This is a genomic window from Mesorhizobium sp. WSM4850 (assembly GCF_055811735.1).
The window spans coordinates 261,638-372,250 of record NZ_JBVVPV010000001.1; the positions used below are offsets into that span (position 1 = coordinate 261,638).

The window sequence follows — 110,613 nt, forward strand, 5'->3', positions numbered from 1 at the left end:
TCGACCAGCATGCGCGCATTCATGTTGCGCTCGGCCGCCTCCTTCTCGTAGTCGGCCGGCATGGCGTCGATCTTCAGCGGATTGTTCTTGCCCTTGCCGGCGGCGATGATGTTGAAGCCGAGGCTCCTGGCAAAGCCGATGATCTCCAGCGTGCAGGCCGGCTCGTCCCCGGCCGCACCGGTATAGACGACGCCGGCCTTGCGCGCCTCCTCCTTGAGGAAGCGGCCGATGGTGATGTCGGCCTCGACGTTGAGCATGACGATATGCTTGCCGTTCTTCATCACTTCAAGCGCGAACAGCGTGCCGATGTTGGGATTGCCTGTCGCGTCGATGATGACGTCGATGCGGCCGGCGGACGCCAGCGCATGCAAATCTTCGGTCACCGCGATCTTGCCGGCCTCGATGGCGCGGTCGATCGCCGCCGCATTGCCGGCCTGCACGATATCCGAGCGGTCGTGGCCGGCGAGCAGCGCCGCATCGATCGCCGCCTGCGGCCTGACCTCGGAAATGGCGCCGATCCGCATGCCCGGCATCAGCGCGACCTGGACGACGATGTCGGTGCCCATCTGCCCGGCGCCGGCAAGCCCGATGGTGATCGGTCCCTGCTGTTCAGCGCGCTGCAAAAGTTCCGCTGCAAATTGCGGATGGGCCATGTCGCTTCCTCCAGTTCCTGACGCGCCGCAGCGTCGAAGTTTCATTTTGAACATTCCTATTTCCAAATAAAAAATATTTCAACCGGCAATTCGGCAGCCGTCCCCGCAAACATTCTGTGATTTAATTTGTGCAAGCCTTGGCTTGCGGCTTGGCAGCGCGGTCAGCGAGGGGCGCAGAAAGCGGTGATCTCTTGGGATGCAGGCGGCGACGACCGTGACATCCCTTCTCGCAAGCAAGCGAGTGCGACGAAAAAACTGATTTCATGGCTGCTCAGCTGCCGCTGCGCCTATCGCCAGCGACGAAGCCGCGCAACAGAGGGCGCTGGCCGGCATGCTCAGTCGGCGCATGCCAGCGTATCAGTCAGCTGCCGACCTCGAAGAAGGGCGCGCCAAGCAGGTCGGGAACAACGTCGATGCCGAGGCCCGGCCCGTCCGGAATGCCCATGCGGCTGCCCGAAACCGGCGGCTTGTTCGATGCAGTGCGCACCGTCACCCATTCGTGGAAGGCGATGGCGTGCAGCCGGCGCTCCTCCGGCGTCGACAGCGACAGATGCGCCATGGCAGATGTGTCGATCTCGGCGCCGCCGGTGTCCTCGACGGTGATCATGAAGCCCAGGTCGACGGCAAGGTCGCGGATCTGGCGCGTCTTGGTCACGCCGCCGAGCCGCGAGATTTTCAGCGTCAGCCCGTCAGCCGCCCCCTTGCGGTGGATGTCGAGCATGTCGTCCAGCGAGGTGACGGATTCGTCGAGCACCATCGGCTTGTCGAGCGAGCGGCGCACCGACATGCATTCGTCGATCGTGGTGCAGGGCTGCTCGAACGTGTAGTCGATTGCGCGCGTCGCGTCAGCGAACTGGCGCGCCTGATAGGGCGTCCAGCCCGCATTGGCGTCGCAGAAGATGACGGTGCCCTTCGGCACCGAAGCGGCGACCGCGGTGACGCGCTCGATGTCGTCATGGACGTTGCCGCCGACCTTGACCTGCAGCCGGTGAAACCCGTCCCTGACGATGCGCTTGGCCAGTGCGGCCATCGCGTCGACGGTGCCATGGGTGACGACCTTGTAGAGTTCCGCCGTCTCGCTCTCGCGCCCGCCGAGCAGCGTCACCAGCGGTATGTCGGCGGCGCGTGCAGCGAGATCCGAGCAGGCCATGTCGAGCGCCGATTTGATGTAGGGATGGCCCTTGAACACCGTGTCCATCAGCCTGCCGATACTGGCCAAGGCGCGAGGATCGTGGCCGAGCAGATGCGGCGCAATTTCGATGACGCCGGCGCGAGTGCCGGCCGAGAATGCCGGCGAGTAGAAATTGCCGAGCGGCGCCATCTCGCCCCAGCCGGTCAGCCCGCTGTCGGAGGTGATTGCGACGATCACCGCGTCGAACGCGGCGGCGACACGCCCCTTGGACATGCGGTAGGGCCCGTCCACAAAGGGCTGCACGACATGGTAGGCCTTGATGGTTTTGATCCGCAATTTTTCTGTCCGTCGCTGTGACGCCCTGACGAAGCCGCCAACCTGCATCGTCCGCTGGGCTCAACTGCCGTCAGGCCGGTTGCGCGTCAGGCCGGCGCGATCGGCCTTGACGCCTCTGGAAACACACTGTTCGAGGCAGCGCGCATAGGCAAGCAATTCTTCGAAGCTGTGCCGATGTCGCCGGCCTTGTCGAACTGCTCAGCAAAACGGCGCCCTCGGCCTAGCCGGGGGCGCCGCTGGACCGGGCCTGATGGGGGGTATCAGGTGGCAGGTTTCTGTGGCAGCGGCGAGACAGGCATTCCCGGGCCGATCTTCTGCAGATTGCCTGTTATCACCTGGTCGCCTTCCGCTACGCCGCTCGAGATCGCCACCAGGTCGCCGTTGGTCGGCCCCAGCGAAACAATGCGCTGGTCGACAGTATTGTCCTTGCCGACGACGTAGAGATACTTGCCGAGCTGGCTCGATCCCAATGCCGTCTGCGGCACCATCAGTGCATCTGGCTGCTGCTTGATATGCAGCCTGACGCGAACATATTGGCCCGGCAGCAGCGTGAACTTGGCATTGCCGATCGTCGCGCGTGCGGTGATGGTGCCGGTCGAGCGATCGACCGTGTTGTCGATGAAGGTGAGCTGACCTCTCTGGCGCGGTTCCGTATCGCCGGGAAGCAGGACGTCGACATCGATGGGTCCCGTCGCGCGGGCTTCCTCGATCTGCGCCAGATCCGTTTCGCTCGGATTGAAGGTGACATAGATCGGGTCGAGCTGCACCAGCGTGTTGAGCACTGTGCCGGCGACGCTGACCAGCGTTCCGACCGAGGCCTGGTTGCGGCCGACGCGCCCGGCGAACGGCGCCTTGATTTCCGAATAGCTCAGATTGAGCTCGGCGGTCCGCACAGCCGCCTGGTTGACGGCGAGCGATGCTTGGGCCTCGCGCAAGCTGCTGGTGCGCTGGTCGAACGCATCCTTGGCGATGTATCCGCTCTTGGCCAGTTCGGTGCCGCGACCAAGGTTGGATCGTGCATAGTCGAGCGTTGCCTCGTCGCGCTGGACCTGAGCCTTCGCCTGTTCAAGGGCAGCCTGGAAATCTTCTGGAGCGATCTTGTAGAGAAGGTCGCCCTTCTTGACATCGCTGCCGTCGGGCGCGACCTGCTCCTGCAGATACCCCGGCACGCGCGCCTGCAGCGTGATGCTGCGGATCGGCTCGGTGCGAGCGGCATAGTCGAGATAGATCGGGATCGTCTTCTTGACGACGCTCACCACTGGCACCGGCATGACAAAAGCCGCGGGCTCGGGCGCCGCGGGCTCAGGCGTTGCCGCCCCTGCCGTGCCGGCGTTGAGGCCGAAATTACCCATGTCGAGCAAGTGGACGCTGGCCATCGAGACCGCCCCCACGGCAACAGCCGCTCCCAACGCAATTTTCCATTTACGCATGATCATTCTCCAATTCTATTCGGCCGCTTCGGCCAATCGCGCGAAAGCGGGTTCGGCAGTTGGTTCAGTCGGTTCGGCGACAGGCTCGCTCTTGCTGCCGCGCTCGCGCAGCTGCTCGATCACCGCGTAGAAGACCGGCACGAACACCAGCGACAGGATCGTCGCTGCGACCATGCCGCCAAAGACGGTGGTGCCGATCGACTGGCGGCTGGCTGCACCGGCACCTGTCGAGAACATCAGCGGCAGCACACCGAGGATGAACGCGAAGGCGGTCATCAGGATGGGCCGCAGCCGCAGGCGCGCCGCTTCCATTGCGGCGTCGACGATGCTGAGACCTTCCTCGCGCCGGCGCCGCGCAAACTCCACGATCAGAATGGCGTTCTTCGCCGCCAGCCCGATCAGCATGACGAAACCGATCTGCGAATAGACGTCGATCTGCATGCCGCGCATAAGCAAGGCGACAAAGGCGCCGAACAGGGCAAGCGGCACCGCGAGCAGGACCATGAAGGGCATGGCCCAGCTCTCATATTGGGCGGCAAGGATCAGGAAGACGAAGACCATGGCGAGACCGAAGACGATCGAGGCGATCGATCCGGCCTTGAGCTCCTGATAGGTGATGCCCGTCCATTCGTAGCCGAAATCCTTCGGCAGCGCCGTGGCGGCGGCACGTTCCATCGCAGCGACCGCCTGGCCCGAGGAGAAGCCGGGTGCGGCACCGCCATTGATCAGGGCCGACGCATTGTTGTTGTAATGCGGGACGGTTTCCGGGCCGACGATAGGCACCAGCTTGCCGAGCGTGCTCAACGGCACCATGCCGCCGGAGGCATTGCGGACATAGAGCCGCGAAATGTCGGCGGCACCCGCACGCGCATCCTTGTCGGCCTGGATCGTCACCCGGAAGGTGCGGCCGAACAGGTTGAAGTCGTTCACATAGAGCGAGCCGAGATAGATCTGCAGTGTGTTGAACACGTCGGGCAGGCTGAGGCCGAGCAGCTTCGCCTTGTTGCGATCGAGGTCGTAGTTGAACTGCGGCGTCGAGGTCGAGAACGACGAGAACAATTGCTGCGGGTTGAGCTCGGGCTGTTTGCGCGCTTCGGCCAGCACGGCTTGCGTCGCATCGTTGAGCGCAGCGCTGCCGCGACCGGTCAGGTCCTCCACCTGGAATTCAAAGCCGCCGGTCGTGCCGATGCCCGGGATCGAAGGCGGATCGAAGCTTAGCGCGAAGGCTTCCGGAAGTTCCATGAGCTTCGAGCGCACGTCGGCGACGAGCTTCGAGGCGCTCTGGTCAGGGCCGCGTTCGTCCCATGGCTTCAGGATGGCGAATTCCACCGCCGAGTTCGACTGGGCGGCACTGGTGAGGAAGTTCAAGCCGCTGATCGAGCCGACGATATCGACACCAGGCGTGTTCTGCAGGATCTCGCGTGCCTTCCGCGCCACCGCGTCGGTGCGTTCCAGCGACGCCCCATCCGGCAATTGGATGACCACGAAGAAATAGCCCTGGTCCTCGACCGGAAGGAAGGTCGAGGGCAGGCGCTGCCAGACGAAATAGGTCGCGACAAGCCCAGCCGCGAATATGCCGAGCATGATCCAGCGCAGGCGGATGAGGAAGCGCACACCATTGGCATAGGCATGCGACAGCCGATCGAAGCCCGTGTTGAACCAGCGGAACAGCACGAATTGCGTTGCCGGGCGGTGGCGCAGGAAAGCGGCGCTTAGCGCCGGGGTGAGCGTCAGCGAGACGAAGGCGGAGATGCCGAAGGAGATCGCCACCGTCAGGGCAAACTGGTTGTAGAGCCGGCCGGAAACGCCAGGTATGAAGGCGACCGGCACGAACACGGCCATCAGCACGGCGGTCGTGGCGATGATCGGGCCGGTGACCTCGGCCATCGCCGCGCGCGTCGCAGCCAGCGGTTTGAGGCCGGCCTCCAACTGCCGTTCGACATTCTCGACGACGACGATCGCGTCGTCGACGACGAGGCCGATCGCCAGCACCATGCCGAGCAGGCTGAGCATGTTCAGCGAGAAGCCGAACATGTACATGACGACGAGCGTGGCCACCAGCGACACGGGAATCGCGATCGTCGGGATGATCGTGGTGCGCCAGCTCTGCAGGAAGATGAACACCACCGCGACAACCAGGACCAGCGCCTCGCCGAGCGTGACCAGCACGTCGTGCATCGACGCCGAAACGAAACGTGTCGTATCGTAATGCATGGCGTAGCTGACGCCCTTGGGGAAACGGGCCGACAGTTCCTGCATCTTGTCCTTGACGCGCTGCTGCAGATCGAGGGCGTTCGAGCCCGGCATCTGGTAGACCGCGAGCACCACGGTCGGGTCCTCGCCGAAGAAGGCCGAAGACGAATATTGCAGGGCGCCGAGTTCGATGCGCGCGACGTCGCGCAACCGCACCAGCGAACCGTTTGCGGCATCGGCGCGCACGATGATATCGCCGAATTCCTTGGGATCGCTCAGTCGGCCGACGGCATTGACCTGCATTTCGAAAGCGGTGCCGGCCGGCGCCGGCGACTGCCCGATCTTGCCGGCCGCAACCTGGACATTCTGCTCGGCAATGGCGTTTTGGACATCGACGGCGGTGATGCCGAGATTGGCGAGCTTGTCGGGATCGAGCCATACGCGCATCGAATAGCGCCGCTCGCCGAAGATCTGCACGTCGCCGACGCCGGGCAGGCGCTTCAGCGGGTCGACCACTTGCAGGTAGGCGAGGTTGCTGAGCGCGACCGGATCGACGGAGCCGTCGGGCGAGGTGAGATTGACGATCAGGACGAAGTTCGGGTTCTGCTTCTTGATCGTCACGCCGCCCTGGTTGACAATGGCCGGCAGCGAGGACGCCGCCTGTGAGACGCGGTTCTGGACATCGACGGCGGCGGTGCTCAGGGGATAGCCGACCTCGAAGGTAACGGTGATCGTCGACGAGCCGTCATTGGAGCTCGACGACGACATGTAGGTCATGCCTTGAACGCCGTTGATCTGCTGTTCGAGCGGCGTCGTGACGGTGTCGGCCACGACTTGCGCACTGGCGCCAGGATAGTTGGCGCTGACCACCACCTGAGGCGGCGTGATATCGGGAAACTGCGAGACAGGCAGCAGGAAATAGCAGATCGTCCCGGCGAGCACCATGATGATGGCGATCGACGATGCGAAGATCGGACGGTGGATGAAGAAATTTACCATGACACGCACGCCTCGCCCGATGCTCTTGCCTGGCCAAAGGCCTTGGCCACCCTTGACAGCCGCCGGCTGCGGCTTTGCCCGGAATCTTCCAGGAAACGAGGCGGCGCCTTGCGGCTGCGGCCTTGCGCATCCGCAAGGCTACGCAGCATCGTCTCGAAAGAGCGCGGGTCGACACGGTCGGCCTGCATCAGCATCCGGATCATCGGATCCTTCACAACTTCGTCGATCGTCAAATCTTTGCGCTGCGACATCGTAGCGGCTCCTGGCTTTGGCGATCTGTGGCGTACGCCGCCGCAGATCGGGTGGTCTTCCTTTTCGCGGCCAAAGTCGCCTGGGGCGCAGTTTCATGCCTGGGCCGATTTGGCGGAGGCTGTTCACAGGCGCCTGCGAGATTGACACGAGGCAATGGGGGTGTTACCAGTAAGTAACATCTAGAAGTTACAGACCGGTAACACCCTAGTCAAGAGGTGTACCGAGGGATTTTTCGGAAATCCCGGAAACCAAGGAGGTTTTGATGGAAGACGGCACGGCGGAACGCATCCGCCCCCGGGATCGCATCTTGGAGACGGCACGGGATATGTTCCACAAGCATGGCATCAAGGGCGTCGGCGTCGACGCGATCACTGAGGCCGCCGGTACCAACAAGATGACGCTCTACCGTCATTTCGAGTCCAAGGACGATCTGGTCATCGAGTGCCTGCGGGCGACCGCATGCAGCGCCAACGCGATGTGGCAAAAGTTCGAGGCGGAGCATCCGGGCGACAAGCTTGCGCAACTGCATGCCTGGGTTCGGATGGCAGCCGATTGCCTGATGATGGACGGCCGCGGTTGCGACATGGCCAACGCCGCCATCGAGTTGAGCGAGACCGACCATCCGGCCCGTCGGGTCATCAAGGAACTCAAGCAGGCTCAGCGCGACCGTCTCGTCGGCCTGTGTCGGGATGCCGGCATCGGCCAGGCAGAGCTTCTCGCCGATACATTGTCGCTGCTGCTTGAAGGCGCCCGTGTCAGCCTGCAAAGCGTCGGAGCCGAAGGCCCCAGCGCGCAGTTTGTCCGCATGGCGGAAGGCCTGATCACCTCGTTCAGGGCCAGATAGTCTCGCAAGCGGCGAAACGATCGCTGGCGTGTTCATTGCAAGCCGCGCCGCGAGTACTCTTTTGCCTTGGCATGTGCTGTCATCTCACGTCTCCGTTGCCGGTCTGTCGCCGCGCTCTTGCGCGCGGCGGTCGCTGCTGGTTGTGAGCAGGCTAGGTCCGATGGCGAATTGGTGAGAGTGACAAGTGTGGCGGGATTCCGATGGGGCTGCGGCGCTGCCCGAACCAGCCGTTGGCGATTGCCGCCGCCTTGCCCGACACCCAAGAACAAAAAAAGCCCGCTGCCGGGAGGAGGTGGCAGCGGGCTCGATTTCGAATACGACGCGGGAGGAGGTGCGCCGCACTCAGCGTCGGCATCGCATCTGGGAGGAGTAGATGGCCGACACCTGCGAAATTAGCGGTTGCCCAATGATTCGGCAATAGCAAAAGATGCATAGCAGATGTGCAGATTCGCGCTATCAACCGAATATTAGCCATCGCCGCGACCAACCGTGGCGCTTGCGTGGCATCACTGGACCGGAACATTCTCCTTGAAGATAAGGCGCGGTTCGATGAATTTCCGCGTCAGATAAGGCGCCGAGGAAGCGATCGAGCCGAGCAGGCGAATGACCGATTGCTCGGCGATCAGTCGTGCATTCTGGTCGATGACGACATCGAGCAGATCGTCGACGAGATAGCCGCGTGTCGCCCTCGTCAGGTCGTGACAGATGAACACCGGCTTCCTTTGCGGCTTGGCTTCCAGCAGCGCTTTCGCCACGCCAGAGCGTCCGGCGCCGACGCAATAGATGCCGAGCAGTTTCGGCTCGTTGTGCAGCGCCTTCATCGTCGCCGTGTAGCTGATATCAGGCTCGTCGTTGATCTCGACGGCGCTGGTTACGGTCAAATTGCGGAACTCCTCGCTGAGCACCGAGCGAAAGCCCATTTCGCGTTCTTCATGCCCGCGATAGGAGCGTGAGCCGACGATCATTGCCAGATGGCCCGTGCGGCCGCCCAGGAAACGTCCCATCAAAAGGGCTGCGGTGCGCCCGGCGACACGGTTGTCGATGCCGACATAGGCCGATCGCGGCGCGCCCGGAACGTCCGACACCAGCGTGACCAGGCGGATGCCGGCTTCGACGATCTCGCGCAGGATGTTGCGCGTTCTCGGGTGATCGATCGCAATGACGCCGACGCCGTTCGCCCTAAGCGAGAGGTTTTCGACCGCCGCCTGCAACGCGTTCGGCGAGATGCCGGCGAGCTTGTGGATCCGACAGGAGGCGACAAGTGGCAAGCGTGCGGCATAGTCCTCGATATGATTTGCCAGATCCATCATGAAGGCGTTCGAGCCGATCGGCAGGAAAAACTCGAGATGTGCCGGCCGCGAGGGCAGCGTGACCTGATCCACGACCGGCAAATAGCCAAGCTGCTTGGCCGCCTCCATCACCCGCTGCCGGTTGGCGGCGCTGGCGCCCGGCCGGTTGTTCAGCACCCGGTCGACCGTCGCGGTCGACAGCCCGCAGCTTCTGGCGATGTCCGCAACGGTGGCTTTCATAGTCGCAGTCATAGGAGCCGATGTGATCCTGTACCAGAGATACGGCCAACCCGGCTTCCAACTGGCCACTCAGCCTTGTGGTTGCTTCCCCTGCACGATGGCGTCACGGATCTCCTTGTCGGACATGCCGGTGATGATCCGTTCGACTTCCGCGACGTTGGTGTTCTTCGGATCGATATCGTCGGCAACCACCTTGCCGCGGCGCATGACGACGATGCGGTCGACCACCTGGAAGACGTGGTGGATGTTGTGGGCGATGAAGATGCAGGAATGGCCCGAATCGCGGGCGCTGCGCACGAAGCTCAGCACACCTTGCGTCTCGGCGACGCCGAGATTGTTGGTCGGCTCGTCGAGGATGATGAGGTCGCTGTCGAAATGCATGGCGCGCGCGATCGCCACGGCCTGCCGCTCGCCGCCTGAAAGTGAGCCGATTGGTGTGGTCGGCGGGATGTCCTTCGAGATGCCGACCTGCTTGAGCAGATCGCGGGCAACCACATTCATCGCCTCCTGGTCCATACGGTTGAGGAAACGCGGCGGCTTGATCGGCTCGCGCCCGAGGAACAGGTTGCGCGCGATCGACAATTGCGTGACAAGCGCGGAGTCTTGGTAGATCGTCTCGATGCCATGGGCGATGGCGTCGCTGGTGCTGCGGAAGTCCACCTTCTTGCCGCGGATGAAGATGTCGCCGCTGGTCAGCGGGACCGCACCCGACAAGACCTTGATCAGCGTCGACTTGCCGGCGCCATTGTCGCCGAGCAGACCGACGATCTCCTTTTCGTTGACATGGAAATTGGCGTCCACCAGCGCTTGCACGCGCCCGTAGGACTTGCGGATGTTTTCCATGCGGACAAGCGGTTCAGCCATGGTTCAAGTCCCCGCCTGATGCCGGCGTTCCAGCCATGAGTGGAGCGCCATCATGCCGAGGATGATCGCGCCGATGAAGATGTTGTAGGCAAGCCCAGGCACGCCGATCAGCACGATGCCGTTGCGCATCACGCGCAGGATCAGGATGCCGAGCACAGTACCAATGATGGTGCCACGTCCGCCGGTCAGCGCCGTGCCGCCGATCACCACCATGGCGATGACTTCCAGCTCGTAGCCGGTGCCGCTGTTCGGGTTGGCCGCCGAAGTGCGCAGCGAGCTGATGACGCCGGCAAGCGAAGCCATGATCGACGACAGGATGAACAGGCCGATCTTGACGCCGCTGACATTGACGCCGCGCGCCCTTGCCGCATTGGGGTTGCCGCCGGCCGCCTGGATCCAGTTGCCGGTGCGGCTCTGCGTCAGCACGTAGCCAAGTGCGATCGCGGCTGCGATGAACCAGAACAGCGACATGTAGATACGAAACGGCCCGATGAAGAAATCACCGACCAGCGCCTCGGCGAGCCAGCTGCCTTTGGCGCTCCAGGTCCGTTGCGGAAATCCGCTGGTGACGAACAGAGCGGTGCCGCGCACCACCAGCAGCATGCCGAGCGTCACCAGGAAGGATGGAATCTTGAGTTGCGTCACGAACCAGCCATTGACCAGCCCGATGAAGGCGGCAACCAGCAAGGCCAACACAAAGCCGGCCTCCAGCGAGGTGAGGCCGCTGTTGAAGAGCGTCCACATCAAGACGGGCGAGAAACCGAACAGCGATCCGACGGAGAGGTCGAATTCGCCTGAAGTCATCAACAGCGTCATCGCCAGCGCGATCAGGCCGAGCTCGACCGTGAAGGCCAGTATGTTGCTGATGTTCTGCGGTGACAGGAAGTCGTGGTTGAACCCCCAGAACACGACAAGCTCGACGACGAGCAGCACGAAGGGCCCGAATTCCGGCCTGGCAATCGAGCGTTGGATGATGGAACTGTTTTCCACGTTGGACCCGCGACATGGTTGGAACTGGCCAAGTCCGGCGCCGCATGAGGCGGTTCGAGGCTCAGCGGGATGATGGGGATGATCGCTGCGGCAAGCGCCGCCGCGACCATCCCGATCGCGGTTTTATTTGCCGGACAGGATGTCGTCGTAGACCTGCGCGGTGTCCTTTTCGTAGAGCGCGCCGGTGATCACGTCGAAGCCGGGCGGAATGCCGCTGGCGGCCATGTTGGCGATCGAAAGCGCCACATAGCTGGTCGCCTGCGGATCCTGCCACTGCGCGGCATTGACGTAGCCGGTCAGCACCTCCTGGGTGGTGTCGAGCGAGTTGCCCCAGCCGACGACCGGGATTTCGCCCGGCTTGATGCCGGCCTGGTCGAACACCCGCTTGATCGAGCCGGTCACCAGGTCGCCAAGACCGATGATCGCCTTGACCTTGGCCCTGTTGGCGGTGAGATAATCGACCATGCGGTTGATTGCTTCGGCCTGGTCGAGCGTGGCTTCGGTGATTTCATAGGTGATGCCGAGCGGCTCGAAGACGCTCTTGATGCCCTCTTCTTCCTGGACGCCATAGGTGGCGCCGGGGATTTCAACCGGCATCCAGACAAAATCGCCCTTCTTCACCAGGCCCTTGTCGACCAGATACTGAGCCCAGTTCTTGCCGAAGGTGACGTTGTCGCCGCCGACATAGGCGTTGAAGTCCGCCTTCGGATCGGGCGTGTTGAAGTTGATGATCGGGATTTTTGCCGCTCGTGCCTCCTTGACGAGCTCGATAAGGCTGCCCGGGTCGGGGCTGGTGGTGGTGATACCGTCGGCCTTCGCCGCGATGGCGGCGCGAACAGCCTCCTGCTGGGACGACACGTCGCCATTGTGGAACGAGGTGTTGACGGTGTTGCCGGTGTCCGTCGCCCATTGCTTGGCGCCGGCGAGGAAGTAGGTCCAGACCGGATCGGCCGGGCCGCCATGCGAAATCCAGTAGAAGGTCTTGGCCTGTGCCGCCGCCGGAATCGCCAGCGCCACGATCAAGCCGAATACAAATAGTCGTAGCCTCGTCAGCATTTGATTTCCTCCCATTTTGAAAACGTCCTCCAGCTCCGGCGACGATCACGGCAAGCCTGACCGTATTCTTGCCAGCGGCGATCTGGATGCATCAGAGCATCCGCTTTTTCGATCAATGGCAAGCCTCCATTTGCAGTGGTAGTTGGCGCACGACAATGCGCCATCAGCCATCCCATCAGATCGCATCAGTTTGGCTGATATCTTTTGCGGCAAGCGGTCTCGGCGCCGAAGACGAGGCGCAGGCGGGACGGAAGCTAAATGAGGTCGGCCCTGGCAAGGTCGCGCATCAGATGGCTGGCGCCGTAGGTCCAGTGGGGACAGTCGGGAGATAGCCGTACCCGGTTGATCAGGGCGCCGAATTTCTCCGATGAGATGGTGACGATGTCGCCGACCTTGTGCGTGAAGCCCTTGCCCTTTTCGCCGCGATCCTTCGACGGCACGAACATGGTGCCGAGATAGAGCGCCAGCCCGTCGGGGTACTGGTGATGCGGGCCCATGGCGGCGGCGACCAGTTCTTCGGGCGAGCGGCTGATCTCGGCCATCGAACTGGCGCCCTCCAGCGAGAAACCATCCTCGCCCTCGACCTTCAGCCGCACGGTGGCCTGCTTCACGTCACCAATGGAAAAGGTATCGTCGAACAGCCGGATGAACGGGCCGAGCGCGGCCGAAGCGTTGTTGTCCTTGGCCTTGCCGAGCAATAGCGCCGAGCGCCCTTCGACGTCGCGCAGATTGACGTCGTTGCCGAGCGTGGCGCCGACGATCTTGCCGCTGCCGGCGGCGATCATGGCGATCTCCGGCTCGGGATTGTTCCAGGTGGAGACCGGATGCAGGCCGACATCGGCGCCGAAGCCGACCGACGCCATCGGCTGGCATTTGGTGAAGATTTCGGCGTCGGGGCCGATGCCCACTTCCAGATATTGCGACCAAGCGCCGCGCTGGATCAGTTTGGCCTTGATCTCCATCGCCTCCGGCGAGCCTGGCTTGAGCTTCGACAGATCGTGGCCGATCAGCCCGGCAATGTCGGCGCGAATGGCGTCCGCCTTCTCGGCCGAGCCGCGCGCCTGCTCCTCGATGACCCGTTCGAGCAGACTGACGACGAAGGTGACGCCCGATGCCTTGATCGCCTGCAGGTCGACCGGAGAGAGCAGGTACGGTTTTTGCGGATCGCGCGCGGCCTGGAAACTGTTGGCGGCGATTGCATCGAGCGACCCGATCGGTTCGCCCGCGGCGGCGTGGACGTAGCCTGCCGGGTCCGGCATCTCGCAGACGTCGCGCACGGTTGGTGCCATGCTGGAGGTGATGTCGAAGACCGTGCCGCCGCGTACCGTGACCACCAGCGGATGCGATGCTTCGCTCGTCCGGGCGCGGCCGATGAAGAGGCCCTCGTCGGGCAGGAGGGTGGCGTTCGTCATGGCTTGCGGTCCTCTGCTGTCTTGTTCTGCGTCGTCGCTGCGGACCAATGGTTCAACAAAAGCCTGGCCGCGGCGGCGGCACTTTCAACAAATTCCCGCCAAAGGTCTATCCCGTTCCTCGCGATCGAGCCCTGCGCTGCATTTCGCATCGGCGGACGCCATCCTCTTCAATCCCCTGATGCCGAGATCAAAGGCTCTTTCAAAATCATGAAATCGTCACTAGGATTTTCATTTGACGAAGTACATTCAGGTGACTCTTGCCCCTACCGTTTTCCGATCCGATCTGGCAGAAGCCGCCGGCGGCCTCTGCGTTCCGGTCGCTTTTTCCCGGCGGCCAGCGTGCCGATGTCGTCATTGTGGGTGGGGGGATTCTCGGTCTGTCGACAGCCTTGCATGCAGCCCGGTTCGGCCTTGCCGTGCAGGTGCTGGAAGCCGGCGAAATCGGCCAAGGCGCATCGGGCCTGAATGGCGGTCAGGTCATCCCCGGCCTGAAATATGATCCGGAATGGCTGCTGGAGCATTTTGGCTCCGAACGCGGCGAGATCCTCGTCAATTTTGCCGCCTCGACGGCGGACGCCGTCTTCGAATTGATCCGCGACGAGAAACTGGCGGTGCCGTTCGTCCGCAATGGCTGGATTCAGGCAGCGCACACCGAGACGGCGCTGAAGGCGGCGGCGAACAGGGACCGGCAGTGGCGGAACCTTGGCGCCGATGTCCGGCTTCTGAGCCAGACCGAGATCGCCGCGTTGACTGGCGCGCAGGGCTATCTCGGTGGCTGGCTCGACCGCCGCGCCTGCGTGATTGATCCGCTTGCCTACACGTCGGAACTGGCACGGATCGCCTCGGCCGCGGGCGTGAAGATCGCCGAACACCAGAAGGTGATACGCCTCGACAACAACGCCGGCAATTGGCGCATCTCGACGGAGGGCGGCGCCGAATTGCAGGCCAAAGTGGTCATTCTGGCGACGAACGCCTATACCGGCGACCTGCTCCCTGGTCTCGCCGAAACGATCGTTCCGCTGCACTCCTTCCAGATCGCGACAGCACCGCTGCCGTCCCATCTGGCGGCCGGGATTTTACCGGAAGGGCAAGCAGTATCGGACTCACGTCGCATCCTCGTTTATTACCGCAAGAGTGCCGACGGGCGGCTGGTGCTCGGCGGGCGCGGCCGAATGGCGCTGCCGACCAGCGAAAGTGATTGGGCGCATCTCGAGCGCGCGCTGCTCCGGCTCTATCCGGCGCTATCCGGAGTCGCCATCGAAAAGCGCTGGTTTGGCCGGGTGGCGATGACGTCGGATCACCTCCCGCATATCCACGAGCCCGAGCAGGGCCTGATGGCAGTGGTCGGCTGCCAGGGCCGTGGCGTCGGCCTGATGACCGCGCTTGGCGAGCGCATTGCTGGCTATCTGGCGAGCGGCGACGCCAGGCAATTGCCGTTCCCGGTTTCGCAGATCCGGCCGATCCCATTCCACGTCTTTCGGCAGGTCGGCGTGGCCGCGACGATCGCCTGGTATCGTATGCTGGATGCATTCGAGCGCTGATTTTATGCCGATGCAGGAATCAGCTTGACAGTTTCATGATTATGAAAAATTCTTGAGTGATTTCAAATTTCGATGGGCAACCCCGATGTCGACCATCGTTGCAAGGCAGCCGCTGCCGGAGTCCCGATCCTCGACGGGTTTCCGGTTGGCCATGCTGCTGCCGGGCGGGCTGGTCACCTTCTTCCTGATCCTGTTTGCCCTCGGCCTCGTGGTTTTCCTCGCCCTTCGCGGCAATGACGGTTCGCTGCTGGGCGCCGGTTTCACTTTTGCGAATTTCATCACCGTGGCATCCGACCCGCTCTACTGGACGGTAACGCTGCGCTCGCTGGCCATTGCCGGCCTGGTGACGCTGGCGACGGTCGTCACCGCCTATCCCGTCGCCTACTACCTTGCCTTCCATGCCGGACGGCGGCGCGGGCTGCTGCTGTTTCTGGTGACGCTGCCGTTCTGGACCAGCTATCTCTTGCGCGTTTTCGCCTGGAAGATCGTGCTTGCCTACAATGGCGTGCTGAACTCGGCGCTCATCGAAAGCGGCATCTGGTCCGAACCGACACTGGCGTTTCTCAACACGCCGGCCGCCGTCGTCGTCACGCTGGCTCACGCCTATGCGCCGTTCGCCATCCTGCCTATCTATGTGGCGCTGGACACGATCCCGAAATCGCTGCTCGAAGCTGCTTCCGATCTCGGCGCCAGACCGTTCACCAGCTTTCGCCGCGTCGTGCTGCCGAATTCGATGCCGGGGGTGCTGGCGGCGGCTCTCGTCGTCTTCGTGCCGACGGTCGGCGATTATGTCACCCCGGCGCTGGTCGGCGGCCCTGCCAGCACCATGATCGGCTCGCTGATCCAGGCCCAGTTCGGCAAGGCAAATGACTGGCCGTTCGGCGCAGCACTCGCCGTTGCCGTCATGCTGGTCATCCTTGCCGTGGTGCTGGTCGTGCGTTCCGCCGACCGCAGGTTTGGCAGCCGCACATGAGCGCCGCGCGCATAGACGCAACGCAAGGTGGCCGCTGGCTCGGCGCCTACGTGCTTGTCTATCTGGTATTCCTCTATTTGCCGATCTCGCTGATCCCGCTGTTTTCCTTCAACGATTCGATCCAGGCGGCGTTTCCGCTGCAAGGCTTCACGTTTGAATGGTACACGACGCTGTCCGGCAATTCGGCGCTGTCCGGCGCGCTTGCCAACAGCCTCGTCATCGGTGCAATTGCCGCCACCGGTGCCACGCTCTGCGGCATCACCGTGTCCTACATGGATCTTTTTGGCCGTTCGCCGCTTGCCTTCACGATCAGCGCTATCGCGCGGCTGCCGATACTGATCCCCGGCGTCATCGTCGGCATCTCGCTGCTGATCCTGGTCAACCTCATTGGCTTCGGTCCGTCACGCACCGCCATCGTGCTCGGCCACATATTGGTGGCGCTGCCGACGACGGTGGTGATCATGAAAAGCCGCTTCGCCGCTATACCCAAGACCATCCACGAGGCGGCACTCGATCTCGGCGCCTCCGACTGGACGACATTCAGGCGGGTCATGCTGCCGCTCAGCCTGCCCGCCATTGTATCAGCGTTCATGCTGGCCTTCCTGATCTCCTTCGACGAGTTCATCGTCGCCTTCTTCCTCGCCGGCACCGAACCGACCTTGCCGCTTTATATCTGGAGCCAGCTGCGTTTCCCGAAATCGCTGCCGACCGTCATGGCACTGGGCACGGCCATCCTGGCCGTGTCCTTCGTCATCGCGGCAATTGCCGAAATCCTGCGCCATCGCGGGCTCGCCGCCGCTCAGCGGCCAGTGCCCGCCAACCTGCCCAAACCAGAAGAAACCGAAAGAGGAGAACTGCAATGGCATTCGACCTGAAATCGATAAATCGCAAGACAGTCCAAGCCGGATTGGCAGCCTTCGCGCTGGCGCTTTCGTCGACCGTCGCGCTTGCGGCCGACAAGCTGCAATATTTCACCTGGTCGGGCTACGAACTTCCCGACTTCAACAAGAGCTTCCTCGCCGCACACCCCGATGGCGTCGAGGCCTCGATGTTCGGCGACGACGATGACGCCTTCACCAAGGTCAAGGCCGGTTTCCGTCCTGACGTCGCGCATCCCTGCTACGACAAGGTGGCGCGCTGGAACAGGGAAGGCCTGCTGCAGCCAATCGACACCAAGCGCATCAAGAACTGGGATTCGATCTTTCCGGTTTTCAAGAACCTGCCCGACCTGCAGGCCGGCGACGGCAAAGTCTGGATGGTGCCGTGGGACTGGGGCAACACCTCGATCCTTTACCGCACCGATCTGGTGAAGAACCCGGAGCCGAGCTGGAACCTTTTGTGGGACAAGCAATATGCCGGGCGCATGGCGACGATCGATGCCGTCCACGACACGCCGGTGGTGGCGGCGCTTCTCGCCGGTGTCAATCCGTTCGACATGACGCCGGAACAGATGGAAAAGGTGGCTGAAAAACTGCGCGAGCAGCGCCCGCTGCTCTCCAACTACACCACCGACATGACCTCGGTCGAACAGGCGCTGGCGAGTGGCCAGTTGGTCGCCGCCATGACCTGGAACGCGTCGGCCACCTCGCTGAAGAAGCAGGGCGTGCCGGTCGAGTTCATGAAGCCTAGGGAAGGCATGCTGACCTGGTCGTGCGGCTTCGTCATGCTCAAGGACGCAAAGAATGTCGACCTCGCCTATGATTTCATCAACAGCCGGCTGGAGACGGATTCGGGAAAATACCTGATTCAGACCTATGGTTACGGCAGCTCAAACAGCTCGGCCTTCGCCGCGGTGCCGAAGGAGGAACTGGAAAAGCTGCAACTGCCGTCCGATCCGGAAGTGATGCTGAAGACTACCGTCTTCACCGGGCCGATGAAACAGAATGACGAACTCGCCAAGATGTTCGAGAAGGTCAAGGCAGGCGGCTGAGTTCGCTCTTCCTTCTCCCTTGTGGGAGAAGGTGGATCGGCGCGTAGCGTCGAGACGGTAGAGGGGTGCTGGACAGAATGCGGGGTTTGCCAAGCTGGAACACCCCTCATCCGTCCGAGCGGAGCCTGTCCTCGGGCTTGCCGGAGGCAAGACCCGTGGGCTCGGCCACCTTCTCCCACAGGGGGAGAAGGGAAAGTGCTGGCGAACGAGGAAGTATGCATGGATATACTGGACCAAGCGGCTGAAAAGCCGAAAGACGACGCCGATGTGCGGGTCGGCCGGCGCGTGCGGGCGCTCAGGCTGGAACGCAGTCTTTCGCTGGCCGAGCTTGCCGCCAAGGCCGGCGTTTCGATCGGTGCGCTCAGCCAGATCGAGCGCGGCTTGTCCTCGCTTCGCGTCAAGGTGATCTGGCCGCTCGCCGCCGCTCTCGACATCGAGCCGTCGGCGCTGATTGCTGACGGCAACGATGCCGTCAGCGATCTCTATTGCGTGCGCGCCAACAGTCGGCGCCAGATCCCGGTGAAGTCGGAAGGCATCGCCAAGGCGCTGCTGTCGCCGCCGGCCGCTACGCTCACCGGCATGCTGGTGACGGTAGAAGCCGGTGGCGGCACCGTCGAAGCCTACGCCCATCCCGGCCACGAATTCGGTTTCGTCCTGTCGGGCGAGGTCGAACTCGTGATCGATTCAACCACCTACGGGCTGAAGACCGGCGACAGCTTCGCCTTCAAGAGCACCTTGCTGCATGCCTTCCGCAATCCGGGCGCCGAGCGCTGCCAGATCCTCTGGGTCAACACGACCAAGCCGTCCGAGGTTCGCGATGGCGCCTGATCCTCTCGTCCGGCTGGAGGCGGTGTCGAAGATTTTCCCCGGCGGCATTGTCGGACTCGACGCCGTCGATCTCAACATTGCCCGCGGCGAGTTCCTGACCTTGCTCGGCCCATCTGGCTGCGGCAAGACCACTAGCCTGCGGGTGATCGCAGGATTCGAAAGCCCGTCGAGCGGACGGGTGCTGCTCGACAGCCGTGACATTACTTCGCTGCGGCCGTTCGACCGTCCCGTCAACACCGTGTTCCAGGACTATGCGCTGTTTCCGCACATGGACGTCGCCGAAAACGTCGGCTTCGGCCTGTCGCTGCGCAAGCTTTCCGGGGCAGAACAGGCAAAGCGCGTCGGCGAAGCGCTCGACATGGTTGGCCTTGCCGAGAAGCTCGGCGCCCGCGTGTCCGAATTGTCTGGCGGCCAGCGTCAGCGCGTCGCGCTTGCCCGTGCGATTGTCTGCGAACCACGTGTGCTGCTGCTCGACGAGCCGCTGTCGGCGCTCGATGCGCATCTGCGCGAACAGATGCAGGTCGAATTGAAGCGGCTGCAGTCGCGGCTCGGCACCACTTTCGTCATGGTCACCCACGACCAGACCGAGGCGCTGTCGATCTCCGACCGTATCGTCGTCATGAACAAGGGCCGCATCGAGCAGATTGCGCCGCCGGCCACGCTCTACGACCGGCCCGCCACCAAATTCGTCGCCAGTTTTATCGGCACGATGAACCTGCTGCAGTCGCGCTTTGTCGGCCGTGACGGCGATCGGTTGCGTTTCGCCGCCGGCGCCCTGCCGCTCGAAGCCACGTCGGAAACCGGCGAAGTGCCGGGAGAAGGCGCGGTGCGAACCATCGGAGTGCGTCCGGAGGATCTTTTGGCGGCGACCGAAGCAGCGACCGGCACCGCGCCGGTGCGGGTGAGCAGCATCGTCTTTCACGGCCGCACCTTGCGCCTGCACGCCGAATTGGGGCAGGGGATACCAGTGGTGATCGATGCGCCACGCCGGGCGGAAGGTTTTCAATTCAGCGTCGGCGACGTGGCGCATATCAGCCTGCGCCGCGGCGCTAACTGCCCTATGCTGCCCATCTAACCCTATCCTTCCAGAAAACCGGAGGCACTACCCATGAGCAATCACCTGAACTTCTTTATCGACGGAAAATGGGTCGCGCCCGTGGTGCCGGCGACGCTGGATGTGATCGATCCGTCCACCGAAGAGGCCTACACCAAAATCTCCGTCGGCTCGAAGGCCGATGTGGACCGCGCCGTGGCAGCGGCGAAGGCGGCCTTTCCGGCCTTTTCGCAGACCAGCAAGGCCGAGCGCCTGACGCTGCTGAAGCGCATCCTAGAAATCTACAACGAGCGCTACGAGAATATCGCCCAGGCTGTCAGCCAGGAGATGGGCGCGCCGATCACCTGGGCGCGCCAGGCGCAGGCCTGGGCGGGCAGGGCACATATGGAAGCCACTATTCATGCGCTGGAGGATTACGAATTCAGCGAGAAGCGCGGCACCACCATGGTGGTCAAGGAGCCGATCGGCGTTTGCGCGCTGATCACGCCATGGAACTGGCCGCTCAACCAGATCGTCTGCAAGGTGGCGCCGGCGATCGCCGCGGGCTGCACGGTCGTGCTGAAGCCTTCCGAGATCGCGCCGATCAGCGGCATCGTCTTTTCGGAAGTGATGGAAGCGGCCGGCACGCCGAAGGGGGTCTACAACATGGTCAACGGCACCGGTCCGGATGTCGGACAGGTCATGGCCGGACATCCCGATGTCGACATGGTTTCCTTCACCGGCTCGACCCGGGCCGGCATCATCGTCGCCAAGACGGCGGCCGAGACGGTCAAGCGCGTGGCGCAGGAACTCGGCGGCAAATCGCCCAACATCGTGCTTGCCGATGCCGACTTCGAGAAGGCCGTGCGCAAGGGCGTCAATGCCTGTTTCGGCAACAGCGGCCAGTCCTGCGATGCGCCGACGCGCATGCTGGTGCCGGCCGCCCGCCACGATGAGGCGCTGCTGATCGCCAAGAAGGCGGCCGAGGCGCACAAGGTCGGCGATCCGCGCTCGGAAGACACCAGGCTCGGGCCGGTGGTCAGCAACATCCAGTTCGACAAGATCCAGCGGCTGATCGAGGCCGGCATCGCCGAGGGTGCAACGCTGGTCGCCGGCGGTCCCGGCCGGCCGGAGCATCTTAATCGCGGTTATTACGTGCGGCCGACCGTCTTCGGCCACGTCACGCCGGGCATGACCATCGAGCGGGAAGAAATTTTTGGGCCGGTGCTTTCGGTCATCTCCTATGATGACGACGATGACGCGGTGAAAATCGCCAACGACACCGTCTATGGCCTCGCCGCCTACGTGCAATCAGGGGATATCGACCACGCGCGAAAAGTCGCCGGCCGGCTGCGCGCCGGGCAGGTCTCGATCAACTATCCGGAGTGGGACACCTTCGCGCCGTTCGGCGGCTACAAGCAATCCGGCAACGGCCGCGAATATGCCGATTGGGCGATCCACGATTTCCTCGAGATCAAGGGCATCATCGGCTACGGCGCGTAGGGCTTAACCCGAACAGCGCCGCGCATCCAAGAAGGTCGCTGTAGCGGGTCATCTGAGCTATTCGGCGGCTTCGCGGACAGGGATCAGGCGCCGCTCGACCTGCTGGAGATGCAGGCGCATCGCTGCCGCCGCGCCGCCGAGGTCACGCTCGGCGATCGCCTCGACGATCCGTTCATGGTCGGCGAAGCTGTGATGGTCTGCCGGAGGGCGGGCGCCTTCTGAACGGAGACGTCCCCAGACCACGGTGCGGCGCACGGCGTTCAGCACGTCGAACAGGCCGAGCAGCACATTGTTGCGGCTCGCCTGCGCAATCTGCCGGTGGAGCAGATTGTCGACATTCTCATATTGCCGCCACGTGACGGCCTCCCGCGTCTGCACCAGCGATTGCCGCATCGCGGCGATATCCGAAAGCGTGGCGTGCAGCGCCGCTTCGCGCGCAATTTCGGGCTCAAGGATGAGGCGCGCGCGCATCACGTCGGCCGGATTGGTGCGCCCGGCGATTTCCGAAATGCCGATCGTCTCCTCGACCGGCCCGCTGCCGACGAAGGTGCCCCTGCCGACGTGACGCCAGATGCGGCCGTCCTTCTCGAGCACCGCCAGCGCCTTGCGCAGATCGCCGCGCGATACGCCGAGGCTCTCCGACAGTTCCCGCTCGGCAGGCAGCCGCGTCTCACCGGCATGATCCATCTGGGCAAGATAGGCCTGCAGCTGAACCAGGGCGGCGTGGCCGCCATTACCGGGATCGTCCATCAATTTAACCAATCCGCATATGATTTCCCTTGTCGGTGTTAAAACGATTAGCTCAAACCGTCAACTGCCGAGTTTTCTGGACACACCCGTTCGATACGGTGCAGTTTCTCCTTGACCAATCCGTCCCATAGTCTTAACCAATCAAGGAAATGGTTACAAAAAACGGGAGGAATGACAATGGCCGGCGTGTCCAGACGTACCATCCTTGCCACCGCTTTCGCCGCGGTCCTGGCATGTGCAGCGCCCTTGTCGGCCGCAAATGCGGGCGACATGCGCATCGCATTCGGCGACCTTCCGGGCATCGAATCCATCCAGACGCTCGCCGCGATAGAGCGCGCCAAGGAACGCGGCGTGAATGTCGAGCTCATTGTTCTCAATGACGAGGATCTGGCTGCCCAAGCCATTGTCGGCGGCCAGGCCGATGTCGGCATCGGCGCGCCCTATACCTTGATCCAGAAGGTGGGCGTGCCGATCCGCATTTTCGCGCAGATATCGACGCTGCGCTTCTTTCCCGTCGTCAACAGCGAATTCTACAAGGAATGGAAGGATCTCGACGGGCAGGAGGTCGCCGTCCAGGCGCGCGGCTCCGGCACCGAGGCGGTCATGCTGCTGATGGCGAAAAACCACGGCATCAAGCTCGGCAACATCAGCTATGTCCCGGGTTCCGAGGTTCGCCGCAATGCGCTGCTCCAAGGGACCATCAAGGCGTCGATCGTCGATGCCGCCAACCGGCGTGCGCTCGAGGCCGAAGCCCCCGGCAAGTTCATCGTTCTGCCGGTCGAGGATCTCGGCGCCTCTGACGAAGCGCTTTTCGCGACCGCGGACTATCTGAAGAACAACGCCGCCGACGTCGACATCCTGGTCGAGGAACTGATGAAGACCGCGCGCGAGATCACCGCGAACCCCGCGGTCGCCGTCGAGCTTCGCAACAAATATAAACTGCTGCCGGATCTCGGCGCTGAAGCCGACAGCGAAATCACCGAATACTACAAGGAAACCGCGGAAGCCGGCAGTCTTGCGCTGAACGGCGGCGGAGCCGATGCGGCCAAGGACGACTTTGCCTTCTTCAGCCTTGCCGGCCAGATCGAAGGCGATCCCGCCAGCCTCAAGGTCGAGGACTTCTGGGATGTCTCCGCAATCGACCGCGCCGTCGCCAAGCTCGGCAAGAAATAGGCGGCCTGCCGGATGGCCGTAAGCATCAGAACCGACGGCGAGGCTGCCGGCCTCGCTCCTCTTTCCAATCGCAGCGCAACGGGCGCATCGTGGGACCAGCCGGTCCTGCTCAGGCTGGTGTCGATCGCCCTGTTCGCAGGAATTTGGGAGGTGGCCGGGCGTATTCCCGTCAGCTTCGCCTTCCCGACTTTTTCCGATACGGTCGTCGCGTTCTTCGGACTGCTCGCCGACGGCAGCCTGGCAACCGCCTATCTTTCGACGCTGCAGCCGCTGGTGCTTGGCGTTGTCCTGTCGGCGTTCCTGGGTGTCGGCCTCGGCACGATCTGTGGCCTGTGGCGCACCGGCGAATGGCTGGTGATCCCCGTGTTCATCGTGCTTCAGGCAGCACCGGTCGCCGCCTTCATTCCGATGGTCACCTTTGTCTACGGAATAGGCATGACCGCCAAGACGCTCGCCGTCATGATCCTGGCGCTGCCGGTCATCGTGCTCAATACCTACAAGGCCGTGCGCAACGTCAACGAGTCGCTGCTCGTCATGTGCCGATCGTTCCTCGGCACCCGCTGGCAGACCGTCGCCAAGATCATCCTTCCGGACGCAAGCCCGGTGATTTTTGCCGGCTTGCGCCTTGGAGTCGCAGCCGGCTTCGTCGGCGTGGTGCTCGCCGAACTGCTGATTACCCCGACCGGCATCGGCGACCTCATCACCTTTCACCGCTCGCGCGCAGACTACGCCGAGATGTACGCAACAATCGCCTCGATCATTGCGCTTTCCACCCTGACGCTCGTCTTTCTGCAGTGGGTGGAAGTCCGCGTTTTCAGGCCCGAGAGCAGAGGTGCTTAAGATGGGCGCGACCGCATTGCGAAATGGACCGTCGCCGGTTCCCGCACCGATCGATTCAGTCGTGGAAGTGAGAGGGATTTCCAAGACCTACGGCAATGTCGAGGCGCTGCGCGGCATCGACCTCGACTTTCCCAGGGGCAAGCTGACCAGCCTTCTCGGACCCAGCGGCTGCGGAAAGACGACGCTGCTGAAGATCATAGCGGGGCTGAAACGAGCCGATGGCGGCACCGTCGCGATCAACGGCAAGCACGTCACCGCACCCGGCCCCGAACGCGCCTTCGTGTTCCAGGATTTTGCGCTGATGCCGTGGGCGACCGTGATGCGCAACGTCGCCTTCGGACTGGAGTTGCGCGGCACCAACAAGGCCGAGCGCGAGGCGATCGCCCGCCGCTACATCGCCGAGGTGGGGCTCGCCGGCTTCGAGGACAAATATCCGCATCAGTTGTCGGGCGGCATGCGCCAGCGTGTTGGCCTGGCGCGGGCGTTGTCGGTCGATGCCGACGTTCTGCTGCTCGATGAACCGTTTTCGGCGGTCGACGAGCAGAACCGGCGGAAGTTCCAGGAAGACCTGATCCGGCTGCGCACCAACCAGAACAAGACCTTCATCTTCGTGACGCACTCGATCGAGGAAGCGGTCTACATCTCCGACCGCATCGTCTTGCTGTCGCCGAGACCCGGCCGGGTTTCGCAGATCATCGAACCGGAAATCGATCGCTCCGGCGACCCCGAGCGCATCCATCGCGACAGGCACTATCTCGATACTGTCGAGGAGATCTGGCAGGGGCTGAAGCAGTATGTGGAGTGAGCGGCCGTGACCTTGTTTGGCTACCGTGTGCCAATGATGGCGTCCCTGCTGGTCTGGTGCGTCGTATGGGAAATCGTCGGCCGGCTCGACCTTGTCTTTCTGCTGCCGCCGTTTAGCGACGTGCTGGTTGCAGCGGTCAGCCTGGTGCAGACGCCGTCCTGGCAGAGCGCGACAGTCACGACCCTTCGCGCCTTCGCGACGGGCATGGCCCTGTCGATCGTTGTCGGCGTGCCATTGGGTATCCTGATGGGACGCGTCAAGATCGCCGACGACCTGCTCGGCATGTGGGTCAACATCTTTTCAAGCGCACCGCTCTCGGCGATCGTCCCGGTGCTGATGATCCTGTTCGGCTTCGGCGAGAAGACGATCGTTGCGGCGGTGTTCCTGTTTGCGATCTGGATCATCGTTCTCGACACCCGCGCCGGGGTCCGTCATATCTCGCCGTCGCTGATCGAGATGGCGCGTTCCTACGGCGCCTCGCGCCCGGCGCTCTATAGCAAGATCATCCTGTGGGCAGCCCTTCCGGAAATCCTTGCCGGCATTCGCCTCGGCCTCATCCGCGGCGTCAAGGGCGTCGTCATCGGCCAGTTGCTCGTCGCCATCGTCGGCTACGGTGCGCTGTTCGAAACCTTCTCGCGAAATTTCCGCATGGCCGAATTCTGGGCCTTGACCATCATCCTTTTTGCCTTCGCCCTGCTGATCGCCGAACTGATCGAACGGGCCGAAGCCAAAGTCGAATACTACGCAGGAGCAAGACAGTGAACATGCACGGCACGACTTCAAGCTACGTCATCGAACCGACCGCAATCCCGAGCATCCCGGTGGCGGGAACCGACAAGTTGTTTCCGGTGCACCGGGTCTATTGCGTCGGGCGGAACTATGCCGCGCATGCCGTCGAGATGGGACACGACCCCAACAAGGAGCCGCCATTCTTCTTCCAGAAGAACCCCGACAACCTCGATACGACAGGAGAATTTCCGTACCCTCCGGCCTCTAACGATGTTCATCACGAGATCGAAATGGTCGTGGCGCTGAAGAGCGGCGGTACCGACATCCCGGTCGAAAAGGCTCTGGACTGCGTGTTCGGTTATGGCGTAGGTCTCGATATGACGCGGCGCGACCTGCAAGGGAAGGCGAAGGACATGGGCCGTCCATGGGAGGTCGGCAAGGCCTTCGAGGCATCGGCGCCATGCACGCCATTGGTTCCGGCAAGCTCGACCGGCCATCCCAGCCAGGGCGCGATCTGGCTGGACGTCAATGGTCAGCGAAAGCAGACCGGCGACCTCAACCAGATGATTTGGAAGGTTCCGGAAATGATCAGCTATCTCTCAGGTCTGTTCACGCTGAAGCCGGGGGACATCATTCTTTCCGGCACGCCGGCGGGCGTCGGCGCGGTCGTTCGCGGTGACGTTCTTCGCGGTCATATCGATGGCGTCGGCGACCTAGAGGTTCGCGTTGTCTGAAGCGGCCTCGATCATTGAGCGGCTTGCCGCCGGAGCCGACGATGCGCCGGCGATTTCGGCACCCGACAGGATCACGCTCACGCATGGCGGACTGCGCCGCCTGATCTCCGAGACGGCAGCGCAATTGCATGCACTGGGCCTCGGCCGTGGCGACCGGGTGGCCATCGTGCTGCCGAACGGGCCGGAGATGGCGACGGCCTTTGTCGCAGTGGCGGCGGCGGCGTCGACGGCGCCGCTCAATCCGGCCTACCGGGCCGACGAGCTCGATTTCTATCTGACCGACATCGGCGCCAAGGCAATCCTCGTCGCCGAAGACGAAAGCGGCCCGGCGGTGACCGTGGCCGAGCGCCTCGGCATAGCGGTGCTCAGGCTCACGGCACTGCGTGACGCACCAGCCGGCAGTTTTGAGATCAAGGGCAAACCGGTTGGTCCGTCTGTTTCGCCCGGCCTGGCTGCGGACGGCGACATCGCGCTGTTGCTGCACACGTCCGGCACCACGTCACGACCCAAGCTGGTGCCGCTCAGCCACGCCAATCTCGCCGCCTCGGCCGCCCATATCGGCGCGACGCTCGGCCTGACGGCCGGTGATCGCTGCCTCAACATCATGCCGCTGTTCCACATTCATGGGCTGATCGCGGCGGTGCTGTCCTCGCTCGCCGCCGGCGGCAGCGTCTTCTGCACGCCGGGTTTCAACGCGCTGCGCTTCTTCCATTGGCTGGGCGAGGCGCGGCCGAGCTGGTACACGGCCGTGCCGACCATGCATCAGGCGATACTGCCGCGCGCAACGCGCAATGCCGAGGCATTGGCGGTGGCGCCCTTACGCTTCATCCGCTCGTCCTCGGCATCGCTGCCGCCGCAAGTGATGGCCGAGCTTGAGGCGACCTTCGGCTGCCCGGTGATCGAATCCTACGGCATGACCGAGGCCGCGCACCAGATGGCTTCGAACCGGCTGCCGCCGGGCCTGCGCAAGCCGGGCAGCGTCGGGGCCGCGGCCGGACCGGAGGTGGCGGTGATGGCGCCGGACGGGCAATTGCTGCAGCCCGGTGACACCGGCGAGATCGTCATTCGCGGGCCTAATGTCACCGCGGGCTACGAGAACAATCCTGACGCCAATGCCACCGCCTTCGCGCATGGCTGGTTTCATACCGGCGACCAGGGCGTGCTCGACGACGACTTTTATCTGCGCGTCACCGGCCGGCTCAAGGAGATCATCAACCGCGGCGGCGAGAAGATCTCACCGCTAGAGGTCGACGACGTGCTGATGGACCATCCGGCGGTGGCGCAGGTCGTCACCTTCGCCACGCCGCACGACAAGCTCGGCGAGGAGGTCGCGGCTGCGATCGTGCTGCGCGAGGGCATGGCCGCCACAGAAGGCGACATCCGCAGCTTTGCCGCGACACGGCTTGCCGACTTCAAGGTGCCGCGCATTGTCCTGATCCTGGACGAAATCCCGAAGGGCGCGACCGGAAAGCTGCAGCGCATCGGCCTCGCGACCAAACTCGGTCTTGCCAAACCTGGGCTGGGATAATGCGGATCAGCATTTTTGGCGCTGGCGCGATCGGCGGCTATCTCGCGGCCAAGCTTGCCGTGGCCGGCCGCGTCGATCTGTCGATCGTGGCGCGCGGCGCGCATCTCGACGCGATCAGGACGGCCGGTCTTCGCCTGATCGAAGACGGTCATGAAGCCGTCGCCTCGGTCAGGGCCGCCGCGCAGGCGCAGGAGCTAGGCGTCCAGGACTATGTCGTGCTGGCGCTCAAGGCCCATTCGGTCGCACCAGCGCTCGACCAGATCGCGCCGCTGCTGGGCGAGGGAACGGCCGTCGTCACCATGCAGAATGGCGTGCCGTGGTGGTATTTCCACAGGATCGGCGGGCCGCTCGAAGGCACGCGGTTGCAAGCGGTGGATCCCGGCGGGGTGATCTGGGACCGGCTTGGGCCGGATCGCGTCATCGGCTCGGTCGTCTATCCCGCGGCCGAGGTGGATGCGCCCGGCCTGGTTCGCCATATCGAGGGAAAGCGGTTCTCGCTCGGCGAGCCCTCGGGCGAGAAGAGCGAGCGTGTCACGCGGCTTGCCGAGGAGATGGTTGCGGCGGGGCTGCAGACGCCGGTTCGCGACGACATCCGCAGCGAGATCTGGGTGAAGCTGTGGGGCAATCTCTCCTTCAACCCGATTTCCGCGCTGACCGGCAGCACGCTTGCGGCAATCGCTGCCGACGAGGCCACCCGCGCGCTTGCCCGCACCATGATGCTGGAGGCGCAGGCGATCGGCGAAAGCCTCGGCGTTCGTTTCCCGATCTCGGTCGACCGCCGCATCAAGGGTGCCGGCGACGTTGGCGAGCACAAGACCTCGATGCTGCAGGATCTGGAGCGTGGCCGGCCGATGGAGATCGACGCGCTGGTGACGGCGGTCCAGGAACTCGGCCGGCTGACCGGCCAGCCGACGCCGACCATCGACAGCGTGCTGGCGCTGGTGCGCCGCCTCGCCATCGAGCGCGGCTGCTATCTGGTATGAGACATTTTTATCAGGCGCTCGCGTGAGGAGGTGGGCGGAACGCCCTTGTGAAGAAAGAAGCTTCACAGCCTTTTTGTCAAAGGAAACGAAGACTTCCCCGCCTAGCCAGCTACCATCATAGGCAATCACACCATCAGCAGAATCACCGCCAGCATCAGGGACCGATAGGCCAGCTTCAACTGCGGGTCGATTGACCACGACATTTTCCGTGTTCAGCAGGGCACGGATCGCGGCGGAAATGTCTTCACAGGCAGTCTTGTTTTGGCGCGCCAAGACCCAAGTGAATTCACAAAGGGACTGTAAGCTTACAGCCACGATTTCAGCACTTGCCAGCAACTCGACAGCGGCACTCGCCTGCTTGGCGTCGTCAGCCACATAGGCGCGGAGCGGAACATTCGTATCCAGCCCTTTAGCTCTGCGCGGCCATACGGCAGCAAATCCAGTTCGATTTTATCTCCTGGCTTGATGCCGAGCTGTTGAAGCACTTCTTTCCGAAAAGTGACCTGCCCCCGTGCCGTTACGGTCAGTGTCGTCATGGCAGAATCTCCTGATTGGCAGCAAACGTAATGCAAAAGCGCATTACATACGAGCACCGGCCTTACCCGGCCGACCCGATCTCCACTTGACGCTCCAGTTGGTTCCTGTTTTGTTTCACGCCTTCGTCGCATCAAAAAGCGGGCGACAATTGCAGGCCAGCAAGCGCTCTACTTGGAATTAGCCTGAACAGGAGGATCATATGACGACCGCGGAAATTGCCAAGGATTTCACAGATCTGCTCAAGCAAGGTCAGAACGATGTTGCGGCTGAAAAGTACAATGCCGACGACATCGTCAGCTACGAAGCAATGGAAGGGCCGATGGCGGTCTGCAATGGCAAGGAGGCCGTGAAGCAGAAGGGCCAGTGGTGGGAGGAGAACAACGAAGTTCATGACGGCTCGGTCGAGGGCCGGCCCATATGTCAACGGCGACCAGTTCGCAGTGCGCTTCAAGTTTGACATAACGCCCAAGGCTACAGGCGAGCGTGTCAGCATGGATGAGGTTGGTCTGTACACGGTCAAGAACGGCAAAATTGCCGAAGAGCGCTTCTATTATTGAGGCTGAAACCGGATTTCCAGAACCCTGAGATGCTCGACCAAGGAGGGCAGGCCATATCGAACGGCTGAGCTGGCTCGCTGACCGAGGCGGGGCTTCTGTTCAGTCGCTCGACAGCTCGGCGGCCGCGTTGGATTGGCAAGCGCCCGGAAGACACGGTCGATCGACTGCTGGCTGGTGGAGTGCAGGTTTGTTGCCACGGTCATGTCGTCTCCTCGCGTCACATGCCTGCGGGGCTGGCAATGCTTGAACGGTGGTTTAGGGTGCGGCTGATTCGATGAGCGACCAGCCCGAGGGCCAAAATATTGACGATCACCATGTACGGCATCACCAATTGCGACACGATCAAAAAGGCGCGCATCTGGCTGGAAAGCCACGATGTCGCCTATCGTTTTCACGACTACAGGGTCGAGGGGCTGGAGGCGGATAGGCTCGACGGCTGGTCCAGCAAGGTCGGCTGGGAAACCTTGCTCAACAAGTCGAGCACGACGTTTCGCGAACTGTCGGACACGGACAGGCTGAGCCTCGACGAGAGGAAGGCCAAGGCGCTGATGCTGGCCAAACCGACGATGATCAAGCGGCCGGTCCTCGATCTCGGCGATCGTATCCTCGTCGGCTTCAAGCCTGATGTCTATCAGCAGGCGGTAGGTGGGTTGAAGTAGCCGGACGGACGCTTTTCACGCTCCAGTTCGCCAGGCGAATTGGGTCGCGGAAAAGACCTTGGCCTGCCTGGCCGAGAGCGCGTCCCACGCTGCGCGGCAGCTGGGGTCGGGCTCGATTGTCTCGGCAATGCTCGTCATCGCATCCGCAGCCTCAGCAAAACTTTCGAACCATCCGATGCCGACCGCCGCGCTGATCGCTGCGCCGAGCGAGGAGGCTTCGGCATTGTGACCCTTATGGATCGCGATCCCGGTCGCGTCCGCAATCATCTTTGTCCAAAGCCTGCTGTTGGCGCCGCCGCCGATCGCCACCATTTGCGCCGGCGAAAGACCATGGCTGCGCATCTCTTCGAGAGCCCGGGCGGTTTGCAGCGTCATTGCCTCGAGCCCTGCACGATAAAAATGACCGAGCGTGTGCGAGGGGTGCATGCCGATGAAGCTGGCGCGTGCGCTCGGATCCCAGTGCGGGTCCATGCAGCCGACCAGGGTGGTGCCGGCGAGAAGTCCGTCCGCGCCGATCGGCACGGCCGCCGCTTCCCTTTCGAGGCGGTCGAAGATCGCCGGATCGGAGCGCCCGGCGGCAAACATGTCGACGAACCAGTTGACGAAATAGACACCCGCCCGCTGCACGGCCTCGAGGAAATAGCCATCGCCGGTTGGCGAGGTCATGGTGCGCCAGAAGGCGCCGACCACCGGTTCTGGCGACCAGATTCCCGCGATGATCGCGGTTCCGAGATTGAGATAGACGACGCCGTCGCGCATGGCATTGACGCCGAGCCCGGCGCATTGCCCATCGCCGCCGGCGGCAATCACCGGGGTTCCTTCCGAAAGGCCGGTTGCGGCGGCGGCTGCGGCATGAACAGTCCCGACTCGCGTGCCGGACCGCACCGCATTGGGAAGTTGCGACGGTTTGATGCCGAGATGATCGAGGATCGGCTGCGACCATGCCTTGCGCGAGATGTCGAAGAGACCGAACGGATCGGCGCTGGTCCAGCTCGCGCTTGGCGTTCCCGTCAGTCTCAGCGTCAGATAGCCATGCACGTCGAGGATTTTGTTCGCCTGGTCCAACCGTTCCGGCTCGTTCTCGCGCAGCCATTTCAGGCGATAGACGACCGGCGTCACGTCGATCGGCTTACCGGTGATCTGGTGCAGTCGCTCACGGCCGATCTCCGCCGCGAAACGGTCGACCAGCCCGGCGGCGCGTTCATCGAGCCACAGGCTGGCGGGTCCGATCGGCGCGCCGGCGCCGTCGATGAGGGCAACGGTCTCGCGCTGGTTGGAGATCGCGATCCCGGCGATGCGTGTCGCGTCGACCGCGTCGACAAGCTGTCGCAGCGCCGCTGTTGCGGCCCGCCACCAGTCGGTGACCTCCTGCTCGACATAGTCCGGCCTCGGCTTCATCAGTTCGAGCGGCGCCCGGCCTTCCGCCACGGCTCGTCCGTCCCGGCTCCAGGCAATCGCCTTGCAGGATTGCGTGGAACTGTCGAGGCCGACGACAAGAGGTCCGTCGCTGCTGCCCATGATTGTCCTCCCGAGACGATGAGTTCCACCGGTGCTGGTTGGTCCAAGTGCCGGTTATTCCAAGAGACTGTTCGCGGTGGCCATGTCGGTGACAAAATGTGTCGCATATCCGCCGCCGAGCCCGGCCCTGATCGCCGCCATCTTGCGGGCGCCACCGGCGGCGCAGATGCGGACCGGCACCGCTTTCAATTCATCGAGCGTGATGCCGACGGTGCGTCCGTCGAGCGGTGTTGCGAAAGGGGCTCCTTGGGCGTCGATGAACCGCCCGATGATGACGCCGAGCGCGCCCTGCTCGATCATGCCGGCAAGTGCGGCGGCATCCGATATCCCGGCTCGGGCATAGGTGCTCTCCGGCCCGATATCGCCGATCCCGAAGATGACTTTGCCGGCGGCATGGATCATGCGGAACTGGTTGACGAGCATCGGCTCCTGCATGAGTTGGTCGTGCAGTTCGTCGGTGGAGACGATCGCCGGGGCAAGCAGGTTTATGCAGCGGGCGCCGAGCCGGTTGGCCATCAGCGAGGTGCAGAATTCCGGCGAGAAATCGCTGGTGCCGATCGAGCTTCCCGAGAGCTGGACGACGGTGAGGTTCCGATCATGCCGTAGTCGTGGGATCGAGCGGGCGGCAGCGAGCACCGTTTTTCCCCAGGCAACGCCGATCGTGTCGCCCGGATCGACCATCGACGCCAGCAGCCGTCCTGCCGCTTCGCCGATGCGGCGGTCGGCATCGTTTGGATCAAGGTCGGGGATAACCGCGGCGCCGCGAAGCCCGTATTTTTCCATGAGACGCCGCGAGGTCAAGGTGCGGGCAAAAGCGTCGTGATCGACCTGCACGGCGACAAGTCCGCTTTCGCGTGCCTCCTGCAGATAGTGCACCACGCTCGCCCTGGAGACGTTCATGACCTTGGCCACATCGCTCTGGTTGAGCTGGTCGACATAGTAGAGCCAGGCAGCCCACGCCACCGCGCTGTCGAATTCGGGCGGCAGTGCCGAGAGCCCAGATGGTCGGACCATGTCGATGTCGGCGTTGGCATTCATGTCCCTTTTTCCGCAGGTTTGCAGAACGAAGTCAAGCGTCGCGGGCGAATGCTTGACAAAAGACAGAGATAGATGACTATTGTTCAATGACGCAACGCTCCTCCGCCTCGATTAGAGGGTTGCCCCAGAATGAGGACGCCATGACGAATCCGGCAGCCGGATACTGGACGACATTAATCGAGGACATTTTGGACGGGCGCTGGACCAACCCGGAGACCGGGAAAAAGGCGGTGGTCCCGTATGACCGGATTGTCATTGAAGAAAGCCTCGAAGGGCGGGCGGCCGATCTCGTTTCGGAGCTCGATCTGGGCGAGCGGTTCACGGTCGTGGCGGATGGCGCCACCTATGATGCGCTTGGCGAGCGCGTTGCGCGCGAACTGAAGACGCTCGGCCCTGTCGATGTGGTGATCCTGGATCACCCACATGCCGACATGGCCAATGTCGAAAGCCTGGCCGTCAAACTCGCCGATGCAGACGCCGTGGTCGCGGTCGGTTCTGGGACGATCAACGATCTCTGCAAGTTCGTCACCGGAAGGAATGGACGGCGCTATTGCGTGTTCGGGACGGCCGGTTCGATGAACGGCTACACATCGACGACTGCGTCCATCACACTTGAAAGCGGCCTGAAGGTATCGCTGCCTTCCCACGCCCCATCAGGCTTTTTCGTCGATCTTGGCGTCTCCGCTGCCGCCCCGACCTATCTGTCGGCAGCGGGGTTCGGTGACTGCCTTTGCCGCTCGGTCGCCCAGATCGACTGGTGGATGTCGCACCGCCTGCTTGGCACGGCCTACCATCAGGTCCCGTTTCTCATCCAGGAAAAGGATGAGGCGGCGCTCAACCAGCGTGCGGCAAAGCTTGCCGAACACGACATCGAGGCCAATGGCTACCTCTATCGCGTGCTGACGCTCTGCGGTCTCGGAATTTCCTTCACCGGCGTCTCCAATCACGGTTCCATGGGCGAGCATCAAATATCGCACTACATCGACTGTTTCGCCGGCGAGCGTCACCCCGGCACGCTGCACGGCACCCAGGTCGGCGTCGCTTCGCTCACCATGGCGCGATTGCAGCAGGCAATGCTTGCAAGTGACAAGCCGCCGTTGGTGAAGGCGACGAAGATCGATCCTGACGACATGATCCGTCGCATGGGCCCGGCTGTCGCCGCACAATGTCTCGACGAACTGAAGAAGAAGGCCTTCGACGAGACTTCCGCCGCGGCATTCAACGAGCGGCTGCAGGAGCTCTGGCCGACACTCAGGCAGGAGCTCAAGCAATTCATGGTGCCTGTCGATGAGATGCAGCGCCTGCTGAAATCGACCGGCGGGCCGATTTCAGCGGGCGAATTGGGCACGCCGGCCGATTTCTATCGCGAAGCCGTCGTTCATTGCCGGGAGATGCGCAATCGCTTCTCGTTCCTCGACATTGCTGCGGATGCAGGAATGCTGGAGGATTTTGCGCGTGGGGAAGCCTGACCGGATGCGCGACCTCGCCGAATTCGGACCCGAAACTGCATCGCGCATTCGCGGCGTCTTCTGCGATATCGACGACACCTTGACCACTGAGGGTCGTCTTCCGGCCGACGCCTACCGTGCGCTCGAACGCTTGCACGAGGCGGGCCTTGTCGTTGCTCCCATTACCGGGAGACCGGCAGGCTGGTGCGACATGATTGCCCGGTTCTGGCCGGTCACCGGCGTGGTAGGCGAAAATGGCGCTTTTTACTTCGCTTATGATCAGGCAACGCGAAAGATGATCCGGGTTTTCGCGGCAAGCGCTGACGAACGCCGGGAAAACAGGCGCAGGCTCACCGAACTGGAAAAGCGCATTGTCCAGGAGGTGCCGGGTTCGGCAGTATCCGCCGACCAGCAATATCGCGAAGCCGACCTGGCCATCGACTTTTGCGAGGATGTTCCGGCGCTGCCGCTGTCCGATGCCAGGCGCATCAAGCAGATTTTCGAGGAGGCCGGCGCTGTCGCCAAGATTTCGTCGATCCATGTGAACGGCTGGTTTGGCCGATACGACAAGCTGGCGATGACGCGCCGCTTTGCAAGCGAGAGGCTGGGAACCGATCTCGATGCTGAAAGGCAGGCCTATGCTTTCGTTGGAGACAGCCCGAACGACGCCCCGATGTTCGGGTTCTTTCCGAACGCGTTCGGGGTCGCGAATGTGGTGGATTTCGAGGGACAGATCGACGCCGAACCCGCTTTCGTCGCCAGGTCGCGGGGTGGCCGCGGCTTCGTCGAGATTGCCGATATGATCCTGGCGAACCGGAGGTCGGGATTGGGCTGATCGGCGGGCGCGAAAAATGCGGACTGCAAAAGACGCAAAAAAGGATGTTCTGCAGGCGATGGAACCGAACCAGGGACGGCTTAGGCAAGCGGGCGCGATGCGCCAGGCAACATCGCACGGCAGCTTCGGCTGCCGCCGCAACCCCGGCCGGTCACAGCGAACTGCCCGTCCCCTGGTCGGTGATGAGGCCGGTGAAGAATCCCTTTTCCAGGAGCTTGGTCATGATGCCGACCTTGTTCTTTCCGCCGGAAACGAGGATGCGCTTGGGAATGTTCAGCGTGTCGCGAGGATAGACCCCGACAATGCGCTCGTTGACGGGATGGTCGATGAGTTCGGCGTCCCGGTCGAAGAAATAGCCGAGAAAGTTCCCGATCGGCTTCAGTCTCAGGATATCGTCGAATTCCTCGTCGGTCATGTAACCGACGCTCCGCAGCGTCGAACTGGTTGTGCCGCCGACGCTCATCAGCGCAAGGTCGGCGTTCAGCGCCTTCTGGATAACCTCGCGCGCGCTCGGTTGCTGCAGGATCGTCTCACGGCTTTCACGGCTGTCGCAGATGATGGGTCCGGGGAGATAATAGGATTCGGCCTGGGTGCGCTGGGCAAAGACGGCGGCGGCGTCGTATTTGTCGATCGACGACCGGCGCGACAGCGAGCCGAGAAGCGGCACGACGGTAACGTTTCTGAGCGCCACCGGCTCGATGTTGGAAGCGAGCCATCGCATGGTTCGGCCCCACGCCATGGCGACCGTCATGTCGTCCCTGAGCAGCGTCTCGACGGTCTGCGCGGCATAGATGCCGATCACTTCGGAGAGCCCGAGTTCCGACCCGGTGTCATCAGGTGTGACGCTGCATATGTCGAGCCGGTACTTCCGCCTGAGCTGTTCTTCCATTTCGAGCGCCTGGGACGTCCCGGCATTGATGCGGATCGAGACGATGCCGCGCTCCTTCGCCTCCGCCAGCAGCCTGTGGATCTTGGTGCGGTTGATCTGCAGCCGCTCGGCGATGGCCTGCTGCGTTTCGCCCAGCACGAAATACTGATGGGCAACCCGTGCCAGCAGACCGATCGACGTCATGAGGGTCCTCCGATGCTTGTGGCGCACCCATCCGAATGCCGCTGTAGCCGGCCAACAAGTGCTTGCCACAGACAGGGCGACGATATAGCATTTGAACAAATGCACAAGATATGAACATTTGTGCATCGCAAAACGAAGCGGTTCGGGAGGAACGCGTGCGGGTTGCCCAAGCCAGACGTTTCGTCATTTCGGATCACCCGCTGCCTTGGCTGCTGCCGCTGGTGGCGATCCTGCTTGTCTTCACCGTGTATCCTCTCGTCTACAACATCTGGCTGAGCTTCCATGAGTTCGTCCCGCGCCGGCGGGCGCTCGAATTCGTCGGAACGGAAAACTGGGTGCAGCTGTGGAACGACGCGCGGTTCTGGCAGTCGCTCGTCATCACCTTCACCTATTTCGCCATCGCGCTGATCTTCGAGCTGGTGCTCGGCATGGCGATCGCGCTGCTCCTCGACAGCGACGGCTTCGGTTTCGGATTCCTGCGCGGCGTACTGACGATGACGCTCGTCATCCCGCCAGCCATTGTCGGCATGATGTATCTGCTGATGGAGGATCCGCAGTTCGGCGTGATCAGCTATCTCCTGCAGTCGATCGGACTGCTCAATTCGAACAACCCCATCCTCGCCACCGCGTCGACCGCGCTTGCCGGCGTTCTCGTCGCGGAAATCTGGCAGTGGACGCCGTTCATGGTGCTCATCTTCCTCGCCGGTCTCAGGGCGCTGCCGCCGGAGCCTTACGAGGCCGCGATGATCGACGGCGCGTCGTCGTTCCAGATTTTCCGGCGCATCACCTTGCCGATGATGTCGAAGGTGATCGCCATCGCCGTGCTGGTCCGCGGCATCGATCTGTTCCGGGTTTTCGACTACGTCTTCGTCATGACCTCCGGCGGGCCGGGAGCGTCGACCTACTCGCTGTCCCTCTATGCATGGCAGCAGACGTTCAGCTTCGTAAAATGGGGCTATGGAGCCACGCTCAGCCTCGTCACCCTGGTGATCGTCCTCGTCATTGCCAACCTCTTCATCCGTATCGCCAAGGTGAGGTGGTAGAATGAACGGCTCCTTCTCGACCCGCATGCTTCGCACCATCGCCGCCTGGGTTGTGGTCGCGATCTTCTTCTTTCCGATCTACTACTGGACGTCGGTGGCGTTCAAACACGGCAACGACATCTTCAACCGGCCGCCGAAACTGTTCGCCTTCACGCCGACCTTCGACAATTTCCAGAAGGTGTTCGGGATTTCGCTGGGCAGCGGCGGCATCACCGTGACGCCGGGCGGCGGCAATTTCTACATGGCGCCCCGCGTCTGGGATTCGATTGTGATCGCGACGCTGTCGACCGTGCTCGCTGTCGCCATCGCCACGCTTGCCGCCTATGCCCTGTCGCGCATGAACTTCCGCGGCCGGCACAGTTTCGTCGGCTGGGTGTTGTCGACGCGCATGATGCCGCCCGTCGCGGTCGCGGTGCCGATGTTCTTCATCTACAAGAATTTCGGTCTCATCGACACCTATACCGGCATGGTGCTGATCCACGCGCTGATGAACCTGCCGCTCGCCGTCCTTCTGATGAAGAGCTTCTTCGACGACATTCCCTCCGAGATCGACGAGAGCGCCATTGTCGATGGCGCCAGCCGCTTCATGATTTTTCGCAGGATCGTGCTGCCGATGGCCAAGGGCGGCATCGCCGCCACGGCGGTGCTCTGCTTCATCTTCAGCTGGACCGAATTCCTGTTTGCGCTGACCCTGACCACCACGTCGCTCAAGACCGTGCCTGTCGTCTCGTCGACCTTCGTCACCTCGATCGGCACCGCCTGGGGCAACATGGCCGCGCTTGGCGCCGCATCCATCATTCCCGCTTTCATCTTCATTCTGTTGGTTCAGAAGCACCTCGTGCGCGGTCTCACGATGGGATCGTTGAAACAATAGATGGGAGGCTCGAATTCGCAGCCTTGAGAAAATCGCGAATTAACCCGGAGGAGTAGACAATGAAAGACAGCATCAGAAAGACGCATCTTGCCTCTGTCACCGACCGCTTCGTTCGCGGACAGATGGACCGCCGCTCGTTTCTTCGCGCAGCAGGCATTCTCGGCCTCGGCGCCGGCGCGCTCGGCATGGGCTTGGGACGACGTCCGTTCTACGGCATCAGCCAGGCATCGGCTCAGGAACAGGAACTGAAGCCCAGCGCCGAAATCACCAAATGGCTCTCGGATGTCGGCAAGCCCTTTGCCGGAACGACGCTTCGTCTCGCCACCGAATCGACGCCGCCGTCGAATGCCATCGCCACGCAGCTCAAGCAGTATTTCGAGGAGGCTACCGGCATCAAGGTCGAGATCGAAGTGCTGCCGCTCGAGCAGGTGCTGCAGAAGCTGACCCTTGACGTGGCTTCGAGCCTCGGCACTTACGACCTCTACTATATCGACCAGAGCTGGGCGGCGAGCTTCAGCCAGGACGTCTTCGATCCGCGCGAGCAGCTCAAGAACGCCGACCTGGCAATGCCGAACTACAACATCGACGACTTCCTGAAGCCGCTCGTCGACGGTATCGCCATGTACGAGGACCGCATGGTCGGCGTGCCCTACGACATCCCGATCTTCATCATGCAGTACCGCAAGGACGTCTGGGACGAGCTCAAGCTGCCGCCTCCGGCGACGCTGGACGATTTGCTGAAGGCGTCTGCGGCGATCACCGACGCCAAGGGCCCCAACATGTACGGCACCAGCGGCCAGATGAAATCGGGCCATTACAGCCTCGAATGCGATTGGACGGCGTGGCTTTGGGGCCATGGCGGTTCGATTTTCGGCCCCGACGGCAAGTTCACCGGCAATGACGACGCCGGCTTGGCCGCCATGGCCTACTGGGACAAGCTCAAGGCGACGATGCCGCCCGGCGTCGACGGCTGGACCTGGGATGGCGAGGGCCAGTCGGTCGGCCAGGGCGTCGCCGCCTCGATGCTGTCCTGGGGCGAGTTCTTCCCGTTCTTCGACGATCCCAAGGCCTCCAAGGTCTCGGGCCTGATGGAAGCGATGGTTCCGCCGAAACCTGCCGCGACGCTACGCACTGTCGAGCAGACCGGGTTCGGCGAAATTCCGGGCGTTGGTCACCAGGGCGGCTCTTCGCTCGCGGTATCGAAATACTCGAAGAGCCCGGACGCCGCCTGGATTTTCATGCAGTGGGCGACCTCTGCCGACACCCAGGCGCTGATTACCGTTCTGGGCGGCGGTACCGGGCCAACGCGCACCAGCGTCTATGACGATCCGCGAGTGCTGGCCAATGCGCGTGTCGGCGCCGGCACGACCCGCCACTTGCCGGTCGTGCGCGACACCATCGCCAACTACATGGGATCCGAGCCCGACCTGCCGGCATGGGCAGAACTCTCGAGCGACATGATCCCGGTTGCGCTGGGCAAATACTTCGCCGGCCAGTCGGGCTCGGCCAAGGAGTCGCTCGACGCCCTGAAAACCCAGGTCGACGATCTCGTCGCCAAGGGCTGAGTCTTCCCCCGGGCTGGCTGCCCGAAGGCCGCCAGCCCGGGGTATCGACAATTTCGATTGAGGAAAGCCATGGCTGGAAAACAGCTCGTAGCAGTGACAGGAGCCAGTTCTGGTATCGGCGAGGCGGTCGCCAAGGCGTTTTCCCGCGCCGGCCACCCTGTTTTGATGATGGCCCGCCGTCTGGAGCGCATGGAGGCGCTGAACCTGCCCGACAGCATGGCTCGGCAGGTCGATGTCCGCGACCGCGCCGCGATCGCGGCTGCCGTGAAGGAGGCGGAAGCCGAATACGGACCGGTCGACATGCTGTTTGCCAATGCCGGCATTGCGCGGCTTGCCGACATAGGCCGCCAGCCGCCCGAGGAATGGGACGAGATGATCGACATCAACACCAAAGGCGTGCTGAATTCGGTCCACGCCGTGATGTCGGGCATGATGGAGCGCCGTCATGGAACGCTGTTCATGATGAGTTCGATCGCCGGCCGAAAAGTCTATCCGGATCATACGGTCTACTGCGGGACGAAATTCTTCGTTCACGCCGTGTCGGAATCGCTGCGCGACTATCTTTCCGACTATGACGTCCGCGTCGTCGTGCTTTCGCCCGGGGTGATCGAAACCGAGGTTCTGAGCGGTGTCCTCGATCCGCAGACACTCGCCAACTACAAGGCCAACAAGCTCAAGATCGGCGGCGGCATCGGGCCGGAGCACGTCGCTGACCTCATGCTGCACACCTACCAGATGCCGCAGGACGCTCTCGTGCAGGAAATTGTCATCACGCCGACCAGGCAGAAATACTGACGACCCTGACCCGGGCGTCTGGAGACAGAGAATGGCCACCGTAGAATACAAGAACATCGCCAAGAACTTCGGCCATGTCGAGGTGATGAAGGACATCTCCTTCGGCATTGCCGACCGCGAATTCGTCGTGCTTCTTGGCCCGTCGGGCTGCGGCAAGACCACGCTCCTGCGCATGACGGCCGGGCTAGAGCGCGTGACCAACGGCGACCTCTTGATCGGCGACAGGCGGGTCAATGACGTTCACCCGCGCGATCGCGACATCGCGATGGTGTTCCAGAACTACGCGCTCTATCCGACAATGAAGGTGTTCGACAATATCGGCTTCAGCCTCGAAGTGGCGAAAGTGCCAAAGGCGGAGATCAGGAAGAAGGTCGAGTGGGCGGCGGAAATCCTGAATCTTACGCCCTACCTCGGGCGCTATCCCAAGGAACTGTCGGGTGGCCAGCGCCAGCGCGTCGCCATGGGCCGCGCCATGGTGCGCAATGCCGCCGTCTTCCTTTTCGACGAGCCGCTCTCCAATCTCGACGCCAAGCTGCGCACGCATATGCGCGTGGAAATCCGTCAACTCCACAATCGTCTCGGCACAACCACGATCTACGTCACCCACGACCAGATCGAGGCGATGACGATGGCCGACAAGATCGTGCTGATGCACGCCGGCAGGATCATGCAGATCGGCACGCCCGACGAGGTCTACGAGCGCCCGAACTCGAAATATGTCGCTGATTTCATCGGCTCGCCGTCGATGAACTTCATCGCCGGCGCTGTCGAGACCGCAGGCGGCAGTCCTCGCTTCGTCGCCGAAGGCGTGTCGATCGGCCTGTCGCCGCAAATCAAGGCAACACCAGGCCAAAAGGTCATCATGGGCGTGCGGCCACACGATCTCGGCATTTCGGATACGGGTGAGATCAAGGGCGAGGTCGTGCTGTCCGAAACGACCGGCGCCGATGTCCAGATTCATTTGCGCGTGGCGGGATACGATGCCGTCGCCGTGGTGCCGCGTGACGAGCGCCGCAGCGCCGGCGCCGCGATCAATCTTTCGGTGCTGCCGGGCAAGGTGCACCTCTTCGATGCGGCCACGGAACTGCGTGTCGCCTGAGCTAGCGATGACGGCGTCGGCAGAGCGCTGCCTCAGCCCTTCAGGCTGAGATAATCAGCCAAAGCGACCGCGTTGTTGTGCAACTCGTCCTGGGCGCCGTAGAGCAACGTCACCCGGCCGTTGTCGAGCAGGGCACGCAACTGGCCGACCGCCTCGCTGTTCCGGTCGAGCTCGCCGCGATAGCGCTGCTGGAATTCCATCCAGCGCGTCGGCTCGTGGCCGAACCATTTGCGCAATTCATCGCTTGGCGCGATGGTCTTCAGCCATAGCGTCAGCGCGGCGTCTTCCTTGCGGACGCCGCGCGGCCATAGGCGGTCTATGAGCACCCGCTGCCCATCGCCAGGCGAGGGCGGCTCGTAGATGCGCTTGACCCTGATATCGAGTTTCATTGCCAACTCCGGGGTTGGCCGCCATGTCGTCTTGCTGGCCATGTCGCCTTGCTGGCCATGACGGCTTGCTGGCGGCTGCTTACGCCCACTCGCCCCTAAGCCCACTCGCCCTTGCGCATCACCGGCACGCGGCTGCCGTCCTTGCCGACGCCGTCGATGTCGACCTTGTCCGAACCGATCATCCAGTCGATATGGATGAAGCTCTTGTTGCCGCCGCGCGCCGCGATCTCGTCGGGAGTGAGCGAGGCGCCGTCGACAAAGCACTTCGAATAGCACTGGCCGAGCGCGATATGGCAGGCGGCATTCTCGTCGAACAGCGTGTTGAAGAACAGCAGGCCGCTCGCCGCGATCGGCGAGGAATGCGGCACCAGGGCGACCTCGCCGAGCCGGCGCGAGCCTTCATCGGTGTCGAGCACTTTCTTCAGCACACCCTCGCCGCGGCTGGCCCTGGCCCCGACGATGCGTCCCTCCTCGAAACGCACCGCAATGCCGTCGATCAGCGTGCCCTGATACGACAGCGGCTTGGTGCTCGTAACATGGCCTTCGACGCGCCTTGCATGCGGCGTGGTGAAAACCTCCTCGGTCGGGATGTTCGGGTTGCAGGTGATGCCGTTCCTGGCGGTCGAGGCGCCGCCCATCCATTCATGGCCGTCGGCCAGACCGACGGTCAGGTCGGTGCCGGGTCCGGTGAAATGCAGCGCATGGAAATTATGGCCGTTCAGCCATTCGGTGCGGCTGTGAAGCGCCGCATTGTGCGCCTTCCAGTTGCCGATCGGGTCGTCGACATCGACCCGTGAGGCGGCAAAGATCGCGTCGGCGAGCTTCGCCACCGCGACGTCGTCGCTATCGCCCGGAAACACCTGCCTGGCCCAGGCCAGGTCGGGGTAGGCGACGATGTTCCAGTTGATGTCGAAGCCGGTGATCTTTTCCAGCGCCGGCTGGTAGGCGATCGAGTTCGCCTTGTTGGCGCGCGCCACTTGTCCCGGATCCTGCGCCGACAGCAGCGACGGATCCTCGCCGCGCACGGCCAGCCGCGCCGCATTGTTGGCGAAGGCCTTGGCCATGCCCTCGTAAAGCCAGCCGGCGGCGTGGTCGAAGCCGGCATCGGCGCCGTAGCGGAAGCGAGCCAGCGTCATCTCGTCGTCGTTGAAGATCGGCGTCACCAGGCCGGCGCCGGCCTTGTAGGCATGCTCGACGATCCGCCGAGCCAAAGGCAGCGCTGCGATTGATGATGTCAGCACCAGATCCTGCCCCGGCTGCAATTGCAGCCCGACCTTGATGGCGACTTCTGCCAGCCTGTCGAGCTTCACCGGGTCGATCGTTGCGGCAACGCCGCGCGAATGTGTGGTCATGATCCTGCCTGTCGCGATGTGGGAGTCTGGTTCTTACATAGACCGGTGCCATCGGTCTTTCCACCGTGATCGACCGGGGCCTGCTCAGGCCGCGCCGCCGAGCGCGCCGAACTGCGCCATCGTCGCCTCGATCTCCTCGCGGATCCAGATCTTGAAATCGCGCACCTTGCGGCTCTCGCTCTTGCTGGCCGAGGTCACCAGCCAGTAGCCCAGCCCGCTCTCAGCGCGGACGCCGAACGGCGCGACCAGCCGGCCGTCGGCGAGAGCGTCAGCCGTCAGCAATTGCCAGCCGAGCATGACGCCGTGGCCGGCGATCGCCGATTCCAGGCAAAGCATCGGGTCGGTGAAGCGCGCGCCCTTGAGGAAGCTGACCGGCTTCACCCCGGCCGCCTCGAACCAGCTTTCCCAGCTGATCATCGCTTTTTCGTCGGTGATCGCGCAGGTCAGGGCGAGATCATCGATCGATTTCAGTTTGTCGGCGATCACCGGGGCGCAGACCGGGAAGACTTCCTGCGCCAGCAGCAGTTGCGCGCGCACGCCCGGCCATTTGCCGTCGCCAAGCCGGATGGCGATGTCGATGTCCGAGCGATCGAGATCGGCAATCCGCACCGAGGCGTCGATGCGCAAAAGCACATTCGGATGCCGGGCGAAGTGGCGTGACAGTCGAGGCAGCAGCCACTTCGAGGCAAAGGCCGGCGCAACCGAGACCACCAGCGTGCATTCGGAGGCCTCGTCGGCGAGCGCCACGGCTTGGGCGAGCTCGCGGAAACCTGCCCCGAGCCGGGCGGTGAAGACGGTGCCGAATTCGGTCGGCACCAGACCGCTTGCCGTTCGTTCGAACAGCGCCTGGCCAAGTTGCGCTTCCGTCCGCTTGACCTGCTGGCTGACGGCGCTGGCGGACACGTTGAGTTCGCTCGCCGCAGCCGAAAGCGATCCCAGGCGGGCGACGGTTTCCACGGCGCGCAGGCCGTTGAGGTGGACGCGGTTCAGCATGGCCATACAGTTTTTCTAAACCGGCACGGTTGAAATCTCAATTGAAATGCGGGGATGAACGGCAAATTTTAAGGAACAAGCAGACCTGTGGAGGAAAAATACGATGAAGATTTTGTCACTGCTCGGGGTCTTTTCCGCTGCCGGCGCGCGGCAAAGCCGGTCGCATGAAAGCGAGGCCACCCGATGGGCCACCGATCCGCTGTCGCATCCTGTGCTCGACACCATGTCGGAGCGCGAACTCGGCGACCTGCCGTTCCGGCTGACGGCCCGGCGCACGGCCTACGAGACCGGCACCGGCCAGGCTGGCTGCGGCTGAAGATGCGAGCAAAGGTCGGAGCGGGCTCAGTTCCTTTCAGGGACAAATCGCAAGCCTTGGAGATGGGCTGAACCATCCCTCTCTTCGTCATCCCAGGGCGGAGCAGGAGCGAAGCGACGTCGCGGAGACCCAGGGATGACGAAGCCATGGTGGTCTGCGGCCAATCGCAACGTCGGATATTGGTCGGCTGGAAGCTGCTCGTCCGCCGCTGCAACCCGTTCTGGCCCAACAAGAAGCGGATTGTTTCACCCGCTCGTGCACCTATTGTGCACCGCAATGAAAGCCGCTTCGCCGTCCCCTTTGCGCCTCGCCTTCGCCGGCATGATTGCCCTGGCCGTTGCCATGGGCATCGGCCGCTTCGTCTATACGCCGATCCTGCCCGGCATGATGGAGGAACTTGGCCTGACGCCGGCCGATGCCGGCTGGATCGCGTCCGCCAACTATCTCGGCTATCTCGTTGGCGCGCTCGCAGCCGTCGGCGGCTGGGCGCACGGTCTCGAGCGCCTGCTGATGCTTGCCGGTCTTGCCGCCACCGCAGTCCTCACCGGGCTGATGGGCCTGGCCGACACGATGGCGGCCTTTCTCGTCATCCGCTTTCTTGCCGGTGTGGCCAGCGCCTTCGTCCTGGTGTTCATGTCCAGCATCGTTTTCGGCCATCTCGCCGCGGCCGGCCGAAACGACCTGCAGGCTCTGCATTTCGGCGGCGTCGGCCTTGGCATAGCGGCGTCCTCGGCGCTGATGGCAATACTTGTCACCGAACAGGCCGGCTGGCCGGCGGGCTGGTTCTGGTCCGCCGCGATCTCGGCCTGCGCCATTGCCGTCGTGGCCTTGCTGCTCGGCAGCACTGCGACCGCCAACGGCGCCGATGGCCGCGAACCGGCGCTACCAAAGGGCCGGTCACTGGTGAAGGTCATAGTCGCCTACGGGCTGTTCGGCTTCGGCTATATCGTGACGGCGACGTTCCTGGTCGCCATCGTCCGGCAGGGCGGCGGCGGCCGCGTCTTCGAGGCCGTGGTGTGGATGGTCACCGGCCTTGCCGGAATTCCCTCGGTCTGGCTGTGGCAGAAGATCGCGGCAAAGATCGGGCTCTACCGGGCTTATGCCTGGGGGTGCCTCGTCGAGGTGGTCGGCGTCAGCGCGAGCGTCACCATGGGCGGACACATTGGGCCGCTGCTCGGCGGGTTTCTGCTTGGCGGCACCTTCATCGCCATCACCGCGCTCGGCCTTCAGACCGGAAGGCAGCTTGCCCCGCAGGCGCCACGCCGGATCCTGGCATCGATGACGGCGTCCTTCGGCCTCGGCCAGATCATCGGTCCGATCGTCGCCGGCCTGCTTGCCGAAGCCTCGGGCGACTTCTTCCTCGCATCGATCGTGGCCGCCGCCGTGCTGCTTGTCTCCGGCGCGGTCATCTGGTCGGCTGCGCCAAAATCGCCATGATTGTGGTCTTGCTCGGTGCCGGGCATCACGCACCGGCCATTTTCATTCCGATCGATGTGTGACCTTATGCCCGCTGAACAGCAACGCCGCTGATTTGCGCATCGACCGAGGATTTCCTAACAGTGTTCGTATCCTTCTTCCCGCAGCCGAAGTTGTTTTTCACTTCGGCCGTCGCCTGGAGCCTTCTGCTCGTCCTCCTGTGGTTTTTCGGCGGCGAGCACCTTGGCACGATGCTCGGCATGCCGCCGGTCGACCCGCAGGCAGCGCCAGTCATCAGCCCGATAAGATTCCTGACGCCGGCATTCCTCTGGTTTTACGGATATTTCTTCGCCGGTATGGGCGTATTCTACCTTTTCTGGGCGCTGTATTCCCCGCATCGCTGGCAAAACTGGTCGATCCTTGGCTCTGGTTTGATTATTTTCGTCACCAATTTCATCGTGCAGATCAGCGTGGCGCTCAATGACTGGCGCGGCATGTTTTACGACATGGTGCAGAAGGCGCTGACCACGCCGGGCTCCGTTACCCCTGCCGAGCTGTACTACGGAGTATGGCAGTTTCTGTCCTTGGCGCTGGTCTATATGAGCATTGCCGTCCTGAACGTCTTTTTCGTCAGGCACTATGTGTTTCGCTGGCGCACCGCGATGAACGATTATTTTACCGCTTACTGGCCGCGGCTGCGCCATATCGAAGGGGCGTCGCAGCGCGTTCAGGACGACACGATGCGCTTCTCCGGCACAATGCAGGGGCTCGGAGTGAACTTTATCGACTCCATCATGACCCTGATTGCATTCCTGCCCTTGCTGGCCTCCCTTTCTCTCCATGTCTCAACGCTCCCAATCGTCGGAGCAATCCCTTATCCGCTGGTCATTGCGGCGATCGCCTGGTCGCTGTTTGGCACCGGCTTGTTGGCAGTCGTCGGCGTCAGGCTGCCCGGGTTGGAATTTCGCAATCAGCGGGTTGAAGCCGCGCTGCGCAAGGAACTTGTCCTCGGCGAGGACGACACGGCACGAGCGCAGCCACCAACTCTGGCCGAGCTTTTCAGAAATGTTCGCAAGAACTATTTCACTCTCTATGCACACTATGTCTATTTCGACATGGTCCGCTATCTATACCTTCAAGTCGACAACGTATTCGCCACGCTTATTCTTGTTCCGACCTTGGCAATCGGCAAGATAACATTTGGCGTTTTCCAGCAAATTGTCACCGCCTTTTCACAAGTCGCCACTTCGTTCCAATATCTCGTGAATTCCTGGCCGACCATCGTCGAGCTGATATCCATCTACAAGCGCCTGCGCGCCTTCGAGGCGACACTTGAAGGGGCGCCGCTGCCGGAAATCGACCAGGCCTATCTGGAGCGAGAGCGAGCCGGCTTGCGCCCTGAGGATCAGCCGGTAAGTTGAGAGTGACGGGGCGGCGAGCGCTTTCGGCTCAGCCGCCCACCGACGCCTGCTTTTCCCCGGCGCGTTGGCGCGAAACATAGTCGCGATAGCTGATGCACTCGACATCGGGCCTGGTGCAGACCTCGCCGGCAAAGCGCTCCAGCGCCTTCCAGTAGGCGCCGTCATTCATCAGTGTGAAATGGAAGCCGAGTTCCAGCGGAATGCGTTTGCCCTGATATTGCGCGTCGAAGGCGGCGCGAAAGGCGTCATGGGTCCGGTTGGCGAATTCGTCCGCCTGGCTCGGCCGCTCGAAGCCGCCGGAATGCCTGACATAGAGATTGTAGTCCATCGCGATCACCCGCCTTGTGTCAGGACCTTCCGGAATCTGCGGCAGTGAGAAGCGTGTGATGCCGTCGCGGATCGGCGGCCGGGCAGGGCCGCGCGACACACCGCTCGCGTCGAACCAATAGCCCGCCTTTGGCAGCGCCTCGTAGAGCGCCTTGTTTGCCGACAGATAGGGTGCGCGAAAGCCAACCGCCTTACGTGCAATTTCGCGCCAGCCTGCGGGTTCGAAGGTGATAGCATTGATCGAATAGGCGTTTTCGAGAATGCGCTTGAACGAACCGAACTCGCTCAGCCAGTCGGCCTTGTTCCAGTCCTTGCCGTCGAAATGGCCGCAAGCGTGGCTGCCGATGTCATGGCCTTCCGAGGCGGCGAGGTTTATCTGCTCGAGCCGGTCAGCGATTTCCTGTTTCGAGGCGGCGAAGCCGATATTGGATTCGCCTGATGTCTTGCCGGGCGCCTTGTATTGCTTGCGCGTCTCCGGCGAGAGCAGGAAGACGCAGGACACGAAATAGGTGAAATGGGCGCCGGTGCGCTGGGCCAGCGCCCGGCTGCGCTTCCATTGCGAAATATCGCGGGCGCTGTCGAACGAGATGAGGACAGCCTGCTTCGGCTTTACCGGCGCTGGCGGGTCGGCGACAGCAGCGCCCGCCGCAGCAAGCGACGCGATCGAAAACGCAACAGCGCGGGGCAAACGAGGCATCAGTGTCTGATCTGGATTTTGAGGAGGGTTCGCGCACCGGCTATTGGCGAAATGTGGCGTGGGTGCGGTCGCCGTTGTCGGTCATCCTTGACATCGCCGTCCGGCGATTAGCTGATTTTCCGGTCGAACCCCTTCCATGCCGGCAAAATTTCGCTAAAACGCGGGCTACCGCATCGGCCTGAAGTGCAGAATTGATTTTTTTCAGGAAACACGATGCGCAAATTCAAGTGTTAGAGCGTACTTTCAATGGACGCACGTCGCTCTAAACCGCCCTGAGGCGGGCAGGATGGCTTTGAGATGTCGGACGACAGTTTTATCCGCGAAGTCAACGAAGAGATGCGTCGCGATCAGGCGCATGCGCTGTGGGACCGTTTTGGTCCTGCCTTGCTTGCGCTCGCGATACTGGTGGTGGTCGGCACCGCCGCCTTCGTCGGCTATCGCTATTGGGACGAGACCCGCGCCAATCGCTCGGGCGATGCCTTCTCGCAGGCGCTGAAGCTTGCCAATGAGGGCAAGAGCGACGAAGCGCTGGCGGCCCTCGATGCGCTGGAAAAAGATGGCTACGGCGCTTATCCGCTGCTCGCCCGCATGCGGGCGGCAACCGTCAAGGCGGATAAGGGCGACGTCGCCGCCGCCGTCAAGGACTTCGACGAGGTCGCCGCCGATACGGACATTCCATCAGGCCTTCGCGATATGGCGCGCCTCAGGGCAGCGCTGCTGCTCGTCGACCACGGTTCGTTCGCCGATGTCTCGAGCCGAGTCGAGACGCTCACCGCCGACACCAATCCGCTGCGCCATACCGCGCGCGAGGCGCTCGGCCTTGCCGCCTGGAAGGAAGGTAAGGCAACGGACGCACTGAAACTGTTCGACCAGATCGCCTCGGATGACAGCGCCCCGCGCAACGCGCGCGAGCGGGCGACGTTGATGTCCGAGTTGATCCGTGGGTCGGGCAATGTGTCGTGACGGATGACGTTCAAAGTCGCCATCATCGGCCGGCCTAACGTCGGCAAATCGACTCTTTTCAATCGTCTGGTGGGAAGGAAGCTGGCGCTTGTCGACGACACGCCGGGCGTCACCCGCGACCGTCGCGTCCATGCCGCCAAGCTCTACGATCTGCATTTCGACGTCATCGATACCGCCGGCTTCGAGGATGCTGCTGCTTCGACGCTGCCGGGCCGCATGCGCGCCCAGACCGAGATCGCGATCCGCGAAGCCGACCTGATCTTTTTCACCATCGACGCCAAGTCCGGGCTGATGCCTGACGACAAGACCTTCGCCGAGATCGTGCGCAAGTCCGGCAAGCCGGTTGTCGTGGTCGCCAACAAGGCCGAAGCGCGCGGCGCCCAGGGCGGCATGCTGGAGGCTTGGGAACTCGGCCTTGGCGAGCCGATCCCGGTCTCGGCCGAACACGGCCAGGGCCTGCCCGATTTGCGCGATGCGGTGATATCAGCACTGGGCGAGGCACGCGCCTTCGACGAAGAAGAGGATGCCGACGAGGAGGCCGCCGCCAGCGAGGTGCTGATCGGCGAGGACATCACCGATCCGGATGCCGAGCCGAGCTATGACGATACCAAACCGATGCGCATCGCCGTCGTCGGCCGTCCGAACGCCGGCAAATCGACGCTGATCAACGCGCTGATCGGCGAGGAGCGGCTCCTGACCGGGCCGGAAGCCGGCATCACCCGCGATTCCATCTCCGTCGACTGGGACTGGCATGGCCGCCGTCTCAAACTATTCGACACCGCCGGCATGCGCCGCAAGGCCCGGATCCACGAAAAGCTGGAAGTCATGTCGGTGCAGGACGGCCTGCGCGCCATCCGCTTTGCCGAGATCGTCATCATCGTGCTCGACGCCACCATTCCCTTCGAGAAGCAGGATCTGCAGATCGCCGACCTGATCATCCGCGAGGGCCGCGCGCCGGTGATCGCCTTCAACAAATGGGATATGATCGACCACCCGCAGGAACTCCTGGCGGAACTGCGCGAGAAGACCGAGCGGCTGTTGCCGCAGGCGCGCGGCATGCAGGCGGTGCCGGTCTCGGCCGAGACCGGGCGCGGCCTCGACAAGCTGATGGATGCCGTCATCAGGACGCACAGAGTGTGGAACAGCCGCGTCTCGACCGGCAAGCTCAACCGCTGGCTGGAAGGCATCCTGGCGCATCATCCGCCGCCTGCCGTCGCCGGTCGCCGGCTGAAGATCAAATATGTCACCCAGGCCAAGACGCGGCCGCCGGGCTTCGTCGTGTCCTGCTCACGGCCGGACGCGATGCCGCAATCCTATGTTCGTTACCTCTCCAACAGTCTGCGCGAAGCCTTCGACATGCCCGGCGTGCCGATCCGCATCGCCTTGCGCACCTCGGAAAATCCGTTCGCCGGCAAGGCGAAGAAGCGCCGCTGAGCTGTGCGTCTTCTGGGCGCCAGCATCAGCTACGCTCCGCAGCCGGCTCGCCGGCAGCGGCGCGCTTTAATGGGCGGTGTAGGCTCCGTCCACCAGATGGTAGCTCCCGGTGATAAAGCTGGCCTGATCGGACAACAGGAAGCACACAAGAGCCGCTACCTCTTCCGGTTTGCCGCGCCTGCCCATCGGCTGAAGGGCTGCCATGCGCCGGGTGGTTAAAGTCTCCATTTGCTCCGATAGAAGAGGCGTTTCGATCCAGCCGGGGCCGACGACATTGATGCGGATGCCCATCCTCGCATATTCAATCGCCGCAACCTTGGTCAGCCCAACGACCCCGTGTTTCGCTGCCGTGTATGCGGACGCAGTCGGCAAGCCGACGGAACCGAGAATCGAGGACATGTTCACGATGGCGCCTCCGCCTCGATCCAGCATGGCGGCGATTTCGTACTTCATGCTGTAGAAAACGCCATTCAGATTGACGTTTATCAGCTGGTGCCAGTTGTCGAGCGGATAGTCTGCCGTCGCTTTTCGAACGCCGTCGATACCTGCGTTGTTTACCGCCATATCCAGTCCGCCGCATTTCTGGACAGTGAACTCGATCAGCTTTTCGACGGCTGCCGCATCCGTGACATCGACCGCAAAGTCGTGGGCCTTGCCTCCTTGCGCGCTTATTTCGGCAGCCATGCAGCGCGCGGCCTCGGCATCAAGGTCGGCGACAACAATTTCGGCTCCTTCTTGCGCGAGTTGCCGTGACACAGCCGCTCCTATTCCGGAGCCTGCGCCGGTCACAATCGCGACTTTACCATGGAAGTCAGGCTTCATCGTCTCTGTCCTATGCCCATTGTGGCCTAACCGAACAGAGGCGGACGGTTATCGCAAGAAGTTTCGCTCCAATTCGCTCGTCAATCCTGTGAATTCATTTTGCCACCCCACAGCGAGACTTGGCCCGCACGCCTCGCAATGGTAGAGACGAGGAAGGGCGGTAGATTGACCAGTTTCCTAGCAGGTAGAAATGGAAGAACACAACATTGCGCGCCGGGGGCTCGTGCTGGGAAGTCTGGCTCTGATGCTCTCCGGGTGTACGTCGACGTTACAGCAGGTGACGGAGCCGATTTCATCCGCGTTCGGACCAAGGAATGGCCTCAATCCTCGTTTCCGACGGAAGCAAGTGCGGTACGACGGAAACGAGCCGCCTGGAACGATCGTCGTCGATACTTCGCAACGTTTTCTCTATGCCGTCGAGGGCGACGGGTGGGCGACGCGCTACGGCGTCGGCGTCGGCGAGCAGGGGCTTTCGTTCAAGGGTACAGCGACCGTCGCCCGCAAGGCGGACTGGCCGTCGTGGACACCCACCACCAACATGATGAGGCGCAAGCCTCGCCTGGTGAAATATGCAGGCGGGGTCCCTGGTGGACCAAACAACCCGCTTGGTGCGCGTGCCCTTTATCTCTATCGCAACGGGCGCGACACCTACTTCCGGATACATGGTACAAACGAGCCATGGACGATAGGCACAGCGGTATCGAACGGGTGCATCCGTTTGACAAATGACGACATCATCGACCTCTACGAACGGACTCCTTTGGGCACGACGGTGGTGGTGGTTTGATGGTGGGCAGGCCTGATCTCCGTTGCATGGTGAGCCCTGCCGGCACGTCACCGCAGAGGTGTCGCCTGCAACCGGGTGCCGAGTGTGTCATTTCTGCACTAGGCTTTGGTGTAGATCGCAGCTAACTTGGTGGGGCTGCATATCTTTTTATTTGTGGCGATTCTATAGGCTGTTCCGCCCCTGGGGAAAGGATTGCTTGATGAGCAGAATGTTGATTGTAATGGTTGCTACCCTCGCCGTTACCAGTCTGAGTGGCTGCGCGAACGGGATCGGTAAAGGAAAGGGGAAGGCTCCTCCGCCGGAACCCGTTGCCGTAGAAGAGCCCGTGATTAAATAAGCACCGGCTTTCGGAGATTTGGGGAAGGGCCGCCAGGCCCTTCCCCATCGATATGCAGGGGCCAAGGCCGGATTCGCAGCCTACATGCGGTTGGCGGGCATAGGCTGGCACCATGTCTGTCTCGGAGTTCTGGATGAGATGACGCTTGTAAGTGGCCGTTCAACAATTGTGGCCCTGCTCGCGCTTGTCGCGGCGTCATGTCAGTCGCAGGACAACAAACCCCAGCCGACTTTTGTGTCCAATGAACGGGCACTGAGTACCGCGGCGATGCCGGCGCGCGCGGCCCAACGGCATTTCATCGAGTTCCGCTCCCGGTACGCCCTTACCTACGGCCATTCCTACGTGATTTTTGGACGATTGAACCAGGCGGGACGGATGGTCAACCCCGAAGTCGCGGGGCTCGCTCCGAAGTCCGATGATCCCAATGTCTATGTTCTCGGCCATGTGGCGCCCGTGCCAGCCACGACCGGGTGGACGGACGGCGACCTGGAAGATGCCTACCGGTCGGCAAGCTGGCGCGTTTTACTTACGGAAGCCGAATATAGGAAAGTCGTCGCGAGCATACGAAAGCTGCAGGCCAGCTCTCCGCTTTGGCACGCCTCACTCTACAACTGCAACGCATTCGTAGCGGACATCGCCAGATCGATGGGGTATAAGACCCCCGGTACCTGGCTCCGGCCGCAACAATTCATAACCAAGCTTCGGGAGATGAACGGGGGTTGAAATGCGATTTGCAAACCCGCTTTCGCCTCATTCGCCCGGTCAACTCCGAAAGCAGCGCGCTCTGAATGTCTTCGGTCGACAATTCGGACGCTGACATCGTTGCGACGGTTTATCGTGGTCCCAGATCGAGAAAAGGCTCCGGTGACCTGAAGTGACCATTTCTGTAGCTTCACTTGGCGAGATCATATGGGTGATCGGCCTCGTTGCCTGGTATGTGATCCGGTATCCCTTCGAGCGCCGGGCAAGGCGCGTGCGAATTGTAGCTGGCGGCCGCTCGCGTTCCGACACCGTCGGGCTTGCATCGGCTCTCCTTGGCCTGGCGATCCTGCCTGGCTTCTATGTCGCCACCGGCATCCCCGCAGCGGCTGACCATCCGGCCAGCGTGTGGTCGGTGGCGCTCGGAACCATTATCTTCTGCTCCGCGCTGTGGATTTTTCGCATGTCCCACAAGGAACTTGGCCGTAACTGGTCGATCACGCTCGAGATTCGCGAACGGCACGAACTGGTCAGCGCCGGGCCATACGCCTTGGTCCGTCACCCGATGTACACCTCGTTCCTGCTTATGGGGCTCGGCCAGCTCTTTCTGCTGCCGAACTGGGTTGCGGGCATATCCGGTTTGATTGGTTTCGCCGTCCTTTTCCTGCTGAGAGTGGACAAGGAAGAGCGTATGATGCTGGAGACTTTAGGCCCGCAATACCGTGCCTATATGGAAAGGACCAAGCGAATAGTCCCTTATCTTTATTAGAGGTCGTTTGATGCGAGGCCGAGCCATCAAGCTTTCGGCGCCCCGGCGCCTTGTTGGCGATCTGATGAGGTTTTCGATCGGCGTGCCACGCGTCGCGGTGCAGCGTCAGATGAACCTCGGCCCATTGGTAAGGGCTAGAATGGCGCAGCAGACCAGGCCCTCGTGGACCGCGATCTTCCTGAAAGGATATGCGCTTCTCGCCCTGGAGATGCCGGAGCTGCGGCGCGCCTATGTCAAATTGCCCTGGCCGCAGCTTTACGAGTATCCGGCAAGCGTGGCCTCGATTGCCCACGAGCGCGAATATGATGGCGAGCCGGCCGTTCTGCTGAGCTGCATCAAGTGCCCGGAGCGCTACTCCATCACGGAACTTGAGGGGTCCATCCACGCGGCTCGATCACGGCCGATCCTCGAGGTCCCGGAGTTCCGGCGTGCGTTGCGGATGGCAGCTGCGCCCGCGCCAGTCAGGTGGCTGCTTATGTGGCTAGGGTTGAACATCGCCCGGCAAAGGGCAAATTACTTCGGTACCTTCCAACTGTCCGTCTATTCTGGTCTCGGTGCGGAATCACTCAACCCGCTGACACCATTGACCACGCTTCTGAACTACGGTCCGATCGGCAACGACGGATCGGTGAATGTCCGCATCCACTACGATCACCGGGTGATGGATGGAGCGAACGTCGCACGAGCACTGGAGCGATTCGAAAAGATTCTGAACGGCACTGTCGCCAATGAAGTGATGCTGCTCGGTCAGGGTGTTTCCGCTCCTGCAAGACGGAGGAACGCGACGTGATTTCGCACAGTGGATTGCGGCCGGCCGTCGTCGTGATTGGCGGCTCGGGTGGAATTGGCCGGGCAATTGCGGGCGTCGCTGCACGGGAGCACGGCGCGGTTGTGCTGGTTGCCCGCTCGCCCGAGGGTTTGGCCGCCGCGGCGTCCGAGGTTCGGGAAGCGGGTGGCGAGGTATTCACGCTCGAGCTGGATCTCGTGGCAGGCGATGCGCCAATGCTCCTGGAGGGCTTTCTGTCCGCACACGGCCTGGTCTGTGATGTCCTGGTCAACAGCGCCGGCTACGGCCTGCGGGGTGCGACGACGGCGCTGCCTGTTGATGGTCAACTCGGCATCATCGATCTCAACATACATTCCCTCACAGAACTGACCCTCCATTTTCTGCCCGGAATGGTGGCGCGCCGACGGGGCGGGGTGCTCAATCTCAGTTCCGTCGCCGGGTTCCTTCCCGGACCTTATATGGCTCTGTACTTCGCCAGCAAAGGTTTCGTGCGCTTCTTCTCAGAGGCGCTTCACCAGGAATTGCGCCGAACCGGTGTGACGGTCACATGCGTGGCACCAGGCCCGGTGTCGACGGAGTTTCTCGCAAGGTCAGGCGCCAATCAGACGGTGCTCTTCAATGTCTTGCCCAAAGTGGATGCGGAGTATGTGGCCGAACGTGCGTGGCGAGGGTTCAGATCCGGTCGTCGCCTCGTCGTGCCGGGAATCTCGGCCAAGTTGGCTGCCCTTGCGGCATCGCTCCTGCCTTCCGCAGCGCTGCTGCCCCTGGTCGGCCGGCTGCAACGCGGCGGCAACGATCAATGTCCTTGCGGTTCAGGTATGAAGTTCAAGAAATGCTGCGGTACCCGCCAGATCCAGCTGCGCCGGGGCCCTCGGGGAATTGTCCCCTGACCGGACCAGCACGCCACCGAAAAACCTCATTGAAGCAAGAGACGTTCGCCGATGGCGGGCCGTTAAGCATGTTCGTGGCATAGCCGTTAAGCATGTTGGTGGCAGAGAGGAGGCTCCTCCATCTCTGAACAGCGCTCTGCGGAGCGGGGATTGCGACCGTTGGAGCCGTTTCCAACAAAAGCCTTTGAAATGATTGGCGCTGTCGACCTCCGTTAACGCCCCATCAAGGTTAATGCATCATCGTGCCTCTCCAGTGGGGTCCGTTGCGTTTCTGGAGAGTTCCGTGCATCGACGTGTTTTGAAGCGGCTTGTCGCTTTCGCCGGTGAGAAAAGACGTTCCTTTCTGTCTCCTCTGGTCATTGGACTTGGCATCTGGGTCGGCTTTCCCAATGTCATCGCCTACCAGGACATGACGAGCCTGGTTTCGGGCCTCAAGGCGCCGAACGCCCGCTGGAACGCCTATGTCGAGAAATCCGTCGCCGGCTCGGTCCATGCCGCCGAAATGCCTTTCCTCGATTCCGACACCACCGGCTCGATCTCGGGTTCCGGCGTCCGGTTGCCCGGCATCGGCGCCGTGTCGTTTCGCGGCAAGGGCAGCGTGGCCAGCACGACGCCCGACGAGGACCGCATCATGCGCGCCGACAAGAAGGGCCGCATCATCATCGTCTCGCCGGTCGCGCCGCCGAAGAACTTCAATGCCGGCTCGGTGTTTGAGCGCACCTCCTCGCTGCTTCGCCGGAGCATGGACAGCGGGCTGAAGATGGCGTTCGCCAAGCCCGAGATCAAAGGCAAGGAGATCCAGATTGCCGCCGCGTTCCATAGGCGCGTCGACAAGAAGCCGGATCCCGGCGTGCCGGCCATGCTGGCCTCGCTGGTCAACAACGACCGCCCCGACGTCCTGGCGACCGCATACGCAGCGGCCGCGCCTGACTATGCCCAGGCTTCGCCCTTCGAGGCCTTGCTTCAGGACGAGCAGCCGAACGATGGCCGCTTCATTCCGCCGGTGGCCAAGGGCGACCATTCGTGGATGCAAACTCCGCTGCCGGCGAGCGTCTTCTCGAAGCCGGAACAGACTTGCCTCGCCAACGGCATCTATTTCGAGGCGCGCGGGGAATCGGTGCGCGGCCAGGCCGCCGTCGCCCAGGTCATTCTCAATCGCGTTCGCAATCCGGCCTATCCGAACTCGATCTGCGGCGTCGTCTATCAGAACGACAAATGGTTCAACCGTTGCCAGTTTTCCTTCGCTTGCGACGGCAGGAAGAAGCGCATCCAGAGTCCCGCCCACTACAAGACCGCGCAAGACATCGCTATGGCGGTCACTGCCGGCAAGATCTTCATCCCGGAAGTCGGATCGTCGACCCATTACTACGCCAATTACGTCAACCCGGGTTGGGCGCGGACGATGAAAAAAATGACCAGGATCGGCCTGCACATTTTCTATCGCACTTATGGCGGCGGCTGGAGCTGAGCGCTCCGGCAAGGCCCCGGGCGCGGCCGATCGAAGACCCGTTGCCGCAGGGATTCGGCCGCGGCACGCCAGCGGCGGTAGCGGGCACGATGTCGCACCCTAGCAAGCTATTGATTTTCATGGGAAAAATACTTGACGCTGAAGTCCTGCCCGTGGCTTGACGGGCGGGGACCCTCTAACTATGTTGCCGGCGACTTAAGAGCGGACGGACGGTGACGATCTGACCGGGCAAGGGGGTTTGCGATGGCCGACAAGAATGGGCCAGACGGAACCGGAGAAACCGGCCGCGGCAAACAGCGTCAAGCCGACATCCGCGACGACGATCTTGAGCGCCGCCGGCGCGAACTTGAAGCATCGCTTGCGACAAGGCGGCCGGACCGGCTCGAGGGGAAAGACGACGCGAAAGCGGGCAGTGCGGCCGGATATGGCCAGGCGCTCAAGCTATCCAGCGAGTTCATCGCCGGGATAGTGGTTGGTGCCGGTCTTGGCTGGATCATCGACCGTGTGGCGGGGACATCGCCATGGGGTATGATCGTTTTTTTGCTGCTCGGTTTTGGCGCCGGCGTGCTCAATGTCCTGCGCTCCGCGGGACTTATGGCGGAATTCGGACAGGGCGACAAAGCCCGCGATCCGAAAGAATGACTTGAGGCGCCGCTTGCCGGCGCAGTGAACAGGACACTAAAGCCGCGCGCGGCTTTGATGGGGATTTAAAGTGGCTGCTGACAAGGTCGATCCGATCCACCAGTTCCATATCAACAAGCTGATTCCGATCGAGATCGGCGGCTACGACCTGTCGTTCACCAATTCGGCGCTCTTCATGGTCGCGACCGTCGCCGTCGCCTCGGCGTTCCTCTATCTCAGCACCTCGAGCCGTAGCCTCGTTCCCAGCCGTCTTCAGTCGGTCTCGGAAATGGCCTACGAATTCGTCGGCAACATGCTGAGGGACGCAGCCGGAACCCAAGGCATGAAGTTCTTTCCCTTGGTATTTTCGCTGTTCATGTTCGTGCTCGTTGCCAATCTGCTCGGTCTTTTTCCATATTTCTTCACCGTCACAAGCCACATCATCGTCACCTTCGGCCTTGCCGCGCTGGTGATCGGAACCGTCGTCGTCTACGGCTTCATGAAGCATGGCCTTGGTTTCCTGAAACTGTTCGTGCCGCATGGCGTGCCGGTTTACCTGCTGCCGCTGGTAGTGCTGATCGAGGTGATTTCCTTCGTTTCGCGCCCGGTCAGCCTCTCGGTTCGTCTGTTCGCCAACATGCTGGCCGGCCACATCACGCTGAAGGTGTTCTCGGGCTTCGTGGTGAGCTTGAGCGCGCTTGGCACGCTCGGCATTGCCGGATCGGTCCTGCCGCTGGCGATGGCCGTGGCGCTGACGGCGCTGGAACTGCTGGTCGCCTTCCTGCAGGCCTACGTCTTTGCCGTGCTGACCTGCATGTATCTGAACGACGCCCTGCATCCCGGGCACTGACCCAGGTTGACCCAAGAGTTTCCGGCCCTGCTGCCGGGATAGAAATCGCAACGGAATTTTTAGATCCAAAGGAGTTGAACACATGGAAGCAGAAGCAGCAAAGTTCATCGGCGCCGGCATCGCATGCCTCGGCATGGGTGGCGCCGGTATTGGCCTTGGCAACATCTTCGGCAGCTATCTGGCGGGCGCATTGCGCAACCCGTCGGCCGCGGATGGCCAGTTCGGCCGCCTGATCTTCGGCTTCGCCGTGACTGAAGCGCTGGGCATCTTCTCCCTGCTCATCGCGCTTTTGGCCCTGTTCGGCTGAGCCCCTGTTCGGCTAACATTGGGAATTGGAAGGGCCGGCCGCAAATCGGCGGCAGGCCTGACATCAGGGGATAGTCCATGTTCGTGACATCTGCCTTTGCGCAAGAGTCCGCGCCTGCCGTCGAAGGCGGCCATACCGGCACGGAAGGCGATACGCATTCCGGCACCGGTGTGCCCGCCGAGGCGCACGGCGTGTTCCCGCCATTCGATCCGGCGACATTCCCGTCGCAGCTTCTGTGGCTGGCGATCACCTTCGGGCTGTTCTACCTGTTCCTGAAGAAGGTGGTGATGCCGCGTGTTGGCGGCATCATCGATGTCCGCAACGACCGCATCACCCAGGACCTCGACCATGCCGCCAGGCTGAAGGGCGAGGCCGATGCCGCCGTTGCCGCCTATGAGCAGGAACTGGCGGAGGCCAAGACCAAGGCCAATGCGATCGGCCAGCAGGCCAACGATGCCGCCAAGGCGGAAGCCGAAGCCGCCCGCAAGAAGGTCGAGGCAGCGCTTGACCAGAAGCTTGGCGAAGCCGAGGCTCGCATTTCGACCATCAAGGCCAATGCCATGAAGGAAGTCGGCACGATCGCCGAGGACACGGCTTCGGCAATCGTCGAGGCGCTTGTCGGCGGCAAGGCCAGCAAGGCCGAGATCGCGGCAGCCGTCAAATCCGTGGCCCGGTGAGGAGCGCATCATGGACGCCACATCACTCGCGACGCTTTGGGCCACCGTTGCCCTCGTCATTTTTCTGGGCATTGCCGTCTACGTCAAGGTGCCTAAGCTGATCGCCAAGGCGCTCGACGCCCGCGCCGACAAGATCAGCAACGAGCTTGAAGAAGCGCGTCGGCTGCGCGAGGAGGCCCAGCAACTGCTCGGCCAATACCAGCGCAAGCGCAAGGAAGCCGAGCAGGAGGCCGCCGACATCGTCGCGGCCGCCAAGCGCGAGGCCGACATGCTGGCTGCCGAGGCGCACAAGAAGACCGAGGACTATGTCACCCGGCGCACCGCGCTTGCCGAACAGAAGATCGGTCAGGCGGAGCGCGAGGCGATCGGCGAAGTGCGCGCCAGTGCCGTCGATATCGCCGTCGAAGCCGCCCGCACGCTGCTCGCCGCCAAGATTGACGCCAAGGCGGGCGCCGACCTGTTCCAGGCCTCGCTTCAGGACGTCAAGTCCAGGCTGAATTAAGGAGAGAATCTCCCCCCTTGAGGGGGAGATGTCGCCGAAGGCGACAGAGGGGGTCGCCTCGGCGTCGCGGCGCCCTATCGGATAATATGTCGAATGAAAGAGGGGCGCGGCGCTTCACGCGCGGCTACCCCCTCTGGCCTCCCGGCCATCTCCCCCTCAGGGGGGAGAAAGCGGTCAATCCAGACCCGAAAAACTCTCTTCGTCGAGCACTTCGGTTCCGCCAAGCCGGAACGGCGCGAAGGACGCGCGGTGCAGCCGCGCCACCGGTCCATGCACCTCGATCGCCGTGCGATGGCGGACCGTGGCGTAGCCCATATGGAGCTCGAAACCGTAATCCGCGTGATGGCTGCCGCAGCCGCACATCATGCGGTCGCGCATCACCTTGGCGACGATCGAGGCGGCGGCGATCGACTGCGAGCGCTGGTCGCCCTTGATCAGCGCTCTGCCTTCGCATGGCAGTCCGGGAGGCACGTCGCGGCCGTCGGCCAGGGCCAGCTTTGGCTGCACCGAGAGGCCGACCAAGGCGCGGCGCATCGCCTCGAGGCTGGCCTTGAGAATATTGCTGCCATCGATGCCTTCCGCGCTGACCGAGGCCATCGACACGGCAAGAGCGGAGCCAAGGATTATCAGGAACAGCGCTTCGCGCTGCAGGTGGCTGAGGCGCTTGGAATCGTCGAGACCGTCGGGAATGTTGGCGGGATCGAGCACTACCGCTGCCGCGACGACCGGCCCGGCCAGTGGGCCGCGCCCGGCCTCGTCCATTCCCGCCACCGGCCACAGGCCTTCGGCCATCGCCTTCGTCTCGAAGGAGAAATCGGGTCTCTCAACGATTTCGAAGAGAAGCGGAGAATCAGAACGCGCGCGAGCCATGTTGCGGCGAGGTTCGCATCGGCTCCGATTCTCCGCAAGCCCCTCCGGGTCGGGTGAAGCACCGGACCCGGAGGGCACCGTCTGCAAGCCCGGGGACAGGACAGGCCGGACGGGATTTTTTCATCTGCCGCCGGCGTCGGCGGCAGACGATGTCTTCAAAGCAGCATCAGTTGCTCGGTTGCCTTGGCTGCGGCGACGAACTGGTCGGTCCTGAGCGACCGCCGCTCGGCATTGAGGCCAAGCCGTTTGGCGGCGATCTCGAAGCGCCGGCCGATCTGCCAGGCATAGGGGCCGGAGCCTTTCATGCGCTTGCCCCATTCCGAATCGTAATCCTTGCCGTCGCGCATCGAGCGGATCAGCGACATGACGTGACGGTAGCGGTCCGGATAATGACGCAGCAGCCAATCCTTGAAGATCGGCGCGACCTCTAGCGGCAGGCGCAGCAGGACGTAGCCGGCCTCGCGCGCTCCTGCCGCACGTGCCGAATCGAGAATACGTTCCATCTCCTGATCGGTCAGGCCGGGGATGATCGGAGCGACCATGACCGAGGCCGGAATGCCGGCATCCGAAAGCTGCCTGATCGCCTCCAGCCGCTTGGTCGGCGTCGACGCGCGCGGCTCCATCGTTCTGGCCAGCATACGGTCGAGCGTCGTCACCGACAGCGCCACCTTGGCCAGCCCGCGTTCTGCCATGCGCGACAGAATGTCGATGTCGCGCGTCACCAGCGCGGATTTGGTGACGATGCCGACCGGATGGCCGCGCGCCTCCAGCACTTCGAGGATCTCGCGCATGATCCGGTACTGCTTCTCGATCGGCTGATAGGGATCGGTGTTGGTGCCGATGGCAATGGTGCGTGGCTGGTAGCCGTCCTTCGACAATTCCTTGTCGAGCAGCCGCGCCGCATCCGGCTTGGCGAACAGCTTCGATTCGAAATCCAGTCCCGGCGACAGGCCCATGAAGCTGTGCGTCGGCCGCGCGAAGCAATAGACGCAGCCATGTTCGCAGCCGCGATACGGATTGATCGAGCGGTCGAAGGAAATGTCGGGCGATTCGTTGCGGGTGACGATGATGCGCGGCTTCTCGACCTGCACCTCGGTCTTGAACGGCGGCAACTCCTCAAGCGAATTCCAGCCATCGTCGAACACATGCCGGCTGACCGGTTCGAACCGGCCGGATGGGTTGATGCCGGCGGACCGGCCGCGATTGCGCTCCGGACGGATACGGACGCCACTCTGCTCGATCATTGCATTGGCCATCTCGGCTCTTCCAGCCCCGAAGGCAGCAATGTCGGCACGTACGATCTGTTCCATCTTCGCCCTCTCCCAGGGACTGTCGGCTGGCTGTCGAGTCGCTCTGTTCATGAAAATAATCCTATTTTATCCGTTGGAACAAAGCAAGAACATTTTTATGGAGCGACGCAAAAACTGGCGTTGCGCTCGGCTTTCAGCTATTCGGCTAACAATGCTCAGCGTTCTCATCCAGACCCTGAATGACGAGGAAAGACTTGCCCGCACGCTCGCTTCGCTGATCGGCGGCGCGGTCGAGGGCGTGGTGCGCGACGTCATCGTCTGCGACACCGGCTCGACCGACCAGACGCACCGCGTTGCCGAACATGCCGGCTGCCTTTATGTGGCAAGCGGCGGCATTGCTGCCGGCATCAGGCAGGCCAAGGGCGACTGGCTGCTGCTGCTGGAGCCGGGCGCGCGGTTGGGCGAGGGCTGGATCGACGAGGTCGTCGCCCACACCGCCAGGCAGACCATGCCGGCGCGGTTCTCGCGGGCGCGCGGTAGCCGCGTGCCGTTTCTGTCGCGGGTGCTTTCGCGAAACCGCGCACTGGCCGAAGGGCTGGTGATCAGCAAGCGTCAGGCCGCGGCTCTATCGAAAAACGCCGGCAGCGCCGAAGCCATCGCCCGCGGCCTTGCGACCAAGAGGCTCGACGCGGAAATCTGGGTCGCGCCGGCGAAGTGACGGTCGTCTCTTTCCCGGTAAGCGGGCGAGGGACGGTCGCGTCGTTCGCTGCGGTAATTCTCCGCCGAGGTCGTCTTCTACGAGACCGCAGTTTATCCGGGCCTAGGCGGGGTGATGTGACGCTTGGATCGGGTTGCCGACCTCTGTGTACTGCGTAAAGCCCGTAAAGCCCGTATATTCCGGAACAAAGGAGCCTCGCCGATGACCACCACCGTCACCGCCGCCGCCGTCTCGAAAAACTTCGGAGCCTATCAAGATGCCGCGGTCCGCGATCCGGTCATCATCACCAAGAACGGCCGCCCGCGCACCGTGTTGCTGGCTTACGAAGATTTTGTCCGGCTGTCGAAGCGCGATCGGCGGGTCGAGTTGACAGCAGAACTCAGCGCGGACGAAATCGCCGCGGTCGAAGCCTCCGAAATGGATCCGGGTCTCGACCATCTCAATGAGGAACTCAACGGGACAAAAAGCCTGACAGCAAAAAATGCTGCCGGCTGAAATCAAAGTCGGCCACGTCTTTCGTTATTCTTATCTCTGGCATTGGCAACACCGCGAGGGGCCGCATTGGCGCGATATTCGTGGGAGGGATGCACATGCTTGTCGTCCTGCGGGAAACTCGCGATACTCGGCGAGATTTCGGGGAGATCGCAGATGAATGTATCCAAATTCGTTCGTATCGCCTTGCTGGCAGCCGCTTGCTCAGTGCCAACGATCGCGGTGGCGCAGGAGTTGTCGCTTTGGTCGGTTTATGAGAACACGCTCAAATCGGCCAAGTACATCGATCTGACCCATGCCTTCGAGCCGGTGCAGCCGGTATGGCCGGGCTTCGCCAACGCCAGGTTCAAGTCGGCTGTCGCCGGGAAGGACATCGAGGGCTACGTCAAGGCCGGCGAAGAGTTCACTTACGACAAGCATGGGTTTGTTGCGAGCGCCTACGAGTTGACGACGGACCAATATGGCACGCAGCTCGATCCGCCCTCCCACTGGAACCCGCTCGGCGCAACGATCAGCGACCTGCCGGCCACCTATGCCGTGCGGCCGCTCGTCGTCATCGACATCAGCGGCAAGGTGCGGACTGACGAAGGCTATCACCTCCAGGTCGCCGATATCGAGGAGTGGGAAAAGCAGCACGGCCGCATTCCGGAAGGTTCAGTCGTCTTCGTGCGTTCGGATTGGTACAAGAAATGGTCCGATGCCGCCCGCTTCAACCAAAAACCGTTTCCAGGCGTCAGTTTGGACGCACTGAAATTCCTGCATCTGGAGCGGAAGATCCTGTTCCATGGTCATGAGCCGCTCGACACCGACACCACGCCCAATCTCGAAGGCGAACACTGGCTGCTTCACAACGATTTCACGCAGGCAGAAGGCGTCGCAAATCTCGACAAGGTGCCAGAGGCCGGTGCGTTGGTCACAATCGGCTTTGCCAAGCCGCTCGGCGGGTCAGGCGGCTACGCGCGTTACATCGCGATTGCACCCGCAGACTGGACGGAGGGCGTCTCGGTCACCGAAGCGCCTGGTGCGCCGCTCCCCCAGCAAACCGCGCCGCTCAAGCGCGACGAGAACGGCGTCTTCCGCCCGACGCCCTGATAGTAGAGGATATCATCGGGGCGGCAGGGCCGTGGCACGTCCCATTCCACGCGATTTGTGGCGCAAGTCGGGACAAAAGGTTCAGACGACCAGCCCTCCGGCGCTCGCTAAAACGTGACTGTCCCGATGATAGCCATCACAATTGCTAGCGCTATCGTGGCATGAGCGCCAATCCTGCCACGGGAGACAGCCTTGCTCCGCCTGTCCGCCGCCGTTTTGCTGACTGTGGCTTTCTGGCCGTTCGCCGCTTCGGCCCAGGAAGAGCCGCCGCCGTCGAGATGCGTTGCGATCGCTGAAGCGCTGCCGTCGGCCACATTTGCCAGCTTCACGGCGCCAAACGCGCAGACGTCTCGGCTGGCCCAGGCTTTCGTCGACGGTGACGTTACGATCACCTATGCCGGCCATTCGACCTACGTCATCGAGACACCCGCCGGCGTCAGGATCGCCACTGACTTTTCTGGAGTCTATGGCGCTGAACCTCTGCCGCGCGTCGTGACTATGAACAAGGCCCACCGCACCCATTATTCGGACCATGTCGATCCCGGCATCGAATATGTGTTGCGCGGCTGGAATCCGGACGGCGGTCCGGCGCGCCACGCGCTTGTCGTCGATGATGTCTATATCCGCAACGTGCCGACGGATATCCGCAATGGCGGCGATCTCGGCAAGGACGGCAATTCCATCTTCATTTTCGAAGTGGCTGGCCTCTGCATCGGCCATCTCGGCCATCTGCACCACCGGCTGGAGGATGCGCATTACGGCGCCATCGGCCGGCTCGATATCCTCATGGTGCCGATCGACGGCGGCATGACGCTGTCGCTCGACCGGATGACCGAAATCACCGCGCGACTCTATTCATCGATGATCCTGCCGATGCATCGCCATGCGACCCCGATCAGTGAGTTCACAGGCAGGATGGGCGATGATTTCGCGGTGGAATTCCTCTCCGGCCGATCGCTGACGGTCTCACTGAAGACGCTGCCCGACCGGCCGACGATCATCATCCTCGACGGGGTTTGACCGCTTCGTCGCGGCCTTCTCCGCTGTGCGCGGCCTCACTACTCCACCTCGCTCAAATCACGCGCTGTCGCGAACTCAACGAGCGTTAATGCTCCGTCAAGCTTGCCAGAAGGATTCCGGGCGATCCTTTTATTGTGCATTGCACAAGGCCTGGCCGGGGATTACCATTCCTGTGATGCGGGCGGACGGGTTTGGGTAACGCCTGAGCGTTGAGCGGCCGACGTTTCGTCGGCGCCGCCCTCACAGCTGAGGATCCTTATGACCCCTGACAAATCCGGTGCTGCAAGCCTCGAGTCGATCGCTCGAAACGGCAGCCTGCTGCGCCGCATTGCCGTGCGGATTCCGACCTATCTGTCGGACCTTCGCGAGAACCCGGCATGGCTGCCGATGTTCATGCTGGCGCGTACCATGCCGGCGCGGCGGTTGCATTGGCGTGGCGCAAAACCGGTTCGACCGGCACAAGAAGTCCAGGAAACGGTGTTCACTGGCATCGACCGTGATGCGGTGGTCGGCGCGCTCCGCTCGGACGGGCTCTTTTCCGGACTTGCGCTGCCGCAGTCGATTCACGAGGAGATCGCCAGCTTCGCGCAGCGCACGCCTTGCTTCGGTAATTTCGACCGTCGGCTGGAGTTCCTGCCGGCAAAGCACGCAGAGGCCGAGAAGCGCTTCGGCCGTCCCTTGCTCAGCGGCCACTTTTTCGAGCGGATCCTCGACTGTAACGCTGCGCTTACCGTGCAGCGCGATCCGCTGCTTCTCGACATCGCCGCCCATTATCTCGGCAGCCAAGCGAAGCTGATCACCACGCGCGTCTGGTGGAGCTTTCCGACGAGCTCCGCCTCCGACGCCGAGAAGAACCTGGCGTCGCTTGGCAAGTACCATTTCGATCTCGACGATTGGCGGATGCTGAAATTCTTCTTCTATCTCAATCCGGTCGATGCCGAGACTGGCCCGCATGTCTATGTCCGCGGCAGCCACAACCGCCGCACCCTCAAGCACCAGTTGACGCTCCTCGTCGGCCATCCCGCGGAAGAGGTTCTGAATGTCTACGGCGCGCAGAGTCCGATTACGCTGACCGGAGAGGCGGGATCGGGCTTCGTCGAGGATCCCTTCGGCTTCCACATGGGCACCGTGCCGACGCGCAAGCCGCGGCTGATGATGGAAGTCGGCTTCGGCGTATCGTCGCCCTCGCGCCGGCGGTTCCACGGCGAGCCGGTCATTCGGTGATTTCGGCGCTGATTCTGGTCCCGAAACAGCCTTTTGAGAACCTGGTCTAACTTGTCTTGGTGCCGCCGCGCCGCAGATGCTCGTCCAGGCGCGGCATGATCTCGACGAAGTTGCAGGGCATGTGCCGGTAGTCGAGCTGCGGCTTCAAAATGCCGTCCCAGGCGTCCTTGCAGGCGCCAGGCGAACCCGGCAGCACGAAGACGAAGGTCGCGTTGACGACGCCGCCAGTCGCCCGGCTCTGGATCGTCGAAGTGCCGATCTTGTCGTAGGAAATGCGGTGGAACACTTCGGAAAAGCCGTCCATGCGTTTTTCGAAGATCGGCTCCAGCGCCTCCGGCGTTACGTCGCGGCCGGTAAAACCGGTGCCGCCGGTGGTGATGACGACATCGATCGCTTCGTCCCGCGACCAATTCTGAACCTTGTCACGGATTTTCTCGCGGTCGTCGGTGACGATGTCGCGGCCGGCGAGAATATGGCCGGCCTCGACGATGCGGTCGGCCAGCACCTGGCCGGATTTGTCGTCGGCAGGGCTGCGCGTATCGGAAACGGTCAGCACCGCAATGCGCACGGGAATGAAGGAACGGCTTTCGTCAATCCTGGCCATATGCGTCAGGCTCCGATGTCATGCTTCGCGTCGCGGCGACGAACCAGTCGGGATGGCGGCTGCGGATATCGACGGCGGCGCGCTTGGCGACATTGCCGGTCTCGAACAGCCCAAAACAGGTCGCACCGGAACCGGACATTCGCGCGAACCCCGCTCCGGCCTTGTTGAGCACCGAAAGCGCCTTGCCGATGGCAGGTTGGATCGCCCGTGCCGCAGGCTCGAGATCGTTGCGGGTGATCTCCAGCCAATTGCGGATGCTGTGGAAGTCGAGGCTGCGCGGCAGCGGTGGCAGTCCCTCATTGTCGCGATCGGAAAGCGCATTGAACACCTCGGCCGTGGCGATGGCGGTGCCGGGATTGACGAGAACCAGCCCGAGCGCGGGAAAGCCCGGCACGGCCGACAATTCGTCACCGACGCCGCGCGCGATCAGCGGCTTTGCCATAAGGCACATGGGAACGTCGGCGCCCAGCGAGAGGCCGACCCGCGCCAGGTCGGCGTCGTCGAGGTCCAGCCTCCATATCTCAACCAGCCCGCGCAGCGCCGTTCCGGCGTCGCTCGACCCGCCGCCGACGCCGGATGCGACCGGCAGGTTCTTTTCGAGCCTGATTGCGACCGGCGGCGTATACCGCGCACCAGCCTGTTTTCGCAGCGCATCGCGCGCTTTCACGACCAGATTGCTGTCGTCGAGCGGGACTGCGGAGGCATATCGGCCCGACACGAAAAACCCGTCGCTGTCGGCGAGCTCGATGTCAACCCGGTCGCCGAAGCGCGTGAACACCGCCAGGCTCTCGATCGTGTGATAGCCGTCGGCGCGCCTGCCGGTGACGTGCAGCGCGAGATTTATCTTGGCATGCGCATGCAATGCGCGGACCCTATTGCCGGAAGCCACAGTGTCAGTCACGAGGGGGATGATGTCAGTCCTTGGCCAGGCGGTATTCGCCGGTCTTCGGGTCCCTGACCAGCGTGCCCATTGTGCCGTTGGTAGCCTGCTTTTCGGTGCGCCGAATCTTGGCCGTCACCCGCTCGGCTTCCCTGACGAAGGAGCGATAGCCGAAATAGGCGAGCAGGCCGACTGCGATAAAGAAAATGATCTGTGGCATGTCAAACTCCTCCCTCGCAAGGCCGACTGCGGCGCCCGTCGGGCCGATCAAGCTTTAAGTTAAACGCTTTCGCCGGTTTTTCAAAGCCCGAAGCGCGCCCACAGCGCGCGCTCTTCCGCCGCATCGATCACGCCGCTTGCGGCAGCAGCGGCGATCTCGGGCGCCGAAAAGCCGCCTCTGTTTGAGCCGAACCAGCCGAAGCGGCCGAACAGGCCGCGCGGCGCCGTGATCAGCTTGAGCTGGGTTTTCGGCCCGAAGCGAGCCCTCAGCACGCTGCGCATATCGCCGAGCGCATCGACAAGGCCGAGCTCCAGTCCCTTCTTGCCGGTCCAGAACAGGCCGGTGAACAGGTCCGGGTCGTCCTTGAGCTTGGCCCCGCGCCGGTCCTTGACGAGGTCGATGAAGGTCTCGTGGACTTCGAGCTGCAGCGCCTTCAGCCGCTCGATATCTTCCTTCTTCTCTGGCTTGAACGGATCGAGCACCGCCTTGTTCTGGCCGGCCGTGTGGACGCGGCGCTCGATGCCGATCTTCTTCAACAACTCGGGAAAGCCGAACGAGGCCGACACCACGCCGATCGAACCGACGATAGACGACGGATCGGCAAAGATCTCGTCGCCGGCGACCGCGATCATGTAGCCGCCCGACGCCGCCACGTCCTCGACGAAGACCAGAACCTTTTTATTCTTCTCGCTCGCCAGGTCGCGGATGCGTCTGAAGATCAGCCGCGACTGCACCGGCGAGCCGCCCGGCGAATTGATGGAAATGGCGACCGCGGGCGCGTCGAAGGAAAACGCCTTCTCAATAGGGCCGGCGGTGGATGCCAGCGACAGGCTCGGCCGGAACGGGCCGCCGCCGGGCATGATGGTGCCGTGCAGCCGGATGACGGGAATGGTGACGATGTCGGAGCGCCAGGATTTCGGCAGCAGGCGGTTCAGGAAGCGTTTCACGGGGTCTCCAGTCAAATTGGCTTGCAGGCATGTAGGGATTCGCCGGCCAACGGCAATGCCGCGACGCCGGGCCGGCCAAAAAGGCTCAGTCGCCGAACAGCGAAGCCATCCCGTTGTTGATCATCTCGGTCCGCTCCGTGGGGCCGTCACCGGATTGCGCGTGCAGCATCAGCGGCGGGCGGATCGACAGTTTTCCGCGGGCGCCGAGGATCGCCCTGACGACGATGCGGATCGCCGCTGCCTCGGGGCGGGGGTGGACGGCCAGCATCTCGGCGTCGCCGAAGCGGCCTGATATCGCATCGAGGATGGCGCCGAGCTGATCTGGCCTGGCAATCACGGCAAGACCGCCGCGCGGCCTGACCACAGCAGCCGCGCTTCGGATCCAGCTGTCGAACAGCCCGTCCTCCATCACATGCGCCGCCTTCCTGAGCGGGTCGGGCGTGGCGCGATCCTCGGCGGCGTTGAAGGGCGGGTTCATGATGACGAAATCGAAGGAGTTGTCGGCAAGCCCGGTGACGGTTCGCGCCTGGCCCGACAGCGCGACGTCGGCGGCGAGCACCGAGGCGCGGTCGTTGAGATGCGCATTACCGGGGTGGGCAAGCGTCGTTGCGGCGAAGGCCGCCATTTCCGGAGACCGTTCGATGAGCACGGCCTCGGCATCAGGACAGCGCGACAGCACGGCCAGCCCTGCGGCGCCAGCACCCGCGCCGAAGTCGGCAAGGCGCCCGGCGAAGGAGGACGGCACGGCAGCCGCCAGCATCATGGCGTCCATGCCGGCGCGATGGCCTGCCTGTTTCGGCTGCACCAGCCAGAACCGCCCGCGATGGAAAGCATCGACGGTATGGGCCGGCGTGTCCTGGACAAGAGTGGCGCGCGCCGCGGACATTACTTCTGGCGCATCTCGTTGGCGATGCCGGCATCCGTCAGGATACGCCGCGCCGCATCGGCCTGGTCGGCTTCGACCATGATGCGCCTGGGCAAGATGCCGATCGAACCGTCGAGCACGCTCATGTTCTGGTCGGCGACGAAACAGCCGATGCCGGCATCGCGCATCAGCGATTCGACAAAGGAGATGATCACGGCGTCGTTGGTGCGGATAAGCTCTATCATAGGACGAAACTCGCAGGTTGCAGCGTCTATGTAAACGTGGGTGGCTTCCGTCGCCACCTCGACCGCGCCAAATCGCCTCTTGCCGTGCCTGTGGGTAGCGCCCTAGAGTCTGCTGCGGTATCGGGGTGCCGTCGTGCGCGTGACATAAGACGGGAGTTTGTCGTGGGTGTCGTTCTCAACATCGAAAACGGGAAGCGGGAAGCCGCCTCCATTAAGGATCTCATCGACCTGACTTCGGCCGATATGGGGCGCGTCAACAAATTGATCCTGTCGAAGGCCGGTTCCGACGTCGAGATGATCCCGGAGATTGCCAACCACCTGATCTCTTCGGGTGGCAAGCGGCTGAGGCCGATGCTGACGCTCGCCTCAGCCCAGATGTTCGGCTATTCCGGCGAGGGCCATGTCAAGCTCGCCACATCAGTCGAGTTCATGCACACCGCCACGCTCCTCCACGACGATGTCGTCGACGAGAGCGGCATGCGGCGCGGCAAGAAGACCGCCCGCATGATCTGGGGCAACCAGGCGAGCGTGCTGGTCGGCGATTTCCTGCTTGGCCAGGCGTTTCGCATGATGGTCGATGTCGGTTCGCTGGAAGCGCTCGACATCCTGTCCAGCGCTGCCTCGATCATTGCCGAGGGCGAGGTGATGCAACTCGCCGCCGCCAAGAACCTCGAAACCACGGAGGATGAGCATTTCGCGGTGATCAAGGCCAAGACCGCTGCCCTGTTCTCGGCCGCCGCCGAGGTCGGTCCGGTCATCGCCCAGGCGACGCGAAACGATCGCGCGGCGCTGCGCTCCTATGGCATGAATCTCGGCCTTGCCTTCCAGCTGATCGACGATGCGCTGGATTATGGCGGCACCAGCAAGGATCTGGGCAAGAATGTCGGCGACGACTTTCGCGAAGGCAAGGTGACGCTGCCGGTGATCCTCGCTTACCGGCGCGGCACCAAGGCCGAACGCAGCTTCTGGAAGCGCGCCATCGAGGACAATGTCACTGATGACGCCGGGCTAGAAAAGGCGATCGGATTGATGACCCGCCACGGCGCTATCGCCGACACCATCGGGCGCGCCGGCCATTTCGGCGAGATCGCCCGCGACGCGCTGGCGCCGCTTGAAGCGACGCCGCAGAAATCGGCGCTGCTCGACGTCATCGATTTCTGCATCAGCCGGGTGAACTGAAAGATATCGCCGACATTTGGCCGGCACGGCGCCGGCCCGTGTTTTTGGTCTTCCCGGAATTGCGGCGGTGAAATCATGCTCGTTCCGCAGCAGCATGGTTAGCAAGCAGGGCAGGGCTCCGTGACGGTCAGCGCGCCCGGCAAACTGTCGGGGTCATGAAAATGACCACGCGCTCTTCAGCAGCGCCACGAGCTCGCTCTGACGGCTGGTTTCGGTTTTCCGGAAGATTCGCTCGAGATAGGTGCGGGCCGATTTGACGGCGATGCCGATTTCCATGGCCGCCTCCTGCACCGAATGGCCGGAGGCCAGCTCGACGGCGAGCCGGGCTTCCGCCGGCGTCAGGTCGAACAGCCCTGAAAGCACATTGGGCGACGGAACAGTGGCGCCGGTACCGACCGTGGTTGCGACAACCAATACATCTGCACCCGAAAAAATATCGTTTGCGGCGCGGCGCAGCGGCAACAGCTGAATGACCAGCGCGGGCCGCCCTTTGATGGCCGCAACCGGGATGGACCGCACGACGCGGTTATCCCGGTTCTGCGCGATGGCCTGCTGGAAAAGCGCGTTTGCAGTTTGATCGGCAATCGCCATACCACCATGGGCTGTGGGAAGGAAGACGTCCGCCATGCCTTCGAAAAGCGGATTGGCCGTCAGCACACGGCCCGATCCACTCATGATTGCGGCCGGCAGTCCGATTTCCCGGAGAATGGATACGGCGGTCCTGGCCCGTTCCAGACCCAGGCGCCCGGCGACGAGGCCGGCCCGTGCGAGGTGCGTACGCAGTCCGTTCAACAGATCGATTGCGGCCTGGTCATAACTCCCGTCCTTCAGCCAGCGCTGGAAGACAAAAAGGACAAGCTCGCCGCCAGGCATGGGGATGGCTGTGCATAGATGCGGCCCGATGCCAAACGCGGTGGCACTTTTGCGAACGGGATCGCGCTCGATCTCCTCGCAGGTGATGAAATTATCGACCCGCACAAAGCTTGCTGGCTGCGCGGCGCACAAGCGCTTCACGCTCTCGGAAAACCGCCAAGTGTCTCCCTTCATGAACTCATCGAGCAAGGGCTGGAGGTGCGTTTCGGTGATGGCGCGGACCGGCGAGTGATCGCTGACTACAAAGATCGCGCCGTTTGCCGAGCGGGAGATCGCGCTTGCCGCCGCCAATACCTCCGGCCACAGCTCGGCCGCGAACGACGCTTCGTAGATTCGATCGACAATGGCGAAGGCCTGCTGGTCCTGCGGCATTTCCAGCATCGGCATCTTCCTGGGCGAAGCAATGGCATCCATCTGCACGATTCCACGCATCATTCCGTTGCGGAAACTATCGACGCCCGCCGCTTACGGATCGCTTACGGCATCGCGGCGCCCGTGCTGCAGCAGGACAGGCCGGCAGCGCGTCAGGCCGGCAAAGCGCGGTCGACGGTCGCAATTTGGCGCCTTTCCGCGTTGTTTTTGATAGCATTACCCGATTGTGAATTCGAGCCGGGTTGAAGCCTCACCCCAAAAAGGCCATGCTTAACGTGGAAAAGATCGAGTCAACGGCGATCCCGCTGACGCGGGTATGGCTTCGACTGAAAGGGATATGATGCGGCAAGGATGTGCGCGCTGGCTGACAGGGCTGGCAATTGTGACGGGCATGGCGGTCTCCGGTCTGCCCGCCCTGGCCAAAGAGACCACCGAGCCAGTCAACATCACGTCGTTCTCGGGGGCCTATCTTGCCGCGCGGGTCGCCGAAGGCGACAATGATCTCGACAGCGCCATCGCGTACTACAAGCAGGCGCTCGCCTTCGCTCCCGGTGACACCTCGTTGCAGCAAAGCCTGATGCTGTCGCTGATCGCGCAGGGGCGCTTCGAAGAATCCCTGGTCTATGCCGACAAGCTCAAGGCGGTTCCCGACGTCGAGCGGTTCTCGCGCCTGGCGCTGGCCGTCGGCTCCTTTCACAAGAAGGACTTTTCCAAGGCCGAATACTGGCTCAAGCTTTCGCTCGAATCCGATCTCGACCGGCTGATCTCCGGCGTCATGACCGGCTGGGCCAAGCAGGGCGCCGGCGACCCCGGCGAGGCCATGGCCTCGATCGAAAAGCTGCAGGGCCCGGACTGGTTCGGCCTGTTCAAATCCTTCCATCGCGGGCTTATCGCCGATGCCTCGGGCCTGCCCGAAAAGGCAGATGCGATCTACGCCGCCACCTTGCAGGACACCGCGACCGGCGCCGCCGCGCCCGAAACCTGGATGCGCAACGCGCAGGCCTATGCCTCGTTCCTTGCCCGCAAGGGTGACAAGGACAAGGCGCTGTCCGTGCTCGATCAGGCCGAGGCATTTGCACCCGGCAAGGTCGAGATATCGGCGCTTCGCGACAGGATCGCCAAGGGCGAGAAGATCGAACCCTTCGTTGCCGGCCCGTCCGACGGCGCCTCGGAAATTCTGCTCGATCTCGCCACCGCGCTCAATCGCGGCGGCGGTGAGCCGTTCGTCCGCCTCTATCTGCAATACGCCCTGGCACTAAGGCCCGACAGCGACGCGGCCCTCGTCCAACTCGCCGCCGTCTCCGAGCAGTTGAAGGACGGCGAGGGCGCCATCGCCTTCTATCGCCGCATCCCGGCCGGTTCGCCGCTGAAGACGCTGTCGGAACTGCAGCTCGGCCTCAACCTTGCAGATCTCGACCGCTATGACGAGGCCATCGCCCATCTGAAGGCCCTCGTCGAAGCGCGACCCGACGACATGCGCGCCTATCAGGCGCTCGGTGGCGTCTATGCCTCGAAGGAGGATTTCCGCTCCGCGGCCGGTCTCTATGACAAGGCAGTGGCGATGCTGAAGGCCCCGACCCGCGCCGATTGGAACATTTTCTACCAGCGCGGCATCGCCTATGAGCGACTGAAGGAGTGGCCGAAGGCCGAGCCGAATTTCCGCAAGGCGCTGGAATTGTTCCCCGACCAGCCGCAGGTTCTGAACTATCTTGGCTATTCCTGGGTGGACATGAACACCAACCTCGAGGAAGGCCTTCAGATGATCCAGAAGGCCGTCGAGCTCAGGCCGAGCGACGGCTACATCGTCGATTCGCTGGGCTGGGCCTATTTCCGCCTTGGCCGATTCGACGATGCGGTGCGCGAATTGGAACGTGCCGTTTCGTTGAAGCCTGAAGATCCGGTGCTCAACGATCACCTTGGCGATGCCTATTGGCGCGTCGGCCGCAAATTGGAAGCCACCTTCCAGTGGAACCAGGCTCGCGACCTCAAGCCGGATCCCGGCGTGCTCGCCGCCTTGCAGCAGAAACTGCTGAAGGGCCTGCCGCCGATCGAATCCAACACGGCGCAGGAAACCCCGAAGGTCAAGCCCGAACCGACGACTACGCCAAAGGGCTGAATACTTCTGAATTCGATAATGCGGGGCTCGTCGCCGCTGTCGCTAAGGGTCGGGACCATAAGCCATGCTAATCGTGCGCGGTGCCGAGCACCGCTCGGAGCCCTGAGTCATTCTGTTCCTCGATCCATCGGGTCGTACGGTCGTAGGCATCCGAAAACAACTCGGAATGCCGACTCCAATCCATGAAGCTGATCGTGTTGGAAACCTCCGGACAGATCAGGATATCCTTTTCGCCGACGGCAATGTCCTGCGGCCGGTGTGCCAGCATGCTCGAGGCAATGACCTGAAGCATGCTGGGGACCCGAGGCAAGCGGGCACGACCGAAAGGGTTCAGCAAGGCCAATGCCAGTTCGGAAGCTCCGGGGATGCGGTCATAGTCTATGTCGTATTTCTGCGGTGCACTCGACCCGAAGGTAACGATGACATTGGGTCCGGTCTTGAGCTCCTTCATCTGCTCCAGCGGCAAATTGTTCATGATAGCGCCGTCCACCAGCATATCGCCGTCATCCGTAAAGAACGGCGGCAGGACGCCCGGGATGGAGCCGGACGCCCGAACGGCGTGCCAGAGCTTTCCACGACGGTGGACATGGGGCTGACGGCTGCTCAGATTGGTCGAAAGCGCAAAGAACGGAAGCCAAAGATCCTCGATCAGAACGTCGCCGTATTCCAGCCGAAGGGCCCGATCAAACGCTTTGTGATCCAGAAGCGCGAAATGCGGCAAGGTGGGACGGCGAAACGCCCGGCTCTTGATAAATATGTTGTGGGTGCCTCGGTCGATCTGGTCGGCATCCAAGCCTCTTGCGAAGCCGGCCATCATCGCCGCGCCGGAACTTGTCCCGCCGAGATAGTCGAAGCAAGCGCCCGCCTCAACGAAAGCCTTGTAGACGCCCAAATGAGCGCTGCCGAGGGACCCACCCCCTGCCGCCACGAAGCCCAGTGCCTTGCCCGAAATAAATCGGACCAGGCGCTGGAAATCAGACGCGTCGTCCAGCGCAACATGATGATGCTGGTCAACATGGGGTCGCTCATCGAGCCATGCAGAGGTACCGGAGACCTCAGCCGAGCGAGTGTCGTGAATTAGGACAAGCCGACTGGTCGATGGCGGATGGACCGATAGCGTCAGTTCCTCAGACGGGTTCAGGCGAGGCGAGCAGGACGCGTTGGCCAGCAACAGGACGGTATCGGCCTGGCGAATGCAGACTTGGGTCCATTCATTAGGTTCCTCATCGGCAACATAGACGATGAATTGGGCTTCCGCCTCCAGTTCGTTCAACCAGTTAAGGATCGGCTGGTCGTCGATCGGAAGACCTGGGAACTTCGCTTGGATGTCAAGCCGGGAAACGAACCGAGCGCGCGTGGCCGCGCCGAACGCTTGCCGCAGGTGCTGGATGAACACCGGTGAGATGCGACTTCCGCCGGCTGCAATGATCGCAAGCGTTCGGATCTTGGCAGGTTCCTTGAGACGCGACGAACTCGGAGATTGGATGGCAAACCGGCGCGCCAGAAATACCGTGACCGCCTCCCTCAGGCTCGGCAATGTCTCGGCCGCCTTCTCGAAATGATTGCGACCGATTTCAAGGACGATCGAATCGCGCGCTGCAAAGACAGTGGCCATGCGGGGTAGTCCCGCGAAGAAACCGATTTCACCGATGAGTTCACCCTGTGCGATCTCGGCGACCGAGCCAGTCGAATCTCCTTTGTGTACCGTAAAGCGTCCAGACAGCACGATGAAAAACCTGTCCGACGCATCGCCTTCGCGAACCAGAACCTCACCGCGTCTCAGGACCCGACGGTCCGATTCGGCAGCTAAAGCCTCGAGCGCCAACAACGACGCCCGATCGAACATCAATGTTGCCGACAATAAACTCGCTGCAAGGGAATCGACGGAGGACATCTGAGCCATCCCTTGGGAATTCATGACTTTTGTCTCCTCGAGGGTGCTGGACGCCCTGCCGTATGATACCACACATGAGAGCCGCCGACGGCTGAGGCGCGGGACTGATCTGGGCGCTCTCATCTCTGGCTCCCAGGAAGGGCCACGATCAGGCCGCCACGTCCCTGCCGTTTCGCCGTATGTCACGCGTTAACTCACCCGATTGCCCTGGCTGCGGCCGGCCCCTTGCCTTGACGCTTGCCGGTGGGCGCTCTAGGGAGGGCCGCATCCCCGTCTTTCCGGTCGAGGCCGCCGTGACAGTTGATATCCCAGCCCATATGCATCCCAGCCGCTCGTTCCAGGGGCTGATCCTGACTTTGCATAACTACTGGGCGGACTATGGCTGCGTCGTTCTCCAGCCCTATGACATGGAAGTCGGTGCCGGCACGTTCCACCCGGCGACGACCTTGCGCGCGCTGGGGCCAAAGCGCTGGAACGTGGCCTATGTGCAGCCTTCGCGCCGGCCCAAGGACGGGCGCTACGGCGAGAACCCGAACCGGCTGCAGCACTATTACCAGTACCAGGTGATCCTGAAGCCGAACCCGCCCAACCTGCAGGAACTGTATCTCGGCTCGCTGGCGGCGATCGGCGTCGATCCGCTTCTGCATGATATCCGCTTCGTCGAGGACGACTGGGAAAGCCCGACGCTCGGCGCCTGGGGGCTGGGCTGGGAGTGCTGGTGCGACGGCATGGAAGTGTCGCAGTTCACCTATTTCCAGCAGGTCTGCGGCATCGAATGCGCGCCGGTGGCGGGCGAGCTCACCTACGGGCTGGAGCGGCTGGCCATGTATGTGCAGGGCGTCGACAATGTCTACGACCTCAACTTCAACGGCCGCGACGGCGCCGACAAGGTGACCTATGGCGAGGTCTTCCTGCAGGCCGAGCAGGAATATTCGCGGCACAATTTCGAATTCGCCAATACCGCGATGCTGCTTCGGCATTTCGAAGACGCCGAAGCCGAGTGCAAGGCGCTGCTCGATGCCGGCGCGCCCCTCTCCCCCCTCGAGGGGGAGATGCCCGCGGAGCGGGCAGAGGGGGTCGCCTCAGAAGGCACCGCAAGCAAGGTCCCAGCGACTCCTCCCGCGTCTGGCCACCCCCTCAAGGGGGAGGGGAACCACCGTCTGGTATTTCCCGCCTACGACCAGTGCATCAAGGCCAGCCACGTCTTCAACCTGCTCGACGCGCGCGGCGTGATTTCCGTCACCGAGCGGCAGAGCTACATCTTGCGGGTGCGCAATCTGGCGAAAGCCTGCGGCGAGGCGTTTTTGCTGACGCAGGCAGGTGGTCTGGCGGCTTAGCTCCAGAGGCTGTTTGCGATTTCGACTGATACGCTGATTGGCGATACGCCTTGGCCGCTCGAGCCAGCCATTGTCCGCAGCGCTTGTCTAACGCCGGGCATCGTGAACGTGCCATGAGCCTGCGCCGCAAAACAGGCGCTGAGCGCGAGGATCTGCAGAAATGTCGATGCCGTCTTCATAGTCGTTCAGCCAATAGTTCTCTGCCTGAGCGTTGGTCGCTTCAGCGCTGCGTTCGGTTCATGGAGATCTTTGACCCAAGGACGGATGGTCCCGCTCTGGCCCGACAGGCAGCGGCATATTTATGGCAATCGTCCGTGGATGCGCCGATTGCATGGGACCAGCCGAGTTGCTATGCCGCCTGGACCATTTCGCCGCGTGAGCACAATTTATGCCCGACCTGCTTTTAGAACTTCGTTCGGAAGAGATTCCCGCGCGCATGCAGCGCAAGGCGGCGGGCGACCTGAAGAAGATGATGACGGACGGTTTGGTCGAGGCCGGGCTGACCTATGAGGCGGCGCGCGAATATTGGACGCCGCGCCGGCTGGCGCTCGACATTCGCGGCGTGACCGCGCGCTCGAAGGACATAAGCGAGGAGATCAAGGGACCCTCGACCAAAGCGCCCGAACAGGCGGTCCAAGGTTTTCTGCGCAAGGCCGGTCTTTCCTCGATCGCCGAGGCGCATGTCCACGCCGATCCGAAGAAGGGCGACTTCTATGTCGCCCATATTGCGAAGCCGGGCCGGGCGGCCGAGACGATAATCGCTGAACTGGTGCCGGGCATCATCCGCGACTTTCCATGGCCGAAATCGATGCGCTGGGGGCCAGCCTCGGCGAAACCGGGATCGTTGCGCTGGGTGCGGCCGCTGCAGTCCATCCTCTGCACCTTCGGCCCGGAGACCGAGGAGCCGGTGGTCGTCGATTTCGAGATCGACGGCATCCGCTCGGGAAACATCACCTACGGCCATCGTTTTCACGCGCCGGGCGCCATCGGCGTGCGCCGTTTTGACGACTATGCCGCCAAGCTGGAGGCGGCGAAGGTTGTGCTCGACGCCGACCGGCGCAAGCAGATCATCTTTGCCGACGCCAGGAATCTCGCTTTCGCCAACGGGCTCAACCTTGTCGAAGACGAGGGGCTGCTTGAGGAAGTGTCAGGCCTGGTCGAATGGCCGGTCGTGCTGATGGGCGAATTCGAGCAGGACTTTCTCGCCATTCCGGCCGAGGTGATCCGGCTGACGATCCGCGCCAACCAGAAGTGTTTTGTGACGCGGCCGCAGGGCGCCGGCGAGGAGCTTTCCAACCGCTTCATCCTGACCGCCAACATCGAGGCCAGCGACGGCGGCAAGGAGATCGCCCACGGCAACGGCAAGGTGGTACGCGCCCGCCTTTCCGACGCGCTCTATTTCTGGAAGACCGACCAGGGCGATTTGCCCGACCTCGACCAGTTGCAGGCATCGGCGGAAAAGTTCGGGCTCGATCTCAAGAAGCCGCTCGACCAGCGCATGGCCCGCCTCGACCATCTCGGCGTCACCTTCCACGCCAAGCTCGGCACGCAGGGTGAGCGGGTGGAGCGGATTGCCCAACTGGCTGAAGAATTGGCGCCGATAGTGGCGAGCGCAATCTCCCCCCTTGAGGGGGAGATGGCCGGTAGGCCAGAGGGGGTCGTTGCGCGTGAAGCGCCGGCATTCTCTGTCCATAATAGGGCGTCGCGCCAGGACGCGCCGACCCCCTCTGTCGCCTTCGGCGACATCTCCCCATCGAGGGGGGAGATTACCGCGCTGGCACGTCGCGCTGCCGTCCTGGCCAAGGCCGACCTCACCACCGAGGTGGTCGGCGAGTTCCCGGAATTGCAGGGAGCCATGGGCCGCAAATACGCGCTGCTGCAGGGCGAGCATCCCTCGGTCGCCGCCGCCGTCGAGGAGCACTATAAGCCGCAGGGCCCGTCCGACCGCGTGCCGACCGATCCCGTATCGGTGGCCGTAGCGCTCGCCGACAAGCTCGACATGCTGGTCGGCTTTTGGGCGATTGACGAAAAGCCGACCGGGTCGAAAGACCCCTATGCGCTGAGGAGGGCGGCGCTGGGAGTGATCAGGATTTTGGTCGAGAATCGTGTCCGGCTTGCGCTGACATCTCTCTTCGACCGCGCTTACCAGATGGCGAACTATGTTGCGTCCGGACGGCCCTTTAGCGCCGACCTCCTGTCCTTCTTCCACGACCGCCTAAAAGTCTATCTCCGCGACCAGGGCGCGCGGCATGATCTGATCGATGCGGTGTTGGCAGCGGGCTCGCGCCCGATCTCCCCCCTTGAGGGGGAGATGTCGCCGAAGGCGACAGAGGGGGGCGCTGTCCCGCCGACATCTCAGCGCGAGGCACCCCCCTCTGCCCTGCCGGGCATCTCCCCCTCAAGGGGGGAGATTGGCCAATCGTCCAACGACGATCTCCTGCAAATCGTCCGCCGTGTCAAAGCCCTTGGCACCTTCCTCGACACCGAGGACGGCAAGAACCTGCTTGCCGGCACCAAGCGCGCGGCCAACATTCTGGCGGCCGAAGAGAAGAAGAAAACGACGATCGCCGAACATGTTGAGCCGGCTCTGTTCAGGGAAGATGCCGAGAAATCGCTGTTTGCCGCGGTGAACCAGGCCGAGAAGGAAGCCGGCCAAGCGATTCACAACGAAGACTTTTCCGCCACCATGCTGGCGCTTAGCGCGTTGCGTGAACCGGTTGATTCATTCTTCGAACGCGTTCTTGTGAATGATGAGGACCAGGCCGTGCGCGCCAACCGCCTGGCGTTGCTGGCGCGCATCCGGGCAGCGACCGACCAGGTCGCGGATTTCTCGAAAATCGCCGGCTGAGGCTTGGCAATTTAGGCGAGCGTCGTCCTGGCTGCGAACGGCTATCTGGCCTGGTCGATCTCGGGGATGGGCGTTGGTTGCGGTGTTGCGGGCTCGGGCGGGCTGTTTGTTGCGGTAATTTTTTTGTCGGATTTCGTGGCCGCCGCAGGTGCTGCGGCAGCGGTTGTTGCGGCAGGTGCGGGGCTGGGCGCCGGTGTTGCGAAGGCGTCGCCGACGATGCCGCCGCGAATGATCATCGGGCTTTGCGTGAAATCATGCTTGGGCTTGGGCTGGCTCGGGATCGCAGAAACTTTTTCATAGGTGACATCGGGCACTGGTTCGCCGAGCGCCACGATCGATGGCGTCGAGGAGTTGCCGGCCACCTTCGCCGGTTCAGGCGCACCGAGGCTGACGACGGACGGGGTCGAGGATGGTGCAGCAGGAACAACGAAGGATGAAGCCTGTGCTGTGCCCGCCGCCAGAGTGAGGCCAAGCGCCCCCAGGATACGCACCCAGACCATGATAGCTCCCCTTGCCCAACAAGCCGGCACCATAGCGTCCGGGAATTGAAGCGGGCTTGCCAGGAAAGCTGGCATTTTAGCTATTGGCAATTCGCTTCCGCCCGGACTTGCCCCGTGAACGTCACCGTATTACGCACCGACATCCGTAAGGTCCCGCTTCTGTAAGGTGATGAGAGTGGCTGAGATACTTGCCGCCGGCGAGGCGATGGAGCGGGCGCTGGCGCTGCTCGAAGGCGGCGATGTCGTCGCCATTCCGACCGAAACCGTCTACGGGCTGGCCGCCGATGCCACCTATGGTGTTGGCGTGGCGCGCATCTTCGAGGTCAAGGGCCGGCCGCGCTTCAATCCGTTGATAGCTCATGTCGCCGATCTGGCGATGGCCGATCGCATCGCGCTGTTCGATCCCGTGTCGAAAAGGCTGGCGCAGACATTCTGGCCGGGACCGCTGACGCTGGTGCTGCCGCAGCGGCCCGGCAACGGCATTCATCCGCTGGTCACCGCCGGGCTCGATACGGTCGCGCTGCGCATGCCGAAAGGCTTTGGCGGCCAACTGATCGCCAGGCTCGGACGCCCGCTTGCAGCGCCCAGCGCCAATTCCTCAGGCAGGATCAGCCCAACGACGGCCGAGGCCGTGGCCGCCGATCTCGGTCCAAAAATCAAGCTGGTGGTCGATGGCGGCGCGACGTCGGTCGGGGTCGAATCGACAATCGTGAAGATAGAGGGCGGAAAGCTGCGGCTGCTGCGGCCGGGCGGCATTGCCGCCGAAGAGATCGAAGCGACCGCCGGCATGAAGCTGCTGCGCGGCGCGGCGGGCATCGAGGCGCCGGGCATGCTCGCCTCGCATTACGCGCCGGGTGCTGCAGTGCGGATCAACGCCGCAAAAGTCGCAAAGGGCGAAGCCTTGCTGGCGTTCGGCCCGCGCCGCGCCGAAGGCTGGCAAGGCGCAGCCGCCTTGCGCAACCTGTCAGAGACCGGCGACCTGCGCGAGGCCGCGGCCAACCTCTTTGCCCATATGCAGGATCTCGATCGCAGCGGCGCCAAGACAATCGCCGTCGAGCCGATCCCCTCCGACGGGCTGGGCGAGGCGATCAACGACCGGCTTTCGCGCGCCGCCGCCCCTCGTGACAAGATCGATGGAGCACCATAGTTTCCCATCCATGAACGACATCTCCCGGGATATCGACCCCGCCCTCATCGACCGCTTTGCGGCAATCGTCGGCGATAAATATGCGCTTCGCCACCAGCAGGATATCGCGCCTTACCTCACGGAGAGGCGCGGCCTGTGGCATGGCCGGACGGCGCTGGTGCTGAGGCCCGGCAGCGTCGACGAGGTCAGCCGCATCATGCAGCTGGCGACCGAGACGGGAACGCCGGTCGTGCCGCAAAGCGGCAACACCGGGCTGGTCGGCGCGCAGGTGCCGGATATGTCCGGCCGCGAGATCGTGCTGTCGCTGTCGCGGCTGAACCGCATCCGCGAGATCGACGTCCTGTCCAACACGGTCACCGTCGAGGCCGGAGTCATCCTGCAGACGCTGCAGGAAGCGGCCGATGCCGCCGACCGGCTGTTTCCGCTGTCGCTTGCCGCGCAAGGCTCCTGCCAGATCGGCGGCAATCTCTCTTCCAATGCCGGCGGCACCGGCGTTCTCGCCTATGGCAATGCGCGTGAGCTGTGCCTCGGCGTCGAGGTGGTGCTGCCGACCGGCGAGGTGTTCGACGATCTGCGCAAGCTGAAGAAGGACAACACCGGTTACGATCTAAAAAACCTGTTCATCGGTGCGGAAGGCACGCTCGGCGTCATCACCGCCGCCGTGCTCAAGCTTTTCCCCAAGCCCAAGGGGCGCGAGGTGGCCTTTGCCGGCCTGTCGTCACCTGAGGCGGCACTGTCCCTGTTCAGCCTGGCGATGGATCGCGCCGGTGCGGCACTCACTGCTTTCGAGCTGATCGGCCAGAGGCCTTACGATTTTACGCTTCTGCACGCGCCAGGCGTCGTGCGGCCGCTGTCCGGCGATTGGCTATGGTATGTGCTGATGCAGATCTCTTCGGGTCGCTCGGCGGAGGATGCCAGGGCCCTGATCGAAGAGGTGCTCTCAGCCGGCCTCGAGCAGGAGATCGTCGGCGATGCGGTGATTGCGGCGAGCATCGCGCAGGGCGATGCCTTCTGGAATTTCCGCGAGCTGCTGCCCGAGGCGCAGAAGCCCGAAGGCGCCTCGATCAAGCACGACATCTCTGTGCCGGTGGCGGCCATCCCGCAATTCATCGAAGAGGCGGCCGGCGCCGTTCAATCAGTCAGCCCCGGTGCGCGCGAGGTGTGTTTCGGCCACATGGGCGACGGCAATCTCCACTACAACATCTCCCGGCCGATCGGCGGCGATGACGAAGCATTTCTCGGGCTCTATCACGCCATGAACAAGGCCGTGCACGATGTGGTGCGCAGCCTTCACGGCTCGATCTCGGCCGAGCACGGCATTGGCCAGCTGAAGCGGGCTGAATTGATCGCGACAGCGCCGCCGATGGCGATCGAACTGATGCGCAGGGTGAAGACGGCCTTCGACCCGGCCGGCATCATGAATCCCGGTAAGGTTATCTGATCCTTTCGCCGTCTTGTGAATGGTTGCATTCCGATAACCATCCCCTCGAGATCAGCAAAATTTAACCGACTTTCTTAAGCGCTGCGATAAGAAGCCCGCGCTAATGTTTCCCCACAACGAGGCTGGAAAAACCGGCCCGGAGAACCGGAAGACCGGCTCTCAGGAGAGACAGGAAAGGCACGATATGAACACTGGACTGAAGCCAGTCTGGGCTGGGCGCAATATGCGCCTCGACCCACTCCGCCTGCCGCAGGTGGTGAGCTACGCGACGCGCGACGACTATGGCGACGTTACCTTCACCATCGACCGTCGTGGCGCCGTCATTCGCCGCGTGCTGGAGATGAGCGGCCTGCCGGCGTTCATCGCTCTGCCCGCCAATGCGTTTCGTGGCGTGGCAGCCCGCGCAATGGAGGACCCGGACGGCAATGTCACGGTGACGCTGGAGCTTCTGCACAATGATCCGATGCTGTCGGTGCCGCTGCTGGTGGCCGACGATCTCGAGGATGTCGCCGCCGACTGGCGCGCCTGGGCCGATGCCTACCGTCTGCCGATGCTTCTGATCGAATCCGACGGCATCGCCCGCACCCTGGAGGAATCGCTTGGCGTCGCCATCAAGACATTACCCGCGCAGGACCGTCGCAGGGGTCGGCTTTCGACCATGCGTCGTCCGCGCTTCCTCGCCCGCCGCAGGGCCGGCGCCCTCGGCCTCAGGCTGGTGATCGGCGGCCAGGAGATTATTTCGCGCGACGAATAGAGCGAGCGCTTTCCCTTCTCCCCGAAGGTGGCCGCGAAGCGGCCGGATGAGGGGTGTTCCAGGAAACGCGAACGCCTCATTTGTTCCAACACCCCTCAACCGTCTCGGCGCTACGCGCCGATCCACCTTCTCCTCTCCCACAACGGGCCCACAAGGGGAGATGGAAAAAAGCCGCTACACCAGCGGCTTCAGCGCCACCCACAACGCGCCGCCGATCAGGCCGAGGAAGACCAGCCAGCCGACCTGGTTGTTCGACCTGAACAGAAGCATGCACTGGTCGGGATCGTCGATGTCGAGCACGGTGATCTGCCGCGCCATATGGGCGCCGGCCGCGACCAGCCCGGCCAGCGCCGGCACTGGCGCCTGCGCCGCCGCGAAGGCGATGGCGAAGCATACCAGCGCTCCGCCATAAAACCCGACGAGCCAGGTCTTGGTGTTGTCGCCGAACAGGCGTGCGGTCGAGCGCACGCCGACGATGGCGTCGTCTTCCTTGTCCTGATGCGCATAGATCGTGTCGTAGCCGATCACCCACAGGATCGAGCCGATATAGAGCATGACGGCCGGGCCATCGAGATTGCCGAATTCGACCGCCCATCCCATCAGCGCACCCCAGGAAAAGGCAAGGCCGAGAACCAGTTGCGGCCAATTGGTAAATCGCTTCATGAACGGGTAGATGGCGACGAAGGCGAGCGAACCGATGCCGAGCAGGACGGCAAAGCTGTTGAACTGCAGAAGCACAGCGAGTCCAACCAGTGCCTGGATCGCGAGGAACGCCCAGGCCTGCCGGCGCATGACCTTTCCCGCTGGCAGCGGCCGCGAGCGCGTGCGTTCCACCTGGTTGTCGATGTCCTGGTCGACCAGGTCGTTGTAGGTGCAGCCGGCGCCGCGCATGGCGACGGCGCCGATCAGGAACAGCACGAGATACCATGGCGCCGGCAGCAGCGAGAGCAGGGGATCAGCAGGGCGTGGATGGGCACTCGCGGCAAGGGCTGCCGACCACCAGCACGGCCACAGCAGCAACTGCCAGCCGATCGGCCGGTCCCACCGGGCAAGCTGCGCATAGGGCCAAAGCCAGCGTGGCAGAATGCGGTAGACCCAGTGGCCGCTCGGCGCATCGGCGACGCGGCCCTGGGCTGCTTTCGACTGGATGGGTTCCATCGTGCTGAAGTGGCAGCAGCGGCGAACGGCGTCAAGCGTCAAGCGGGCCGAACCATTCCCCGTTCCCGTGTGGAATTGCGCTCAAAGTCTTCCAAATGTCTTGACCCATCGTACGGGGCGCAATAGCGCAGTCCTGATCGTGGAATGGCAAGGGATCTGGGCATGCGCGTATTGTTGATCGGCTCCGGCGGCCGCGAACATGCCTTGGCCTGGAAGATCGCGGCCTCGCCGCTGCTGACCAAGCTTTACGCGGCGCCCGGCAACCCCGGCATCGGCCGCGAAGCCGAACTGGTGACGCTCGACATTGACGATCATGCGGCGGTGGCCCGGTTCTGCACGGAGAAGAAGGTCGACCTCGTCGTGGTCGGGCCGGAAGGGCCGCTGGTCGCCGGCATTGCCGACGACCTCCGCGCTGAAAACATTCGCGTCTTCGGCCCGTCCAGGGCGGCGGCGCGGCTGGAAGGCTCTAAGGGTTTCACCAAGGATCTTTGCGCGAAATACGACATCCCGACCGCCGCCTATGGCCGTTTCGGCGACCTGGCGTCGGCCAGGGCCTATGTCGAAAAGATGGGCGCGCCGATCGTCATCAAGGCCGACGGCCTCGCCGCCGGCAAGGGCGTTACCGTCGCCATGAATTTGGCCGAGGCGCTGGCAGCGCTCGATGCCTGTTTCGACGGGTCCTTCGGACAGGCCGGCGCGGAGGTGGTGGTCGAGGAGTTTCTCACCGGCGAGGAGGCGAGCTTCTTTTGCCTGTGCGACGGCGCCACCGCGCTGCCGTTCGGCACCGCGCAGGACCACAAGCGCCTCGGTGACGGCGAGGTCGGCCCGAACACCGGCGGCATGGGGGCCTATTCGCCGGCCCCGGTGATGACGCCGGAGATGATCGACCGCACCATGCGCGAGATCGTCGAGCCGACCATGCGCGGCATGGCCGAGCTTGGCGCGCCGTTTTCCGGCGTGCTGTTTGCCGGGCTGATGATATCAGGCGAGGGGCCGAAGCTGATCGAATACAACACCCGCTTCGGCGACCCGGAATGCCAGGTGCTGATGATGCGGCTGAAGGACGATCTGCTGGTCCTGCTCAACGCTGCCGCCGACGGCCAGCTTGCACATACCTCGGTGCGCTGGCGCAACGAGGCGGCGCTCACCGTGGTGATGGCGGCAAGGGGTTACCCCGGCACGCCGGAAAAGGGCTCGGTCATCCAAGGCGTCGAACAGGCCGCGGACGATGGCGTCGAAATCTTTCATGCCGGCACCGCCATCGACAGCGGCGCGCTGGTCGCCAATGGCGGCCGTGTGCTCGGTGTCACGGCGACCGGCGGCACGGTCGGCGAGGCGCAGCGACGAGCCTACGCCGCGGTCGACCGGATCGATTGGCCGCAAGGTTTTTGCCGCCGCGACATCGGCTGGCAGGCCGTTGCCCGCGAGCAGGCGCGCTGACGTACAAGATTAGCGGGGGCAAGATTAGCGGGGGCGGCGATCCAACTCGGTCGACGCAGTGCTGACCGGATCGGTAGGTGCGGCTTCAGCGGCCGATGCGGAGGGCTTTTCCTTTCGCAGCCACCCCAGATAGTCGGCGATCCGGCGCGGAAGACGCAGCGCTGTCCCTACGGCAGGCATTTGCAAGCTGCCGCGGAACTTGGACCAGCCCGCGCCGAACATGGCGACCATTTCGGTGAAGCTCGGCGGTGGCGACACGGTCGCATAGGTAAGGGTGACATTGCCGGCAAGGCCGGCCGCCCGCGAGAGAGGCAGCGGTATCGAGGCGAGGTAATCCGGCTGCGCGTCGATCAGGCCGCCGAACGGCCATTGCGCGCGCAACGCGGCGGCATCCATCGGTGCGACATTGACGTCGATGTCGTTCGGCGTGCCAGCCACCCGATAGGGGCAGCGGAACCGGCCGCAATTGGCTTTTGCCGAAAACTGCCAGAGTGCGTAGCCTTGCCAGTTGCCCATCGGAAAATGCACGCCGATATCGGGCTTGTAGCGCGCATACCAGAGCGGCAGCCGCGACAGCAGCCGATATTTGTACTTGTTGTCGGCGATGTGCTTGGCGGTTTTGCCGTTGGTATAGAGCACTGGAAAACGGCCAATCCGCCGATGCACATGGCGCACGAACTCCTCTGCATCCTCGAGCGACATCCATTTCGTCGGGTCGTCATCCTCGATGTCGAGGGCGAGCAGGTCGTCCGGACCAGGTTTCGCGAAATTGATGAAATTATTGGCCTGTCCCACTGGGTTGCCGGGTCGGGCGAGGTGATAAGCGCCCCATTTCAGGCCGAGCGCCTTGGCCACCACCTTGCGCGTCTGGAACAGTTCCTGTGCTACCGCATGGCGCTTCCACAGCGCCTTGCAGAGCCGCGTCGCGGTCTCGTCGCCGAAACAGAAATACGCTGGCGGCATCCCGTCGGACGCCTTGTTGATGAAGCCGACGATGCGCTTGTCGGTGGCAAGCTCGGTCCAATCGATGGGATTGTATTCGTAGGCGTCGATCACCAGCGCCCGGTCGGTCTTCTTCCAGGGCGCGGAGAAGTCCGAGGCTTGTGCCGGCGCCAACGCCATTGCCGTCGCGGTCGCGACGGCGAGGAGTCCTGGGCGGCGAAGAGGGTGCGCCGGCGGCTTCAAACAGCAGATCCTTGCTGGCCAAAGCCTGATCCTGAACCGCCATGGTTAAGGAAATACTTTCGGCGGCCCGCGGCGACCGCCGCAATTGTGCCGGGGATGGCTTTGCTGGTCATCAACGGAGGGCGAGCGGGTGGAACGGGTCGGGCGCCGGCGCTTGCGGCAGCGTCCCCTCAGCCTGGCGCTTGCGGTGATGGGCCAGCGAGCATTGCGGCGAACACAGGATGCCGCGATCCGACCAATAGGCGGCGCCGTCCTCGATCTTGCCCCGATGGTGCCAAAAACCTGCCGCTCGATAGGGCAGGCCGCACTCGATGCAGAGATAAGCGTCAGGTCTGGCGAGCACGGGCGGTCCGATCCGGTATTCTTGAGCTGTCGCCGGTCGACTTGTCCGGCTTTTTGCCGATTTTAGCGTGAACAGTTCCAATTGCAAAATCTGCGTGACAAAATTTGACGTTTACGTAAAAAGAAGGCGGGAGAGGCGACCCAAAAGCGAATGGTTTTGTGTCGGCACGGATATCAAGTTTCCCTGCAGGACGGAGGAGGAGCGGCATGTACCGGGCACCAGTCGAGGAAATCGCCTTCACGCTGAAGCATGTGGCCGGCCTGAAGCCGGCGCTTGACGCCGGCACCTTTGGCGACCTTGGCGAAGACCTCGTCGACGCCATTCTGGCGGAAGCCGGCCGCTTTGCCGGCGAAGAGGTCGCGCCGCTCTACAAGATCGGCGATGAACAAGGCGCGGTGCTGAGCGGCGCGGCCGTCACCATGCCGCTCGGCTGGAAGGAACTTTATCGCCGCTGGATCGACGGCGGCTGGAACGCGCTGTCCGCGCCGGAGGAATTCGGCGGCCAGGCGCTGCCGACCATGCTGGGCGTCGCCGCGCTCGAAATGTGGAACTCCGCCGCCATGGCCTTCGGTATCGGCCCGACGCTGACCATGGGCGCGGTCGAAGCGCTCGACAAGCATGCTTCACCGGCGCTGAAGGCCAAATACCTGGAAAAGCTCGTCTCGGGCGAATGGACGGGCACGATGAACCTGACCGAGCCGCAGGCGGGTTCGGATCTGAATGCCTTGCGCGCCCGCGCCGAGCCGGCCGGCGACGGCACCTACCGCATCTTCGGCCAGAAGATTTTCATCACCTATGGCGAGCACGATCTTACCGACAACATCATCCACCTGGTGCTGGCGCGGCTGCCGGACGCGCCGGCCGGCACGCGCGGCCTTTCGCTGTTCCTGGTGCCGAAATTCCTTGTCGGCGACGATGGCGCGCTCGGCGCACGCAACGACGTCTTTTGCTCCGGGCTGGAGCACAAATTGGGCATCCACGCCTCGCCGACCTGCACCATGATCTATGGCGACGGTTTCGAAGGGACCGCCCCCGGCGCGATCGGCTGGCTGATTGGCGAGGAAAACAAGGGCCTCGCCTGCATGTTCACCATGATGAACAATGCGCGGCTCGCCGTCGGGATGCAGGGTGTTGCGGTCGCCGAAACGGCCACGCAGAAGGCGCTCGCCTACGCCAATGGACGCCGGCAAGGCAAAGCCGCGAGCTATGATGGCAGCGGCATGGCGCCGATCGTCCATCACCCCGACGTGCAGCGCAATCTTCTGACCATGAAGGCGCTGACCCAGATTGCGCGCGCCATCAGCTATTGCTGCGCGCACGCCATTGACCACGCGCGCGTATCCGTCGGCGATGAAGCCATCCATTGGCAGGAGCGCGCCAATCTGCTGACGCCGCTGGCCAAGGCCTTTTCCACCGATGTAGGCGTCGAGGTCGCCTCGCTCGGGCTGCAGGTTCATGGCGGCATGGGATACATCGAGGAGACCGGTGCGGCAGCACTTTATCGCGACGCGCGCATCGCGCCGATCTACGAAGGCACCAACGGCATCCAGGCGATAGACCTGGTGGCGCGCAAGCTGCCGCTTGGCGGCGGCGAGCATGTGCATGGCTACATCGCCGAGCTGAAAGCCGTCGCCAATCAAGCGCGGACCTCGAACCTTCAAGGTTTTGGCCGCACCGCCGATGGCCTCGACCAGGCGCTCGACGATCTCAGCCAGGCGACGCGCTTCCTGCAAGGGCTGCTCGCAGACGGCCGCTCGGACGCGGCGCTGGCCGGCGCGACGCCGTATCTGCGGCTGATCTCGCTGGCGGCGGGCGGCGCCTATCTGGCGCGCGGCGCGCTTGCCGACCAAAGCCGCATCGCCCTTTGCCGCTTCTTCGCCGAAAACCAGCTTGGCGAGGTGGGCGCGCTGAAGGAGCGCGTCGTTGGCGGCGCCGACAGCCTTGCCGCTGCCGGCCAGACACTGATTTCTGCCTGACAGCCACCAGGTTGACGTTTCACAAAGCCCGGCGTCTCACAAAGGATCATCCGTGACAGACCATATCCTCGTCGAGCGCCAGGGCGCCATCCAGATCATCCGCATCAACCGTCCGGACAAGAAGAACGCCTTGACACGGGCCATGTATGCGAAAATGTCCAAAGCCCTTGCCGAGGGCGACGCCGATCCGGCGATCCGCGTCCATGTCTTCCTCGGTGTTCCAGGCGCCTTCTCATCCGGCAACGACCTTGCCGATTTCATGGTCGTCGCCACCGGCGGCGACGGCGGCGCCGAAGTCTGGGATTTCCTGATGGCGCTGGCCAGGGCGGAAAAACCGATGATCTCCGGCGTCGACGGCATTGCGGTCGGCATCGGCACAACGCTCAACCTGCATTGCGACCTGACCTTCGCCACGCCGCGCACACTATTCCGCACGCCGTTCGTCGATCTCGGCCTGGTCCCGGAGGCGGGGTCGAGCCTGCTTGCGCCGCAGATTCTCGGCCGGCAAGGCGCCTTCGCGCTGCTTGGCCTCGGCGAAGGCTTTTCGGCCGAGCGGGCGAAAGCGGCCGGGCTGATCTACGCGGTGGTCGAGGAGAACGAGCTCGAATCCGCCGTGCTTGCCGCTGCCGGGCAGATCGCGGCCAAGCCGCCGCAAGCGCTGAAGATCGCGCGTGACCTGATGCGCGGTTCGCGTGAAGACCTCGTTGCCCGCATCGGCCAGGAAAGTGAGCATTTTCGGGCGCGGCTCACATCCGACGAGGCTCGCGCCGCCTTGATGGCCTTCATGACCAGGAAGAAGGGCTAGCTGGCGCTCCTAGAGTCTAGCATATGTCATGCACATGCATTACATTGTCTGCTGGCGAAGGAGATTGCCATGCCGTCGAACGCACTGGTCCAGACCCGAATTGACGCTGAGGTGAAGGAACGCGCCACGGCGGTTCTGGAAAACATGGGGCTCACGGTTTCCGATGCCGTCCGCATCTTGTTGACGCGCACCGCGAATGAGGGCGCCTTGCCGCTCGAACTCGTCAGCAACAGTGACGCCCACGATGCCTGGTTCCGGGCGAAAGTTCTGCAGGCGATCGAGGATACCCGGCCGGACGTTGAAGACGCCGACGCCGAAACCCATTTTGCTGGACGGCGGGCGGCAGCGCTTCGCAAGGCGGAGGCAGGTGAGTCTTGAGGCTGGTCTGGGCGCGGTTTGCGCTCTCCGATCGCGACGACATCTTCACGTATATCGAAGCCGAAAACCCCAGAGCCGCCGTTCACGTCGACCAGCAGATCGTTTTTGCGACTCACCGTCTCATCGACTTTCCGGAAAGCGGGCGACCCGGCCGGATCGCCGGCACGCGCGAACTTGTCGTCGCGCGCACGCCCTACATCGCCGCTTATGCCGTAGTGGCCGACCGGTTCGCATCCTCCGCATCCTGCATGGCGCCCAGATGTGGCCGGACGAAATAGCGACGGAGTAGTCTCCCTTGAAGATCAGGAACGCGCCAGCGGACGATCATTTCCGCGACTTGACGTATTTTCCGACAACAGCGGCTACATCACGGTCACTGGCAAAGTCGCCGCGCCCGACGTCGGCCAATCCGGCTTCTATCTCGGCGAGTTGCCATTCCTCACGGGCCACGAAGTCCTCGATAGCCTGCGCGGCCACATAGGAGCGCGAGCGGTCGAGCTTTTCGGCAAGCTGGTCAAGCCTCTTGCGGTTTCGTCCGGGACACGCACGGTAAAAGCCGTCATAGAAAGAACCTTTCATGTTGGTTCACTATGACTATTGGTAAACCAAGGTGGTTCGGCAAGATTGCCCTAGGCTCCTTGGTGAAGCTGCTTAAGGGCCAGCCGCTCAGGGATAAAGCCTTGTCTTGTCCCAGCCGCCCTCAGCGCTGCGCGAGAAGACAATACGGTCGTGCAGCCGGAAAGGCCGGTCGTGCCAGAACTCGATCGTCTGCGGCACGATGCGGAAGCCTGACCAGTGTTTCGGCCGTGGGATCTCGCCGATCGCATGGCGCGCCGTGTATTCGGCAACGGCCTTTTCCAGTGCGAAGCGGCTCTCCAGCGGCCGCGACTGTTTCGACGCCCATGCCCCGATGCGGCTGCCGCGCGGACGTGTCGCGTAATACGCGTCCGCTTCCGCCTCGGTAACGATCTCCACCGGCCCCCGTGCACGCACCTGCCGGCGCAGCGATTTCCAGTGAAAGCACATCGCCGCCTTCATGCTGCCAAGAATCTCGCGGCCTTTGGCGCTCTCGAAATTCGTGTAGAACACAAATCCGCTTTCATCGAACCCCTTGAGCAGTACCATCCGCACATTCGGCATGCCCTCGGCATCGACGGTCGCCAGCGCCACGCCGTTGGGATCGTTGATCTCACTCTTCGTCGCGTCGTCAAGCCATGCGGCAAACAGGCGGAATGGCTCCGCAGCCTCGGCAAAGTCACCGCTTGTTAACTCAGTTTCGCTCATAGTTTTTCCAAATTTTATTGCCGGCCGGGGGAGATTGCCGATTGTCGCGCATCGCGCAACTTTTTGACAGCAGGCAATGGCGCCTTATTGCTTCCGCCAGCGCGCAAATTGCGGTCAAGGCCGCCGCGATCGTGCTGGTCGCCTTGCCGCTTGCCGCTTGCGGTGCTGGCGGCTTCAGTTTGGAGCAGGCGGAGGTCGACCGTACGATCCTCACCAGCAGCACGCCTGCCTCTGCCATGCCGATCGACCAGGATCGCGCCTCGGACCAGGCGACGATCCGCAACGCGGTGTCTTCAGCCGATATCCAGGAACTTGCCGGTCAGGCCGTTCCCTGGGCGAATTCCGATACCGGTTCGCGCGGCTCGATCACCGAACTGGCGGAGTCCAGGGACAACGGCCAGCTTTGCCGCCGCTTCACCGCCTCACGCGAAAGCTTCGACGGCGTCGCCCTGTTCAAGGGCGAGGTGTGCCTGGCCGGCGCCGGCGCCTGGCAGATGCAGGACTTCAAGGCGCTCTGATTTTCCGCCATCATATGACCGTAAGCTACTGGAATTTCTTCCTATGCGAGCGCATATAGATGGCAATCATGGACTCACTCCTTCTCCAGGGCAGGAAGCATGCGCGACCCCTATGAGGTGCTGGGCGTTGCCAAGAACGCATCGGCCAAGGATATAAAATCGGCGTACCGCAAACTCGCCAAGGAGTATCATCCGGACCAGAATCCGGATCCCAAGGCGAAGGAGCGGTTTGCCGCCGCCAACCAGGCTTACGAGATCGTTGGCGACGAGAAGAACCGGGCGGCTTTCGATCGCGGCGAGATCGATGCCGAGGGCAAGCCGCGCTTTCAAGGCTTCGAGGGCGCCGCCGGCAGCGCCGATCCGTTCGCCGGTTTTCGCCGGCAGCAAGGGCCGGGCGGCTCGCGTTTCGAGTTTCGCTCAGGCCGACCGAGCGGCGATCCGTTCGACGGCAGCAGCGACATTTTCAGCCAGATTTTCGGCGAGACCTTCTCTCGCGGCGCCGGCATGGGCGCCGGCCCGCAGGCGCCGTCCGGCGCCGACCTGAACGTGACGCTCGACATTACCATCGAAGAAGCGGCGACTGCCGAGAAGGTAACGGCGATGTTCCCCGACGGGCGCAAGGTCGCCGTCAAGCTGCCAGCCTATGTCGAGGACGGCCAGACCATCCGGCTGAAAGGCCAGGGCGAGCAAGGGCCGGGGCAACCGGGCGATGCGCTGGTCAAGATCCGCTTCCGGCGGCATCCGCGCTACCGTGTCGAAGGCCGCGACCTTCACGCCGACCTGCCGGTTGCGCTGGCGGATGCCGTGCTGGGTGCCAAGGTGGCGGTCGAAACGCCGACAGGCAAGGTTGCAGTCAATATTCCCGCCTGGTCGAGCTCGGACAAGGTCCTGCGGCTGAAGGGCAGGGGCCTGCCGGAAAAAGTCGGCGGTCACGGTGATCTCTACGCGCATGTGCGGCTGATGCTGCCTGAGGGTGGCGACAGCGATCTCGAAGCGTTGATGCGCAACCGCAAACGCTAGCCTGGCGCGTCAAAGCCGCGCTACGCCGCAAACGCTCCTGTCTCTCACCTGTCCGTTTTGACCGACTGCAGGGCTCAGCCACATTCCGCGACATCGCTCGATGGCCTCCCGGAACATGTCCGGCTCGCGCCAGGCAGGTGAGTCGCTTGTCGCCGGAGCGTTTTCTTATGCGTGGGCGGAATAAACCCGCGGCCGCCCCGTTTCCAACCCGTTGGTCGACTAGCGAAATTGCCCGTCAAACAAATAGCAACGAAGGAGCGCGTCGGATTTGCTGGGTCATGCGTTATCGAGTTTGGAAAGTGCGTTCGGAGAAATCCGGGCTATGTATCGAAACGACAGGCTCAGCAGGGTTTTCGCGCTGATACTAATATGCCTGAATATCTTCGTCATCACCGTTCCATTCGCGATCGAGGCGCTTCGATCAGCCGGAATTTCACGCTACGACCTGCCTGCGCGTCTTAACATCAGCAGGGATGGATCGCTGCCCGAGATGTTCAACTACGGGCAGGCCGCGCTTTGCGCCCTGTTTCTGTTCGGCATCTGGCTTCGAACCAGGGAGCATATGTTTCTTGCCTGGTCGCTGATTTTCGGTTTTGTCACGCTCGACGACGCCGCCCGTTTCCATGAGCGGGGCGGCCTGCTGCTGGCAGCGACATTCGACCTCGTCTCGCTGCCGGGCATGCGGGCTCGCGACACCGGGGAAATCATCACCTGGTCGGTGGTCGCGCTCGGCCTGCTGGCGCCGCTGCTGTGGTCATTCTGGCAAAGCAGACCGAGGCAACAAGCCCTCGGATCGGTGTTTTTGCTGCTGTTCGCGTGTCTTGTGGGCTTTGCCGTGGCGGTGGACATGCTGCACTTCCTGACTGGCTCGAAGCTCGTTGGCTACGCGGAAGACAGCGGCGAGATGCTGTCGATTGCCGTCGCCTGTTGCGGTGCGTTCATCCTCTATCGCGGGCTGGGGCGTTATGCGGATCTTCAGGCATTGGATCCGAGCCTGCCGTTCTCGAAGCGGACATAACCGAATTGCTGAAACGGCCGCGCGAACAGAAGGAATAAGTTTGGCTCCGAGCCGTTACCTCCCGGGGACCAACCCTGGAGGAGCCAATGCGGTCGTTTCCGCCCGTTCCAACGCGCAGGTTCTGGCGTCGTTCAGGACACCAGGAGGTGAAGCCGAAGCCTGGTATGCCGGCGAAACCTTGCCGCTGGCGCGCCCTTCACCTCGCCCTGCCACTGATGGTCTTCCTGTGCGGCGCTTCGCCAGCGGCCAACGCGGTCGTGCCGGGCACCGACGCCAATGTCGTCACAGCAATCGACGTCTCGGACTCGATCGGCCGATATGAGGAATGGCTCCAGCAGGCCGGGCTCGTGCGGGCGCTCGTCCACCCCGACTTCCTGCGCGCCGCCACCGCCGGCCCGCGGCGTCGGATCGGGTTCGCCGTCTTCACATGGTCAAGCGATGGCAAGTTCGACCTGTTGGTGCCCTGGACCGTCATCGACTCGGCCGAGGACGCCGCGCGCGTGTCTCAGGCGCTCGCTTCGGTGACGCTCATCGACCGAACCCATTACGGAGGCGGCGATATGGAGCAAGACGGCAACGCTGATCCCGCAGCGATGCACGATCGTCTGACAGACATGTCGGAGGCGATCGCCCTTGCTTCGCTCCTGTTGGCGTCATCGCCGCACGCGACGGAGCGCGCGGTCATGAACATCTGCGCCAACGGAACCGACAATTTCGAGGGCGGAACAGAATCCTCGCGAGACGCGGCGCTGGCGCAAGGCTTCACGATCAACGGATTGGTCCTGAGGCAGGATGCAGAACTTGCGCAATACTTCCGCTCCAGCGTGATCGGCGGTCCCGGAGCGTTCGCCATGGACATCTCGGATGCGAAAGACGCCGGTGAATTCATGACGAGAAAACTTGTTCGCGACCTGTTGGCGTCCGCGCCGGCAGATGCGCCTCGTTTTCGGATCGAGTGACCGCTTGGATGCACAACTACTCTTGCAGAACTGCGGCATGTCATGGCGTGGCGTCTCTTCGTCAATTCTCGCTTGAGCACGCCACAAGCGCTTCGCCCAGCAATCGACACTCGAGGTCGGAAGGTCAGCCGGCTGGGCACTGTCCGTTTTGAGCGCTTGAAGGGGCTCTGTGCCTGTGCGATAGCCACTTCACGAAGCAGCAAATCTTGCGGAGAGCGCTCACATGGCGGGTGGACAAGGCATTATGGCCGGCAAGCGCGGGCTTGTCCTGGGCGTCGCGAACAATCGGTCGATCGCCTATGGCATCGCCAAGGCCTGCGTCGACCATGGCGCCGAGATCGCGCTGACCTATCAGGGCGAGGCGTTCAAGAAGCGCGTCGAGCCGCTGGCGGCGGAACTCAACGCCCATGTCGCCGGCCATTGCGATGTGACCGATCCGACAACGCTCGATGCGGTATTCGACGACATCGCCAAGCGTTGGGGCAAGCTCGATTTCCTCGTCCACGCCATCGCCTTTTCCGACAAGGACGAGCTGACAGGCCGCTATGTCGAGACGACGCGCGACAATTTCCTGCGCACGATGGACATCTCGGTGTTTTCCTTCACCACCATCGCCAAGCGCGCCGAGGCGCTGATGACCGATGGCGGCTCGCTGCTGACGTTGACTTATTACGGTGCGGAAAAAGTGATGCCGCACTACAACGTCATGGGTGTTGCCAAGGCAGCGCTCGAAGCCAGCGTGCGCTATCTGGCCGTCGACCTCGGCGCCAAGAAAATCCGCGTCAACGCCATCTCCGCCGGTCCGATCAAGACGCTGGCAGCCTCCGGCGTCGGCGATTTTCGCTACATCCTGAAGTGGAACGAATACAATTCGCCGCTAAAGCAGACGGTGACGCAAGAGGAGGTCGGCGATTCAGCGGTCTATTTCCTTTCAAACCTTTCACGCGGCGTCACCGGCGAGGTCCACCATGTCGATTCCGGCTACCATGTCGTCGGCATGAAGGCGGTCGACGCGCCTGATATTTCGACCGTCAAGGAATAGGCCCGCCTCGAATACCCTCTCGCCTGTTCTCGACCGCTCTCCGGATGACCTGATGTATCCGCTCGTCTACATCGCGCGCCATGGCCAGACGGTGTGGAACGCCGAGTCCCGGCTGCAAGGACAGGCCGACACCGATCTCAACCCGCTCGGCCGCGAGCAGGCGACCGGCAATGGCCATCGGCTGGCGGAACTCGTTCAAAACCCCGAAGATTTCGATTTTGTCGCCAGCCCGATGCGGCGAACGCGTGAGACCATGGAACGCATTCGCATGGCGATGGGGCTCGATCCCCAGGCTTACCGCACCGATCCCCGCCTTGTCGAAATGAGTTTCGGCGACTGGCAGGGTTTCACCTTTCCCGAACTCGAGGCCCGGCATCTCGGCTCGGCCAGGGAGAGGCGCCTCGACAAGTGGAATTTCCTGCCGCCCGGCGAGGGCGCCGAAAGCTATCAAATGCTGCTCGAACGGGTAAAGCCGTGGTTCGACGCGCTGGACCGCCGGACAGTCTGCGTGACGCATGGCGGCGTCGTGCGCGTCCTGTTCCGCATGGTGCTGGGAATGCCCGAGAAAGAAGCCGCAAGGCTGAATGTGCCGCACGATCGGTTGCTCAGGCTGGAGGGCCGACGCCTGGAGTGGCTCTAATGCACGTCGCCCAAAAGCATGCCCACGGGCCCGCCCTTCTACTGGCCCAACGATCTCAATGCCGCTGCCTCGTCTTCCCGTGACAGAGGCTCATGCGCTCCGGTTGCCGCGAGATAGGAATCGAGCGCTTCCGAAGACGAGGCCGGTGCATATCCGCCATCGCGCGCGGGCGCAACGACGGCAAAATTCACCGCCCAACCATGATCCGAGTGGCACGCCACGGATATGACGGTCGAGCGGTTGGCAGAATCGATTTCGAATTCGCGGCACAAGGAACCGGTTCCATCGCGAAACGTGGCTACGGCACGGATCCTGTCGGTGGAGCCTGCCAGCACGGCTTCTTCGCCGGACGCCACCTGTCCGAGCGGCTCTGAAAGAGGGCTGTCCTGCCCTGCCACCTCAAGTCCATGCGGCTGGTTTTGGCTGGCAAACCCAAAAAAATATCCGCCGAACCCAAAAACGACTGCAACCAGCGAAGCAGCCAGCGGCATGATCCAGGATGCCTGGGGGCGCCGCATCGCCTGATTGTCCCTCGCCCTGAAGGCAACGACACGCGCGGCCTCGCTGGCGTGCGATGGAACGCTGCGCCGCTCGGCCTCGTCGATCATTCGCTGCACCGACTGGCTGAGTCGGTCGGGAACGGGTTCATCGAGAACCGGCATCAGTGCCTCTTTGACCTGAATGCGGGTTTCCAGGAACAGGGCGACCCGGCTGGCGATATCCGGCTGCATGGCTTTCTCGATGGCTGCGGCAGTCGCGTCGTCAAGTTCGCCGTCTGCAAAGGCCATGAGCGTTTCGTCAGCAAACTCGCGTCTGATCATTTCTGTTCTCGCCCTTCATGACCGGTGAACGTGGCAAGCCGGGATTTATTCCGACTGCCTCGGCGAGATTTTTTCTGGCGCGCGCCAGCCGGCTCATCACCGTTCCGATCGGTATGTCGAGAACGCCGGCCGCCTCCCTGTAGGAAAGGTCCTCGACGCAGACCAGGAGAATGATTTCGCGCTGATCGTCCGGCAGATCGGTGATCGCCTGGGCAACGCTGTTCAGGGTAAAACGTGCTTCGACATCTCGCTCGCCACAGGCGCCGACAAGGTCCTGCCGTTGCTCGATGTCCTCCTGCGGCCCGGCCGTGCGCTGCCTTCTGATGTGGTCGATCCACAAATTTCGCAGGATCCGGAACAACCACGCATCAAAACGGGTTCCAGGTTCAAAGCGCTCGGTGTTGGCAAGCGCGCGTTCGCAAGCCGCTTGCACCAGATCGTCCGCAAGATCGCGGGAACGGCAAAGGGAAATCGCAAAACGGCGCAGGTTCGGAAGAAATGCAACAAGCTGCTTTCCGAATTGATCAGTCTCAATCACGTCGAAGTTTCCGGTTTCATGAGGACCAGGCGAAGTCGGCCGCCTCCGCACGCATTCGGGGTGGGTCGGTATCTTCATATGGCAGCATATGACCACGGCGGCTAAACCAGCGTGGGAGTCCGGCTAGATTTCGGAAAGGCCAGGATTAGACTATGGCAAGCATCAGGTTAGAGCTTGGTGAGAGAACTGCCTATTTCCTGAAAACGAAGGTGACCCGCTGGCTTCAAGCCGATATCACGTAGCCGAAGCCCCGCACGGTTCTTATGAGCGGCTTTTCGTCCACGCTTTCGATCTTGCTGCGAAGGTAGCGGATGTAGACATCGACCACCTTCGTTTCCGGGTCGAAGCTCAGATCCCAAACATTGTTGAGCAGCCGGGTTCTGCTGATCACAGCGCCGGAGTGCGACATCAGATACGCGAGAAGCCTGAATTCCTTGGCCGTAAGGCTGATCTCGCGTTCGCCGCGCCAGACCTTCTTTCCGACCGGATCAAGCGCCAGATCGCCAACCCTGAGGACTGGGTCCGTGCCTGTGCTGGAGCCGCGGCGAAGCAGCGCCTCCATGCGCGCGATCAGCTCGTCGAAGGCGAAAGGTTTGGTCAGGTAGTCGTCGGCGCCCCCCTTCAGCCCTTCGACCTTGTCCTGCAGGCTGTCTCTGGCCGTGAGCATCAGGACAAGATGCTGGTGCTGCTCGCGCCGCAACATGCGACATACTTCGAGGCCGTCGATTCCTGGAAGCATTCGGTCGAGAACGATCAGCGCATATGGCGTCTCCCGCACCATCGCCAGCGCATCCCCGCCACTGTCGGTAACGTCGACAACGTAACCCTCGGCTTCGAGCCCTCGCTTGATGAAGCCGACGATGCGATCGTCGTCCTCTACCAGCAGAATCCTTGACATTTACACCACCTTCTCCCCGGGTCGTATTGCGGGGAGTGAGAGAATTCCCCGCCTCGCGGTGGGCGTGGTCATTCCGCCAAGCTCCCGCCTCAACAATCGTAGTCCAGGAAACGAAGGAGGTCGTTCTTTATTCCGAGCCGGTTTTTGCACGCAGCCTCTTTTTCAGAACGACTACGGCGGCACCTGCGTTCGCATCCGCAGACGCGGTTGCGTCAGCGTGTGGAAGCCGGACCACGACCTCAGTAAAAGACCCGACCTCGCTCGTGAGCGCAATCTCGCCACGATGCTTTTCGATGAGCCATTTCGCGATCGCCAGACCGAGGCCACTGCCAAGTTGGCGCGACGCCCTTGGGCTTCGGCCACGGTAAAATCGCTCGAACACCTTGGGTATTTCCTCGGCTGGAATGCCCAAACCCTTGTCGCGTATCGCAATCTCCGCATGCCCGTCCACAACGGTCATATTCAAGTTCACCGAGCGATCGCGCGGAGAATATTTTATGGCATTGTCCAGAATTATCACGAGAGCCTGTTTGAGACGTTGCGCGTCGGCAGTGATCCAGACCGGACGGGTGCTGTAGGCCGCCTTGATCGAGATGCCCTTGGCGCGCCCCAGGATTTCGCCCTCGTGGACCGCATCGGCGACGATGCTCACGAGGTCCGTTCGGCGAGGCTCGAAACGGATTGTATCGGTTTCCGAACGAGACAGAAAAACGAGGTCGTCGACGAGGCGTCCCATCTCCAGGCTCTGAGTGACAATCCGTTCGAGCGCATCGCGGTACACTGCCTCTGGCTTTGAACCATGGCGCAGCGGAATTTCCGCTTCACCGCGAAGCGCCGTAAGTGGAGTGCGCAGTTCATGGCTGATGTCGGCGAGGAACTGGACGCGCAACCGGTCGAGCTCCGTCAGCCGTTGGTTGGCCGCGGCAAGCTCTGCCGTCCGTGTGGCAACTTGCTGCTCGAGTTCTGCTTTGGCATTGAGCAGCCGGTCGCGCTGGTCTTGCTGATGCGTGGCCATTTCGTTGAACCGCCTGGCGAGCGCACCAAGTTCGTCGCGGCCATCAAAGGCGATCCGGTGGTCGAGATCACCACGACTGATCGCCTCTGTGCCTTCCGTCAGCAGGCTGATCGGGCGCATCAATGATCGGGCGAGAAGGAAAGCAGCGACAAAGCAGAGAACCACGGCAGCCAACGCAAGCGCGGCCGTCATCCAGGTCAGGCGTCGCCACAGTGCTTCTGCCTGCAGCTCGGTTCGCACGACCTCTTCCTCTTCGTCGCGCCGCGCGGCTTCCAGGATGTTTTCGAACTCGGCATCGAAACGATTCTCGATGTCCCGGCGAAAAACGCTGACCGCGTCCTCCTGGCGCCCCTGGTTGCGAAGATTGATTGCGTCAGAGGTGGCTTTGGCGATTTCTCCGTAGAGCGTGCGCATCCGCGTGACGCGGAAGATCTCGTCACCGCCGTCCTCCTGTTCGCTGCTGCCCCCGAGAAACTCGGCTTCTCCCCTGGTCAGTTCCGCGAGCTTTTCGAAGCCTGCCTCAAGCTCGGCGCGGGCGCTCTCGTAGTCGGGACGCTCCGGTTCGCCAATTAACAGGAACTCGGCGATCAGCTCGGAATATCGGTTGGCGTTCACCGTAAGTGCGGTGACGGCTTCGAGCTGGTTGTTGGCCCATTGCACGCGCTGCGTGTAGTAGGTTGTCGAGCGAATGGTGATGTAGACGATAGCCGCCATAATCACGACTGCCCCCACGACAATGAGCTGAAATACAAGAATGCGAGACCTGATGCCCATCGGTGTCCATCGGCGTTGAGAACCCGAAACCGATCGGATTCAAGAATACCCCCCTTCGCGGCAGAGAAGGCCACCGTGCAGGATGGCTCGCGCAGATCGGCGCAACATTTCCGCGACGCCGTTTCAGCACGGAGCAACCATAGAGGACCCGCTATTAAGGATACGAGAGATTCAGGTTAGAAATTGGTGAGAATGCAGTCCTGCCGTCCGAATTTAGCGGCTTGCCCCCGTGAGAGGCTAAGTCCAGCCGAACGCCGCAAGCCGAGGCGAGACTGGCTTGCCGGGTTTGATCGGGCGCGGAGTTGAAGACCGTCGCGGATGATTTGGGAGTCACTTACGAAACCGCTAGGAATCACCTGAAAGCCGTCTTCGTCAAAACCGAGACCCATCGCAGCCGGAACTGGTCGCGTTGCTCGCGAGAATAGCCAGCACCGCCCAGACTGAATGAGTCTATTCGGTTGAATCGCTATCCGGCAATTGCATGTCGGTGATGATGTTCTCGCCGTTTGTCTCGTCGTAGGCGATCACGATGTCCATGCCGGGTTTCAGCGCTTCGAGATCGGTTTCGGCGTTCAGCTTGTAGGATTTGCCGTCGTCGAGTGTCAGCGTCAACGTCTCCTTGTCGATCTCTTTGATCAGGCCTTCGGTCTGGCCGGCAAAGGCGGCGGTGGAAATCAGCAACATGGCGGCAACGGCGCCGATCGGGATACGCATCATCGTCCTCTTATCATTGCGCCGGCACAGTGGCGGCGGGTGTTCAACAGACGGTGTTCAACAGACGGGTGGAGGGAAGCAGAAACCAACCGAATGTGTCAAAACTAAATCCGCCAGATCACAGTTTGACCGCTGCGGAAAACGCCAATAGAACGCAGCTACGGCGCCGCGCGTCCTGACGCAGAAACGACGCTGTGGCACTTTTGATTTTGCGCATGATCCTTCCCGAAAATCGCTCCGATTTTCGGGGTCATGCGCTAAGCCGGCTCGGTGCCGGCAGGGCTGGTTTTCATGTCTCACAATACGTTTGGCCATCTTTTCCGCGTCACCACCTGGGGCGAAAGCCATGGCCCAGCGCTCGGCTGCGTCGTCGACGGCTGTCCGCCCGGCATCCGCTTCACGCGCGCCGAGGTCCAGGCCGAACTCGACAAGCGCCGCCCGGGTCAATCGCGTTTTGTGACGCAGCGTCGCGAACCAGACGAGGTCAAGATCCTGTCCGGCTTCATCCTGGATGACGACGGCGAGACCATGATCACCACCGGCACGCCGGTGTCGATGGTGATCGAGAACGTCGACCAGCGCTCCAAGGACTATGGCGAGATCGCCCGCCAGTACCGGCCGGGTCATGCCGATTATACCTACGACACCAAATACGGCCTGCGCGACTATCGCGGTGGTGGCCGTTCTTCGGCCCGCGAGACAGCGGCGCGGGTGGCGGCCGGAGCCTTGGCCCGCAAGGTCGTGCCCGGCATGATCGTGCGCGGCGCACTGGTCTCGATGGGGGAAAAATCGATCGACCGCGCCAACTGGAACTGGAATTTCGTTGGCGACGCCGAAAATCCATTCTTCACGCCCGATCCGGCATCGGTCGCCGTCTTCACCGCGTATCTTGACGGCATCCGCAAGGCGGGTTCCTCGGTCGGCGCGGTAATCGAGATCGTCGCCGACGGCGTTCCGGCAGGCCTGGGCGCACCGATCTACGCCAAGCTCGACCAGGACATTGCCTCGGGCCTGATGTCGATCAATGCCGTCAAGGGTGTCGAGATCGGCAACGGCTTCGAGGCCGCCCGCATCACCGGCGAAGAAAATGCCGACGAGATGCGTATCGGCAATGACGGCAAGCCGGTCTTCCTGTCCAACAATGCCGGCGGCATCCTCGGCGGCATCTCCACCGGCCAGGCGATCGTCGCGCGCTTCGCCGTCAAGCCGACCTCGTCGATCCTGACCCCGCGAAAGTCGATCGATAAGGACGGCAACGACGTCGAGATCATGACCAAGGGCCGGCACGATCCGTGCGTCGGCATCCGCGCCGTGCCGATCGGCGAGGCGATGGTTGCCTGCGCGATCGCCGATCACTATCTGCGTCATCGGGGACAGACAGGGAGAGGAGAGGGCAGTAGGGCAGTAGGGCAGTAGGGCAGTAGGGCAGTAGGGCAGTAGGGCAGTATGTTATCCCGCCGAAGCAGCCAATTTTTTCCTTTTCCCTAATCCCTTACTGCCCTACTGCCTTACTGCCCTATCCCCTGCGAGAGCGAAGCGAGCGTCCATGCCTTACGACCAGAAGAAGATCGTCGAAGCCCTGCGCGCCTTCGAACGCGGCGAGATTGTCGTCGTCATGGACGATGACGGGCGCGAGAACGAGGGCGACCTGATCGTCGCCGCCGTCCATTGCACGCCGGAAAAGATGGCGTTCATCGTCCGCAATACCTCTGGTATCGTCTGCACGCCGATGCCGCGCGAGGAGGCCAAGCGCCTCAACCTGTCGCCGATGGTCGCCGACAACGACTCGGCCCACACCACCGCCTTCACCGTCAGCGTCGATTTCAAGCACGGCACCACGACCGGCATTTCGGCCGACGACCGCACATTGACCGTGCGCAATCTTGCCAACGGCAATGTCGGCGCCTCCGATTTCGTCCGCCCCGGCCACATCTTTCCGCTGATTGCGCGCGAAGGCGGTGTGCTGATGCGTTCGGGCCATACCGAAGCCGCGGTCGATTTGTGCAAGCTTGCCGGCCTGCCGCCGGTCGGTGTCATTTCCGAGCTGGTCAATGATGACGGCACCGTCATGCGCGGCCCGCAGGTGCAGGCCTTCGCCGAAAAGAACGTTTTGAAGCAGATTTCGGTCGCCGACCTCATCGCCTATCGCCAGCGTAAGGAAACGCTGGTCGAGCGTGTCGCCTGTTCGGAGATCGACACGCCCGGCGGCCAGGCGCAGGTCTTCACCTACACGCTGCCCTGGGACTCGATGCACCATGTGGCGATCGTCTTCGGCGACATCCGCGACGGCGAGGAGGTGCCGGTGCGACTGCATTCCGAGGATGTTGTGACGGACGTTTTCGGCACCGGCCACAGGCTGGACGGCATCATGAAATCGATGGGCGAGCGTCGGCGCGGCGTCATCGTCTATCTGCGCGAAGGTTCCGTCGGCGTCGCCCATCAGGAGCGCAACCGGCCGGCTGCCGGCGACCGCGAGGACCATGAAGAGGCGCGCCGCCGCGAAAGCGAATGGCGCGAGATCGGCCTGGGCGCGCAAATCTTGAAGGATCTGGGCATTTCCTCGATCAACCTGATCGCCTCGCGCGAACGCCACTATGTCGGCCTCGAAGGTTTCGGCATCCACATCGCCAAGACCGAGATTCTCTAGGACTGGTTTAGCGGATCGCCGGCATGCGTCCAGTCCCGCTTGGCACCGGACGCATGGAGTCTATTCGGCAGGAACTGCGGCTGTTTCGCGCGCGGAGATGTCACTATCGCCCGTGGCAAGGCTGCGCTGGCCGGCGAGCACGGTGACCAGCGCGACAGTGCCCGCCGCCACCGACACCAGGAAGCCGCTCTGTGCACCGAAGGCGTCCACCACCCATCCGGCGGCGAAGGAGCCGAGCGCCATGCCGATGCCAATGCCGGTCATGACCCAGGTCACGCCCTCGGTCAGCATCGCCTCCGGCACGCGCCGCTCGATCAGGCCGAATGCCGTGATGAAGGTCGGCGAGATCGCCACACCGCTAACGAAGACAGCCAGCGCCAGAAGCGGCACCGTGTCTGCGACAAGCAACGGCAGCGTGGTGAGCGCGATGATGGCGATCGCGATGGCAAGCTGAATTTGCAGCGGTGTTTTCAGGTTCAGAGCGCCGAGGACGATGCCGACGACGAACGATCCGAGGGCATAGACGCCGATGACGAGGCTGGCGGCGCCCGGCTGGCCGAGCTCCTTGGTGATCGCCACGGTGCTCACCTCCGTGGTTGCGAAGGTCGCGCCGATGAAGATCAGGGCCAAGGTGATGATTTGGACCGGCCGCAGGCGGATTGCCGATCCGCGCGAACCCTGGTCGACCGGTCGCACGCGCGGCTCGGTCGAGCGCTGCAGGATGAGGGCTGTCGAGCCGAAGGCGAGGAACAATGTGCTCGCCAGCATTCCCGCTTCCGGGAAAAGCGCGACGCTCAGGCCAACCGACAGCGAAGCCCCGGCGATGTAGACCAGCTCGTCCGCCGCCGATTCGAAGGCGAACGCCGTGTTTATCTCGGGGCGATCCCGGAAGAGCTCTGTCCAGCGCGCGCGCACCATCGCTGGGATGCTGGGCATTGCAGCGGCCAGCAGCGCTGACACGAACAGTGTCCATATCGGCAAGTCCTGATTGGCCGCCGTAATCAGCACTACGAAGGCGAGCACGGAAATAACGGTGGTGGGCGTCACAATCCGCGCCTGGCCGAGGCGGTCCACCAGCCGCGATATCTGCGGCGCGACAAAAGCATTGGCCAGCGCATATGTCGCGGAGACGGCGCCGGCCAGCCAATACTCGCCATGCGTCTGCGACAGCATCGCGACGATTCCGATCGGAGCCATGGCCATCGGCATCCGGGCGACGAAGCCGGCTGCTGCGAAGCCCTTGGCTCCCCTTGCCTTGAATATTTCGCGATAGGGATTGGGCATGAGGAACACTCCTGGATTTTGAAGGCCGATCCACTTATATACGTGGCGTATGCAAATCAAATAATGACATACGACGCGTATGTCAATCAATATACGAGACGTATGTGAAGGAATGGGCGAATGGGGCACAAACCACGCAAGGAGATGATCGCCGAAACCCGCGCCAAACTGGTCGCGGCGGCGCGCCATGCCTTTGGCACTGTCGGCTATGCCGAGGCCTCGATGGACGACTTCACCGCATCGGCCGGGCTGACGCGCGGCGCGCTTTATCATCACTTCGGCGACAAGAAGGGCCTTCTCCAGGCGGTTATCGCCGAGATCGACGCCGAGATGTTGGCCCGGTTGAAGATCGTGTCAGTCAGGGCGGACACTCTCTGGCAGGGCTTTGTCGACGAATGCACCGCCTATATCGAGATGGCGCTGGAGCCGGAGATCCAGCGTATTGTCCTTCGCGACGGACCGGCGGTGCTCGGCGATCCTTCGCAATGGCCGAGCCAGAACGAATGCATCCGCTCGATGAGCGAGAACCTTCGAAAGCTGAGGGACGAGGGAACCATCGTTGCCGTTGATCCCGAAGCCGCAGCAAGGCTGGTCAGCGGCGCCTCGCTACATGCCGCGCAGTGGATCGCAAATTCGGAAAATCCAGAAGCGACGTCGAAAAAGGCGGTGAAGGCGTTCAACGTGCTTTTGGAGGGACTGCTCAGGCAAGGCCGCAGGATTGGCCGTCCACAAGCACCGGCTGAGGTGGACAAATCGCCGGCCTGAGCCTGTATCAAGACCACCAAAGGCAAGGCGCGATCTCGAATGGGACGGGCGAAGCGCGCCTCAAGATTCGGGCAGCTCCCGCCGGACCCAACCAGCACCCAACGCCTAAACTCTGTTGAACGTCTGCCTTTGGCGGTTGCAAAACATGGTCAAAGCCGCCGGGCGCGCCTATATCGGGGGCATGGTCACAAGGCTTTATACCCACCCGATCTTCCTCGAGCATATAACGCCGCCCGGTCATCCGGAGCGGCCGGACCGCCTGCGCGCCATCGAGCGCGTGCTCGACGACGAGGCCTTTGCGGCCCTTGATCGTGCCGAGGCGCCGGAAGGCGACGAGGCCACCATCCTCTACGCACACCCGCAGGAATTCGTCGAATGGGTCCGCGCTTTGATGCCGGACACCGGTATCGCTCGTGTCGACGCCGACACCACCGCCAGCCCGAAAAGCTGGCAGGCGGCCGTCACGGCGATTGGCGCTGCCAACGCCGCCGTCGACGATGTCTTTCGGGGCGACGTGGCCAATGTCTTTGTCGCCGCCCGGCCGCCCGGCCACCACGCCGAAAAGACCACGTCCATGGGCTTCTGCCTGTTCAACACCGCGGCGATCGCGGCGCGCTACGCGCAAAGGCAGCACCAGGCCGAGCGTGTTGCCATCGTCGACTGGGACGTCCACCACGGCAATGGCACGCAGGATATTTTCTGGGACGATCCGTCGGTGCTCTATTGCTCGACGCACCAGATGCCGCTTTACCCGGGGACCGGGGCGGTGAGCGAAACCGGCGCCGGCAACATCGTCAACGCGCCGCTGGCGCCGCAGACCGGCAGCGAGGTTTTCCGCGACGCTTTCCTGTCGCGGATCTTGCCGGCGCTCGACAATTTCGCGCCCGACCTCATCATCATTTCCGCCGGCTTCGACGCGCACCACCGCGATCCGCTGGCCGAGATCAACCTGACCGAGGACGATTTCGACTGGGCAACCGGCCAGTTGATGCAGCGCGCCGGTCGCCACAGCGACAACCGGCTCGTCAGCATGCTCGAGGGCGGCTACGATCTGCAGGGATTGGCATTTTCGGTCGCCGCCCATGTCGGGCGACTGATGAAAGGATAGACGATGGCTGGTGAGAGCAACGAAGACGTCAAGGCGATGAGCTTCGAGCAGGCGCTCGACGCGCTGGAGAAAATCGTCGATGATCTGGAGCGCGGCGACGTGCCGCTCGACCAGTCGATTCGCATCTATGAGCGTGGGGAGGCGCTAAAACTCCATTGCGACCGGCTGCTCAAGGCGGCCGAGGACAAGGTCGAGAAGATCAGGCTTTCGCGCGACGGCAAGCCGGTGGGGACCGAGCCGCTGGATGCGGAGTAAAGCACGGTCTCCAACGACAATTTCGCCGTGCGGCTTTTCGACATGATCATGATTGAGGATAATACTCATCCCGCTTGAAACGGCTCCAGGACGAGAGGAGATTGCGAACGATGTGCAGAAACATCAAGACCCTGTTCAATTTCGATCCGCCGGCAACCGATGACGAGGTCCGCGATGCCGCACTTCAGTTTGTCCGCAAGCTGAGCGGAACGACACGGCCGTCGAAACAGAACCAG

The 110,613-nt window shown here is 62.8% G+C and carries 111 protein-coding genes and 3 pseudogenes (2 of these 114 only partly in view); 71 read left to right on the forward strand and 43 right to left on the reverse strand.

Annotation, left to right across the window (positions count from 1 at the left end; translation table 11 throughout):
• From AC0L2Z_RS01190 to AC0L2Z_RS01210, 5 genes are all read right to left on the reverse strand, one after another.
• Positions 1-653: the start of an NAD(P)H-dependent oxidoreductase gene (locus AC0L2Z_RS01190; protein ID WP_287175611.1), read on the reverse strand. 670 nt of this gene lie to the left of the window's left edge; 653 of the gene's 1,323 nt are visible here — the first part of the coding sequence; the start codon lies at positions 651-653; the stop codon falls past the left edge of the window.
• Positions 654-1,014: 361 nt separating this feature from the next.
• Positions 1,015-2,121, reverse strand: coding sequence for a mandelate racemase/muconate lactonizing enzyme family protein (locus tag AC0L2Z_RS01195; RefSeq protein ID WP_287236914.1), 1,107 nt, complete (start codon positions 2,119-2,121; stop codon positions 1,015-1,017).
• A gap of 260 nt (positions 2,122-2,381) precedes the next feature.
• Positions 2,382-3,551, reverse strand: a complete 1,170-nt coding sequence (locus tag AC0L2Z_RS01200) for an efflux RND transporter periplasmic adaptor subunit (RefSeq protein WP_031255018.1) — start codon at positions 3,549-3,551, stop codon at positions 2,382-2,384.
• A 15-nt stretch (positions 3,552-3,566) separates the two neighbouring features.
• Complete coding sequence (locus AC0L2Z_RS01205) at positions 3,567-6,743, reverse strand: efflux RND transporter permease subunit (RefSeq protein ID WP_473626348.1); 3,177 nt, start codon at positions 6,741-6,743, stop codon at positions 3,567-3,569.
• A complete protein-coding gene (locus tag AC0L2Z_RS01210) occupies positions 6,737-6,994 on the reverse strand; it encodes a hypothetical protein (protein WP_023799452.1) in 258 nt (85 codons plus the stop codon). Before AC0L2Z_RS01210 ends, AC0L2Z_RS01205 begins: the two co-directional genes overlap by 7 nt.
• A 263-nt stretch (positions 6,995-7,257) precedes the next feature.
• Here AC0L2Z_RS01210 and AC0L2Z_RS01215 point away from each other — a divergent pair, with 263 nt between their 5' ends.
• On the forward strand, positions 7,258-7,839 hold the full coding sequence (locus AC0L2Z_RS01215) for a TetR/AcrR family transcriptional regulator (protein ID WP_023799451.1): 582 nt from the start codon (positions 7,258-7,260) through the stop codon (positions 7,837-7,839).
• Positions 7,840-8,345: 506 nt separating this feature from the next.
• Here AC0L2Z_RS01215 and AC0L2Z_RS01220 read toward each other — a convergent pair.
• From AC0L2Z_RS01220 to AC0L2Z_RS01240, 5 genes are all read right to left on the reverse strand, one after another.
• The gene (locus AC0L2Z_RS01220) at positions 8,346-9,368 is read right to left on the reverse strand and encodes a LacI family DNA-binding transcriptional regulator (RefSeq protein WP_473626349.1); all 1,023 of its coding nucleotides are present in this window, start codon (positions 9,366-9,368) and stop codon (positions 8,346-8,348) included.
• 69 nt (positions 9,369-9,437) lie between these two features.
• On the reverse strand, positions 9,438-10,232 hold the full coding sequence (locus tag AC0L2Z_RS01225) for an ATP-binding cassette domain-containing protein (protein ID WP_473626350.1): 795 nt from the start codon (positions 10,230-10,232) through the stop codon (positions 9,438-9,440).
• Between the two features lie 3 nt (positions 10,233-10,235).
• Positions 10,236-11,222, reverse strand: a complete 987-nt coding sequence (locus tag AC0L2Z_RS01230) for an ABC transporter permease (protein WP_473626351.1) — start codon at positions 11,220-11,222, stop codon at positions 10,236-10,238.
• 123 nt (positions 11,223-11,345) lie between these two features.
• Entirely contained in the window at positions 11,346-12,278 is a 933-nt protein-coding gene (locus AC0L2Z_RS01235) for a substrate-binding domain-containing protein (protein ID WP_473626353.1), read from the reverse strand.
• A gap of 254 nt (positions 12,279-12,532) precedes the next feature.
• Positions 12,533-13,690, reverse strand: coding sequence for a fumarylacetoacetate hydrolase family protein (locus tag AC0L2Z_RS01240; RefSeq protein ID WP_287316305.1), 1,158 nt, complete (start codon positions 13,688-13,690; stop codon positions 12,533-12,535).
• Between the two features lie 257 nt (positions 13,691-13,947).
• Here AC0L2Z_RS01240 and AC0L2Z_RS01245 point away from each other — a divergent pair, with 257 nt between their 5' ends.
• The 7 genes from AC0L2Z_RS01245 (at position 13,948) to AC0L2Z_RS01275 (ending at position 21,498) form a co-directional block, all read left to right on the forward strand.
• A complete protein-coding gene (locus AC0L2Z_RS01245) occupies positions 13,948-15,231 on the forward strand; it encodes an NAD(P)/FAD-dependent oxidoreductase (protein WP_473626354.1) in 1,284 nt (427 codons plus the stop codon).
• Positions 15,232-15,316: 85 nt separating this feature from the next.
• A complete protein-coding gene (locus AC0L2Z_RS01250) occupies positions 15,317-16,204 on the forward strand; it encodes an ABC transporter permease (protein WP_128167739.1) in 888 nt (295 codons plus the stop codon).
• Positions 16,201-17,079: an ABC transporter permease gene (locus tag AC0L2Z_RS01255; RefSeq protein WP_023799442.1), complete on the forward strand. Its 879-nt coding sequence runs from the start codon at positions 16,201-16,203 to the stop codon at positions 17,077-17,079. Before AC0L2Z_RS01250 ends, AC0L2Z_RS01255 begins: the two co-directional genes overlap by 4 nt.
• Positions 17,064-18,134 carry an ABC transporter substrate-binding protein gene (locus tag AC0L2Z_RS01260; RefSeq protein WP_023799441.1) on the forward strand — a complete coding sequence of 357 codons (1,071 nt, stop codon included), beginning with the start codon at positions 17,064-17,066 and terminating at the stop codon, positions 18,132-18,134. The genes AC0L2Z_RS01255 and AC0L2Z_RS01260 overlap by 16 nt, the downstream gene beginning before the upstream one ends.
• A gap of 219 nt (positions 18,135-18,353) precedes the next feature.
• Positions 18,354-18,962, forward strand: coding sequence for a cupin domain-containing protein (locus AC0L2Z_RS01265; protein ID WP_023799440.1), 609 nt, complete (start codon positions 18,354-18,356; stop codon positions 18,960-18,962).
• The gene (locus AC0L2Z_RS01270) at positions 18,952-20,037 is read left to right on the forward strand and encodes an ABC transporter ATP-binding protein (protein ID WP_287236933.1); all 1,086 of its coding nucleotides are present in this window, start codon (positions 18,952-18,954) and stop codon (positions 20,035-20,037) included. The genes AC0L2Z_RS01265 and AC0L2Z_RS01270 overlap by 11 nt, the downstream gene beginning before the upstream one ends.
• Positions 20,038-20,070: 33 nt before the next feature.
• A complete protein-coding gene (locus AC0L2Z_RS01275) occupies positions 20,071-21,498 on the forward strand; it encodes an aldehyde dehydrogenase family protein (protein ID WP_287341486.1) in 1,428 nt (475 codons plus the stop codon).
• A gap of 57 nt (positions 21,499-21,555) precedes the next feature.
• On the opposite strand, the gene AC0L2Z_RS01280 is transcribed toward AC0L2Z_RS01275, so the two are convergent.
• Positions 21,556-22,248, reverse strand: coding sequence for a FadR/GntR family transcriptional regulator (locus AC0L2Z_RS01280; RefSeq protein WP_023799437.1), 693 nt, complete (start codon positions 22,246-22,248; stop codon positions 21,556-21,558).
• A gap of 177 nt (positions 22,249-22,425) precedes the next feature.
• On the opposite strand from AC0L2Z_RS01280, the gene AC0L2Z_RS01285 reads away from it, so the two are divergent.
• The 7 genes from AC0L2Z_RS01285 to AC0L2Z_RS01315 are packed head-to-tail and all read left to right on the forward strand — an operon-like array spanning position 22,426 to position 29,040.
• Positions 22,426-23,421: an ABC transporter substrate-binding protein gene (locus AC0L2Z_RS01285; RefSeq protein WP_473474898.1), complete on the forward strand. Its 996-nt coding sequence runs from the start codon at positions 22,426-22,428 to the stop codon at positions 23,419-23,421.
• A 12-nt stretch (positions 23,422-23,433) separates the two neighbouring features.
• Positions 23,434-24,261 carry an ABC transporter permease gene (locus AC0L2Z_RS01290; protein ID WP_023799435.1) on the forward strand — a complete coding sequence of 276 codons (828 nt, stop codon included), beginning with the start codon at positions 23,434-23,436 and terminating at the stop codon, positions 24,259-24,261.
• A 1-nt stretch (position 24,262) separates the two neighbouring features.
• Positions 24,263-25,066, forward strand: a complete 804-nt coding sequence (locus tag AC0L2Z_RS01295; RefSeq protein ID WP_473626356.1) for an ABC transporter ATP-binding protein — start codon at positions 24,263-24,265, stop codon at positions 25,064-25,066.
• A 6-nt stretch (positions 25,067-25,072) separates the two neighbouring features.
• Entirely contained in the window at positions 25,073-25,828 is a 756-nt protein-coding gene (locus AC0L2Z_RS01300; protein ID WP_128167733.1) for an ABC transporter permease, read from the forward strand.
• Between the two features lie 2 nt (positions 25,829-25,830).
• A complete protein-coding gene (locus AC0L2Z_RS01305) occupies positions 25,831-26,529 on the forward strand; it encodes a fumarylacetoacetate hydrolase family protein (RefSeq protein WP_473626614.1) in 699 nt (232 codons plus the stop codon).
• Positions 26,522-28,057: an acyl--CoA ligase gene (locus tag AC0L2Z_RS01310; protein ID WP_473626357.1), complete on the forward strand. Its 1,536-nt coding sequence runs from the start codon at positions 26,522-26,524 to the stop codon at positions 28,055-28,057. The genes AC0L2Z_RS01305 and AC0L2Z_RS01310 overlap by 8 nt, the downstream gene beginning before the upstream one ends.
• Positions 28,057-29,040 (forward strand): 2-dehydropantoate 2-reductase, encoded by a 984-nt coding sequence (locus AC0L2Z_RS01315; RefSeq protein ID WP_473626359.1) that lies wholly within the window; start codon positions 28,057-28,059, stop codon positions 29,038-29,040. Before AC0L2Z_RS01310 ends, AC0L2Z_RS01315 begins: the two co-directional genes overlap by 1 nt.
• Before the next feature lie 21 nt (positions 29,041-29,061).
• Here the strand turns inward: AC0L2Z_RS01315 and AC0L2Z_RS01320 are convergent.
• Positions 29,062-29,445, reverse strand: a pseudogene (locus tag AC0L2Z_RS01320) (type II toxin-antitoxin system VapC family toxin); the annotation flags it as partial.
• A complete protein-coding gene (locus AC0L2Z_RS01325) occupies positions 29,346-29,576 on the reverse strand; it encodes a hypothetical protein (RefSeq protein ID WP_473626360.1) in 231 nt (76 codons plus the stop codon). The gene AC0L2Z_RS01325 and the pseudogene AC0L2Z_RS01320, both read right to left, overlap by 100 nt.
• 200 nt (positions 29,577-29,776) lie before the next feature.
• Here AC0L2Z_RS01325 and AC0L2Z_RS01330 point away from each other — a divergent pair, with 200 nt between their 5' ends.
• The 3 genes from AC0L2Z_RS01330 (at position 29,777) to AC0L2Z_RS01340 (ending at position 30,793) form a co-directional block, all read left to right on the forward strand.
• Positions 29,777-30,034 carry a SnoaL-like domain-containing protein gene (locus AC0L2Z_RS01330; protein WP_473626362.1) on the forward strand — a complete coding sequence of 86 codons (258 nt, stop codon included), beginning with the start codon at positions 29,777-29,779 and terminating at the stop codon, positions 30,032-30,034.
• Positions 29,967-30,134, forward strand: coding sequence for a SnoaL-like domain-containing protein (locus AC0L2Z_RS01335; RefSeq protein ID WP_473626363.1), 168 nt, complete (start codon positions 29,967-29,969; stop codon positions 30,132-30,134). Before AC0L2Z_RS01330 ends, AC0L2Z_RS01335 begins: the two co-directional genes overlap by 68 nt.
• 302 nt (positions 30,135-30,436) lie before the next feature.
• Positions 30,437-30,793, forward strand: coding sequence for an ArsC family reductase (locus AC0L2Z_RS01340; protein WP_031255011.1), 357 nt, complete (start codon positions 30,437-30,439; stop codon positions 30,791-30,793).
• A 15-nt stretch (positions 30,794-30,808) separates the two neighbouring features.
• On the opposite strand, the gene AC0L2Z_RS01345 is transcribed toward AC0L2Z_RS01340, so the two are convergent.
• Together AC0L2Z_RS01345 and AC0L2Z_RS01350 are read right to left on the reverse strand one after the other, a co-directional pair.
• On the reverse strand, positions 30,809-32,311 hold the full coding sequence (locus tag AC0L2Z_RS01345) for a xylulokinase (RefSeq protein ID WP_473626364.1): 1,503 nt from the start codon (positions 32,309-32,311) through the stop codon (positions 30,809-30,811).
• A gap of 54 nt (positions 32,312-32,365) precedes the next feature.
• Complete coding sequence (locus AC0L2Z_RS01350) at positions 32,366-33,349, reverse strand: sugar-binding transcriptional regulator (RefSeq protein ID WP_287172033.1); 984 nt, start codon at positions 33,347-33,349, stop codon at positions 32,366-32,368.
• 140 nt (positions 33,350-33,489) lie between these two features.
• Between AC0L2Z_RS01350 and AC0L2Z_RS01355 the strand changes: the two genes are divergently transcribed.
• Together AC0L2Z_RS01355 and AC0L2Z_RS01360 are read left to right on the forward strand one after the other, a co-directional pair.
• Entirely contained in the window at positions 33,490-34,818 is a 1,329-nt protein-coding gene (locus AC0L2Z_RS01355) for a sn-glycerol-1-phosphate dehydrogenase (protein ID WP_473626366.1), read from the forward strand.
• A gap of 4 nt (positions 34,819-34,822) precedes the next feature.
• Positions 34,823-35,632 carry an HAD-IIB family hydrolase gene (locus AC0L2Z_RS01360; RefSeq protein ID WP_473626616.1) on the forward strand — a complete coding sequence of 270 codons (810 nt, stop codon included), beginning with the start codon at positions 34,823-34,825 and terminating at the stop codon, positions 35,630-35,632.
• A 151-nt stretch (positions 35,633-35,783) separates the two neighbouring features.
• Here AC0L2Z_RS01360 and AC0L2Z_RS01365 read toward each other — a convergent pair whose 3' ends face one another.
• A complete protein-coding gene (locus tag AC0L2Z_RS01365; RefSeq protein WP_023799422.1) occupies positions 35,784-36,704 on the reverse strand; it encodes a sugar-binding transcriptional regulator in 921 nt (306 codons plus the stop codon).
• Positions 36,705-36,859: 155 nt separating this feature from the next.
• Here AC0L2Z_RS01365 and AC0L2Z_RS01370 point away from each other — a divergent pair, with 155 nt between their 5' ends.
• The 5 genes from AC0L2Z_RS01370 (at position 36,860) to AC0L2Z_RS01390 (ending at position 42,080) form a co-directional block, all read left to right on the forward strand.
• Entirely contained in the window at positions 36,860-37,747 is an 888-nt protein-coding gene (locus tag AC0L2Z_RS01370) for a carbohydrate ABC transporter permease (protein ID WP_473626367.1), read from the forward strand.
• Between the two features lies 1 nt (position 37,748).
• Positions 37,749-38,621 carry a carbohydrate ABC transporter permease gene (locus AC0L2Z_RS01375; RefSeq protein ID WP_023799420.1) on the forward strand — a complete coding sequence of 291 codons (873 nt, stop codon included), beginning with the start codon at positions 37,749-37,751 and terminating at the stop codon, positions 38,619-38,621.
• A 59-nt stretch (positions 38,622-38,680) separates the two neighbouring features.
• On the forward strand, positions 38,681-40,186 hold the full coding sequence (locus tag AC0L2Z_RS01380) for an ABC transporter substrate-binding protein (protein ID WP_287049622.1): 1,506 nt from the start codon (positions 38,681-38,683) through the stop codon (positions 40,184-40,186).
• Between the two features lie 69 nt (positions 40,187-40,255).
• Positions 40,256-40,981: an SDR family oxidoreductase gene (locus tag AC0L2Z_RS01385; RefSeq protein WP_287061543.1), complete on the forward strand. Its 726-nt coding sequence runs from the start codon at positions 40,256-40,258 to the stop codon at positions 40,979-40,981.
• A 31-nt stretch (positions 40,982-41,012) separates the two neighbouring features.
• Positions 41,013-42,080, forward strand: a complete 1,068-nt coding sequence (locus AC0L2Z_RS01390) for an ABC transporter ATP-binding protein (RefSeq protein WP_287061542.1) — start codon at positions 41,013-41,015, stop codon at positions 42,078-42,080.
• A 32-nt stretch (positions 42,081-42,112) separates the two neighbouring features.
• Here AC0L2Z_RS01390 and AC0L2Z_RS01395 read toward each other — a convergent pair whose 3' ends face one another.
• From AC0L2Z_RS01395 to AC0L2Z_RS01405, 3 genes are all read right to left on the reverse strand, one after another.
• Complete coding sequence (locus AC0L2Z_RS01395) at positions 42,113-42,469, reverse strand: DUF488 domain-containing protein (RefSeq protein WP_023799416.1); 357 nt, start codon at positions 42,467-42,469, stop codon at positions 42,113-42,115.
• Positions 42,470-42,564: 95 nt separating this feature from the next.
• A complete protein-coding gene (locus tag AC0L2Z_RS01400; RefSeq protein WP_287061541.1) occupies positions 42,565-43,821 on the reverse strand; it encodes an aminopeptidase in 1,257 nt (418 codons plus the stop codon).
• 84 nt (positions 43,822-43,905) lie between these two features.
• Complete coding sequence (locus AC0L2Z_RS01405; protein ID WP_128179822.1) at positions 43,906-44,820, reverse strand: LysR substrate-binding domain-containing protein; 915 nt, start codon at positions 44,818-44,820, stop codon at positions 43,906-43,908.
• 97 nt (positions 44,821-44,917) lie between these two features.
• Here AC0L2Z_RS01405 and AC0L2Z_RS01410 point away from each other — a divergent pair, with 97 nt between their 5' ends.
• From AC0L2Z_RS01410 to sbmA, 3 genes are all read left to right on the forward strand, one after another.
• Positions 44,918-45,130: a hypothetical protein gene (locus AC0L2Z_RS01410; protein WP_473626370.1), complete on the forward strand. Its 213-nt coding sequence runs from the start codon at positions 44,918-44,920 to the stop codon at positions 45,128-45,130.
• 276 nt (positions 45,131-45,406) lie between these two features.
• Positions 45,407-46,567, forward strand: coding sequence for a YbfB/YjiJ family MFS transporter (locus AC0L2Z_RS01415; protein WP_473626371.1), 1,161 nt, complete (start codon positions 45,407-45,409; stop codon positions 46,565-46,567).
• A 122-nt stretch (positions 46,568-46,689) separates the two neighbouring features.
• A complete protein-coding gene (sbmA, locus tag AC0L2Z_RS01420) occupies positions 46,690-47,967 on the forward strand; it encodes a peptide antibiotic transporter SbmA (protein ID WP_027152287.1) in 1,278 nt (425 codons plus the stop codon).
• Between the two features lie 28 nt (positions 47,968-47,995).
• On the opposite strand, the gene AC0L2Z_RS01425 is transcribed toward sbmA, so the two are convergent.
• Positions 47,996-48,991: a polysaccharide deacetylase family protein gene (locus AC0L2Z_RS01425; protein ID WP_473626373.1), complete on the reverse strand. Its 996-nt coding sequence runs from the start codon at positions 48,989-48,991 to the stop codon at positions 47,996-47,998.
• A gap of 297 nt (positions 48,992-49,288) precedes the next feature.
• Here AC0L2Z_RS01425 and AC0L2Z_RS01430 point away from each other — a divergent pair, with 297 nt between their 5' ends.
• Positions 49,289-49,954, forward strand: a complete 666-nt coding sequence (locus tag AC0L2Z_RS01430) for a tetratricopeptide repeat protein (RefSeq protein WP_027152289.1) — start codon at positions 49,289-49,291, stop codon at positions 49,952-49,954.
• 3 nt (positions 49,955-49,957) lie between these two features.
• Complete coding sequence (der, locus tag AC0L2Z_RS01435; RefSeq protein WP_128179825.1) at positions 49,958-51,388, forward strand: ribosome biogenesis GTPase Der; 1,431 nt, start codon at positions 49,958-49,960, stop codon at positions 51,386-51,388.
• A gap of 66 nt (positions 51,389-51,454) precedes the next feature.
• Here der and AC0L2Z_RS01440 read toward each other — a convergent pair whose 3' ends face one another.
• Entirely contained in the window at positions 51,455-52,210 is a 756-nt protein-coding gene (locus AC0L2Z_RS01440; RefSeq protein WP_287305084.1) for an SDR family NAD(P)-dependent oxidoreductase, read from the reverse strand.
• Between the two features lie 190 nt (positions 52,211-52,400).
• Between AC0L2Z_RS01440 and AC0L2Z_RS01445 the strand changes: the two genes are divergently transcribed.
• The 12 genes from AC0L2Z_RS01445 (at position 52,401) to AC0L2Z_RS01500 (ending at position 60,904) form a co-directional block, all read left to right on the forward strand.
• The gene (locus tag AC0L2Z_RS01445; protein ID WP_023799405.1) at positions 52,401-52,997 is read left to right on the forward strand and encodes a L,D-transpeptidase; all 597 of its coding nucleotides are present in this window, start codon (positions 52,401-52,403) and stop codon (positions 52,995-52,997) included.
• 199 nt (positions 52,998-53,196) lie between these two features.
• On the forward strand, positions 53,197-53,334 hold the full coding sequence (locus tag AC0L2Z_RS01450; protein ID WP_084646669.1) for an ABC transporter: 138 nt from the start codon (positions 53,197-53,199) through the stop codon (positions 53,332-53,334).
• Positions 53,335-53,472: 138 nt separating this feature from the next.
• Positions 53,473-54,057 carry a hypothetical protein gene (locus AC0L2Z_RS01455; RefSeq protein WP_031255001.1) on the forward strand — a complete coding sequence of 195 codons (585 nt, stop codon included), beginning with the start codon at positions 53,473-53,475 and terminating at the stop codon, positions 54,055-54,057.
• Between the two features lie 157 nt (positions 54,058-54,214).
• A complete protein-coding gene (locus AC0L2Z_RS01460; protein ID WP_031254999.1) occupies positions 54,215-54,802 on the forward strand; it encodes a protein-S-isoprenylcysteine O-methyltransferase in 588 nt (195 codons plus the stop codon).
• Positions 54,803-54,812: 10 nt separating this feature from the next.
• Entirely contained in the window at positions 54,813-55,592 is a 780-nt protein-coding gene (locus AC0L2Z_RS01465; RefSeq protein WP_236369824.1) for a 2-oxo acid dehydrogenase subunit E2, read from the forward strand.
• 14 nt (positions 55,593-55,606) lie between these two features.
• Positions 55,607-56,479, forward strand: a complete 873-nt coding sequence (locus AC0L2Z_RS01470; protein ID WP_473626376.1) for an SDR family NAD(P)-dependent oxidoreductase — start codon at positions 55,607-55,609, stop codon at positions 56,477-56,479.
• Between the two features lie 283 nt (positions 56,480-56,762).
• On the forward strand, positions 56,763-57,947 hold the full coding sequence (locus AC0L2Z_RS01475; RefSeq protein ID WP_473626378.1) for a cell wall hydrolase: 1,185 nt from the start codon (positions 56,763-56,765) through the stop codon (positions 57,945-57,947).
• A 243-nt stretch (positions 57,948-58,190) separates the two neighbouring features.
• Positions 58,191-58,589 carry an AtpZ/AtpI family protein gene (locus AC0L2Z_RS01480; RefSeq protein WP_236387947.1) on the forward strand — a complete coding sequence of 133 codons (399 nt, stop codon included), beginning with the start codon at positions 58,191-58,193 and terminating at the stop codon, positions 58,587-58,589.
• A 70-nt stretch (positions 58,590-58,659) separates the two neighbouring features.
• Positions 58,660-59,418, forward strand: coding sequence for a F0F1 ATP synthase subunit A (locus AC0L2Z_RS01485; RefSeq protein ID WP_077381387.1), 759 nt, complete (start codon positions 58,660-58,662; stop codon positions 59,416-59,418).
• Positions 59,419-59,500: 82 nt separating this feature from the next.
• Positions 59,501-59,725: a F0F1 ATP synthase subunit C gene (locus AC0L2Z_RS01490; protein WP_023799397.1), complete on the forward strand. Its 225-nt coding sequence runs from the start codon at positions 59,501-59,503 to the stop codon at positions 59,723-59,725.
• A 77-nt stretch (positions 59,726-59,802) separates the two neighbouring features.
• Positions 59,803-60,402: a F0F1 ATP synthase subunit B gene (locus AC0L2Z_RS01495; RefSeq protein WP_023799396.1), complete on the forward strand. Its 600-nt coding sequence runs from the start codon at positions 59,803-59,805 to the stop codon at positions 60,400-60,402.
• A 10-nt stretch (positions 60,403-60,412) separates the two neighbouring features.
• A complete protein-coding gene (locus AC0L2Z_RS01500) occupies positions 60,413-60,904 on the forward strand; it encodes a F0F1 ATP synthase subunit B (RefSeq protein WP_128179833.1) in 492 nt (163 codons plus the stop codon).
• A gap of 174 nt (positions 60,905-61,078) precedes the next feature.
• Here AC0L2Z_RS01500 and AC0L2Z_RS01505 read toward each other — a convergent pair whose 3' ends face one another.
• The gene (locus tag AC0L2Z_RS01505) at positions 61,079-61,774 is read right to left on the reverse strand and encodes a ribonuclease HII (protein ID WP_473626380.1); all 696 of its coding nucleotides are present in this window, start codon (positions 61,772-61,774) and stop codon (positions 61,079-61,081) included.
• Positions 61,775-61,929: 155 nt separating this feature from the next.
• Positions 61,930-63,084: a PA0069 family radical SAM protein gene (locus AC0L2Z_RS01510; protein ID WP_473626381.1), complete on the reverse strand. Its 1,155-nt coding sequence runs from the start codon at positions 63,082-63,084 to the stop codon at positions 61,930-61,932.
• A 151-nt stretch (positions 63,085-63,235) separates the two neighbouring features.
• On the opposite strand from AC0L2Z_RS01510, the gene AC0L2Z_RS01515 reads away from it, so the two are divergent.
• The 5 genes from AC0L2Z_RS01515 to AC0L2Z_RS01535 all read left to right on the forward strand — a co-directional run bounded on the left by AC0L2Z_RS01515 (position 63,236) and on the right by AC0L2Z_RS01535 (position 67,570).
• Complete coding sequence (locus AC0L2Z_RS01515; RefSeq protein ID WP_473626383.1) at positions 63,236-63,742, forward strand: glycosyltransferase; 507 nt, start codon at positions 63,236-63,238, stop codon at positions 63,740-63,742.
• Positions 63,743-63,943: 201 nt separating this feature from the next.
• Positions 63,944-64,237 (forward strand): type II toxin-antitoxin system Phd/YefM family antitoxin, encoded by a 294-nt coding sequence (locus tag AC0L2Z_RS01520; protein WP_027152305.1) that lies wholly within the window; start codon positions 63,944-63,946, stop codon positions 64,235-64,237.
• A 153-nt stretch (positions 64,238-64,390) separates the two neighbouring features.
• The gene (locus tag AC0L2Z_RS01525; RefSeq protein WP_473626384.1) at positions 64,391-65,326 is read left to right on the forward strand and encodes a cyclase family protein; all 936 of its coding nucleotides are present in this window, start codon (positions 64,391-64,393) and stop codon (positions 65,324-65,326) included.
• Positions 65,327-65,518: 192 nt separating this feature from the next.
• Entirely contained in the window at positions 65,519-66,346 is an 828-nt protein-coding gene (locus AC0L2Z_RS01530; protein WP_473626386.1) for an MBL fold metallo-hydrolase, read from the forward strand.
• A gap of 258 nt (positions 66,347-66,604) precedes the next feature.
• Positions 66,605-67,570 carry a phytanoyl-CoA dioxygenase family protein gene (locus AC0L2Z_RS01535; protein ID WP_473626387.1) on the forward strand — a complete coding sequence of 322 codons (966 nt, stop codon included), beginning with the start codon at positions 66,605-66,607 and terminating at the stop codon, positions 67,568-67,570.
• Positions 67,571-67,616: 46 nt separating this feature from the next.
• On the opposite strand, the gene moaB is transcribed toward AC0L2Z_RS01535, so the two are convergent.
• The 6 genes from moaB to AC0L2Z_RS01565 form a co-directional block, all read right to left on the reverse strand.
• Positions 67,617-68,174 carry a molybdenum cofactor biosynthesis protein B gene (moaB, locus tag AC0L2Z_RS01540; RefSeq protein ID WP_128172011.1) on the reverse strand — a complete coding sequence of 186 codons (558 nt, stop codon included), beginning with the start codon at positions 68,172-68,174 and terminating at the stop codon, positions 67,617-67,619.
• Positions 68,161-69,075: a 4-(cytidine 5'-diphospho)-2-C-methyl-D-erythritol kinase gene (locus tag AC0L2Z_RS01545; RefSeq protein ID WP_473626389.1), complete on the reverse strand. Its 915-nt coding sequence runs from the start codon at positions 69,073-69,075 to the stop codon at positions 68,161-68,163. The genes moaB and AC0L2Z_RS01545 overlap by 14 nt, the downstream gene beginning before the upstream one ends.
• Positions 69,076-69,088: 13 nt before the next feature.
• The gene (locus tag AC0L2Z_RS01550; RefSeq protein WP_077381693.1) at positions 69,089-69,274 is read right to left on the reverse strand and encodes a hypothetical protein; all 186 of its coding nucleotides are present in this window, start codon (positions 69,272-69,274) and stop codon (positions 69,089-69,091) included.
• An 80-nt stretch (positions 69,275-69,354) separates the two neighbouring features.
• A complete protein-coding gene (locus AC0L2Z_RS01555; RefSeq protein ID WP_473514736.1) occupies positions 69,355-70,221 on the reverse strand; it encodes a S49 family peptidase in 867 nt (288 codons plus the stop codon).
• Between the two features lie 85 nt (positions 70,222-70,306).
• A complete protein-coding gene (locus tag AC0L2Z_RS01560; RefSeq protein WP_473626390.1) occupies positions 70,307-71,107 on the reverse strand; it encodes a tRNA1(Val) (adenine(37)-N6)-methyltransferase in 801 nt (266 codons plus the stop codon).
• A complete protein-coding gene (locus AC0L2Z_RS01565; RefSeq protein ID WP_023799382.1) occupies positions 71,107-71,331 on the reverse strand; it encodes a putative signal transducing protein in 225 nt (74 codons plus the stop codon). Before AC0L2Z_RS01565 ends, AC0L2Z_RS01560 begins: the two co-directional genes overlap by 1 nt.
• 162 nt (positions 71,332-71,493) lie before the next feature.
• On the opposite strand from AC0L2Z_RS01565, the gene AC0L2Z_RS01570 reads away from it, so the two are divergent.
• Positions 71,494-72,510 carry a polyprenyl synthetase family protein gene (locus AC0L2Z_RS01570; RefSeq protein ID WP_077381375.1) on the forward strand — a complete coding sequence of 339 codons (1,017 nt, stop codon included), beginning with the start codon at positions 71,494-71,496 and terminating at the stop codon, positions 72,508-72,510.
• 153 nt (positions 72,511-72,663) lie between these two features.
• Here the strand turns inward: AC0L2Z_RS01570 and AC0L2Z_RS01575 are convergent, their stop codons facing one another.
• Entirely contained in the window at positions 72,664-73,797 is a 1,134-nt protein-coding gene (locus tag AC0L2Z_RS01575) for a helix-turn-helix transcriptional regulator (RefSeq protein ID WP_473626392.1), read from the reverse strand.
• Positions 73,798-74,095: 298 nt separating this feature from the next.
• Between AC0L2Z_RS01575 and AC0L2Z_RS01580 the strand changes: the two genes are divergently transcribed.
• On the forward strand, positions 74,096-75,871 hold the full coding sequence (locus AC0L2Z_RS01580) for a tetratricopeptide repeat protein (protein WP_473626617.1): 1,776 nt from the start codon (positions 74,096-74,098) through the stop codon (positions 75,869-75,871).
• A gap of 67 nt (positions 75,872-75,938) precedes the next feature.
• On the opposite strand, the gene AC0L2Z_RS01585 is transcribed toward AC0L2Z_RS01580, so the two are convergent.
• Complete coding sequence (locus tag AC0L2Z_RS01585; RefSeq protein WP_473626393.1) at positions 75,939-77,765, reverse strand: patatin-like phospholipase family protein; 1,827 nt, start codon at positions 77,763-77,765, stop codon at positions 75,939-75,941.
• 293 nt (positions 77,766-78,058) lie between these two features.
• Here AC0L2Z_RS01585 and AC0L2Z_RS01590 point away from each other — a divergent pair, with 293 nt between their 5' ends.
• Both AC0L2Z_RS01590 and glyS read left to right on the forward strand, forming a co-directional pair.
• A complete protein-coding gene (locus tag AC0L2Z_RS01590) occupies positions 78,059-79,102 on the forward strand; it encodes a glycine--tRNA ligase subunit alpha (protein ID WP_084833728.1) in 1,044 nt (347 codons plus the stop codon).
• 388 nt (positions 79,103-79,490) lie between these two features.
• On the forward strand, positions 79,491-81,950 hold the full coding sequence (gene glyS, locus AC0L2Z_RS01595) for a glycine--tRNA ligase subunit beta (RefSeq protein WP_473626394.1): 2,460 nt from the start codon (positions 79,491-79,493) through the stop codon (positions 81,948-81,950).
• 41 nt (positions 81,951-81,991) lie between these two features.
• On the opposite strand, the gene AC0L2Z_RS01600 is transcribed toward glyS, so the two are convergent.
• Positions 81,992-82,450: a hypothetical protein gene (locus AC0L2Z_RS01600; protein WP_023799373.1), complete on the reverse strand. Its 459-nt coding sequence runs from the start codon at positions 82,448-82,450 to the stop codon at positions 81,992-81,994.
• Between the two features lie 175 nt (positions 82,451-82,625).
• Between AC0L2Z_RS01600 and AC0L2Z_RS01605 the strand changes: the two genes are divergently transcribed.
• From AC0L2Z_RS01605 to AC0L2Z_RS01615, 3 genes are all read left to right on the forward strand, one after another.
• The gene (locus AC0L2Z_RS01605; RefSeq protein ID WP_473626395.1) at positions 82,626-83,597 is read left to right on the forward strand and encodes an L-threonylcarbamoyladenylate synthase; all 972 of its coding nucleotides are present in this window, start codon (positions 82,626-82,628) and stop codon (positions 83,595-83,597) included.
• Between the two features lie 10 nt (positions 83,598-83,607).
• Positions 83,608-85,038 (forward strand): FAD-binding oxidoreductase, encoded by a 1,431-nt coding sequence (locus AC0L2Z_RS01610; protein WP_473626396.1) that lies wholly within the window; start codon positions 83,608-83,610, stop codon positions 85,036-85,038.
• A 184-nt stretch (positions 85,039-85,222) separates the two neighbouring features.
• Positions 85,223-85,792: a DUF6101 family protein gene (locus AC0L2Z_RS01615; RefSeq protein WP_287225984.1), complete on the forward strand. Its 570-nt coding sequence runs from the start codon at positions 85,223-85,225 to the stop codon at positions 85,790-85,792.
• 174 nt (positions 85,793-85,966) lie between these two features.
• Here AC0L2Z_RS01615 and ubiA read toward each other — a convergent pair whose 3' ends face one another.
• Positions 85,967-86,950: a 4-hydroxybenzoate octaprenyltransferase gene (gene ubiA / locus AC0L2Z_RS01620; protein ID WP_287226443.1), complete on the reverse strand. Its 984-nt coding sequence runs from the start codon at positions 86,948-86,950 to the stop codon at positions 85,967-85,969.
• A gap of 162 nt (positions 86,951-87,112) precedes the next feature.
• Here ubiA and purD point away from each other — a divergent pair, with 162 nt between their 5' ends.
• Positions 87,113-88,390 carry a phosphoribosylamine--glycine ligase gene (purD, locus tag AC0L2Z_RS01625; RefSeq protein WP_287225983.1) on the forward strand — a complete coding sequence of 426 codons (1,278 nt, stop codon included), beginning with the start codon at positions 87,113-87,115 and terminating at the stop codon, positions 88,388-88,390.
• Between the two features lie 24 nt (positions 88,391-88,414).
• Here the strand turns inward: purD and AC0L2Z_RS01630 are convergent, their stop codons facing one another.
• Positions 88,415-89,512, reverse strand: a complete 1,098-nt coding sequence (locus AC0L2Z_RS01630) for a glycoside hydrolase family 25 protein (protein ID WP_473474955.1) — start codon at positions 89,510-89,512, stop codon at positions 88,415-88,417.
• A gap of 175 nt (positions 89,513-89,687) precedes the next feature.
• Positions 89,688-89,918: a hypothetical protein gene (locus tag AC0L2Z_RS01635; protein WP_473626398.1), complete on the reverse strand. Its 231-nt coding sequence runs from the start codon at positions 89,916-89,918 to the stop codon at positions 89,688-89,690.
• Between the two features lie 206 nt (positions 89,919-90,124).
• Between AC0L2Z_RS01635 and AC0L2Z_RS01640 the strand changes: the two genes are divergently transcribed.
• The 4 genes and pseudogenes from AC0L2Z_RS01640 (at position 90,125) to AC0L2Z_RS01655 (ending at position 93,366) form a co-directional block, all read left to right on the forward strand.
• Positions 90,125-91,894: an acyl-CoA dehydrogenase gene (locus AC0L2Z_RS01640; protein WP_473626399.1), complete on the forward strand. Its 1,770-nt coding sequence runs from the start codon at positions 90,125-90,127 to the stop codon at positions 91,892-91,894.
• A 52-nt stretch (positions 91,895-91,946) separates the two neighbouring features.
• Positions 91,947-92,699 carry a crotonase/enoyl-CoA hydratase family protein gene (locus AC0L2Z_RS01645; RefSeq protein ID WP_287225976.1) on the forward strand — a complete coding sequence of 251 codons (753 nt, stop codon included), beginning with the start codon at positions 91,947-91,949 and terminating at the stop codon, positions 92,697-92,699.
• A 69-nt stretch (positions 92,700-92,768) separates the two neighbouring features.
• Complete coding sequence (locus AC0L2Z_RS01650) at positions 92,769-93,077, forward strand: type II toxin-antitoxin system RelB/DinJ family antitoxin (protein ID WP_128167692.1); 309 nt, start codon at positions 92,769-92,771, stop codon at positions 93,075-93,077.
• Positions 93,074-93,366, forward strand: a pseudogene (locus AC0L2Z_RS01655) (type II toxin-antitoxin system RelE/ParE family toxin). The gene AC0L2Z_RS01650 and the pseudogene AC0L2Z_RS01655 overlap by 4 nt, the downstream one beginning before the upstream one ends.
• 35 nt (positions 93,367-93,401) lie before the next feature.
• On the opposite strand, the pseudogene AC0L2Z_RS01660 reads toward AC0L2Z_RS01655, so the two are convergent.
• Positions 93,402-93,640 (reverse strand): annotated as a pseudogene (locus tag AC0L2Z_RS01660) (CopG family ribbon-helix-helix protein).
• A gap of 103 nt (positions 93,641-93,743) precedes the next feature.
• Positions 93,744-94,361, reverse strand: coding sequence for a pyridoxamine 5'-phosphate oxidase (gene pdxH / locus AC0L2Z_RS01665; protein WP_419696235.1), 618 nt, complete (start codon positions 94,359-94,361; stop codon positions 93,744-93,746).
• Positions 94,362-94,402: 41 nt separating this feature from the next.
• Here pdxH and AC0L2Z_RS01670 point away from each other — a divergent pair, with 41 nt between their 5' ends.
• The 6 genes from AC0L2Z_RS01670 (at position 94,403) to AC0L2Z_RS01695 (ending at position 99,558) form a co-directional block, all read left to right on the forward strand.
• Positions 94,403-94,879, forward strand: a complete 477-nt coding sequence (locus tag AC0L2Z_RS01670; protein ID WP_128167688.1) for an RT0821/Lpp0805 family surface protein — start codon at positions 94,403-94,405, stop codon at positions 94,877-94,879.
• A 99-nt stretch (positions 94,880-94,978) separates the two neighbouring features.
• Positions 94,979-95,899, forward strand: coding sequence for a DnaJ C-terminal domain-containing protein (locus AC0L2Z_RS01675; RefSeq protein WP_287172062.1), 921 nt, complete (start codon positions 94,979-94,981; stop codon positions 95,897-95,899).
• 562 nt (positions 95,900-96,461) lie between these two features.
• On the forward strand, positions 96,462-96,917 hold the full coding sequence (locus AC0L2Z_RS01680; RefSeq protein WP_287225971.1) for a hypothetical protein: 456 nt from the start codon (positions 96,462-96,464) through the stop codon (positions 96,915-96,917).
• A 215-nt stretch (positions 96,918-97,132) separates the two neighbouring features.
• Complete coding sequence (locus AC0L2Z_RS01685) at positions 97,133-97,876, forward strand: DUF1194 domain-containing protein (protein WP_473626619.1); 744 nt, start codon at positions 97,133-97,135, stop codon at positions 97,874-97,876.
• A gap of 223 nt (positions 97,877-98,099) precedes the next feature.
• Entirely contained in the window at positions 98,100-98,918 is an 819-nt protein-coding gene (gene fabI / locus AC0L2Z_RS01690; RefSeq protein ID WP_473626400.1) for an enoyl-ACP reductase FabI, read from the forward strand.
• Between the two features lie 52 nt (positions 98,919-98,970).
• A complete protein-coding gene (locus AC0L2Z_RS01695; RefSeq protein ID WP_128172028.1) occupies positions 98,971-99,558 on the forward strand; it encodes a histidine phosphatase family protein in 588 nt (195 codons plus the stop codon).
• A 38-nt stretch (positions 99,559-99,596) separates the two neighbouring features.
• Here the strand turns inward: AC0L2Z_RS01695 and AC0L2Z_RS01700 are convergent, their stop codons facing one another.
• The 5 genes from AC0L2Z_RS01700 to AC0L2Z_RS01720 all read right to left on the reverse strand — a co-directional run bounded on the left by AC0L2Z_RS01700 (position 99,597) and on the right by AC0L2Z_RS01720 (position 104,318).
• On the reverse strand, positions 99,597-100,379 hold the full coding sequence (locus AC0L2Z_RS01700; protein ID WP_473626401.1) for an anti-sigma factor family protein: 783 nt from the start codon (positions 100,377-100,379) through the stop codon (positions 99,597-99,599).
• Positions 100,357-100,917 carry an RNA polymerase sigma factor gene (locus tag AC0L2Z_RS01705; RefSeq protein ID WP_473626402.1) on the reverse strand — a complete coding sequence of 187 codons (561 nt, stop codon included), beginning with the start codon at positions 100,915-100,917 and terminating at the stop codon, positions 100,357-100,359. The genes AC0L2Z_RS01700 and AC0L2Z_RS01705 overlap by 23 nt, the downstream gene beginning before the upstream one ends.
• Positions 100,918-101,140: 223 nt before the next feature.
• Positions 101,141-101,815 (reverse strand): response regulator transcription factor, encoded by a 675-nt coding sequence (locus AC0L2Z_RS01710; RefSeq protein WP_128245613.1) that lies wholly within the window; start codon positions 101,813-101,815, stop codon positions 101,141-101,143.
• A gap of 127 nt (positions 101,816-101,942) precedes the next feature.
• Entirely contained in the window at positions 101,943-103,544 is a 1,602-nt protein-coding gene (locus tag AC0L2Z_RS01715; protein WP_473626404.1) for a sensor histidine kinase, read from the reverse strand.
• Between the two features lie 510 nt (positions 103,545-104,054).
• Positions 104,055-104,318, reverse strand: coding sequence for a DUF1344 domain-containing protein (locus AC0L2Z_RS01720; RefSeq protein WP_031254973.1), 264 nt, complete (start codon positions 104,316-104,318; stop codon positions 104,055-104,057).
• Positions 104,319-104,609: 291 nt separating this feature from the next.
• Between AC0L2Z_RS01720 and aroC the strand changes: the two genes are divergently transcribed.
• Together aroC and ribB are read left to right on the forward strand one after the other, a co-directional pair.
• Entirely contained in the window at positions 104,610-105,734 is a 1,125-nt protein-coding gene (gene aroC / locus AC0L2Z_RS01725) for a chorismate synthase (protein ID WP_287225962.1), read from the forward strand.
• Between the two features lie 130 nt (positions 105,735-105,864).
• On the forward strand, positions 105,865-106,965 hold the full coding sequence (gene ribB, locus AC0L2Z_RS01730; protein WP_287225959.1) for a 3,4-dihydroxy-2-butanone-4-phosphate synthase: 1,101 nt from the start codon (positions 105,865-105,867) through the stop codon (positions 106,963-106,965).
• Between the two features lie 60 nt (positions 106,966-107,025).
• Here ribB and AC0L2Z_RS01735 read toward each other — a convergent pair whose 3' ends face one another.
• A complete protein-coding gene (locus AC0L2Z_RS01735; RefSeq protein WP_287225957.1) occupies positions 107,026-108,249 on the reverse strand; it encodes an MFS transporter in 1,224 nt (407 codons plus the stop codon).
• Positions 108,250-108,369: 120 nt separating this feature from the next.
• On the opposite strand from AC0L2Z_RS01735, the gene AC0L2Z_RS01740 reads away from it, so the two are divergent.
• The 4 genes from AC0L2Z_RS01740 to AC0L2Z_RS01755 all read left to right on the forward strand — a co-directional run.
• The gene (locus AC0L2Z_RS01740; protein ID WP_287225955.1) at positions 108,370-109,014 is read left to right on the forward strand and encodes a TetR/AcrR family transcriptional regulator; all 645 of its coding nucleotides are present in this window, start codon (positions 108,370-108,372) and stop codon (positions 109,012-109,014) included.
• Between the two features lie 181 nt (positions 109,015-109,195).
• Positions 109,196-110,122: a histone deacetylase family protein gene (locus AC0L2Z_RS01745; protein WP_128167774.1), complete on the forward strand. Its 927-nt coding sequence runs from the start codon at positions 109,196-109,198 to the stop codon at positions 110,120-110,122.
• A gap of 3 nt (positions 110,123-110,125) precedes the next feature.
• On the forward strand, positions 110,126-110,377 hold the full coding sequence (locus AC0L2Z_RS01750; RefSeq protein ID WP_023799340.1) for an exodeoxyribonuclease VII small subunit: 252 nt from the start codon (positions 110,126-110,128) through the stop codon (positions 110,375-110,377).
• 110 nt (positions 110,378-110,487) lie between these two features.
• Positions 110,488-110,613, forward strand: partial view of a DUF2277 domain-containing protein gene (locus tag AC0L2Z_RS01755; protein ID WP_023799339.1) — the start only. Its footprint extends 141 nt past the window's final position; 126 of the gene's 267 nt are visible here — the first part of the coding sequence; the start codon lies at positions 110,488-110,490; the stop codon falls past the right edge of the window.

Bases quoted from the DNA above. Each gene is read 5' to 3' on its own strand.
- AC0L2Z_RS01715 (WP_473626404.1), bottom strand. From the start codon at position 103,544: ATGGCGGCTATCGTCTACATCACCATTCGCTCGACAACCTACTACACG.
- AC0L2Z_RS01295 (WP_473626356.1), top strand. From the start codon at position 24,263: ATGGGCGCGACCGCATTGCGAAATGGACCGTCGCCGGTTCCCGCACCG.
- AC0L2Z_RS01410 (WP_473626370.1), top strand. From the start codon at position 44,918: ATGAAGATTTTGTCACTGCTCGGGGTCTTTTCCGCTGCCGGCGCGCGG.
- AC0L2Z_RS01695 (WP_128172028.1), top strand. From the start codon at position 98,971: ATGTATCCGCTCGTCTACATCGCGCGCCATGGCCAGACGGTGTGGAAC.
- AC0L2Z_RS01500 (WP_128179833.1), top strand. From the start codon at position 60,413: ATGGACGCCACATCACTCGCGACGCTTTGGGCCACCGTTGCCCTCGTC.
- AC0L2Z_RS01735 (WP_287225957.1), bottom strand. From the start codon at position 108,249: ATGCCCAATCCCTATCGCGAAATATTCAAGGCAAGGGGAGCCAAGGGC.
- AC0L2Z_RS01425 (WP_473626373.1), bottom strand. From the start codon at position 48,991: ATGCCTCGTTTGCCCCGCGCTGTTGCGTTTTCGATCGCGTCGCTTGCT.
- AC0L2Z_RS01640 (WP_473626399.1), top strand. From the start codon at position 90,125: ATGTACCGGGCACCAGTCGAGGAAATCGCCTTCACGCTGAAGCATGTG.
- AC0L2Z_RS01260 (WP_023799441.1), top strand. From the start codon at position 17,064: ATGGCATTCGACCTGAAATCGATAAATCGCAAGACAGTCCAAGCCGGA.
- AC0L2Z_RS01610 (WP_473626396.1), top strand. From the start codon at position 83,608: ATGAACGACATCTCCCGGGATATCGACCCCGCCCTCATCGACCGCTTT.
- AC0L2Z_RS01615 (WP_287225984.1), top strand. From the start codon at position 85,223: ATGAACACTGGACTGAAGCCAGTCTGGGCTGGGCGCAATATGCGCCTC.
- AC0L2Z_RS01415 (WP_473626371.1), top strand. From the start codon at position 45,407: ATGAAAGCCGCTTCGCCGTCCCCTTTGCGCCTCGCCTTCGCCGGCATG.
- der (WP_128179825.1), top strand. From the start codon at position 49,958: ATGACGTTCAAAGTCGCCATCATCGGCCGGCCTAACGTCGGCAAATCG.
- AC0L2Z_RS01685 (WP_473626619.1), top strand. From the start codon at position 97,133: ATGGTCTTCCTGTGCGGCGCTTCGCCAGCGGCCAACGCGGTCGTGCCG.
- AC0L2Z_RS01290 (WP_023799435.1), top strand. From the start codon at position 23,434: ATGGCCGTAAGCATCAGAACCGACGGCGAGGCTGCCGGCCTCGCTCCT.
- ribB (WP_287225959.1), top strand. From the start codon at position 105,865: ATGCCTTACGACCAGAAGAAGATCGTCGAAGCCCTGCGCGCCTTCGAA.
- AC0L2Z_RS01600 (WP_023799373.1), bottom strand. From the start codon at position 82,450: ATGGTCTGGGTGCGTATCCTGGGGGCGCTTGGCCTCACTCTGGCGGCG.
- AC0L2Z_RS01400 (WP_287061541.1), bottom strand. From the start codon at position 43,821: ATGACCACACATTCGCGCGGCGTTGCCGCAACGATCGACCCGGTGAAG.
- AC0L2Z_RS01700 (WP_473626401.1), bottom strand. From the start codon at position 100,379: ATGATCAGACGCGAGTTTGCTGACGAAACGCTCATGGCCTTTGCAGAC.
- AC0L2Z_RS01255 (WP_023799442.1), top strand. From the start codon at position 16,201: ATGAGCGCCGCGCGCATAGACGCAACGCAAGGTGGCCGCTGGCTCGGC.
- AC0L2Z_RS01365 (WP_023799422.1), bottom strand. From the start codon at position 36,704: ATGACGTCGATCGGTCTGCTGGCACGGGTTGCCCATCAGTATTTCGTG.
- aroC (WP_287225962.1), top strand. From the start codon at position 104,610: ATGTCTCACAATACGTTTGGCCATCTTTTCCGCGTCACCACCTGGGGC.
- AC0L2Z_RS01445 (WP_023799405.1), top strand. From the start codon at position 52,401: ATGGAAGAACACAACATTGCGCGCCGGGGGCTCGTGCTGGGAAGTCTG.
- moaB (WP_128172011.1), bottom strand. From the start codon at position 68,174: ATGGCCAGGATTGACGAAAGCCGTTCCTTCATTCCCGTGCGCATTGCG.
- AC0L2Z_RS01650 (WP_128167692.1), top strand. From the start codon at position 92,769: ATGCCGTCGAACGCACTGGTCCAGACCCGAATTGACGCTGAGGTGAAG.
- AC0L2Z_RS01270 (WP_287236933.1), top strand. From the start codon at position 18,952: ATGGCGCCTGATCCTCTCGTCCGGCTGGAGGCGGTGTCGAAGATTTTC.
- AC0L2Z_RS01225 (WP_473626350.1), bottom strand. From the start codon at position 10,232: ATGGCTGAACCGCTTGTCCGCATGGAAAACATCCGCAAGTCCTACGGG.
- AC0L2Z_RS01630 (WP_473474955.1), bottom strand. From the start codon at position 89,512: ATGGCGTTGGCGCCGGCACAAGCCTCGGACTTCTCCGCGCCCTGGAAG.
- AC0L2Z_RS01205 (WP_473626348.1), bottom strand. From the start codon at position 6,743: ATGGTAAATTTCTTCATCCACCGTCCGATCTTCGCATCGTCGATCGCC.
- AC0L2Z_RS01585 (WP_473626393.1), bottom strand. From the start codon at position 77,765: ATGTCCTCCGTCGATTCCCTTGCAGCGAGTTTATTGTCGGCAACATTG.
- AC0L2Z_RS01680 (WP_287225971.1), top strand. From the start codon at position 96,462: ATGTTTCTTGCCTGGTCGCTGATTTTCGGTTTTGTCACGCTCGACGAC.
- AC0L2Z_RS01440 (WP_287305084.1), bottom strand. From the start codon at position 52,210: ATGAAGCCTGACTTCCATGGTAAAGTCGCGATTGTGACCGGCGCAGGC.
- AC0L2Z_RS01480 (WP_236387947.1), top strand. From the start codon at position 58,191: ATGGCCGACAAGAATGGGCCAGACGGAACCGGAGAAACCGGCCGCGGC.
- AC0L2Z_RS01350 (WP_287172033.1), bottom strand. From the start codon at position 33,349: ATGAATGCCAACGCCGACATCGACATGGTCCGACCATCTGGGCTCTCG.
- AC0L2Z_RS01465 (WP_236369824.1), top strand. From the start codon at position 54,813: ATGCGAGGCCGAGCCATCAAGCTTTCGGCGCCCCGGCGCCTTGTTGGC.
- AC0L2Z_RS01285 (WP_473474898.1), top strand. From the start codon at position 22,426: ATGGCCGGCGTGTCCAGACGTACCATCCTTGCCACCGCTTTCGCCGCG.
- AC0L2Z_RS01375 (WP_023799420.1), top strand. From the start codon at position 37,749: ATGAACGGCTCCTTCTCGACCCGCATGCTTCGCACCATCGCCGCCTGG.
- AC0L2Z_RS01535 (WP_473626387.1), top strand. From the start codon at position 66,605: ATGACCCCTGACAAATCCGGTGCTGCAAGCCTCGAGTCGATCGCTCGA.
- AC0L2Z_RS01565 (WP_023799382.1), bottom strand. From the start codon at position 71,331: ATGATAGAGCTTATCCGCACCAACGACGCCGTGATCATCTCCTTTGTC.
- AC0L2Z_RS01395 (WP_023799416.1), bottom strand. From the start codon at position 42,469: ATGAAACTCGATATCAGGGTCAAGCGCATCTACGAGCCGCCCTCGCCT.
- pdxH (WP_419696235.1), bottom strand. From the start codon at position 94,361: ATGAGCGAAACTGAGTTAACAAGCGGTGACTTTGCCGAGGCTGCGGAG.
- AC0L2Z_RS01385 (WP_287061543.1), top strand. From the start codon at position 40,256: ATGGCTGGAAAACAGCTCGTAGCAGTGACAGGAGCCAGTTCTGGTATC.
- AC0L2Z_RS01200 (WP_031255018.1), bottom strand. From the start codon at position 3,551: ATGCGTAAATGGAAAATTGCGTTGGGAGCGGCTGTTGCCGTGGGGGCG.
- AC0L2Z_RS01275 (WP_287341486.1), top strand. From the start codon at position 20,071: ATGAGCAATCACCTGAACTTCTTTATCGACGGAAAATGGGTCGCGCCC.
- AC0L2Z_RS01710 (WP_128245613.1), bottom strand. From the start codon at position 101,815: ATGTCAAGGATTCTGCTGGTAGAGGACGACGATCGCATCGTCGGCTTC.
- AC0L2Z_RS01430 (WP_027152289.1), top strand. From the start codon at position 49,289: ATGTCGGACGACAGTTTTATCCGCGAAGTCAACGAAGAGATGCGTCGC.
- AC0L2Z_RS01750 (WP_023799340.1), top strand. From the start codon at position 110,126: ATGGCTGGTGAGAGCAACGAAGACGTCAAGGCGATGAGCTTCGAGCAG.
- AC0L2Z_RS01335 (WP_473626363.1), top strand. From the start codon at position 29,967: ATGACGGCTCGGTCGAGGGCCGGCCCATATGTCAACGGCGACCAGTTC.
- AC0L2Z_RS01380 (WP_287049622.1), top strand. From the start codon at position 38,681: ATGAAAGACAGCATCAGAAAGACGCATCTTGCCTCTGTCACCGACCGC.
- AC0L2Z_RS01450 (WP_084646669.1), top strand. From the start codon at position 53,197: ATGAGCAGAATGTTGATTGTAATGGTTGCTACCCTCGCCGTTACCAGT.
- AC0L2Z_RS01455 (WP_031255001.1), top strand. From the start codon at position 53,473: ATGACGCTTGTAAGTGGCCGTTCAACAATTGTGGCCCTGCTCGCGCTT.
- AC0L2Z_RS01720 (WP_031254973.1), bottom strand. From the start codon at position 104,318: ATGCGTATCCCGATCGGCGCCGTTGCCGCCATGTTGCTGATTTCCACC.
- AC0L2Z_RS01675 (WP_287172062.1), top strand. From the start codon at position 94,979: ATGCGCGACCCCTATGAGGTGCTGGGCGTTGCCAAGAACGCATCGGCC.
- AC0L2Z_RS01510 (WP_473626381.1), bottom strand. From the start codon at position 63,084: ATGGAACAGATCGTACGTGCCGACATTGCTGCCTTCGGGGCTGGAAGA.
- AC0L2Z_RS01390 (WP_287061542.1), top strand. From the start codon at position 41,013: ATGGCCACCGTAGAATACAAGAACATCGCCAAGAACTTCGGCCATGTC.
- AC0L2Z_RS01560 (WP_473626390.1), bottom strand. From the start codon at position 71,107: ATGTCCGCGGCGCGCGCCACTCTTGTCCAGGACACGCCGGCCCATACC.
- AC0L2Z_RS01745 (WP_128167774.1), top strand. From the start codon at position 109,196: ATGGTCACAAGGCTTTATACCCACCCGATCTTCCTCGAGCATATAACG.
- AC0L2Z_RS01210 (WP_023799452.1), bottom strand. From the start codon at position 6,994: ATGTCGCAGCGCAAAGATTTGACGATCGACGAAGTTGTGAAGGATCCG.
- glyS (WP_473626394.1), top strand. From the start codon at position 79,491: ATGCCCGACCTGCTTTTAGAACTTCGTTCGGAAGAGATTCCCGCGCGC.
- AC0L2Z_RS01515 (WP_473626383.1), top strand. From the start codon at position 63,236: ATGCTCAGCGTTCTCATCCAGACCCTGAATGACGAGGAAAGACTTGCC.
- AC0L2Z_RS01250 (WP_128167739.1), top strand. From the start codon at position 15,317: ATGTCGACCATCGTTGCAAGGCAGCCGCTGCCGGAGTCCCGATCCTCG.
- AC0L2Z_RS01280 (WP_023799437.1), bottom strand. From the start codon at position 22,248: ATGGACGATCCCGGTAATGGCGGCCACGCCGCCCTGGTTCAGCTGCAG.
- AC0L2Z_RS01405 (WP_128179822.1), bottom strand. From the start codon at position 44,820: ATGGCCATGCTGAACCGCGTCCACCTCAACGGCCTGCGCGCCGTGGAA.
- AC0L2Z_RS01355 (WP_473626366.1), top strand. From the start codon at position 33,490: ATGACGAATCCGGCAGCCGGATACTGGACGACATTAATCGAGGACATT.
- AC0L2Z_RS01550 (WP_077381693.1), bottom strand. From the start codon at position 69,274: ATGCCACAGATCATTTTCTTTATCGCAGTCGGCCTGCTCGCCTATTTC.
- AC0L2Z_RS01345 (WP_473626364.1), bottom strand. From the start codon at position 32,311: ATGGGCAGCAGCGACGGACCTCTTGTCGTCGGCCTCGACAGTTCCACG.
- AC0L2Z_RS01325 (WP_473626360.1), bottom strand. From the start codon at position 29,576: ATGACGACACTGACCGTAACGGCACGGGGGCAGGTCACTTTTCGGAAA.
- AC0L2Z_RS01235 (WP_473626353.1), bottom strand. From the start codon at position 12,278: ATGCTGACGAGGCTACGACTATTTGTATTCGGCTTGATCGTGGCGCTG.
- AC0L2Z_RS01525 (WP_473626384.1), top strand. From the start codon at position 64,391: ATGAATGTATCCAAATTCGTTCGTATCGCCTTGCTGGCAGCCGCTTGC.
- AC0L2Z_RS01575 (WP_473626392.1), bottom strand. From the start codon at position 73,797: ATGGATGCCATTGCTTCGCCCAGGAAGATGCCGATGCTGGAAATGCCG.
- AC0L2Z_RS01240 (WP_287316305.1), bottom strand. From the start codon at position 13,690: ATGACGAACGCCACCCTCCTGCCCGACGAGGGCCTCTTCATCGGCCGC.
- AC0L2Z_RS01520 (WP_027152305.1), top strand. From the start codon at position 63,944: ATGACCACCACCGTCACCGCCGCCGCCGTCTCGAAAAACTTCGGAGCC.
- AC0L2Z_RS01495 (WP_023799396.1), top strand. From the start codon at position 59,803: ATGTTCGTGACATCTGCCTTTGCGCAAGAGTCCGCGCCTGCCGTCGAA.
- AC0L2Z_RS01580 (WP_473626617.1), top strand. From the start codon at position 74,096: ATGCGGCAAGGATGTGCGCGCTGGCTGACAGGGCTGGCAATTGTGACG.
- AC0L2Z_RS01305 (WP_473626614.1), top strand. From the start codon at position 25,831: ATGCACGGCACGACTTCAAGCTACGTCATCGAACCGACCGCAATCCCG.
- purD (WP_287225983.1), top strand. From the start codon at position 87,113: ATGCGCGTATTGTTGATCGGCTCCGGCGGCCGCGAACATGCCTTGGCC.
- AC0L2Z_RS01215 (WP_023799451.1), top strand. From the start codon at position 7,258: ATGGAAGACGGCACGGCGGAACGCATCCGCCCCCGGGATCGCATCTTG.
- AC0L2Z_RS01315 (WP_473626359.1), top strand. From the start codon at position 28,057: ATGCGGATCAGCATTTTTGGCGCTGGCGCGATCGGCGGCTATCTCGCG.
- AC0L2Z_RS01220 (WP_473626349.1), bottom strand. From the start codon at position 9,368: ATGAAAGCCACCGTTGCGGACATCGCCAGAAGCTGCGGGCTGTCGACC.
- fabI (WP_473626400.1), top strand. From the start codon at position 98,100: ATGGCGGGTGGACAAGGCATTATGGCCGGCAAGCGCGGGCTTGTCCTG.
- AC0L2Z_RS01740 (WP_287225955.1), top strand. From the start codon at position 108,370: ATGGGGCACAAACCACGCAAGGAGATGATCGCCGAAACCCGCGCCAAA.
- AC0L2Z_RS01265 (WP_023799440.1), top strand. From the start codon at position 18,354: ATGGATATACTGGACCAAGCGGCTGAAAAGCCGAAAGACGACGCCGAT.
- AC0L2Z_RS01490 (WP_023799397.1), top strand. From the start codon at position 59,501: ATGGAAGCAGAAGCAGCAAAGTTCATCGGCGCCGGCATCGCATGCCTC.
- ubiA (WP_287226443.1), bottom strand. From the start codon at position 86,950: ATGGAACCCATCCAGTCGAAAGCAGCCCAGGGCCGCGTCGCCGATGCG.
- AC0L2Z_RS01505 (WP_473626380.1), bottom strand. From the start codon at position 61,774: ATGGCTCGCGCGCGTTCTGATTCTCCGCTTCTCTTCGAAATCGTTGAG.
- AC0L2Z_RS01360 (WP_473626616.1), top strand. From the start codon at position 34,823: ATGCGCGACCTCGCCGAATTCGGACCCGAAACTGCATCGCGCATTCGC.
- AC0L2Z_RS01330 (WP_473626362.1), top strand. From the start codon at position 29,777: ATGACGACCGCGGAAATTGCCAAGGATTTCACAGATCTGCTCAAGCAA.